Raw genomic sequence first — 113,398 nt, 5'->3', positions numbered from 1 at the left:
GCTGACCGCCGGGCTGGTCATGTTCACGGTCCGCCCCGAGGACCGCGGCGCGTACCAGAAGCTGTTCCAGGCCAAGGCGGTCCACAAGGAGTACGAGGCCGTCGCCCGCCACGACGAGGAGCTCGCGGCGACCCTGCCGCGCACCGTCCACAGCCGGATCGAGAAGGTCCGCGGGGTGATGGCGGCCACCGAGGTCCCCGGCCCGCCGAACGCGGCCAGCCGCATCGAACTCCTCGGTCACCGCGCCGGACTGGGCCACTACCGGCTGCTCCCGCACACCGGCCGCACCCACCAGCTGCGCGTCCACATGAACGCCCTCGGCATCCCCATCCTCGGCGACCCCGTCTACCCCGAGGTCACCGACCCGGCCCCGGACGACTACACGCGCCCGCTCCAGCTCCTGGCCCGCCGCCTGGAGTTCACCGACCCGGTCACCGGCCGGGCCCACCGCTTCGAAAGCACCCGCACCCTGGCCGCCTGGCCCCCGGACGCACCTTAGGCCGACGCGCCTCGGGCGTCGGCCGCCGAGCCATCCCGTTCCCGCCCCGCCGGCACCCCCGCGATCCGCAGTGCCGCATCGGCGGTGGCCTCCGCGAACGGGCCCACCGCCCGCAGCGGGTCCGCGTCGCGGATCAGCACCACGCCCTCGATCAGCCCGAACACCAGGTCGCCGCGCAGTTCCAGTTCGGGCCGGCCGAGCCCGGCGGCCGGCCCGGTCTGCGCCAGCAGCCGCCCGTACGCCCGCTTCAACTCCCGGTGCATGCGCCGGAATCCGGCGAACCGCTCACCGCGCACCTCCGGCAGCAGGTACAGCGCCCCCAGGTTGTGCGGCCCGCCGCACAACAGCAGGACGTCCGCCCGGCACAGCTCCCACAGCCGCCGCTCGGCCGTCCGGTGCCCCTCCCCGAGCAGCCGGCGGGCCAGCCGCAGCGAGGGCGCGACCGTCGACTCCAGGAGTTCGGCGAGGAGTTCCTCCTTGCCGCCGAAGTAGTGGTACATCGTCGCCTGCCGCATCCCGGCCCGCTCCGCCACCGCCCGGGTGGTGGTCGCCGCGTACCCGCGCAGCGCGAACAGCTCGGCCGCCGCCCCGAGAAGCTCCTCCCGCGGCGTCAGCCCGCTCTCCGGCCGCAGCCGGTCCGCCCGCGGGCGCCCCACCCGGCGGCCTGTCGTCCCCATCGCCAGATCGTCGCACAGCACGGCCGGATCCGATCATGCATGCAGACCACATCAGCACGGCCCCCGGCTCGGAGGAAACTCCAAGCCGGGGGCCGGAACACAGGTGGGGGCGGGCCGGTCTCTAGCCCACCGAGCTGTACGCCACCACGCCCCGCAGCAGCGCGTCCACCGCCTTGCGCGCGTTGCGCGCCACGGTGCTGCCGCCCGCACCCGGCGCGGCCGCCGCGATCTGCCCGAGCACGTCGATGACCTGCTTGCACCAGCGCACGAAGTCGCCGGCCGGCATCTCCGCCTCGCGCAGCACCTCGTCCAGGCTCTTGTCCGACGCCCACTGGTAGGCCGCCCACGCGAACCCGAGGTCGGGCTCGCGCTGCCCGACGCCCTCGGCCTGGTTGATCCGGTGCTCCTCCTCCAGGGCGTCCAGCCGCCCCCAGATCCGCACCATCTCGCCCAGCGCGACCTTCGCCGCGCCGCCCGGCACCTTCGGCGCCACCGCGTCGTCGGACTGCCGCGCCTCGAAGACCAGCGCGGACACGCACGCGGCCAGCTCGGCCGGGCTCAGACCCTCCCAGATGCCCGCCCGCAGGCACTCCGACGCCAGCAGGTCCAGCTCGCCGTACAGCCGGGCCAGCCGCCTGCCGTGCTCGGTGACCTCGTCCTCGCGCAGGTAGTCCAGCTCGGTCAGCAGCGCGTGGATCCGGTCGAAGGTCCGGGCGATCGTGTTCGTCCGCCCCTCGATCCGCCGCTCCAGCTGCCTGGTGTCCCGCTGCAGCCGGTGGTAGCGCTCCGCCCAGCGGGCGTGGTCCTCGCGCTCGTCGCAGCCGTGGCACGGGTGCGCCCGCAGCTCGGTGCGCAGCCGCGCGATCTGCCGGTCGTCCGCCGCGGCCGCCCGGCCCGGCCGGTGCCGGTCCGGCACGATGTGCCCGGCCTTGGTCCGCAGCGCCGACGCCAGATCACGCCTCGACTGCGGGGACTTCGGGTTGAAGGACTTCGGGATGCGCATCCGCTCCAGCACCTCCACCGGCACCGGGAAGTCGATCGACGCGAGCCGCTTGACCTGCCGCTCCGCCGTCAGCACCAGCGGGCGCGGGCCCTCCTGGTACTCGAACCCGCGGTGCCCGTTGGACCGCCCGGCCGGCACGCCCGGGTCCAGCACCAGCGCCAGACCCGCGAACTTGCCGGTCGGCACGTGGATGACGTCACCCGGCTTCAGCCGTTCCAGCGAGGCCGCCGCCTGCGCCCGGCGCTGCGCCGCACCCTGCTTGGCCAGATCCGTCTCCCGGTCCTTGAGGTCCCGGCGCAGCTGCGCGTACTCCTCGAAGTTCCCCAGGTGGCAGGTCATGCCCTCCCGGTAGCCCTCCAGGCCCTCCTCGTTGCGCTGGACCTGCCGGGAGATGCCGACCACCGAGCGGTCCGCCTGGAACTGCGCGAACGAGGTCTCCAGCAGCTCGCGCGAGCGGTGCCGCCCGAACTGCTGCACCAGGTTCACGGCCATGTTGTACGACGGCCGGAAGCTGGAGCGCAGCGGATACGTACGGGTGCCCGCGAGGCCCGCGAGCGCGCCCGGGTCCATCCCGCGCTGCCAGAGCACCACCGCGTGGCCCTCGACGTCGATGCCGCGGCGCCCGGCCCGGCCGGTCAGCTGCGTGTACTCACCGGGGGTGATGTCCGCGTGCTGCTCGCCGTTCCACTTGACCAGCTTCTCCAGGATCACCGTGCGCGCGGGCATGTTGATGCCCAGCGCCAGCGTCTCGGTGGCGAACACCGCCTTGACCAGCCCGCGGACGAACAGCTCCTCGACGACCTCCTTGAAGGTCGGCAGCATGCCCGCGTGGTGCGCGGCGATGCCCCGCTCCAGGCCCTCCAGCCACTCGAAGTACCCGAGGACGTGCAGGTCTTCGGCCGGGATGGAGGCGGTCCGCTCCTCGACGATCTCGCGGACCTTCGCGCGCGCCTCGTCGTCGTTGAGCCGCAGGCCCGCGTACAGGCACTGCTGGACGGCGGCCTCGCAGCCGGCCCGGCTGAAGATGAAGGTGATGGCGGGCAGCAGCCCCTCGTTGTCGAGGCGCTCGATGACCTCGGGACGGCCCGGGGTCCAGATCCGGCTGCGCGAGCGGCGCTCCCGCTCCCGGTCGGCCTCCCGGACCATCTTGCCGCGCCGCCGGTCCCGCGGGTTGTACGTACGGCTGTTCTCCATGCGCGCCATGCGCAGCAGATCGGGGTTGACCTCGCGGCGGGCGGAGCCGCGGCCGCCGTGGTCGCTCTCCTCCTCGAACAGGTCGTAGATCCGCCGGCCGGCCATGACGTGCTGCCACAGCGGGACCGGCCGCTCCTCGGAGACGATCACCTGGGTGTCGCCGCGGACGGTGTCCAGCCAGTCGCCGAACTCCTCGGCGTTGGAGACGGTCGCGGAGAGCGACACCAGGGTCACCGACTCGGGGAGGTGGATGATCACTTCCTCCCAGACGGCGCCGCGGAACCGGTCGGAGAGGTAGTGCACCTCGTCCATCACCACGTAGCCCAGACCCAGCAGCGACTGCGAGCCCGCGTACAGCATGTTCCGCAGCACCTCGGTGGTCATGACCACGATCGGCGCCTCGGAGTTGACGCTGTTGTCGCCGGTCAGCAGGCCGACCTTGGCGGCGCCGTAGCGCTTGACCAGGTCGGCGTACTTCTGGTTGGACAGCGCCTTGATGGGCGTGGTGTAGAAGCATTTGCGGCCCTGCGTCAGGGCCAGGTGTACGGCGAACTCGCCGACGATCGTCTTGCCCGACCCGGTCGGTGCGGCCACGAGCACGCCCTTGCCGGCTTCCAGCGCCTTGCACGCCTCGATCTGGAACGGGTCCAGACCGAATTCGTACATCTCGCGGAAGGGGGCCAGGGCAGTGGCCTCCTCGGCGGCGCGGATCCGGGCAGCGGCGTACCGCTCGGCGGGGGAGAGGTCCTCTGTCATCTTGTCTCCGAGCCTACCCGCCCCCTCTGACAGCGGGCGCGATCTTTATTTGCCGGTCAGGACCCGTCCCGCGGCGGGCATGCGGCCCGCCTGCGGATGACTGAGATGGGTACCCCGCCGGACCCGCGGGAACACCCGCGGGGCCCGGCGCTCCGGCCCGGCCGCCCGCCGCGGCTCAGGTGGCGTCGTCGTAGCCGTTGATCCGGTGCCGGCCGCCGTCGGCCTGCTCGGGGAGCGGGGAGGGCGCCCCGACCCGCTCGGCGCCGCCGATGTCCGACGGGGTCAGGTCCAGGTCCGAGGCCTCGTCGTCGTCGAGGCCGGCGTCCGGGTTGCCGCGCGCGCGCCGCCGGTCGTTGAGCCAGCAGATCGCGAGGGCGGCGAAGTACAGGGCCACGATCGGCCCGGCCAGCGCCAGCATGGTCAGCGGGTCGCCGGTGGGCGTCGCGAACGCGGCGAAGACCGTGATGCCGAGCACGAACCCGCGCCACCAGCCGCCCAGCCGCTTCGCGGTGAGCACCCCGGTGACGTTCAGCAGGATCAGCAGCAGCGGCAGCTCGAAGGCCAGGCCGAACACCACGACCATGCGGGTCACGAGGTCGAGGTAGTCGTCGACCGGCAGCAGGTTGCGGGCGTTCTCCGGGGTGAACTCCAGCAGGATCTGGGCCGTCTGCGGGAGGATCGTGTACGCCAGCACCGCGCCGCCGAGGAACAGCGGGGCGCCGACCGCCACGAAGCTGATCGCGTACCGCTTCTCGTGGCCGTGCAGGCCCGGGGCCACGAAGGCCCACAGCTGGTACAGCCACACCGGCGCGGACAGCACCACACCGGCCGCGAGGGACACCTTGAGGGCGATCGAGAACGGCGCGATGAGGCCGTTGACGGTCATGTCGGCACAGGGCCGGCCGTTGACCTGCTTGACCACACCCTGGGTGCAGCCGACGGAGTCCAGCATCGGCTTCAGCATGAAGTCGATGAGGTCCTTGTAGAAGAACGCGGCGGCGACCGTGATCACCAGGATCGCCAGGACCGACTTCAGCAGGCGGTTTCGCAGCTCGCGCAGGTGCTCGGCGAGGGGCATCCGCCCCTCGGCGTCCTTCTCCTGCTTCTCCTGCTTGCGGGCAGACTTGAGCAACCCACGTCCCTCGTCTCGTGCAGTGGTCAACAGCGGGGTGGAGCGGACGGCCTGGTCAGCCCTGCGTGGTGCGGCCGGGCTCGCTCACCGGGCGGGCGCTGGTGACGTCTCCGGGCGCGGCCTGGATGGTCTTCGGGGCGGCCTGCGGCGCGGACTGCTCGGCGGGCGCGTCGGCAGCCGGCTCGTCGTCCTTCTTCATGGCCTTGGCCTCGCTCTTGAGGATGCGGGCCGACTTGCCGAGGGAACGGGCCATCTCCGGCAGCTTCTTGGCACCGAACAGCAGCAGGATGACAGCGATGATCAGAACGATCTCGAGGGGCTTCAGATTGCCGATCATGTGTGGCTTCCTTCTCACCGAGGCGGCTGGAGCTGGTTGCTGCGGCCGGCCGGGCTGCCGCCCGCCGATCGCGTCTGCCAAGGATCGTAACCCGGGGGTGTGAACGCCCGGCAATCCCCCGGCGTCCTCACGATTGCGTACCGGCCGTCCTGATCATCTCTCCCGACGCGGCCAGCCCGGTGGCGGCATCCTCCAGCTCACCTGCGGCGCTGCTGATCCGGCGGCTCGACTCGGCCACCTGGAGCGACAGCCTGCGCACCTCCACGAACACCCGCACCGCGGGCACGGCCAGCACGACCAGCCCCAGGAACCCCAACACGATTGCGATCATCGGCCACAGCATGCCCGCAGCCTAGTGCCGCGACCGCGGGAGCCGGCACCCGCGGCCACGGCCCGGAGCCGTCCTACACGCTGCGCAGCGTCCGGACCCCGCCCCCGGTCAGCAGCTCCACGATCCGCTCCCCCGCCGGCTTGCGGACCGCCACCCCGCACTCGGGGCAGGTGAACGAGTAGAACGTCGAGCGCCTGCTGCCGCCGATGGCCAGCCGCAGGGCACCCGCCGCCAGCTCGAACCGGGCCCGGCAGTCCGGGCAGGCGGCCTTGAACAGGACCTCCCCCACCACCGCGGACAGCCCCTGCTTCCCCGACTCTCTCCGCGCCATGCCCGCCGCCCCCTTCAGCCCCGGACCCCTTGACCGTCCTCCGCCTCCCGCTGCTGCGGCAGGTCGTACGCCTCCAGCGCCTCGCGGGCCGCCCGGGCGGCGCTCTCCGCCAGCTCCTGCGGCGCCACGATCCGGCCGTCCCGGCCCAGCCGCAGCGCCAGCCGGCGCAGCGACGCCGGCTCCGGGGTGCGCAGCGCGATCCGCAGGCCGCCGTCCGGCAGCTCCCGGGCGCTGTCGTGCGGGTAGTACTCGGCCACCCAGCGGCCGCCCGGCCCGACCTCCACGACGACCTCCGGGTCCTCGGCGGCCGGCTGCACCAGCCCCTCGGACAGGTCCCGCGGCTCGATCGCCGGCGGCTCGGCCCGCTCGTCGAGCAGCCGGATCTCGGCCACCCGGTCCAGCCGGAAGGTGCGGCGCGCCTCCGACAGGTGGCACCACCCCTCCAGGTACGTGTGGCCGACCGCGAACAGCCGGATCGGGTCCACCGTCCGCTCGGTCAGCTCGTCCCGGGCCGGCGAGTAGTAGCGCAGCCACAGCCGGCGGCGCTCCGAGATCGCCCGGTCGACGTCCGCGAAGACCCCGCCCTCCGACTCGAAGGTCACCGACAGCCGGGCACTGGCCCCGGCCGCCTCGCCGGCCGCCGCCTCCAGCTTCGCGGTGGCCCGCAGCAGCGCGTCCCGGTCGCTCTCCCGCAGCCCCGGCAGGGTCGCCACCGCCCGCGCCGCCACCAGCAGCGCGGTCGCCTCGTCGGCGGCCAGCCGCAACGGCTCCGCCGTGGACTCCCCCGACGCATCGGGATTGCGCCACCAGATGCGCTCCCCGTCCGTGTCGATGTCGAGCAGGTCCCCGCCCCGGAAGCTGGTCCCGCACATCGGGAGCACGTCGAGGTCCGAGATCAGCTCGTCCTCCGTGATCCCGAACGCGCGCGCGACGTCCGCGATGTGCGCCCCCGGGCGCTCCCGCAGGTACGTCACGAGCGACAGCATCCGCCGGGTCTGGTCAATGGCATTCGCCGCCATGCTGGTACGCGTCCCCCTCAGCCCTTGGCCACGGCTCGCAGCCGGTCCACCACATCAGCCCGCAGGTCCGCGGGTTCCAGCACCACCACGTCCGGCCCGAACTCGACCAGCCAGGCGTCCAGTCCGTGCCCGTACGGGATCTCCAGCTCGTCCCAGCCGCCGCCCAGCTCCCGCACCGCGGAGGCCTTGGCGCGCAGCGGGTAGCCGGCCCCGGACCGCAGCCGGATCAGCGCCGACCGGTCGGCCGTCTCCCCGGCCCAGCCCGCCACGGTCTCCCGCACCGTCACCACGTCCGGCACCTCGGCCGTGTAGGCCCCGGCCCGCGACTTCACCTTGCCGGTGATCCGCGACAGCCGGAACACCCGCTCCGCGCCGCGCTCCCGGTCGAAGCCCGCCAGGTACCACTGGCCGCGCCAGCACTCCAGCGCCCACGGCTCGACCTGCCGCTGCTCCGGCCGCGCCGCGTTCGACTTGCGGTAGTCGAAGACCACCGGCCGCCGGTCCCGGCAGGCGAGCATCAGCGGCTCGAAGGCCGCCTCGTGCACGGGGATCCGCGGCTCGATCGCGCTGTGCTGGCCCTCGAACGGATCACCCGCCTCCGGCATGCCCGCCGCCCGCAGCTTCTGCAGGGCACCGCTGGCCGCCCCGGCGAGGCGCGCCTGCTGCCAGACCTTCGCCGCCAGCCCCAGCGCGGCCGCCTCCTCGGCGTCCAGCGACACCGGGGGCAGCCGGTTGCGGTCCCGGCGCGCCAGGTAGCCGGTCTCGCCCTCGATGTTCTCCACCGTCTCGATGACCAGGCCCAGTTCGCGCAGGTCGTCCTTGTCCCGCTCGAACATCCGGTTGAAGGCCTCGTCGTTCGCGGCCTCCATGTACGCCTCGATGGACCCGCGCAGTTCGCGCTTGCTGAGCGGCCGCCGCGTCCCCAGCAGACACAGTGCCAGGTTCATCAGCCGCTCGGCCTTGGCAATCGCCATCGACGCCCTTCCCCGCATCCGTACACAGTCGTGACCGTTGACCGTACCGCCCCGCCGCGCCCCCGCAAAAGCGAGGGGCCCCCGCCGTCCGGCAGGGGCCCCTCACTGATCGCGGCTGTCCGGATCAGACACCCATCAGGTCACACACGAAGATCAGCGTCTCGCCCGGGGCGATCGCGCCGCCCGCGCCGCGGTCGCCGTAGGCGAGGTGCGCGGGGATCACCAGCTGGCGGCGGCCGCCCACCTTCATGCCCTGGATGCCGCGGTCCCAGCCCGTGATGACCTGGCCGGCGCCCAGCTTGAACTCCAGCGGGTTCCCGCGGTTCCAGGAGGCGTCGAACTCCTCGCCCGTGGAGAGGGCGACACCCACGTAGTGGACCTTGACGAAGTCCCCCGCCTTGGCCTCGGCGCCGTCGCCCTCCCAGAGGTCCTTGATCACCAGGTCGGCCGGAACGCCGTCCTCGTAGAAGTCGATCTCGGGCTTCTCCAGCTTGCTCACGAACAGCTCCTCAAACTAAAACAGGTCAACCGGGACAGTCTTACACCACCGTGAGGATGTCGAGCGCGAACACCAGCGTCGACTTGGCCGGGATGGCGCCGTTCGCCTTCTCCCCGAAGCCCTCCGACGGCGGCAGGACCAGCAGCACCCGGCTGCCCGCCTTCTTGCCCGCGATGCCGTTCTTCAGACCCTTGACGGTCAGCTGGTCCAGCGGCCAGTTCACCGTGTTGCCCTGCGCGTAGGTGCTCTCGAAGAGCTTGTCGCCCTTCCAGATCTTGCCCACGTACTTCACGACGACGGTGTCCGTCGGCTTCACGACCGGGCCGGTGCCCTCGATCACGTAGTTCGACACCAGCTTCGCCGGCGCCTCGCCCGCGGGCACCTTCAGCGACGGCTCCTTGCCGTCGGTGTTCGTCCCGACCTGCGGCAGCGCCTTGTCGTCCTGCGGCACGGCCTTGCCCGTCGCGGACAGCGGGATCGTCTTCGCCTTCACGATGTCGACGACGAACACCAGCGTCGCGTTCGCCTTGATCTTCGGCGGCGAACCGGCAGCGCCGTAACCCAGGTCCGGCGGGATCACCAGCTCGACGCGGCTGCCGACCTTCTGACCCTCGAGGCCCTGGTCCCAGCCCTTGATGACGCCGCCCGCGCCGATCGTCAGCTGGAACGGCTCCCCGCGGTCGAAGCTGTTGTCGAACGGCTCCGTGCCGTCCCAGGTCTGGCCGAGGTAGTTCACATCGGCCGCGTCGCCCTTCTTCAGCGCCGGGCCCTTGCCCTCGCTGATCACCACGACCTTCAGCTTCTTCGGGGGTTCCCCCTCCCCCTTCGCCAGGGTGGGCTTCTCCCCGAACTTGGCGCCCGCGGTGATGGCGGGAGCGCCGTTCTTCATGGTGGCGGAGTCGGAGCTGCCCGAGTCGTCGCCACAGGCCGCTGTCGACAGCAGCAGCAGGGGGACGACCAGCAGGCCGGCAAGTCGGCGCACGTGTTCCTCAGATCTCAGACGGCAACGGTCGCCGCCACTCTAAGGCGTAGTCAGGGCCCCGTACGAGAACCGTACGGGGCCCTGTGGTGCGCGACACGCACGCGACGTCCGTGCTACATGCCCGCGATCAGCTTCTCCACCCGGTCGTCCACCGACCGGAACGGGTCCTTGCACAGCACGGTCCGCTGCGCCTGGTCGTTGAGCTTCAGGTGCACCCAGTCCACCGTGAAGTCCCGGCGCTGCTCCTGCGCCCGGCGGATGAAGTCACCGCGCAGCCGCGCCCGAGTGGTCTGCGGGGGCACCGACTTGCCCTCGAAGATCTTCAGGTCGTTGCAGATCCGCGCCGCCTGCCCCTTGCGCTCCAGCAGGTAGTACAGACCCCGCCGCCGGTGGATGTCGTGGTACGCGAGGTCTATCTGCGCGACCCGCGGGTTCGACATCGTCATGTTGTGCTTGGCCCGGTACCGCTCGATCAGCTTGTACTTGATGACCCAGTCGATCTCGGTTCCGATCCGGTCCAGGTCCTCCTGCTCGACCGCGTCGAGCGTACGGCCCCACAGCTCCAGGACCTGCTCGACCGTCCCGGTCCGGATCCCGCGCCGCTCCGCGAAGTCCACGGCCTTGTCGTAGTACTCCCGCTGGATCTCCAGCGCCGAGGCCTCCCGGCCGCTCGCCAGCCGCACCTTGCGCTGCCCCGTGATGTCGTGACTGACCTCGCGGATCGCCCGGATCGGGTTCTCCAGGGTCAGGTCCCGCATCACCGTGCCCGCCTCGATCATGCGCAGCACCAGATCGGTGGCCCCGACCTTCAGCAGCATCGTCGTCTCGGACATGTTCGAGTCGCCCACGATCACGTGCAGGCGCCGGTACCGCTCCGCGTCCGCGTGCGGCTCGTCCCGGGTGTTGATGATCGGCCGCGACCGGGTGGTCGCGGAACTGACGCCCTCCCAGATGTGCTCCGCACGCTGGCTCACGCAGTACACCGCACCGCGCGGCGTCTGCAGCACCTTGCCGGCCCCGCAGATCAGCTGCCGGGTCACCAGGAACGGGATGAGGATGTCGGCCAGCCGCGAGAATTCCCCGTGCCGCGCCACCAGATAGTTCTCGTGGCAGCCGTACGAGTTGCCCGCGGAATCGGTGTTGTTCTTGAAGAGGTAGACGTCGCCCGCGATTCCCTCCTCGTGCAGACGGCGTTCGGCGTCGACGAGCAGGCCCTCCAGAATGCGCTCGCCCGCTTTGTCGTGGGTGACCAGCTCGGTCACGTTGTCACATTCGGGAGTTGCATATTCCGGATGCGAACCCACGTCGAGGTACAGACGGGCACCGTTCCGCAGGAAGACATTGCTGCTGCGGCCCCATGAGACGACACGGCGGAAGAGGTAGCGCGCCACTTCGTCAGGAGACAGTCGGCGCTGTCCCCTGAACGTGCACGTGACGCCGTACTCGTTCTCCAGCCCGAAAATGCGGCGGTCCATGACTGAACATTACGCCTTCTGCTGTGTTCTGAAACCGGGTTCGAGAGCGGCGTTCCGATCATTTTCCGATGAGTCGCCGGCCGGCACCTCCGCCGGAGCCGCCGGCGAACCCGCCACCGCCACGCTCCGGCCCGGACCCGACAGCACCCGCTGAGTGGCCGTCAGCACCAGCCACGCCGCCACACCCGCAGCCACCGCCACGCCGAAACCGCGCGCCGCACCCCCGGACTCCACCGCCGGACCCGCCAGCGCCGTACCGATCGCCGCCCCCACACCGAAGAACGTCACCAGCCACGAGAACGCCTCCGTCACCGTGCCGCGCGGCGCGTGCCGGTCCACCACGATGAACGCACACGCGATCGCCGGCGCCAGGAACACACCCGCCAGCGCCGTCAGCGCCGTCATCGCCACCGGACCCGGCAGGAGCAGCAGCGGCACGTAGCCCAGGGCCAGCAGCGCCACCAGAGTCCGCAGCCGCCCCTCCGCCGGACCGGCCCACTGCCGCGCCCCGTACGTCACGCCGCCGACCAGCGCACCCAGGCCCAGCGCCGCCATCAGCCAGCCGTACACCGTCGCACCGCCGTGGTGGTCCGCGTACGCCATCGCGGCCACCGCGATGGAACCGAGCGCGGCACCCACGAAGAAGAACGCACCCAGCAGCGCCAGCAGGCCCTTCGACCGCAGGGCACCCAGCCAGTGCGCCTCGCGCGGCGCCGACCGCCAGGTCCGCGACGGCTCCGAGACCACCACCGACAGCGCGCCCAGCACCCCCGCCGCGTTCAGCACCAGCAGCGCCACCTGCGGCGACCACAGCGACACGCACAGGGTCACCACCAGCGGACCCACCGTGTACATGACCTCCTGGGCCACCGCGTCCAGCGCGTACGCCGCGTGCACCCGGTCCTCACGGCCGCCGAGCACGCTCGGCCACAGCGCCCGCAGACCGCCCTCCAGCGGCGGGGTGAACAGACCCGCCACGACCACCGAGCCGTACGCCAGCGGCGCCGACCCGATCCCCGAGAACGCCAGACCCGCCATGCCCAGGGCCGACACCACCGCCGCCGGCAGCTGCACCCGCGGCTGCCCGTACAGGTCGACGGCCCGCCCCAGCAGCGGCTGCCCCACCGCGTTCGCCACGCCGTACGCGGCCGCCAGCGCACCCGCCAGGCTGTAGCTGCCGCCCTCGCCGCGCACGAACAGCACGATCGCGATCGACGCGACGCCGTTGGGCAGCCGCCCGATCAGCGTGCCCGCCAGCAGGCGCGCGGCATGCCGGGTCCTGAGCAGTTCCGCGTATCCCGCGGCCATGTCCGCCCCTCTCCGCCCGGACCCTTCCGGGGTAATACGTATAACCAACGCCGTCATACGTACCATGTCCCCCAGCGGCGGGTCCACTCCCGCACCGCCCACCCACCGTCTGACCTGCACTCCCGGAGAGCACCTGTGACCAGGCCCACCAGCCGCGACGTCGCCCGGGCCGCCGGGGTCTCCCAGGCCACCGTCTCCCTCGTCCTCGGCGACAAGTGGCGCGGCCGCGTCTCCGAGCGCACCGCCGGCCTGGTACGCGACACCGCCCGCACCCTCGGCTACCGCCCCAACCTCGCCGCCCGCAACCTCCGCCTCGGCCGCACCCGCACCGCCCTGCTCGTCGTCCCCGCCCTCACCAACGAGTTCTTCGCCCGCGTCTACACCGGCGCCGCCCGCATCGCCGCCGAACACGACTTCGGCGTCGTCCTCTACCTCTCCCCCGACGGCACCGGCCCCGCCCGCGACCCCTTCCCCTCCGCCCGCGCCGCCCTCGACGGCGTCATCGCCTCCTCCATGGCCGCCGGCGCCCTCGACGCCATCCACGGCGAGGAACTCCCCCTCGTCATGCTCGACAGCAACCCCGCCGCCGGCACCGCAGCCGCCTTCGTCAACGTCGCCCTCGCCGACGGCATGCACCAGATCGCCGGCCACCTCCTCGACCTCGGCCACCGCGACGTCGTCCACCTCGCCGCCGCCGTCGACACCTGGACCTTCGACGTCCGCGCCGACGCCCTCGCCACCGCCTTCGGCCGGGCCGGCGCCCGGCTGCGCACCGTCCGCGCCGCCCTCAACGTCGACGCCGGCCGCACCGCCCTGGAGGCCTTCCTCACCGAGGCCGCCGAGCGGCCCACCGCCGTCGTCTGCGACGACGACATCCTCGCCGCCGGCGCCTGCAAGGCCGCCCGCCGGCTCGGCCTGCGCATCCCCCAGGACCTGTCCGTCACCGGCTTCGACGACCTGGCCCTCGCCGGCGCGGTCGAGCCCGAGCTGACCACCGTCGCCCTGCCCGCCGAGCGGGTCGGCGAGCAGGGCATGCACGCCCTCCTCACCGTCCTCGAAGGCCGCCCCTGGGAGTCACCCGACCTCCCCGTCACCCTCAAGGTCCGCGGCTCCACCGCACCCCCGCCGCTCCCCCGCTGACCCCGCCCCGGACACGGCAGTGCCCCGGCCCGCACACGGCGGACCGGGGCACCGGGCTCCGGAGGCTACGCGGACTCCTCCGGCGCCTCGTCGTTCGACACGGCGTCGGCCTGGGCCTCCGCCGCCACCACCGGCTCCAGCAGCCGCTCCAGCTGCCGGCCCCGGATCCGCTTGAACTTCCGCTGCTGCGACCTGGTCCGGTCCAGCACCGCGACCTCCAGCCGGTCCGCGGGGATCTCCCGGTCCGCACCGTTGGTCTGGTTCGACAGCGCCTGGACCGCGAGCTTCAGCGCCTCCGACAGCGTCATGCCGTCCCGGTGCCGCTGGTCGAGGAAGGTGCTGATCTGCTCGGCGTTGCCGCCGACCGCGACCGAGCCGTGCTCGTCCACGATCGACCCGTCGTGCGGGAGGCGGTAGATCTGGTCGCCCGCGGCGGTCGCCCCGACCTCCGCGACCACCAGCTCCACCTCGTACGGCTTCTCGGCCGCCGAGGAGAAGATGGTGCCGAGGGTCTGGGCGTACACGTTCGCCAGCCCACGGGCCGTCACGTCGTCGCGGTCGTAGGTGTATCCGCGGAGGTCGGCGTAGCGCACACCGCCGATCCGCAGGTTCTCGTACTCGTTGTACTTGCCGGCCGCCGCGAAACCGATGCGGTCGTAGATCTCGCTGAACTTGTGCAGCGCGCGGGACGGGTTCTCACCGACGAACACGATGCCGTCGGCGTACTGCAGCACGACGAGGCTGCGGCCGCGGGCGATGCCCTTGCGGGCGTACTCCGCCCGGTCGGCCATCGCCTGCTGGGGGGAGACGTAGAACGGAGTCGACACCGGCTGTCCGTCCCTTTCTTCTCGGGTGACGAGGACTCAGAGGAGGGCCGCGCGCGGCCCGTCGGGCTGCTCCAGGCGGTGCTCGGTGACCGAGCGGGCCAGTGCCGAGGACTCGTCCTCGGTGAGCCTCCTGAAGCCCTCGTCCGTGATGACGGTGACGATGGGGAAGATCCGGCGGGCGAGGTCCGGGCCGCCGGTCGCCGAGTCGTCGTCGGCGGCGTCGTACAGCGCCTGCACGACCAGCGTGGTGGCCTCCTCCTCCGTCAGATCGGGGCGGTACAGCTTCTTCATCGACCCGCGGGCGAAGATCGAGCCCGAACCCGTGGCCGCGAAGCCGTGCTCTTCGGACCGGCCGCCCGTGACGTCGTACGAGAAGATCCGGCCCTTCTCCCTGCCCTCGTCCCAGCCGGCGAACAGCGGGACGACGGCCAGGCCCTGCATGGCCATGCCGAGGTTGCCGCGGATCATGGTGGACAGGCGGTTCGCCTTGCCCTCCAGGGAGAGCGTCGCGCCCTCCACCTTCTCGAAGTGCTCCAGCTCCAGCTGGAACAGCTTCACCATCTCCACGGCCAGGCCGGCGGTGCCGGCAATGCCGACCGCGGAGTACTCGTCCGCCGGGAACACCTTCTCGATGTCCCGCTGCGCGATCATGTTCCCCATGGTCGCCCGCCGGTCACCGGCGAGCACGACACCCCCGGGGAACGTCGCCGCCACGATGGTCGTCCCGTGCGGCGCCTCGACGATTCCCTCCGGCAGCTTCCGGTTCCCCGGCAGCATCTCGGGAGAGTGACTGCCGAGGAAGTCCATGAAGGACGAAGACCCCGGCGTCAGGAAGGCTGCTGGAAGACGCCCGGTGCTCAAGTTTTTTGCTTCCACGCGTTTCCCTCCAGGTATGCGATCGCCCGCCGAAGGGTGTCGGGATCGTCTCCCAACTTTCCGATGGCCGAATTACAGTTGAAGCACAGTACGCCACGGACCTTACCCGTCTCATGGCAATGATCCACATGCACCGCGGGGACCCTACGGCAGATCAGGCACAGGCCGCCCTGCTCTGCGATCATCAGGTCACGTTCCGCCTCGGTGAGCCCGTAAGAGCGCTTGAGATGACTGGCGCGGTTCTCCGAAGCGCGGCACGGCTTGCAACGGGTCGAGAACCCGTCGGAGGCCGACTTGTTCCGGTCCCATTCCGAGTGAGGCTTGATCTGCTTGCACTTGCGGCAGTACTTGTGTCCTGCGGGGGTCTCCACCCTAGGGCGGACGTTCACGCCCCGCGCCGTCTGCCTCTGCTGGTGGTACTCGGCTGCGCACGGCCTGCAGTAGCACTGCAGGCCGTCCCGCATGGCCCGATTCGAGGCGAAGGCATCAAGCGACTTCATCTGCCGACATCGCCCACACTGCTTCCGATCCACAGATCAAGCCCCCCTCACAGCGACCCCGCCTTGGATTCTAAGGCGAAGTCACTCTCCACCCTTCTGAACGAAGGACCGCACGAAATCCTCCGCGTTCTCCTCGAGCACATCATCGATTTCGTCCAGAACGGAGTCGACGTCGTCGGAGAGCTTCTCCTGCCTCTCCTTGAGGTCGGACTGGGCTTCTGCCGCCTGCTCCTCGACCTCCTCCGTCGAGTGCGTGGCCTTCTGCTGTCCGCCGCCGGTGTCCTTGGTCGCCATGTCTCCCTCACCCCGCTCGGTTCGCACGCTCGTGGAGAGATTCCGGGGACGGAATCTCAAGATCAGACCCTGCTCAGACCCTACATTCAGAGCCCCGGTTTCGGGCCGGTCATTTCAGGAACGCCCGGGTTCTCTGCGCTTCATGTCCATGATTCCCAGGCGCCGTGGCTTTAGCCCCGGTCAGCCGCCCGAAAGGACCCGGACCAGGTCCTCGGCCGTGCGGCAGCGGTCCAGGAGCTCCTTGACGTGGTTCCTGGTGCCGCGCAGCGGCTCCAGGGTGGGCACCCGCTGGAGGGAGTCCCGCCCGGGGAGGTCGAAGATGACCGAGTCCCAGGAGGCCGCGGCCACGTCGTCCGCGTACTGCTCCAGGCAGCGGCCGCGGAAGTAGGCCCTGGTGTCCTCCGGCGGCTTGCTCTCGGCCCGTTCCACCCCCGGCTCGTCCAGCAGCCGCTTCATCTTGCCGCGGGCCACGAGGCGGTTGTACAGCCCCTTCTCGGGCCGTACGTCGGAGTACTGGAGGTCGACCAGGTGCAGCCGGGCCGCGTCCCAGTCCAGGCCGTCGCGGCGCCGGTAGCCCTCCAGGATCTCCCGCTTGGCGATCCAGTCCAGCTCGCCGGACAGGCTCATCGGGTCGCTCTCCAGCCGCCCGAGGACGTCCTCCCAGCGGCCGAGCACGTCCCGGGTCTGCTCGTCCGCGTCGGAGCCGAACCGCTCGTCCACGTACTTCCGGGCCAGCTCGAAGTACTCCATCTGGAGCTGCACCGCGGTCAGCGTGCGCCCGCTGCGCAGCTGGATCATGTGGCGCAGGTCGGGGTCGTGGGAGACCTGGTGCAGGGTGCGCACGGGCTGGTCCACGGCCAGGTCGACGGTGATGAAGCCGTCCTCGATCATGGAGAGCACCAGGGCGGTGGTGCCGAGCTTGAGGTAGGTGGAGATCTCGGAGAGGTTGGCGTCGCCGATGATGACGTGCAGCCGGCGGTACTTCTCGGCGTCGGCGTGCGGCTCGTCGCGGGTGTTGATGATGGGCCGCTTGAGGGTGGTCTCCAGGCCGACCTCGACCTCGAAGTAGTCGGCGCGCTGGCTGATCTGGAAGCCGTGCTCGCGGCCGTCCTGGCCGATGCCGACGCGGCCGGCGCCGGTGACGACCTGCCGGCTGACGAAGAACGGCGTGAGGTGGCGCACGATGTCCGAGAACGGGGTCTCCCGTTTCATCAGGTAGTTCTCGTGCGTGCCGTACGATGCGCCCTTGTTGTCGGTGTTGTTCTTGTACAGGTGGATCGGCTGGGCGCCGGGCAGCTGTGCGGCCCGTTCGGCGGCCTCGGCCATGATCCGTTCGCCGGCCTTGTCCCAGAGGACGGCGTCCCGCGGGTTGGTGATCTCCGGGGAGCTGTACTCGGGGTGGGCGTGGTCGACGTAGAGCCGTGCCCCGTTGGTGAGGATGACGTTGGCGAGGCCGATGTCCTCGTCGGTGAGCTGGCTGCTGTCGGCGGCCTCGCGGGCGAGGTCGAAGCCGCGGGCGTCCCGCAGCGGGTTCTCCTCCTCGAAGTCCCAGCGGGCGCGGCGCGCCCGGTGCATCGCCGCCGCGTACGCGTTGACGATCTGGGACGAGGTGAGCATGGCATTGGCGTTCGGGTGACCGGGGACGGAGATCCCGTACTCCGTCTCGATCCCCATTACTCGCCGTACGGTCATGCGGCCCTCCTTGCCCGGCGGCGCTCCCCTCCGGGAGCGGCGCTCAAGTACCGCTGGTGGTCCGGTGCGTGTGCGGTGCCCGTCCCCGCACTGCGGATGCGGCGGTACGGAAAAGCCTAGAGCGGGTGGGCTCTGGTGGGGAGATCATTTCGGTCATTGCCGTGGCGGTGGCGACCGGCTGAAAAGCAGTCGGCTGCGGGTGCCCGTGCAGGGCACCCGCAGCCGCCCCGGTGGGTCAGAGGTACTGACCGGTGTTGGCCACCGTGTCGATGGAGCGTCCGGTGTCCGCGCCCTGCTTTCCGGTGACGAGGGTGCGGATGAACACGATCCGCTCGCCCTTCTTTCCGGAGATCCTGGCCCAGTCGTCCGGGTTGGTGGTGTTGGGCAGGTCCTCGTTCTCCTTGAACTCGTCCACGCAGGCCTGGAGGAGGTGGGAGACGCGGAGGCCCTTCTGGTTCTGGTCGAGGAAGGCCTTGATGGCCATCTTCTTGGCCCGGTCCACGATGTTCTGGATCATGGCGCCGGAGTTGAAGTCCTTGAAGTAGAGGACTTCCTTGTCGCCGTTGGCGTACGTGACCTCGAGGAAGCGGTTCTCCTCGGTTTCGGCGTACATCTGCTCGACGACGGTCTGGATCATGCTGGCGACCGCGACGCCGGAGGACCCCTGGTGCTCGGCGAGGTCGTCGGCGTGCAGCGGGAGGGTGGCCTTGAGGTACTTCGCGAAGATGTCCTTGGCCGCTTCGGCGTCCGGACGCTCGATCTTGATCTTCACGTCGAGCCGGCCGGGGCGCAGGATGGCCGGGTCGATCATGTCCTCGCGGTTGGAGGCGCCGATGACGATGACGTTCTCCAGGCCCTCCACGCCGTCGATCTCGGCGAGCAGCTGGGGGACGATGGTGTTCTCCACGTCCGAGCTGACGCCGGATCCGCGGGTGCGGAAGAGGGATTCCATCTCGTCGAAGAAGACGATGACGGGGGTGCCCTCGCTGGCCTTCTCGCGGGCCCGCTGGAAGACGAGGCGGATGTGCCGCTCGGTCTCGCCGACGTACTTGTTGAGGAGTTCGGGGCCCTTGATGTTCAGGAAGTACGACTTCCCGGCTGCCTTCCCGGTCACCTCGGCGACCTTCTTGGCAAGGGAGTTGGCGACGGCCTTGGCGATGAGCGTCTTGCCGCAGCCGGGCGGGCCGTAGAGCAGGATGCCCTTCGGGGGCCGCAGTTCGTGCTCTTTGAAGAGGTCGGGGTAGAGGTAGGGGAGCTCGACTGCGTCGCGGATCAGCTCGATCTGGTCGCCCAGGCCGCCGATCTTGTCGTAGTCGATGTCCGGGACCTCTTCGAGGACGAGTTCCTCGACCTCGCTCTTGGGGACGACCTCGTAGACGTAGCCGGAGCGGGGCTCCAGCAGGAGGGCGTCGCCGGGGCGGATGGTGATGTCGAGGAGCGGTTCCGCGAGGCGGACCACGCGCTCTTCGTCGGTGTGTCCGACGACGAGGGCGCGCTCGCCGTCCTCGAGGATCTCCTTGAGGGTGACGATGTCGCCGGCGCGCTCGAATTCCATGGCCTCGACCACGTTGAGCGCTTCGTTGAGCATGACCTCCTGGCCGCGCCGGAGGTCTTCCGGGTCGACGCTGGGGCTGACGTTCACGCGGAGCTTGCGGCCTCCGGTGAAGATGTCGACGGTGCCGTCTTCATTTGCCTGAAGGAAGACACCGAAACCGGCCGGCGGCTGAGCGAGCCGGTCCACTTCCTCCTTGAGGGCCACGATCTGGTCTCGGGCCTCACGGAGCGTATTGGCGAGCCGCTCATTCTGAGCGGAGACGCCCGCCAGATTCGTCTGCAGCTCGACGATCCGCTCTTCGAGAATCCTCGTGTGCCGCGGAGAGTCGGCGAGCTTGCGGCGCAGGACGGCGATTTCCTGCTCGAGATAGGCAACCTGGCCGGCGGGGTCTTCAGACCCCCGCCCCGGCCGGATGCCGCGGTTGATGTCGTCGTCGTGGGCTGCCACGGTCCTCACCTCCTCCAAGGGGAGCTGGACGCTTCCTGACCCTACCTGGGCTGGTGGTGATTGAAACCCCTAGATCACAAAGACGGTAGGGGTGTGTCCGATCTTCACCCTTGCGTACTCCCTCACGCCAGGGAAATACCCACGCTTCAACATCGGAAAGCAGCCGGTTGTAAGGTCGAAGCGTTCAACACCCGTCAGGGGCGGCGCGACTTGCGTCACGTTGGATCACAGTGCGCAGGGAACGGCAGGAGATATGACCGTGCAGCAGGAGGCCCCGGGTGGCGGCGCAGACGCGAGCCAGGAGGCCCTGGAGGTCTGGATCGACCAGGATCTCTGCACTGGGGACGGGATCTGCGTGCAGTATGCGCCCGAGGTCTTCGAGCTCGACATCGACGGTCTGGCGTACGTGAAGAGTGCGGACGACGAGCTGCTGCAGGAGCCGGGGGCGACCACTCCGGTGCCGTTGCCGCTGCTGCGGGACGTGGTGGATTCGGCGAAGGAGTGTCCGGGCGACTGCATCCACGTGCGGCGGGTTTCGGACTCGGTCGAGGTGTACGGGCCCGACGCGGAGTGACGGGTCACACACGCTTGGTTTCGGCCGTGGTGCGCAGGAACTTGCCGCCGCTCCAGCGCCACTTGGCGGTGGCGCTGGTGTCGGGGCAGCAGCGCGGTACGTCGGGCGTGGAGTAGCCGAGCAGGGTGGCGGTGACGGTGCCGCCGCGGACGGTGAGCGCGATGGCGTTCTGCCGTTCGGCGGGGTCGAGGAGGGTGGCGACCACCCGGGGGCCGGCGGGGCCGGCGGTGAGGACGTAGACGCCGTTGGGCGGGGTGCCGAGGCCGGCGGCGCAGCGGACGGCCGCCACGGTTTCGGGGCGGCCGTCGCCGTCGAGGTCGCCGGTGGCGCGGGCGGTGATGTCCTGTCCGGCTCCGCGGCAGTCCAGGGGGTAGGTGACGGCGGCGGCGTCGATGACCGGGGTTTCGACGACGGGGGCGCCGGGGGCTCCGTGGGCGTCGGGGGTGCCGGCCGCGGCGGGCTGGAGGAGGCCGGCGGCGGTCACGACGGCGGCGAGGGCGGCCGCGGTGGCGATCCAGTGGACCGGCCGGGTGCGGGTGTGGGCCGGGTCCGGGACGGCGGGGGTGTGCACGCGGGTGGCTCCTGGGGGGCGCGGGCCGGCGGTTTCGGAAGGGGAGAGCCAGCATCGTGCCACACCTCACACGGCGGCGGAACGGCCGGGTCCGTGGGGGGTGTGCCGGTCGGGGCGCGGGTGGCGCGTTCTGCGGCCGGGGCAACGAAAGGGCGCCGTGGCGCAGTTCCCGGGTCGATCGGGGAACTGCGCCGCGGCGCCTTGGTGTTGGGTGCTGCGGGTGTCAGCCGCGCTGGCCGGATCCGGAGCCGGGGCCCTCGTAGTCCTCGCCGTAGGCGCCCTTGGCGGGGCGGCGGCGGCGCAGCGGGGGCTCGACTCCGTCGGCGAGGCGGCGGGCGGTGACGAGGAAGCCGGTGTGGCCGATCATCCGGTGGTCGGGGCGGACGGCGAGGCCTTCCACGTGCCAGTTGCGGATCATCGATTCCCAGGGCTGCGGCTCGGCGAAGCAGCCGATCTCGCGGATGGACTCGACGGTCTTGGAGAGCTGGGTGGTGGTGGCCACGTAGCAGCAGAGGATGCCGCCGGGGACGAGCGCCTTCTTGACGGCGTCCAGGCATTCCCAGGGTGCCAGCATGTCGAGGATGACGCGGTCGACGTCGGTGTCGGACAGGTTGTCCTGGAGGTCGCCGACGGTCAGCTGCCACGCGGGGTGGGGGCCGCCGAAGTAGCGCTCGACGTTGTCCTTGGCGATCTCGGCGAAGTCCGCGCGGCGCTCGTAGCTGTGGAGCATTCCGTGGTCGCCGATGGCGCGCAGCAGGAAGCTGCTGAGCGAGCCGGAGCCCACGCCCGCTTCGACGACGCGTGCGCCGGGGAAGATGTCGGCGAAGGCCAGGATCTGGCCCGCGTCCTTGGGGTAGACCACGGCGGCGCCGCGGGGCATGGACAGGACGTAGTCGGGGAGCAGGGGTCGCAGCGCGAGGTACGCGACGTTCCCCGTGGTACGGACAACACTGCCCTCGGGAGCGCCGATCAGCTCGTCGTGGGGGAAGGAACCCTTGTGGGTGTGGAAATTCTTCCCGGCTTCGAGCGTGAACGTGTAGTGGCGTCCCTTGGGGTCGGTGAGCTGGACCTGGTCCCCGACCTTGAAGGGCCCGCGTCGGCGGGCGGCACCGGTCGGTTCGGACATGTGACCAGTGTATTGGGTGTCAGGAGTGGGGCCGCGCCATGGCCTGGACGAAGGCGGTCTCGACGTCCTGGGTGGACAGGACGCCGTAGATCTCGCCGGTCTCCTCGACGACGAGGTATTCGGTGGCGGGGCTGGTGCGGAGGGCTTCGAGGAGGTCTTCGCCGGCGAGCTCTGCGGAAACCTTCATGCCGTCGGTGAGGTCCTGGGAGACGGTGCCGACGTCGACCCAGGGGCGGCGGTGGGCGGGGACGGAGGCGAGGGCGGCCTCGCGGACGAGGGCGGTGGGTTCGCCGTGGGCGTCGACGACGACGAGGGCGCGGGCGCCGGCCTCATTGGCGCGGCGGAGGGCTTCGGAGAGCGGGGTGGCGGCCTCGACGGGGATGGCGCGGCGGGTGAGGGTGCGGGCGCGGAGCCGGGGCAGGTGTTCGCGGAGGCGGGCCATGCGCAGGCTGCTGCCGGCACCGGTCCAGATGATCGCGGCGAGGATGGCGGCGAGGAGGGCGTCGGTGACGGTTTCCATGCCGGTGAGTTCTTCGGCGCGGTTGCCGAGGAGCTCGCTGCGGGTGAGCCAGGGCAGGCCGACGAGGACGGCGACGGCGAGGGCGCGGCCGGTCCAGGCGGCGGCGACGGTGCCGGTCATGGGGCGGCCGGTGAGGCCCCAGACGACGGCGCGGAGCATGCGGCCGCCGTCGAGGGGGAGGCCGGGCAGCAGGTTGAAGGCGGCGACGATCAGGTTGGAGATCATCAGTCCCGCCAACAGGACACCGGGGATGCTGCCGGGGCGGGTGGTCTGCATGCCGGCGTAGAAGAGGCCGGCGAGGACGAGGGAGAGCAGGGGGCCGACGAAGGCGAGGACGAATTCGCGGCCGGGGGTCTCGGATTCCTTTTCGATCTCGGAGACGCCGCCGAAGAACTGGAGCCGGATGCGGCGCACGGGGAGCTTGTAGCGGAGTGCGGCGACGGTGTGGGCGAGTTCGTGGACGAGGACGGAGGCGTAGAAGGCGACGGCGAAGAAGAGGGCGACGAGGTAGCGGCCGCCGCCGAGGTCGGGGAGGACGGTTTCGAGGCGGTCGCCGAAGACCCAGGTGATGAGGGCGGCGACGAGGAACCAGCTGGGTGAGACGTAGACGGGCACGCCGAAGGGGCGGCCCATGAGGAGGCCGCCGCCGGGGTCGGGGCGCCGTCGTCCGTTCGGTGCGGTGTCCGCGGGGCCTTCCGGGGTGTCGGTGTCGGCCACTGCTGTCCTTCGCTCGGCTGGTCGGTTCGTGGGGGGCTGTGCCGGTTTTCCGTGGTTCGGGGGTCCCGGTTCCGCTGCGTGCGGTGATGATTCGATCATGCTGCGCAAGGGTCCCTGGGGTCGATGGTATGCGCGGGCTGTCGGTGGCGGGCCGTAGGGTCTTCGTCATGACGACGATCCCCGGTCCGGGTGGCGGCGATGCCGCGGCGCCTTCTTCGCTGTCCCCGTCGCGGGCGAGTGACTTCATGCAGTGCCCGCTCCTGTACCGGTTCCGGGTGATCGACCGGCTGCCGGAGAAGCCGAGTGCGGCCGCGACCCGGGGCACGCTGGTGCACGCGGTGCTGGAGCGGCTCTTCGACCATCCGGCGGCGGAGCGGACGGCGCCGCGGGCGAAGGCGCTGATCCCGGGGCAGTGGGACCGGCTGCTGGAGGCGAAGCCGGAGCTGGCGGGCCTGTTCGCGGAGGATCCGGAGGGCGTGGAGCTGACGCGCTGGCTGGCGGAGGCCGAGTCGCTGGTGGAGCGCTGGTTCACGCTGGAGGACCCGACCCGGCTGGAGCCGGTGGAGCGGGAGTTCTTCGTGGAGACGGAGCTGGAGTCGGGGCTGCGGCTGCGCGGGATCATCGACCGGGTGGACGTGGCGCCGACGGGTGAGGTGCGCATCGTCGACTACAAGACGGGGAAGGCGCCGCGGCCGGAGTACGCGGAGGGTGCGCTGTTCCAGATGAAGTTCTACGCGCTCGTGGTGCGGCGGCTGAAGGGGGTGCTGCCGCGCCGGCTCCAGCTGGTGTACCTGGGCAGTGGCGAGGTGCTGACGTACGACCCGGTGCCGGCGGATCTGGAGCGGGTGGAGCGGAAGCTGCTGGCGTTGTGGTCGGCGATCCGGGAGGCGACGGAGACGGGCGAGTGGCGGCCGCGGCCGACGAAGCTGTGCGGCTGGTGTGATCATCAGGCGGTGTGTCCGGAGTTCGGCGGCACTCCCCCGGTGTATCCGCTGGAGATCGTGCGCCGGGGCGGCGGGGAGCGCCCGGCGGAGGGCTGATCTCGGGCTCAGGGCAGAATGGGCGGGACTGCGCGATCCGCCCGACGATGTGAGGTTCTCCGTGGCTATCCGTGTCCTGCTGGTCGACGACCAGCCGCTGCTGCGCACCGGTTTCCGGATGATCCTGGAGGCCGAGCAGGACCTGGTGGTGGTGGGTGAGGCCGGGGACGGTCTGCAGGCGCTGGACCAGGTGCGGGCGCTGCAGCCGGACGTGGTGCTGATGGACATCCGGATGCCGCGGATGGACGGGGTGGAGGCGACCCGGCAGATCACCGGTCCGGAGCGCAACGGTCCGGCGAAGGTGCTGGTGCTGACCACGTTCGATCTGGACGAGTACGTGGTGGAGGCGCTGCGCGCGGGTGCGAGCGGCTTCCTGCTGAAGGACGCGCCGGCGAACGAGCTGGTGCAGGCGATCCGGGTGGTGGCGGGCGGTGAGGCGATGCTCGCGCCGAGCATCACGCGGCGGCTGCTGGACAAGTACGCGGGTCATCTGCCGTCGGGCGAGCAGCCGGTTCCGGACACGCTGGGCTCGCTGACCGAGCGGGAGGTCGACGTGCTGAAGCTGGTGGCGCGGGGGCTGTCGAACGCGGAGATCGCGGCGGACCTGTTCGTGAGCGAGACCACGGTGAAGACGCACGTGGGGCACGTGCTGACGAAGCTGGGGCTGCGGGACCGGGTGCAGGCGGCCGTGTACGCGTACGAGAGCGGTCTGGTGCGGCCCGGGGCCGCCCAGTAGCGCCCGTGCTGCGCAGCCCGGACGCGCGACCGCCCCCGGTGCCCTTGCGACCGCCCCCGGTGCCCTTGCGGGCGCCGGGGGCGGTGCCGTTCCCGGTCGGCGCGGGGCCGGCCGGGGTGGCGTCAGCTGCTCTTGCTGATCTCCCCGAAGCGGAAGACGGTGGAGGCGTCGAGGGACCACTGGAGTCCGGTGACGTTCTCGCGGGCCACGGCGTACTGCTTGCTCTGCCACAGCGGCAGGACGGGGACGTCGTCGGCGACGATGTTCTGGAGCTGGGCGTAGTCGCCCGTGGTGACCGACCGGTCGGATGCGGCGGCGGTCTTCGGGAGGATCTTCCCGGTGATCGTCGCGTTCTCGTAGCGGTTGTTGAGGACGTTGCCCTCGCCGAAGAACGGCTGGCTGAAGCTGTCCGCGTCGGGGTAGTCGGGGATCCAGCCCTTGACGTAGACGCCGTAGCGGCCGGCGGCGACGTCCTTCTCGTACTGGTCGTACTCGACGGACTTGACCTCGGCCTCGAACAGGCCGCTCGCGTTGAGCTGCTTGGCGATGGCCTGGAACTCCTGGTCGGTGGCCGGGCCGAAGCGCGACGGGGTGGACCAGAGGGTGATCTTCACCTTGTCGGTGATGCCGGCCTTGCGCAGGGCGGCCTTGGCCTTGGCGGGCTGCGGGGTGCCGCCGTAGCGGTCGAAGAATGGCGTGGTGTGGCCGCTGATCCCGGACGGGATGATCGAGTACAGCGGGGTGGCGGTGCCGTTGTAGACGTCGCGGACCAGGGCCTCGCGGTCGACGAGGTAGGCCATGGCCTTGCGGACGGCGCTCTTGCCGGCGACCGGGTCCTCGGTGTTGAAGACGAGGTAGCGGACCTCGGCTCCGGTGCCCTGGACGACGTCGATCTGCTCGGCGCCGGTGCCCAGGCCCGCGATGTCGGCGGCGGCCAGGCCGCGGAAGGCGAAGTCGATGTCGCCCTTCTCCAGTGCCTGCTTGAGGGCCGCCTGGTCGTTGTGGAAGAACTTCATGGTCACGCCGGAGTTCTTCGCCTCGGCCTGGCCGGTGTACGAGCCGTTGACGGCGAACTTGGCGCTGTCCCCGTCGAACGACTCGAGGGTGTAGAGGCCGGAGCCCGTGGCCTTGCCGTCGGTGCGCAGCTTGTCGGCCGGGTACTCCCGGTGGTCGACGATGGAGCCGGCGCCGGCCGCGATCTTGCTGGGGAAGGTCGCGTCGGAGTTCTTGAGGCGGAAGACGACGCTCTTGTCGTCCGGCGTCTCGATGCTCTCGATGGAGGAGAGCAGGACCGCGGGCCCGTTCGGGTCGTTGATCTTCAGGGTGCGCTCGAAGGAGTACTTGACGTCCTTCGCGGTGAGCGTGTTGCCGTTGCTGAACTTCAGCCCGGACTTCAGGGTGCAGCGGTAGACCTTGCTGGCGCCGTCCTCGAAGCCGCAGCTCTGGGCGGCGTCGGGCTCGGGGGACGTGCTGCCCTTGGGGAAGCTGAGCAGGGTCTGGAAGACGTTGTTGAACAGGAGCCAGGAGCCGGCGTCGTAACCGGAGGCCGGGTCCGTGGCCGCCACCTTGTCGGACATCCCCATGACCACCGACTTGCCGGTGCCCTTGGATCCCGCATCCTCCGTACCGCAACCGCTGAGCAGGGCTGCCGCGGTGACCGCGCCGAGCGGGGCCGCCAACCACTGGTTACGTCTGTTCACGCGAACGTGCCTCACTGTCTTGACTCTGGTGTCCGCCGGCCCGCGCCATCCGCTGCCGGTTTGCCGGGTGGATCAGCCGCTGACGCCGCGGCCGAGCTCCCACAGCTGAAGGTCGGAGATGGAGTTGACCGACCACTCCACACCGGTGATCCCGTCGCGTGCGGCGACGTACTGCTTGGCCTGCCACAGGGGCAGCACCGGCACGTCCTCGGCGACGATGTCCTGGATCCGGCCGAAGGTCTGCGCGGCGACCGTGCGGTCGCCGGTGCGCCGGGATTCGGGGATCAGCTTGTTGCGCACCGTGCCGTTGGCGTACGGCGTGTTGAGGAAGTTGCCCTCCTCGAGGAACGGTGCGAGGAAGTTGTCGGCGTCCGGGAAGTCGGGGAACCAGCCGAGGCCGTAGACCGCGTACTCGCCCTTCTTCTGGGCGGGGCGGTAGTCGGCCCACGGGGTGCCCTGGACGGTGACGTCGAACAGCTTGGTGGCGTTGAGCTGGGCCTTGAGGGCCTCGAACTCGGCGGCGGTGCCGTCGCCGTAGTGGTCCGTCGTGTAGTTCAGGGTGAGCTTGACGGGGGTGGCGACGTCCGCGCGGCGCAGCAGGGCTGCCGCGGCGGAGGCGTCGGGCTCGCCGCCGTACTTGTTGAAGAACGAGTTGACGTGGCCGCCGACGCTGGAGGGGACCAGCGAGTAGAGCGGCTCGGCGGCCTTGCCGTAGACCTTGTCGAGGAGGGCGGACCGGTCGACGGTGGCGGCGATCGCCTGGCGGACGGCCTTCTCCTTGACGGCCGGGGCCTCGGTGTTGAAGCCGAGGTAGCGGATCTCCAGGCCGGGCATCGGGACGAGCTTGACGCCCTTGGGCGGGTTGCCGGCCAGCTCGTCGATCTGGGCGGGCGAGAGGCTGCGGGACATCATGTGGATGTCGCCGTCCTCCAGGGCCTCGCCCATGGCGGCGGAGTCGGCGAAGGAGCGCAGCTCGACCTTGTCGTTCTTGAGCTTGAGGTCGCCCTTGTACTTGTCGTTCTTGGTGAAGACGGCCCGGACCAGCTGGTTGTCCTTGACCTCGGCCTTCATGGTGTACGGGCCGGAGCCGTCCACGTCGAAGCCGGGGCGCAGGGCGCCGCCCTGGTACTTCTTGCTGCTGACGATGCCCGCGGCGGGGGTGGACAGCTTGTACGGGAAGGTGGCGTCGGGGGTCTTCAGGTGGAAGACGACCGTGTCGTCGCCCTTGGTCTCGATGGTGTCGAGGGTGGAGAGGAGGACGGCGGGGCCGTTCTCGTCGTTGATCTTCAGGGTGCGCTCGATGGAGAACTTGACGTCCTGGGCGGTGAGCGGGTCGCCGCTGGAGAACTGGAGGCCTTCGCGCAGGGTGCAGCGGTAGCTCTCGTTGCTCTCGTCGGTGAAGCGGCAGTCCTCGGCGGCCTCGGGGACGGGCTCGCCGCCGCCGCGCGGGATGTGCATCAGCGTCTGGACGGTCTGGCGCAGCACGTTCCAGGTGCCGGCGTCGTACGCGTAGGCGGGGTCGAACGGGGCGGGGGCGTAGTCCGCTGCCTCGAACCGGTCGGTGGTGCCGACCACGATGGCGCCTCCGCCCGCTCCCCCTCCGGTGGCGCTGCCGCAGGCGGCGAGCGCGGGGGTGAGCAGCACGGCGGCAGCCGTCAGCACCAGGGTCTTGCGGTTCATGCTCGGAGTTCTCCCTCAACCGGCACTTGGTCACAGCGGTAAAGGGCATTGCGCCGGGCGCCCGTTCGGGGCGGAACGATCGGGCCGGGTCTTTAGACGATCGGTTCCACGCGGGCCGCGTGCAGGGGTGTAGTACGCGGTCCACGAGAGGTGGCGGCGCAGTGCCGGCTTTGACGATAGTGGTCCGTGGCGGGATGGCTGGAACTGGCCGGACTTGGGGCGTAATCGCACGGTGATGGGTGCCAACTGGCTGCGCACGGTGACGCCCGGCGCTTTCGGTCAGGAGATGATCAATCCGGACACAAGGGAAGCGTTCCGGGCGCGCAAAGCGGACACCGCGGGTCTTCCCGGGTGACGAAGGTCACCCGGGGCCGGCGGCGGGGGGAACTCGCTGTGACGGAATTTGCGCCTCCGCCGCCCGTCGGGCGGGCACGGGCGGTGACGGTTCAGTTCATTCCGGTGATGAGGGAGCGCAGGAAGGCCAGGTCGACCTCTTCGAGGGAGGCGACGACGGTGCGGCCGGGTGCGGGGGCGATGGCGGCGACGGAGGGCACGGCGACGACGCGGCAGCCGGCGGCTTCGGCGGCGGCCACTCCGGTGGCGGTGTCCTCGATGACGGCGCAGCGGGCGGGGTGGGCGCCGAGGGCGTGCGCGGCCCGCAGGTAGGGGTCGGGGTGGGGCTTGGTGCGGGGCACTTCGTCGCCGGCGACGCTGAGGGCGAAGCGGTCGGGGCCCAGGGAGCGCAGGATGCGGTCGATGACGCGCCGGTGGGAGGCGGAGACCAGGGCGGTGGGCACGTTGTGCCGGGCGAGTTCGGCCAGCAGGCGTTCGGCTCCGGGCATCAGCGGTACGTGCTCGGCGATGCGGGCCTCGAAGCGCTCGTTGAGCACGACGCTCAGCTCGGCGAGGCCGATCTCGGCGCCGGTGGCCTGGAGGAGGAAGCCGAGGCTGCGGCTCATGGGGCCGCCGACGACGACGTCGCGCCAGCTCTCGTCGAGGCGGTGGCCGAGTTCGGCGAAGACGGCGACTTCCGCGTCCCACCAGAAGCCCTCGGTGTCGACGAGGGTCCCGTCCATGTCGAGCAGCACGGCCTGGAGGGCCGAGCCGTCGGCCGTCACGGGGACGGACACGGGAACCGTGCTGGTCATACGGCGCACCTCCGGGCGGTGGGGACGACAAGGCCGGCCGCCTCTCCCCGCGGGCGTGCTGCCCCGTGGACCAGGCGACCGGCCTGTGTGGGACCGACCAGTGTACGTCGATCTCGGTCAGCGTGCGTTGAAGTACTTCGCCTCGGGGTGGTGGAGGACGATCGCGTCGGTCGACTGCTCGGGGTGGAGCTGGAACTCCTCGGAGAGGTGGACGCCGATCCGCTCGGGCTGCAGCAGGTCGGCGATCTTCGCGCGGTCCTCCAGGTCGGGGCAGGCGCCGTAGCCGAGGGAGAAGCGGGCGCCGCGGTACTTGAGGTCGAACATGTCCTCGACGTTGGCGGGGTCCTCGGCGCCGAAGCCGAGTTCGGCGCGGACCCGGGCGTGCCAGTACTCGGCGAGGGCCTCGGCGAGCTGGACGGACAGCCCGTGCAGCTCCATGTACTCGCGGTAGGCGTCGGCGGCGAACAGCCGGGCGGTCTCCTCGCCGATCTTCGAGCCGACGGTGACGACCTGGAGCCCGACCACGTCGGTCTCGCCGGTCTCCTCGGGGCGGAAGAAGTCGGCCAGGCACAGGCGGCGGCCGCGGCGCTGGCGGGGGAAGGTGAAGCGGGTGCGCTCGGAGCCGTCCTCGTGGAGGAGGATCAGGTCGTCGCCCTTGGCCACGCAGGGGAAGTAGCCGTAGACGACGGCGGCTTCGAGGAGGTTGTCGGTGTGCAGGCGGTCGAGGAGGCCGCGCAGCCGGGGCCGGCCCTCGGTCTCGACGAGGTCCTCGTAGCTGGGGCCGCCGGCGCGGGCCTGCTTGAGGCCCCACTGGCCCTTGAAGAGGGCGCCTTCGTCGAGCCAGGAGGCGTATTCCTTGAGGCCGATGCCCTTGATCACGCGGGTGCCCCAGAACGGCGGGGTGGGCACGGGGTTGTCGTAGGAGACGTCGGAGCGGCCGCCCGGCTCGGGCTCGGCGACCTGGAGGGCGGCGGTGTCCCGCTTGGGGACGCGGCGCTGCTTGAGTTCGGGGAGGGTGGCGCCGGGCACGCCGCGCTTGACGGCGATGAGGGCGTCCATGAGGCGCAGCCCCTCGAACGCGTCGCGGGCGTAGCGGACTTCGCCCTCGTAGATCTCGTGGAGGTCCTGTTCGACGTAGGCGCGGGTGAGGGCGGCGCCGCCGAGGATGACGGGGTAGTCGGCGGCCAGCTTGCGCTGGTTGAGCTCCTCCAGGTTCTCCTTCATGATCACGGTGGACTTCACGAGGAGGCCGGACATGCCGATGACGTCGGCGCGGTGTTCGGCGGCGGCTTCGAGGATCGCGGAGACGGGCTGCTTGATGCCCAGGTTGACCACGTTGTAGCCGTTGTTGGAGAGGATGATGTCGACGAGGTTCTTGCCGATGTCGTGGACGTCGCCGCGGACGGTGGCGAGGACGATGGTGCCCTTGCCCTCGGCGTCGGACTTCTCCATGTGCGGTTCGAGGTGCGCGACGGCGGTCTTCATCACCTCGGCGGACTGGAGCACGAACGGGAGCTGCATCTGCCCGGAGCCGAAGAGCTCGCCGACGACCTTCATGCCCTCCAGGAGGGTGTCGTTGACGATGTCGAGGGCGGGGCGGTCGCGGAGGGCTTCGTCGAGGTCGGCTTCGAGGCCGTTCTTCTCGCCGTCGATGATGCGCCGCTGGAGGCGCTCCTCCAGCGGGAGGGCGAGGAGTTCCTCGGCCTTGCCGGCCTTGAGGGACTTGGTGTTGACGCCCTCGAACAGCTCCATGAGCTTCTGCAGGGGGTCGTAGCCCTCGGCGCGGCGGTCGTAGATGAGGTCGAGGGCGGTGGTGACCTGCTCCTCGTCGAAGCGCGCGATCGGCAGGATCTTGCTGGCGTGGACGATCGCGGAGTCGAGGCCGGCCTTGACGCACTCGTCGAGGAAGACGGAGTTCAGCAGGATGCGGGCGGCCGGGTTGAGGCCGAAGGAGATGTTGGACAGGCCGAGGGTGGTCTGGACGTCCGGGTGGCGGCGCTTGAGTTCGCGGATGGCCTCGATGGTGGCGATGCCGTCGCCGCGGCTCTCCTCCTGGCCGGTGCAGATGGTGAAGGTGAGGGTGTCGATGAGGATGTCGCACTCGTTGATGCCCCAGTTGCCGGTGAGGTCGGCGATGAGGCGTTCGGCGATGGCGACCTTGTGCTCGACGGTGCGGGCCTGGCCCTCCTCGTCGATGGTGAGGGCGATCAGGGCGGCGCCGTGCTCCCGGGCCAGGCGGGTGACCTGGGCGAAGCGGGACTGCGGGCCGTCGCCGTCCTCGTAGTTGACGGAGTTGATGACGGCGCGGCCGCCGAGCTTCTCCAGGCCCGCGCGGATGACGTCGACCTCGGTGGAGTCGAGGACGATCGGCAGGGTGGAGGCGGTGGCGAAGCGGCCGGCGAGCTCCTCCATGTCGGCGACGCCGTCACGGCCCACGTAGTCGACGCAGAGGTCGAGCATGTGGGCGCCCTCGCGGATCTGGTCGCGGGCCATCTCGACGCAGTCGTCCCAGCGGCCGGCGAGCATGGCCTCGCGGAACTTCTTGGAGCCGTTGGCGTTGGTGCGCTCGCCGATCGCCATGTACGCGGTGTCCTGGCGGAACGGCACGGTCTGGTAGAGCGAGGAGGCGCCGGGTTCGGGGCGCGGGTCGCGGGCGCCGGGGGCCAGGGTGCGGACCCGCTCGACGACCTGGCGGAGGTGTTCGGGTGTGGTGCCGCAGCAGCCGCCGACGAGGGAGAGGCCGTACTCGCGGACGAAGCCCTCCTGGGCGTCGGCGAGCTCGGAGGCGGACAGCGGGTAGTGCGCGCCGTCCTTGGTGAGGACGGGCAGGCCGGCGTTGGGCATGCAGGAGAGGGGGATGCGGGCGTTGCGCGCGAGGTAGCGCAGGTGCTCGCTCATCTCGGCGGGGCCGGTGGCGCAGTTCAGGCCGATCATGTCGATGCCGAGGGGCTCCAGCGAGGTCAGCGCGGCGCCGATCTCGGAGCCGAGCAGCATGGTGCCGGTGGTCTCGACGGTGACGGAGCAGATCAGCGGGACGGTGACGCCGAGGGCGGCCATGGCGCGGTGGGCGCCGATGATGGAGGACTTCGTCTGCAGGAGGTCCTGGGTGGTCTCGACGAGGAGGGCGTCGGCGCCGCCGGCGAGGAGTCCCTCGGCGTTGGTCTGGTAGGCGTCGCGGATGGCGTCGTACGAGATGTGGCCGAGGGTGGGCAGCTTGGTGCCGGGGCCCATGGAGCCGAGCACCCAGCGCTGCTGCCCGGTGCTCGCGGTGTAGGCGTCGGCGACCTCGCGGGCGATGCGGGCGCCGGCCTCGGACAGCTCGTGGTTGCGCTCGGGGATGTCGTACTCGGCGAGCGCGGAGAGGTTGGCGCCGAAGGTGTTGGTCTCGACACAGTCCACGCCGACGGCGAAGTAGGCCTCGTGGACGGAGCGGACGATGTCCGGGCGGGTGACGTTGAGGACCTCGTTGCAGCCTTCGAGGTTCTGGAAGTCCTCGAGGGTGGGGTCCTGCGCCTGGAGCATCGTTCCCATGGCTCCGTCGGCCACCACCACGCGCGTGGCGAGCGCCTGGCGGAGGGCGTCGGCCCGGGTCTGGGTGTCTGCGGACGGGTTCGGCAACGAGGCCATGGAATGCTCCCTGTGTGCGACGGCTGTCGGCTTTGCACCCTGTGTGTCCAGGGTGCACGCCGTCAGGTTAACCGCGCGGGTGCCGGGCAGGTGAAGGCGTCCCACCCTCCGGACGGCCACCTTGGCAACTCCGGAGGGCATCCTGTTCCGGGGGTGGCTGGCGCGACTCGCTCTTGACAGACTTTCCCTCACCATGCACAAGGTCGGCATCGACCGATAGTGTTCGTCATTGTCGAACCACGTCCGGTCTCGCGCCCTCCCGGGCCGGGCCGGCAAGCACAGGAGGCAGCGCCGATGGCACGGAACATCCAGTCGCTCGAACGGGCTGCTGCGATGCTGCGTCTGCTCGCTGGAGGTGAGCGCCGGCTGGGGCTCTCCGACGTGGCCTCGGCCCTCGGCCTGGCCAAGGGCACGGCCCACGGGATCCTGCGCACCCTGCAGGCGGAGGGGTTCGTCGAGCAGGACCAGGCCTCGGGCCGGTACCAGCTGGGCGCCGAGCTGCTCCGGCTGGGCAACAGCTACCTGGACGTGCACGAGCTGCGCGCCCGGGCCCTGGTGTGGACGGACGACCTGGCCCGGGCCAGCGGCGAGAGCGTGTACGTGGGCGTGCTCCACCAGCAGGGCGTGCTGATCATGCACCACGTGTTCCGGCCGGACGACAGCCGGCAAGTGCTGGAGGTGGGCGCCATGCAGCCGCTGCACTCCACGGCCCTGGGCAAGGTGCTGTCGGCGTACGACCCGGTGGCGCACTCCGAGGCGGTCGAGGCGGAGCGGCAGCCGTTCACGGGCGCCACGGTGACCGACCTGGCGGGCTTCGAGGCCGTTCTGGACCTGACCCGGGCCCGCGGCTGGGCCTCGGACGTCGAGGAGACCTGGGAGGGGCTGGCCTCGGTCGCCGCCCCGATTCACGACCGGCGCCGGATGCCGGTGGGCGCGGTCGCGGTGGCGGGCGCCGTCGAGCGGGTCTGCGGGGCGCCCGGCGAGGTGCGCTCCGAGCTGGTGGCCGCCGTACGGGACTGCGCGCGTGCGGTCTCGCGGGACCTCGGCGCCGGCCGGTTCTGAGCCCTGGGCGGGCCCGTCCGCGGACGGGCCGCATGCCGCCAGTGGCCGGATAGGCACGCTTCACACGACCCGACGGGCGTGGCTTCATGGACGCCACGCCTTTTCGCCATGTCCGCTTTCAATGATTTCCGGGCGGTTTCAGGGGATCCTACCGTGTGGTAACGATCCGGCATTCGGCTCCTCGGGCTCTTGACGCCGTCTTCACCCGGGCGGAAAACTGCCGTTCACCGGTCGGCATTGTCGAACACCTAACGGCAATACGCGCTAAGGTGGGGTCGTGCCAAGGGCCGGAAATCGCACTCACCGAGTGCAGCGGACCACCGCACGGGACCGGTGGACCGCTCACCCCCTGGACGTAGGACAAAGGAGTCGCGGGTGTCCAGCTCCGACATCTTCATCGGCGAGACCATCGGTACCGCCCTGCTCACTCTGCTCGGCGGAGGCGTCTGCGCCGCGTTGACTCTCAAGAGCTCGAAGGCCCGCAACGCGGGCTGGCTCGCCATCACCTTCGGCTGGGGCTTCGCGGTGCTGATCGCCGCGTACGTGTCCGCCCCGCTCTCCGGCGCGCACCTGAACCCGGCCGTCACCGTCGGCATCGCCGTCAAGGACGGCGACTGGAGCAACACCGGCGTCTACCTGGCCGGCCAGCTGCTCGGCGCCATGATCGGCGCCGTCCTGATGTGGGTCACCTACTACGGCCAGTTCCGGGCGCACCTCACCGACCCGGAGCTGAAGCCCGACCTGAGCCGGCCGGCCGGTCCGGTGCTCGGCATCTTCTCCACGGGCCCCGAGATCCGCAACGTCGTGCAGAACCTGGCCACCGAGGTCATCGGCACGTTCGTGCTCGTCCTCGCGATCCTCACCCAGGGCCTGCAGGACGGCGGCAAGGGCCTCGGTGTCATCGGCGTCCTGATCACCTCGTTCGTCGTGGTCGGCATCGGCCTCTCGCTCGGCGGTCCGACCGGCTACGCCATCAACCCGGTGCGCGACCTCGGCCCGCGCATCGTCCACGCCCTGCTGCCGCTTCCCAACAAGGGCGGCTCGGACTGGGGATACTCCTGGATCCCGGTGGTGGGCCCGCTCGTCGGCGCCCTGATCGCCGGTGGTCTCTACAAGATCGCGTTCGTCTGATTCGTCTGACCCACACCTGCACGAAGCAACTTCGCCCCCTTACGACCTGCCAGGAGCAGACACCATGACCACGAGCACCGGGCCCTTCATCGCCGCGATCGACCAGGGCACGACGTCCTCGCGCTGCATCGTCTTCGACCGCGACGGCCGCATCGTCTCCGTCGACCAGAAGGAGCACGAGCAGATCTTCCCGAAGCCGGGCTGGGTCGAGCACGACGCCACCGAGATCTGGACCAACGTCCAGGAGGTCGTCGCCGGGGCCATCTCCAAGGCCGGGATCACCGCCGCGGACGTCAAGGCGGTCGGCATCACCAACCAGCGCGAGACCACCGTGATGTGGGACAAGAACACCGGCGAGCCGGTCCACAACGCGCTCGTGTGGCAGGACACCCGCACCGACGGCCTGTGCAAGGAGCTCGGCCGCAACGTCGGCCAGGACCGCTTCCGCCGCGAGACCGGCCTCCCGCTGGCCTCGTACTTCTCCGGCCCGAAGGTCCGCTGGCTGCTCGACAACGTCGAGGGCCTGCGCGAGCGCGCCGAGGCCGGGGACATCCTCTTCGGCACCATGGACACCTGGGTCATCTGGAACCTGACCGGCGGCGTCAACGGCGGCAAGCACGTCACCGACGTCACCAACGCCTCCCGCACCCTCCTGATGAACCTGCACGAGCTGGCCTGGGACGAGCGCATCCTCCAGTCCATCGACATCCCGGCCGCGGTGCTGCCGGAGATCCGGTCCTCCGCCGAGGTCTACGGCGAGGTCAAGGACGGCGTCCTGGCGGGCGTCCCGGTCGCCTCCGCACTCGGCGACCAGCAGGCCGCCCTGTTCGGCCAGACCTGCTTCGCCGAGGGCGAGGCCAAGTCCACGTACGGCACCGGCACGTTCATGCTGATGAACACCGGCGACAAGATCATCAACTCCTACAGCGGCCTGCTGACCACGGTCGGCTACCAGATCGGCGACCAGAAGCCGGTCTACGCCCTGGAGGGCTCCATCGCCGTCACCGGCTCGCTCGTCCAGTGGATGCGCGACCAGATGGGCATGATCAAGACCGCGGCCGAGATCGAGACCCTGGCCTCCTCCGTCGACGACAACGGCGGCGCCTACTTCGTGCCGGCCTTCTCCGGCCTGTTCGCCCCGTACTGGCGCTCCGACGCCCGCGGCGTGATCGCCGGCCTCACCCGGTACGTCACCCGGGCGCACATCGCCCGTGCCGTTCTGGAGGCCACCGCCTGGCAGACGCGCGAGATCACCGACGCCATGACCAAGGACTCCGGCGTCGAGCTGTCGGCCCTCAAGGTCGACGGTGGCATGACCTCCAACAACCTGCTGATGCAGACGCTCTCGGACTTCCTGGACGCCCCGGTGGTGCGCCCGATGGTCGCCGAGACCACCTGCCTCGGCGCCGCCTACGCCGCCGGCCTGGCCGTCGGCTTCTGGCCCGACACGGACGCGCTGCGCGCGAACTGGCGCCGGGCCGCCGAGTGGACCCCGCGGATGCCCGCCGACCAGCGGGACCGCGAGTACAAGAACTGGCTCAAGGCCGTCGAGCGGACCATGGGCTGGATCGACGAGGAAGACCACAGCTGAGTTCCGGCTGACGGACCTCTCGATCACTGACAGCTGACGAGGAGCTAACAATGAGCAGCCTGCAGAGCGTGCCCGCACTGGGCACGCACCCGACCGCCGGCTCGAACCCGAGCCGCGCCGAGACCCGAGAGCAGCTGGCGAAGGCCACGTACGACCTGCTGGTCATCGGCGGCGGCATCCTGGGCACCTCGGTGGCCTGGCACGCCGCGCAGTCGGGTCTGCGGGTCGCCATGGTGGACGCCGGCGACTTCGCCGGCGCCACCTCCTCGGCCTCCTCCAAGCTGGTCCACGGCGGTCTGCGCTACCTGCAGACCGGCGCGGTCAAGCTGGTCGCCGAGAACCACCACGAGCGCCGGGTGCTGGCCAAGGACGTGGCCCCGCACCTGGTCAACCCGCTCACCTTCTACCTGCCCGTCTACAAGGGCGGCCCGGTCGGCGCCGCCAAGCTGGGCGCGGGCGTGTTCGCTTACTCCGCGCTGTCGGCGTTCGGCGACGGCATCGGCAAGGTCATATCCCCGGCCCGTGCCGCCGCCGACAACCCGGGCCTGCGCACGGACAACCTGAAGGCCGTCGCGGTCTACTACGACCACCAGATGAACGACTCCCGGGTGGCCGTCATGACGGTCCGCGCGGCCGTCGAGTCGGGTGCCGTCGTCCTCAACCACGCCGAGGTCACCGGTCTGCGCACGACCGGCGGCCGGGTCTCGGGCGCCGAGCTCAAGGACCGTCTCGACGGCACCGAGTTCGGCATCGACGCCCGCGTCGTGCTCAATGCCACCGGCCCGTGGGTGGACCACCTGCGGCGCCTGGAAGACAAGCACGCGGCGCCGTCGATCCGGCTCTCCAAGGGCGCCCACATCGTCATGAAGCGGAAGTCGCCGTGGAAGGCCGCCATGGCCACCCCGATCGACAAGTACCGCATCACCTTCGCCCTCCCGTGGGAGGACCAGCTGCTGCTCGGCACGACCGACACGCAGTACGAGGGCGACCCGGCGGACGTGGCGGCCACCGAGTCCGACATCCAGCAGATCCTGGACGAGGCGGCGTTCTCCATCCAGGACGCGGACCTCGACCGCTCGCTGATGACGTACGCGTTCGCCGGCCTGCGGGTGCTGCCCGGCGGCCCGGGCGACGTCTCCCAGGCCAAGCGGGAGACCGTGGTCACCGAGGGCGCCGGCGGCATGCTGTCGGTGGCCGGCGGCAAGTGGACCACGTACCGGCACATCGGCCGCGTGGTCATGGACAAGCTGGCGAAGCTGCCCGGCAGCCCGCTGACCGAGGACATGGAGCCGGTGAAGTCGCTGGTGCGCCGGGTCCCGCTGCCCGGTGTCGCCAACCCGAACGCGGTCGCGCACCGGCTGCTCGTGGACCGCGAGCCGGGCATGCGGATGGACCCGCTGACCGCCCGCCACCTGGCCACCCACTACGGCTCGCTGGCCTTCGACATCGCCCGCCTCGTCAACGAGGACCCGGCGCTGGGCGAGCGCATCCACGAGGACGGCCCGGAGATCTGGGCGCAGGTCGCCTACGCCCGCGACCACGAGTGGGCGCAGACCGCCGACGACGTGCTGCGCCGCCGCACCACGCTGACGATCCGCGGCCTGGACACGGACGAGGTCCGCGGCCGGGTCGAGCGGATGCTGGGCCACAAGGCCTGACGGAAGCGGAGCCGCCGGGTCTGGTCAGGGTCGGCGGCTCTCGCGCAGGGGCGGTCCGTGGACGGACCGCCCCTTCTGCCTTGCCGGCCTGCGTGCGGCCCGTTTTCCCCATGCTGTAACGGGGATGGATCCACACCGTAGGCTGACCCCGGTAACGCAAGGGAACTTCGGAAGGAGACCTGGGTGATCGAGCTTGAGGGCGTGCCCGAGCTGATCGACCCGGTCATGGTGGCCGCGTTCGAGGGCTGGAACGACGCGGGTGACGCGGCCTCCGGTGCGGTCGCGCACCTGGACCGGGAGTGGAAGGGCGAGGTCTTCGCGGCGCTGGACGCCGAGGACTACTACGACTTCCAGGTCAACCGCCCCACGGTGTGGCTGGACGGCGGAGTACGGAAGATCACCTGGCCGACGACGCGGTTGTCGGTGGTGCGCATCGGCGGCGCGAAGCCGCGCGACCTCGTGCTGGTCCGCGGGATCGAACCGTCCATGCGCTGGCGGTCGTTCTGCAACGAGATCCTCGGATTCGCCCATGAACTGGGCGTCGAGATGGTGGTGATCCTGGGCGCCCTGCTGGGCGACACCCCGCACACCCGGCCGGTGCCGGTCAGCGGTGTGACCTCGGATCCGGACCTGGCGCGGACGCTGGACCTGGAGGAGACCCGGTACGAGGGTCCGACGGGCATCGTCGGGATCCTCCAGGAGGCGTGCACGCACGCCGGGGTGCCGGCGGTGTCGCTGTGGGCGGCGGTGCCGCACTACGTGTCGCAGCCGCCGAACCCGAAGGCGACGCTGGCGCTGCTGAACCGGCTGGAGGACCTGATCGACCTCCGGATCCCGCTGGGCGAGCTGCCCGAGGACGCCCGGGCCTGGCAGCTGGGCGTGGACCAACTGGCCGCGGAGGACAGCGAGGTGGCGGAGTACGTCCAGACGCTGGAGGAGGCGCGGGACACCGCGGACCTGCCCGAGGCGTCCGGCGAGGCCATCGCGCGCGAGTTCGAACGGTACCTGCGGCGCCGGGACGGCGGTCCGGGCCTGGCCACGGAGGGCGGGGACACCTCGTACCTGCGCGACACCACGGGCGGCCGGGGCCGGCCGCCGCGGCGCCGGGCCGAGCCGCCGGAGCCGGGTCCGGCCGCGGGTGCCGAGGAGCACGGCCGCGAGGACCACGGCGACGAGGAGCACCCGGAGGACTGATCCGGGGGCCGTCCCGGGGCGCGAGGGCGCGGGGGCGTGCGGAAGGGGCCGGCGCCGGTGGTGCCGGCCCCTTCGCGTGGGCCGTGGGCCGTGGGCCGTGGGCCGTGGGCCGAGGGCCGAGGGCCGACGGGCGCCCGGTGCCTAGAGCGCGACGCCCAGCAGGGCGTCGACCGTGCGGGAGACCAGGCCGGGCGCCGACTCGTCGGTGCCGCCCTCCGTCTCCTGGAGCGCGGCCCAGCGGTCGACGGCGGCGAGTGCGGCCGGCGCGTCGAGGTCGCGGGAGAGGGCCTCGCGGACCTCTTCGACGAGGGCCTCGGCGGACGGGCCGTCGGGCCGGGAGACCGCCGCGCGCCAGTGGCCGAGGCGGGTCTCGGCGTCGGCGAGGACCTGGTCGGTCCACTCCCAGTCGGCCCGGTAGTGGTGCGAGAGCAGGGCGAGCCGGATGGCGACCGGGTCCACCCCGGCGCGCCGGAGCGCGGAGACGAAGACCAGGTTGCCCTTCGACTTCGACATCTTCTCGCCGTGCAGGGCGACCATGCCGGCGTGCACGTACGCCTTGGCCATGGGGAACTCGCCGGTCAGCACCTGCGCGTGGGAGGCGCCCATCTCGTGGTGCGGGAAGGCGAGGTCGCTGCCGCCGCCCTGGATGTCGAAGCCCATGCCCAGGTGCTCCAGGGCGATGGCCACGCACTCGATGTGCCAGCCCGGGCGGCCGCGGCCGAGGCTGCCGCCGTCCCAGCTGGGCTCGCCCTCGCGGGCGGCCATCCACAGCATCGGGTCGAGCGGGTTCTTCTTGCCGGGGCGGTCCGGGTCGCCGCCGCGCTCGGCGGACAGCAGCCGCATCGCCTCGGCGTCCAGGCCGGAGACCTGTCCGAAGTGGGAGTCGGACTCGACGGAGAAGTAGACGTCGCCGTCGAGCTCGTACGCGGCACCCGCGTCGCGGAGCCGTTCGACGAGCGGCACGATGCCGGGTATCGCCTCGACGGCGCCGATGTAGTGCTGCGGCGGGAGCATCCGCAGGGCGGTCATGTCCTCGCGGAACAGGGCGGTCTCGCGCTCGGCGAGTTCGGTCCAGTCGTGGCCGTCGCGCAGCGCCCGCTCCAGCAGCGGGTCGTCGACGTCCGTGACGTTCTGGACGTAGTGAACCTGACGCTTGGTGTCGAGCCACACGCGCTGCACGAGGTCGAACGCGTTGTAGGTCGCCGCGTGACCCATGTGGGTCGCGTCGTACGGGGTGATCCCGCAGACGTAGAGACGGGCGACGGGACCCGGGACGAGGGTGATCGTCTTCCGGGTCGCGGTGTCGTGGATCTGGAGGTCGCGGCCCTTGCCGGGCAGGGCGGGAACCTCAGAAGCTGGCCAGGCATGCATGTCTTGAGCCTAACCGGACGGATGTTCCGGAACCGAACCGGATGGACAGTCTTGGCCTGATCCGCGCTCTTGCGGATCACCGGCCGCTGTGCGTCCCCGCCCGTACCGGCTGCGCCGCACGTCAGACGGGGGGCCAGGGGATCGCCGGCCACTGCCCGGAGGGCTCCGGGTGGCGGCCGGTCCGCAGCAGCTGGGCCACCCGGGTGCGTACGGCGGCCAGCTCGGCCGGGGTGATCAGTTCGGCCAGCCGGGTGGCGAGCGGGGTGCCGTCGGCCAGGTCGGCGGCGAGGGCGGTGAGCACCGTCACGGCCTCGCCGGTCAGCGGCTCGCCCGCCCAGCCCCACAGCAGGGTGCGCAGCTTGTCGTCGGTGTGGAAGGTGACGCCGTGGTCGATGCCGTAGAGCCGGCCGCCGGGTGCGGGCAGCAGGTGGCCGCCCTTGCGGTCGCCGTTGTTGATGACGGCGTCGAGGACGGCGAGGCGGCGCAGCCGCTGGTCGTCGGCGTGCACGAGGAGGGCGGTGCGGCCGCCGCCGACGTCCGCGAAGGCCACGGGCCGCCAGCCGTCGCCGGCCTCCTCGCCGTCCACGAGGGCGAGCAGGGCGGTGGCGGGGTCCCCGGTGTCGCCGGGCCCGTCGGGGGCGCGTTCGATCCACTGCTGGACCATGCCCTCGCCGTACGGGCCGTCGCGCAGGACGGTGGGCGGGACCAGGTCCCAGCCGGTGGCCCGGGAGACCAGGTAGGCGGCCACCTCGCGGCGGGCGAGGTTGCCGTCCGGGAAGTCCCACAGCGGGCGCTCCCCCGCGACCGGCTTGTAGACGCAGTCCGTGCCGGTCCCGTCGAGGGTGACCGTGCAGCGCAGCACGGCGTTGGAGGCCTCGGCGATCCGGCCGCGCACGGTCAGCTCGCCCTCGGCGAGGAGTTCCTCGGTGTCCACTGCTGCGTTCCCCGTCACCCTGCGCTCCCCCGTCGTACCGGCCGGCCCGCTCACGCCCCGCGCCGGTAGCCGTTCTGGCGCGGGCAGACGTGGCCGTCCGGGTCCAGCGGCAGGCTGCACAGCGGGCACGGCGGGCGGCCCGCGTTGACGACGTCCAGGGCGCGCTTGGCGAACGCACGGGCCTGGGCGCCGGTGAGGCGGACCCGGAGCATCGGCGGGCCGTTCTCCTCGTCCTGGAGGAGCCGTTCCTCGGCCTCGGCGAGGTCCTCCTCGGACTCGGCGTCGAGTTCCACGAGGGCCTGCGCCTCGACGATCATGCGCTGTTCCTCGCCGTCCCAGGCGAGGGCCATGGTGCCGACCCGGAACTCCTCGTCGACGGGCACGTCGAGCGGGGCGGTGTCGCCGCCCTCGGCGGGCGCGACGGCCGGTACCGGGGCGTTGCCGCCGGTGCGCCGGACGACCTCGTCGAGGAGTTCGTCCATGCGCTCGGCCAGCGCCGCGACCTGTGTCTTCTCCAGCGACACGCTGGTGACGCGGGTGCCCGAGGAGGCCTGCAGGAAGAACGTGCGGCGCCCGGGCAGGCCGACCGTACCGGCCACGAAGCGGTCCGGCGGGTCGTAGAGGAACACCTGACGGGACACGTCCAGTCTCCTGAAGGGTCGGCTGCGGGGGGGCAGGTCGGCGCGGGTGGTGCCGGGGCCCGGCACATCCACCCTACTGCGCTGTTCGATCACGCCGCGCCCGCAGCACCCCCGACGACAGCGTTCCCGCCATTCTCGGCCGTTTCGGCGCCTTCCGCGTCCGCTCGCGTCCCGCGCGGCGCGAGGCCGGACAGGTCGCCGGTGTCGCCGAGGCGCAGCAGGAAGGGGCGCAGCGGCGTGTAGCGGATGACGGTGACCGAGCAGGGTTCGACGGAGATGCGCTGGAAGAGGTCGAGGTGCATGCCGAGGGCGTCGGCGACCAGGGACTTGATGATGTCGCCGTGGGAGCACATGGCGTAGAGGGCGTCGCTGCCGTGCTCTTCGTCGATGCGCGCGTTCCAGTCCCGTACTGCTTCGACGGCGCGGTGCTGCATGGCGCGCATCGACTCGCCGCCGGGGAAGGCGGCGGCGGACGGGTGCTGCTGGACCGTCTTCATCAGCGGCTCGTCGGCGAGTTCGGAGAGTTTGCGGCCGGACCAGTCGCCGTAGTGGCATTCGCCGATCCGTTCGTCGGCGTGCAGCGGCAGGCCGGGGCGGGCGGCGAGCAGCGGGGCGAGGGTCTCGCGGCAGCGCTGGAGGGGGCTGGTGACGGCGGCCGCCAGGGGCAGCGCGGCGAGCCGCCCGGGGAGGGCGGCGGCCTGGGCGGCGCCGGTGCCGTCGAGGGCGACCCCGGGGGTCCAGCCGGCGAGCAGCCCGGCGGTGTTGGCGGTGGAGCGTCCGTGCCGTACGAGGATCAGCGTGGCCATGGCGCCCAGCGTAGGCGGTGGGCGGCTGCGGTCGGGGGGCGGGCAGGGAAGAATGCCGGCGTGATCGTTGACTGTGCGGTGTACCGGGGCGGCGCCCGGGTGGCGGGGCCGGCGGACTTCCCGGAGGCGCTGGCGCAGGCCCGGGCGGCCGGCGACGCGTTCCTGTGGATCGGTGTGCACGAGCCGACGGAGGCGGAGTTCGAGCGGGTCCGCAGCGGGTTCGGGCTGCACCCGCTGGCGGTGGAGGACGCGCTGACGGCCCACCAGCGGCCGAAGCTGGAGGTGTACGACGACTCGCTGTTCGCGGTCCTCAGGCCGGTGGTCTACGACGAGGCCTCGGGGACGGTCACGGCCGGCGAGCTGATGGTGTTCGTGGGCGACGCATTCGTGGTGACGGTGCGGCACGGCCCGGGTGCCCCGCTGGCGGCGGTCCGCCGGCGGCTGGAGGAGGAGCCGGAGGTGCTGCGGCACGGCCCGGCGGCGGTGCTGTACGCGGTGGGCGACGCGGTGGTGGACCACTACATCGAGGTGGCGGGCGAGCTGCAGGCGGACCTGGAGGAGCTGGAGGCGGACGTGTTCGCGCCGCGGGAGGCGGACACGAAGAGCACGGCGGCGCGGATCTACGGCTTCAAGCGGCAGGTGCTGGAGTTCCGGCGGGCCACGAATCCGCTGACGCTGCCGATGGCCCGGCTGGCGGGCACCGGGGTGCCGTTCGTGCCCGAGGGTTCCCGGCCGTTCTTCCGGGACGTGGCCGACCACCTGGCGAAGGCGAACGAGTACGTGGAGGGGCTGGACCGGCTGCTGTCGGACGCCCTGTCGGCGCACCTGGCGCAGATGGGCGTACGGCAGAACGACGACATGCGGAAGATCTCGGCGTGGGCGGCGATGGCGGCCGTGCCGACGATGGTCGCGGGGGTCTACGGCATGAACTTCGACCACATGCCGGGGAAGCAGTGGGTGTGGGGGTACCCGGTGGTGGTGGCGGTGATGGCGGGCGCGGTGTCGGGCCTGTACCGGCTGTTCAGGCGGCGCGGCTGGCTGTGAGGCGGGCGGGGGCGGTCGCGGACGGGCGGGGTGCGGGTCCCGGGGCGCGGGTGGGGGTCACGGTCAGGCGAACCCGGTCGCGGGCACCGCCGGTCCGCCCAGCGCGTCGCGGCGCTCCGGCATGGCGAGGGAGACCGCCTTGTGCCAGCCGGCGAACCGCTCCCAGGCGTAGGCGCCGCGGATGCCGGTGCGCAGCACGGCGGACTTCGCCTCGGACCAGCCCAGCAGCCGGCCCATGTGGGCCATGACGGCGAGGCTGACGTCCCGGTAGATGCCGATCTCGGCGAGGGCGCTCTCGCGCAGCACCCGTTGGATGGTGCGCCCGTGGCCCTCGCGGGCCAGCCGCAGCAGTTCCTCGTGGCAGTAGGCGAGGTGGTTGTCCTCGTCGTTGCTGATCATGCGGATGGCCCGGCCGACCTCGGGGTGGTCCCCGAAGTCCTTGACCAGCATGACCATCTGGTCGGCGGCGCGCTGCTCGGTGACCCGGCTGTGGGCGAGGTAGACGACGATGTCCTCCTCGGTCAGCGGCTGTTCGGCGCGGAGCTTGCTGTGCGGGAGGCCGATGCCGCTCTGTTCGAGGAGCATCGTGTAGTCGGTCTCCGGGGGCACCGGTACGGGCGGCAGGCCGCGCTTCTTGAGGAGCGCGTTGAAGATGCGGCCGTGCTTGTCCTCGTCGGCGCCGTGCCGGGTGATCTTCGGGGCGAGGTCCGCCATGCCGGGCGGCACGAGGGCGGCGATCCGCGCGTTCTCCCAGCCGCCCTGCGATTCGCCGCTGGCCGCGATGGAGCAGAACAGCTGGAAGGAGTCGTCGTTGTCGAGGATCTCCTGGAACAGGCTTCGCGCCGAGAGCATGACCGCCACCTCCTGTGGACCCCCTGCGACCGAGTGAACGGCCGATCGGGACGGCGGGCAACCGGCGCCGGACCGGCACTGGGGGCTGTTGCGAAGGTCCCGCACGGCGCCCACGGCGCCCGCGGCGCCCGGCACGCCCTCTCGCCGCACCGGCCGAGCCCCGGGTACGCCCGGTACGAGGGCCTTCGCCCGGCACGCCGGGAGCACGCACCGGACACGGCGGGCACCGCACAGGACTTTCGCCACACCCCCTAGGCCGAACGAAGGATGCGAAGGGGTGGGGATCCGGGCGTAACCCGGGGGGCCCGGACGGCGTTGTTGGCGGTGACGGCCGTGGCGGGGAAGACCCCCCGAGCCCCCACCACGGCCGCTGTGGCCGGGCCGGCCGCCGGACCTCGGAGTCCGGCGGCCGGGGTGGATCCGGACCGTCGCTCACGCCAGGCCGGCGGTCTCCATGGCCTCGACGCCGGCGCGCAGGGCGGCCAGCCGCTCCTCGCGGGTGAAGCCCGCCGGGGCCAGGGTCAGGGTGGTGACACCGGCTTCGGCGTACGCCTTCATGCCGTCGGCGATCCGCTCGACCGGACCGAGCAGGGTGGTGGAGTCGATCAGGCTGTGCGGGACGGCGGCCGCGGCGCCGGCCTTGTCGCCGGCCAGGTACTTGTCCTGGATCTCGGCGGCCTCCTTCTCGTACCCCATGCGCTGCGCGAGCTGGTTGTAGAAGTTCTGCTTCCGGCTGCCCATGCCGCCGACGTACAGCGCGGTGTAGGGGCGGAAGACGTCGGCGAGGGCCTGGACGTCGTCGCCGAGGGCGAGCGGGACGGTCGGGCAGACGTCGAAGCCGTCCATGGTCTTGCCGGCCTTCTCGCGGCCCGCCCGGATGTGGGTGAGGGCGGTGGCCTCCAGGTGCTCGGCGGCCGGGAAGATCAGCAGGGCGCCGTCGGCGATCTCGCCGGTCTGCTCCAGGTTCTTGGGGCCGATGGCGGCGATGTACAGCGGGATGTGCTCGCGCTCGGGGTGCACGGTCAGCTTGATGGCCTTGCCGGGGCCGCCGGGCAGCGGCAGGGTCCAGTGCTCGCCCTCGTAGCTGAGCCGCTCGCGGGTCATGGCCTTGCGGACGATCTCCACGTACTCGCGGGTGCGGGCCAGCGGCTTGTCGAACTTCACGCCGTACCAGCCCTCGGAGACCTGCGGCCCGGACACGCCGAGGCCGAGGCGGAACCGGCCGCCGGTCAGGGAGTCGAGGGTGGCCGCGGTCATCGCGGTCATGGCGGGCTGGCGGGCCGGGATCTGCATGATCGCGGAGCCGACGTCGATCCGCTCGGTCTGCGCCGCGACCCACGACAGGACCGTGGGGGCGTCGGAGCCGTACGCTTCCGCGGCCCAGCACACGTCGTAGCCGAGGCGGTCGGCCTCCTGCGCGACGGCCAGGTTGTCGGCGTCCATGCCCGCACCCCAGTAGCCGAGATTGATGCCGAGCCGCATGTCGTCCCCTTACCGATGTACCGATGAGTAACGTTGGTCTGCCGCGGACTCTAGCGCGCCCGGACGCCGTTCGGCAGTGCCCCAGTAGTCTCAGCGGTCATGGAGCAGAGGCATCTCGGCCGGACGGGCCTGCGCGTGTCCAGGATCGGTCTCGGCACGCTCACCTGGGGGCAGAGCCCGGGCGGCACGGCCGAGTCCGATGCGGCGGAACAGCTGAAGGCGTTCTGGGACGCGGGCGGCACCCTCGTCGACACGGCGGACGTGTACGCGGGCGGCGAGGCGGAGTACCTGCTGGGGCGGCTGGTGTCCGGGCTGGTGCCGCGCGAGGACCTGGTGATCGCCACGAAGGCGGGCACCGTACGGGAGCGGGAGCGGCGCAGCGACGGCTCGCGCGGGCACCTGCTGGCCGCGCTGGACGCCTCGCTGGACCGGCTGGGCACCGATCACGTGGACCTGTGGCAGGTGCACGCCTTCGATCCGCACACCCCGCTGGAGGAGACCCTGCAGGCGCTGGACCTCGCGGTGAGCAGTGGACGGGCCCGGTACGCGGGGGTGGCCGGCTTCAGCGGCTGGCAGCTGGCGAAGGCCGCGACCTGGCAGCTCGCGGCGCCGGGGGTGCGGACCCGGCTGGCGGGGACGCAGATGGAGTACTCGCTGCTCCAGCGGGGCGTGGAGCGGGAGGTGCTGCCGGCCGCGCTGGACCTGGGGGTCGGGCTGCTGCCGGCCTCGCCGCTGGGGCGCGGCGTGCTGACCGGGAAGTACCGGGAGGGGGCGGTGCCGCCGGGTTCGCGCGGCGACTGCGAGGTGCTGTCCGGCTTCGTCGCGCCGTACCTCGACGACACGGCGGGGCGGATCGTGGACGCCGTGGCGACCGCGGCCCAGGGCCTCGCGGTGACCCCCCTTCAGGTGGCGCTGGCGTGGGTCCGGGACCGGCCCGGGGTGGCCGCGCCGCTGGTGGGCGCCCGGACGGCGGCCCAGCTGGCGGAGGCGCTGTCGGTGGAGGCCCTTACCCTTCCCGAGGAGATCTGCCGGGCCCTGGACGACGTCTCGGCGCCCGTGCACCGCTATCCCGACCAGGACTGGAGCACGTTGTGAGTACGGAACGCACCGGAGACCCGGAGACCGGACCCGAGGAGGCCGCGGCCCCCGGGCCGGGCGACGGCGGTGCGGCTCCCGCGGCCGCCACCGACCCGGTGCCCGACGCGCCCGAGGGCACGGCGGACCCGGAACCGGAGGCGGCGACGGCGACGGAGACGGAAGCGGACGGACCCGACGACGGCCCGCAGCCGGCCGGCGAGGACCCTGCGGACGCACCGGACGCCGGGGACGAGGACGGGCCCGGCGGGGACGGGGGCGCGGAGCGGACCGGCGACGTGCAGCCGGGCGACACCGAGGGCGCGTCCGGCCAGGACGGCGGGGCCGGAGAGGCGGCGGACGGATCCGGCGCCGCGGACGGTGACGGGGCGGCGGCCGGGCGGAGTGAGGCCGAGGCCGAGCTGGCGGCTCAGAAGGTCGAGCGGGAGCGGATCGCGCGGCGGAAGGCGGAGCGGGGCGGTCCGGTCGCGGCCGGGGCGAAGCTGAGCGGGACGGCCGCCGATCTGCTGGCCGCCGTACGGGCCGTGGAGAGCGGCCGGCAGCCGGCCGCGGCCCCGGCCCCGCGCAAGCCCGTTGCCCCGCAGCCGCCGGCGCCGGCGCCGGCGCCGGCGCGGCCCCCCCCCCCCGCGCCCCCCGCGCCCCCCCCCCCCCCCCCCAACACCGGCCGGCTGCGCCGGCTCCCGGGCTCCGCCCGGACCCGCGCCTCAAACGCCGGCGAGGCTGGATTCTGCCCGGCAGCATCCAGCTCTCGAACGCAGCCGGAGCAGCCGAAGTCCGGGCGGGGGAAACCAGCGCGCGTGCACCCCCTCCTCATCTGATGATCCATCAGCTAGACCGTCCGCATGACGATGCGAGAGACGAACGACGCGAACGACACAGACCGGCAGCCGGACCGGCCGGTCGAGGCGTACGCCGAGCTGGCGGCCGTCGGCCCGTACGGGGTGCACCCCGGCCACGCCCTCATCACCATGGTCGAGCCGCACCCGGGCCACGAGTACGCGTACAACCGCTGGTACGAGGACGACCACTACTACGCCGGTGCCATGGCCATGCCGTGGATGTACGCCGGCCGCCGCTGGGTGGCGACACGGGACCTCCAGGAGCTGCGGTACCCGGAGAAGTCCGCGGTGGCCGCCCCCGTGACGGCCGGCTGCTACCTGTCGACGTACTGGGTCACGGACGGCCGCTACGACGAGCACATGAAGTGGACCGTCGGCATCAACAAGCGCCTCAACCGCGACGGCCGCGTCTACCGCGACCGCACCCACGTCTTCACGGCCTTCCAGGACCACGAGGCGACCGTCTACCGCGACGGCGCCGCCGGCCCCCGGGACTTCCACGCCCTGGACCACCCGTACCGCGGCCTGGTCCTCCAGGTCGTCGACGCCGACGGGCCGCAGCAGCGGGCCGAACTGCTGGAGTGGCTGCGCTCGCGGGCCCTCCCGGCCCGGCTGGCGGGCGGCCCGGCGGCCCTGGTGACGGTCTTCCGCCCGACCCCGCTGCCGGGGGACCGGATGACCTACGTGAAGCAGGTCGAGGGCGTCGACTCGCGGCTGACGCTGCTGTGGTTCCTGGAGGCGGACCCGCGGGAGTGCTGGGACCGGTTCCGCGGCCTGGACACCGAGGTGGCGGACGCCGGGCTGGGCCGGGTCGAGCTGGTCGCGCCGTTCATCCCGACCGTGCCGGGCACCGACCGGTACGTGGACCTGCTGCGCTGAGCGGAGACGGGTCCGGGGCCGGCTGCGACGCCCGCGGCCGGCCCCGGACATGGCCGAGCCCCCTCGGCCGGGACGGCGGACCAGTCGAGAGGGCTCATGTCAGTGGTGCTTCGGATACCGATGGCGTGATCTCCCCTGTGCTCAGGCGAGACGCCCCAGCGGCCCACGGGTCACACCGGCGACGAAGGAGGTCCAGGAGCCGGGCGCGAAGGACAGGGACGGCCCGTCCTGCACCTTCGAGTCCTGCACGGCGATCTCGGACATGACGGGGGACATGACCTCGACGCACGCGCCGTTTCCGGCGGAATACGAGGACTTCGTCCAGTTCATCGTGGCGCCCTGGTGAATGGCCATTTTCTGCTCCGGTCTGGCGAGTTCGATCTGATGTGGCGCCAACCTTTTCCTGATTGGCGTGATCGACGCTACTCGCCGTCCTCCGGGAGCGATGAGGCCATTCACTCGACTGGATGGCATATTCCGGTTGGGTCTTCCATGTCCGGGTACTTGCGGTGTACCGTACCGGCTTTCTCGGCAGGCCCGCCTGTGACCTGCGGGTTTCTGGCCACCTGTCCGGCTTTTCGCCCTTTCCGTCGGTTTCCGCGGTTCCGTCGCTAAGGGCGCTTTGCGGTGTGATCGCCGATGATGCCCGCGATGAACTCCCGGGTCTGCTCGACATTCAGTGCCTGCGCCCGCAGGTGCTCGTACATGACGCTGTACTTCTGGACGTCGTTCGCTTTTTCCAGGTACAAGTCGCTTGTGACGCCTTCGATGTAGACAACGGTCGAATCCGACGCGTCCGGAAATTCCAGAATCGCGTACTGACCGTTCACGCCCGGGTGCGCGCCCATGCTGAAGGGCATCACCTGCACCGTCACGTGCGGCAGCTCCGACTGCTCCATCAGGTGCTCCAGCTGACGGACCATGACCGCACCGTCGCCGACCCGGCGGCGCAGCGCGGCCTCGTCGATCACCGCCCACAGCCGCAGCGGCCCGCGCTCCGTGGCGTTCTCCTCCTCCGAGATCCGGTCCTGGCGGCGCATCCGCACCTGCACCCGTTTCTCGATGTCCGCCTGCGCGGTCTCCGGCAGCGCACCCCGCACGATGGCGGCGGCGTACTCGGGGGTCTGGAGCAGTCCGGGGATGATCTGCGGCTCGTAGACGCGCAGCGAGGCGGCGTCGGTCTCCAGCCCGATGTACACGCTGTACGGGATGTCGCCGAAGGCGTGCCACCAGCCCTGCTGGCGCGAGTCCTTGGCCATCTGCATCAGCGAGTCCACCAGCCGGCGGTCCTCGACCTCGTACACGTCGCACAGGTCGCGGACGTCGCGCTGGCTGATCGAACGGCGGCCGTTCTCCAGTCGGCTGATCTTCGACTGGGAGACCAGGAGGCGCTCGGCGACCTGCTCGGCCGTCATGCCCTTGTCCTCGCGGAGCTTGCGGAGCTCCATACCCAGGCGGCGGCGTCGGACGGTGGGATTGACATTGGACGCCACGGGAACGTTACCTCCGCTTTCCGGCCGCGGGCGTCTGGCTGACGGCCCGCTCGGCGTGTCTCTGGGTGTCTCTGCGTGTCTGCTGAACTGCAGATTGCCACCGAACACCCGGACGGCGCTGGGAAAACGACAGGAAAGCGATCGGAAACGACGGACGCGCGGGGCGACGGGACCGGTCGGATCCGGTCCCGTCCCCCCGCGCGCAGGCGGCTCCCGAACGTCAGTGAGCGGCGGCGCGGGCCATGGCCCCGCGGCGCGGCTGCAGTGGAACGCCGCCGGTCGGACGGGTGCTTCCCGCCGGGGCCGCGGCCCCGGCCGGCCGGCCCCCGCCGGCTGCTGCCGCCGGTGCGCGCCGCGGCTGGGCGGCGACACCGTTCTGGACGTCCATCACGGCGTGCGCCACGAGGCCGCCCATGGGGTCGTGCCGGATCAGGTCCCGCAGTCGCGAACGGGACGACCGGCCTTCGTTGCCGGGGTACAGGTGCTTGCCGAGTCCGACCGCGTGGGCCAGCGCAGCGAGCGCCGCGGTCCGCGGGTCCGGCGGTACACCGGTGCGGATCGCGCTGTCGAGCCGGGCACGGATCTCCCGGCTGATCGCCGTGTCGGTCGCCTGGTAGCGAGTCGTCGGCAGCACCCCGCACATCTGTCCGGCCACGGCATGCACCATGCCGCACCGCTCCAGATGGGCGAGGTAAATCTGGCGGAGCCCCAGCCGGGGTCCGCCGATCCAGTGGACCGCCCGTACCGGGCTGCCGCGACGGCGCAGCAGTTCCAGTGCGGAGTCCAAGGTCGGATCTCCTGTCGGCCGTGGCATCACCACGGCGATACGATCCCCGTCAGGGGCTATCCGTCCCGCCAGAGCCAGCTCCACTAGCTGTGCCCCGGCCAGGCCGAGGTCGAGCGACTGCGGCTGCGCCGTGGTACCCGTGGCCGGGTCCAAAGCGAGCAGCAGAAGCTCCTCCGGAATTGTTCTGCGGCTCCTGCCCATCCATGCCTCCCCGCGTGGATGAGTGACAGGGTGACCCCTCTCACATTCATCTGTCGAGAGTGCCTGGCCGCTTTGTGGGGGAACCGGCAACTATGTCGTTCTCGTCTACCACGAGGGCGATGCCCCCGAGACGGGACACTGTGAGACGGTTCGGACAGCTGGGCAACTGGACAGCGAACGAGGAGGAACTGGTGGCGGGCGAGTCCCCCGACAAGTCGGTACAGCAAGGTTCGCCGGGGGCGACGGACTCTTCCGCGGAGGAGCGCGACCCCCGCCTTTCGGTTTTCCGCACGCCGGCTACGTCGGCGTCACCGGATGACGAACCCTCCGACGGCACCGACTCCGAGTCCGACGCGCGTACGACGACCCCGCCGCCGGCCGAACCGGTCGCAGCTGCGAAGCCGAGTCCTGACGCCACGGTACTCCTCGGCTCCGTCTCCCGTTTCGTGACCCCGTCCGACGTGACCCAGGAACTCCCGGCCCGCCGCGTACCGACCGAGACGCCGACCGCCGAGCCCGAGCCCGCCGCCGAGGACGCGTCCGGGGGTCCCGCCCCCACCGGGGAAGCGACCGCGACCGGGTCCGGATCCGCGGATGCGGCCGGGAGCACGGACCGGACCGAGGGCGCCGCCCGGCGCGAGGCCGGGGCCGAGACCCCGGGCGAGCCCGCGGCGGAGGCGGCGGCCGCCGATGCCGCCGAGTCCGGGTCTGCACCTGTCGCCTCCAAGGCCGCGCCCGCGGCCGCCCGACCTGCCAAGACCGCAGCCCCGGCCGGAAGTGCGGCCGAGCGCGAGGCCGGCTCTGCGGGCGCGTCCGACGGCGCGGACCGGACCGGTGTCGCGGCCGAGCCCGCGGCCGAGCCCGCAACGGATGCCGCCGCCAAGGCCGGTTCTACGGCTGCCGGTGCCGCCAAGGCCGAGCCCGCGGCCGCCCGTGCCGCCAAGGCCGCGGAGGCGGTCGGTGGTGCGGCCGAGGACGCCGCCCCCAAGGCTTCGGAGTCGACCGACTGGTTCGCCGTGCGCCGGCCCGCGGCCAAGCCCGATCCGGCCGCGGCGGAGAGCCCCGCCGAGCGGCCCGAGTCCGCTCCGGCCGCCCCGGCCAAGCCCGCCGCCGCCGCTCCGGCCGCCGCGGCCAAGGCGTCGGCCGAGCAGGGTCCGGCCGCCTCCGCCTCCGCCTCCGCCTCCGATGCGGATGCGGATGCGGATGCAAAGTCTGGCGACCCGCGGGTCGGCGGGCAGCGGCCCGGGGAGGACCCGCGGGCCTCCGTCGCCGCCTGGGCGGCCACCGCCGAGCGGCGACCGGCACCGGCCGGCGGGGACACGACCGTGTTCCGCGCCGTGAAGAAGCCCGGTGACGAGCCGGCCGCCGAGCAGACGACCGTGCTCAAGGCGGTCACGCCCAAGCCGGCCCCGAAGTCCGACGAGACCACCGTCCTCAAGGCCGTCACCCCCAAGCCCAAGCCCAAGCCCGAGCCCGAGCCGGCCCCCGAGGTGGACCAGCCGACCGCCGTGTTCCGCGCGCCGGTCGTGCCCAAGCCCGCCCCCGGCGGCGAGGCCGAGCCCGCCGGCGGGCGCCCGGCGAGCACCTTCGTCCCGCTGCGCAGCGACGACACCCCCCGCACCCCGGCCGCTCCCAAGCCGGTCACCCCGTACCAGCCCGCCACGCCCAAGGCATCGGCACCGGCACCGGCACCCGCCGCCCCGAAGCCGCCCGCCGGCCCCGCCGCACCCGGCAAGCCCACCGCGCCCGCCGGCCCGTCCGCCGCCTCGCTCGCCGCGTTCGACGAGCCCGAGCGGACCAAGCAGCAGCCGCTGCCGCCGAAGCCGCCCCTCGACATGCTGGCGGACCTCACCAACAACCCGCCCCCGCCGCCGAGCGCGCTGCGCACGACGGTCCGGCGGTTCAAGATCTGGACCCCGCTGGTCCTGCTGCTCCTGATCGTCTTCGCCGTCGTCCAGCTGGTCCGCCCGCTGCCCGAGGTCACGCTGACGATGACCGCGGACTCCTCGTACACCTTCGACGGCGGCAAGCCGAACCTGACCACGCCCCCCAAGGGCCAGTCCTGGATGGCCGCCTCAGGCCTCGGCACGATCGCCTCGTCCGGCGAGCAGAAGCCGATCCCGATCGCCTCGGTCACCAAGTCGATGACGGCGTACATCATCCTGCGCGACCACCCGTTCAAGCGGGGCGAAAAGGGCGCGATGATCCCCATCGACGAGACCGCCGAGCGCGAGGGCCAGAAGGACAAGACGGACAACGAGTCCACGATGAACACGGCCAGGGCCGGGGACAAGATCAGCGAGTACGACGCGATCGCCGCGCTGATGATCCCCTCCGCGAACAACATCGCGCGCCTGCTGGCCCGCTGGGACTCCGGATCGCAGGAGGCGTTCGTCAAGAAGATGAACGACACCGCCCGCGAACTCGGCATGACCAACACCACGTACACGGACCCCTCGGGCCTGGACGCGACGACCGTCAGCACCGCCGAGGACCAGGTCAAGCTGGGCCTCAAGCTCATCGAGATCCCGGTGCTGCGCGACATCACGAAGCTGCCGGAGTGGGAGGACCAGTACGGCAAGAAGTGGCGGAACTGGAACTCCCTGGTCCCGTACAACAACTCGCTCGGCATCAAGACCGGCAGTACCACGGCCGCCGGCGGCAACCTGCTGTTCGCCGCGCACAAGATGGTCGGCAAGACGGACCAGTTCATCGTCGGCGCCGTCCTCGGCCAGCACGACACCCCGATCCTGGACACCGCCATCGCGGCCAGCAAGAAGCTGATGCTGGAGACCCAGGACGCGCTCACCGGCGCCAAGGTGATCAAGAAGGGTGATGTCGTCGGGTACGTGGACGACGGCCTCGGCGGCCGGACGCCGGTCGTGGCCGGCGCGGACGTGGATGCCGTCGGCTGGGCCTCGCTGAAGGTGGACGTGAAGCTCGGCGGGTCCGGCGCGCTGCCGCACTCGGCGAGGGCCGGTACCGAGGTCGGCACGCTGACCGTCGGCGCGGGCGCCAGCCAGGTGAAGGTCCCGGTGGTCCTTCGGACCGACCTGGCCGAGCCCGGCTTCGGAAGCAAGCTGACGCGGCTCGGCTGAGGCAGCCGGGCCCAGGACGGGCACGATGTGTTCCGGCGCCCCGGGCAACCCCGGGGCGCCGGAACACGTCCAGCCCAGGGGGTGGGCGGGACGATGTGGGGTGTGACGAGTGACGACCGCTGAGCCGGCATCGCCGGAGGCAGGCGCGCAGGACGCGGCGCAGCCGCCGTCGGACGGCCGCGACCAGGGCCGTGGCCCCGGCCGGGACCGGGACGGCGGCCCCGGCATACCCGGATCCGGGGTGGCCGCGGAGGCGGTGGCCCCGGACACCTCCGCCCTCGCCCGGTTCCGCGCCCGTTACCCCGTCGGCTCCGTCGTCGGCGCGGTCACCGCGCTTGCCGGAGTCCTGCACGTGGCGTGGTTCTTCCTCGTCGCCAACAGCGGCGGCGACCTGGCCGCCCAGGACGCCTGGGCCGAGTTCGTCGGCCGGCACCCGGACTCCGCGTACAACCTCGCCTGGTACGGCGGCATGCACCCGGTCTCGTACAGCGTGGTGTCCCCTTACCTGATGTCCGTGCTCGGCGTCCGCACCACGATGATGATCGCCGGCACGGTCTCGGCCGGTCTGGTGACGCTGATCCTCTTCCGCTGCCGGGGTGCCGTGCGCAACCCGCTGCCGCCGGCCCTCGCCGGCGTCTTCGCCCTGCTGTGCAACGCGGTGTCCGGGCGGGTGACCTTCGGTCTCGGCCTGATGTTCGCGCTCGGCGCGGTGGCGGCGGTGTTCTGCTGGCCGCGCAAGTGGTCCCGCTGCCCGCACGCCGTCCCGCGCTGCGGCTGCCGCCGGGGCCTGTTGCTGCGGTGGGGCAAGGCCGCGGTGGCGGTCCCGCTGGCGGGCCTGGCGACGGCCGCCTCGCCGGTCGCGGGCCTGTTCCTCGGGGTGGTCGCGGCCGCGCTGTTCCTGGCCGGGCGGCGGCCGGGTGCGTTCTGCCTGGGGCTGCCGCCGGTCGCGGTGGTCGGGCTGTCGGCGTGGCTGTTCCCCTTCTCCGGCACCCAGCCGATGTCGCTGGCGTCGGTGTCGCTGCCGTTCCTGTTCGGCGTGCTCGTGCTGCTGCTCGTACCCGCCGAGTGGCGGACCGTGCGGCTGGCGGCCGGGGTGTACGCGGCGGGCGTGTTCCTGACCTGGGCGGTGGACTCGCAGGTCGGCTCGAACGTCACCCGGCTCGCGATGCTCTTCGCGGGGGTGGTGCTGCTGGCGGCCCTGCCGTACGCGGTGCCGCGCAGCCGGCGGTGGTACCTGCTGGTGCTCGCCTTCACCGGTCTGAACGCGTGGATCGCGACCAACAGCGTCATGGACGTCGTCCGCACCACCCCGAAGGCGGCCTGGGCGCGCGAGCTGGCGCCGCTGGTGGACCGGCTCCAGCAGGTGGGGGCGGACCGCGGCCGGGTCGAGGTGGTGCCGGCGAGCAGTCACCGGGAGTCCTCGGCGCTGGCGCCGTACGTGAACCTCGCACGCGGCTGGAACCGGCAGGCGGACCTGGAGCGCAACCCGCTCTTCTACGACGACACCCTCGACGCGCAGAACTACCGCGAGTGGCTCGACCGCTGGGCCGTCCACTACGTCGTGCTGCCGGCGGACAAGCCGGACTCGGGCGGCGTGGACGAGGCGGAGCTGATCCGGGGCGGGGTGCCGTACCTGGAGCGGGTGTGGGGGGACGCGAACTGGCAGCTGTTCCGGGTCGGCGGCCCGACCCCGCTGGCGGACCCGCCGGCGACGGTGCGGCGGGCCGGGGCGGGGGAGCTGGTCGTGGACGTACGCGAGGCCGGCGCGGTCCGGATCCGGATCCCGTACTCGCCGTGGCTGGGCCTGGTGGACCGCGAGGGCCGCAGCGTGACGCCGCCGACGGAGGAGGCGAACGTGGCGGGCTGCCTGTTCCGCACGCCGGCGGACGAGCACGGCGACGAATGGACCACCCTGCTGGCCCCGGCGCCCGGCGAGTACCGGGTGGCGGCGCCGTACCAGCTGCCGCGGGGGACGGCCTGTCCCGAATCGCTGATCGCCGGCGTCCGGCCTTAGCTCCGCGTGCCGAGTCACGAGGTGCGGCATATGCTCCGAATAGTCCGATGAGACTCCGAAGGAGTGACGACGGGATGGCCAAAGAGAAGAAGGAACCCCGCACCACCGAGGCGCCGTGGACGAAGGGGCACGGCCTCGACCATCCCCTCCGCAGCAAGGTGAAGGGCGGCCTGCACACGAAGGCGGCCCTCAAGCGGGCGGGCAGCCCCCAGGGCGACCGGATCGGCGAACGCACGAAGGGCCTGAGCTGACAGGCCGGCTCCGCCGCCGGGCCTGGTCCCGGGGCTCCGCCCCGGACCCCGGTCCTCAAACGCCGGACGGGCTGGATCTTGCCCCTGCCGGGCCTCGGCCCGCGGGCAAATCCAGCCCCGCCGGCGTTTGAGGCGCGGGGGCCAGGGGCAGAGCCCCAGATCAAGCCCCTCCGGCGCTTGAGGAGCGGGGTGTGGGGCGGAGCCCCGAATCACTGAGCCCCGCCGGCGATTGAGGCGCGGGGTGCGGGGCGGAGCCCCGGGGTGGTTACGGGATCGCGCCGGCACGGCCGGGCGACCGTTACGCGGCCGAGGGACGCCCCGTACACGCTCGCCGTAGCGTCGACGGCGTCGTCAGAACGTCCCCCGGAGCCTCCCGATGCCCACGCTGACCCGCACCGCCCTCGCCGCCCTCGCCGCCGCCACCCTCTCGCTCACGCTCACCGCCTGCGGCGGAGCCGCGATCGCCCCCGACCCGGAGGTCGTGAGCACGGCCGCCGCCCCGGCAGCAGACACCGCGCAACCGATGCCGGAGTCCCGCCCGACGGGCCTCCGCATCCCCACCGCCCACGTGGCCGCGGCAAAAATGCTCGACCTCACCACGGACGACTCCGGCGAGCTGGCCGTCCCCGACGCGGACACCGACGCCGACACCCCCGGCTGGTGGACCGCCGGCCCCACCCCCGGCGAGCGCGGTGCCGCCGTCCTCGTCGCCCACTACGACACCAAGCACGGCCCCGCCCTCATGAAGGACGTCGCGAAGATCAAGCCGGGCGACCGCATCGAGGTCCCCCGCGCGGACGGCCGCACGGCCGCCTTCCGCGTCCGGGAGGTCGAGGACGTCCCCAAGGAACGCTTCCCGACCGGCAAGGTCTACGGCCCCACCGACCGCCCCGAACTCCGCCTGCTCACCTGCGGCGGCCCCCTGAAGAACGGCCACCGGGCCAACAACGTGATCTTCTACGCCGACCTCGTCCGCACCTGAGCGCGCGCACGTGCCGCCGGAAGCCCCGGAAAACACCGCAGGCCCCCCGCCCGGTCGGGCGAGGAGCCTGCTGTTCACGTGCCCCCGGCAGGATTCGAACCTGCGACACCGGCTTTAGGAGAGCCGTGCTCTATCCCCTGAGCTACGAAGGCGGGTCGAGGACAGGTTAGCCGATGTCGGGGGCCCGTGGGCGGCCTCAGCGGGCCGTGGCCAGGCGCGGAACGGCGAGGCGGGTGGTGGCAAGCCGGGCCAGTGTCTCGATGTGGTCGGTCAGGTAGAAGTGGTCGCCGGGGAAGACGTGCGTGCTCGACGGCCCGGTGGTGACGGTCGCCCACTCCGCCGCCTGCTCCGGCGTGATCCTCGGATCGTCGTCGCCCGTCGCGGAGACCACCTCGGCCCGCAGCCGCGGCGCCGCCGGGTCGGGCCGGTAGCGGTCGATCAGGAAGAAATCGTTCCGGATGATCGGGAAGAACAGATCCCGCAGTTCGGGGTGCTCCAGCACCTCCGGATCCGTGCCGCCCAGGCTCCGCAGCCGCCGGTCCAGCTCCGCGTCGGAGAACGGCTCCTGCGGGATCTGCGCGTCGAACCCGCTCATCCGCCGCCCGGACACGCACAACCGCGTGAAGTGGTCCGCACCCGCGGCCTCCAGCCGGAGCATCGTCTCGTACGCGAGGGCCGCGCCCATGCTGTGCCCGAACAGGGCGGTGGGGCGCACCGGTTCGGCGAGCAGGGCCTCGGTGATCTCGTCGGCGAGGGCGTGCAGCTCGGGCACCAGCGGCTCGCGGATCCGGGTCTCGCGCCCCGGGTACTGCACGGCCAGCAGCTCCGTGGAGAGCAGCACGTGGTCGGCCCAGTCCCGGAAGAAACCGGCGGAGCCGCCCGCGTGCGGGAAGCAGACCAGCCGGGTGGTGGCGGTCGAGAGGGGGCGCAGGCGCAGCAGGGCCGTCATCAGGGTCTCCCTGGGGTGATCGTCCGATGGCACGACCATAGGCCCGGCCCGTCGCGCCCGTCCGGATCCGCGAGCGGATCCGGACCCGCCCTGCACTCCCACTGGACGGGCCCGCGAGCGGGGACGGGGCGCCGGCGGGCTGGTCTGCCTGCCGGGAATCGAACGGCCATGCAAGGGGGTTGGAGGGGAACGAGCCGAAATTGGAGGGTCATGCGAGCGATTCAGGTGTACGAAGTGGGCGGTCCCGAGGTGCTGCAGGAGGCCACAGTGGACCAGCCGCGGCCGGGGCCGGGCGAGGCGGTCGTGGAGGTCGCCGCATCCGGGGTCAACTTCCTCGACGTCTACCACCGCGAAGGCCGGTACAGCCTCCCGCTGCCCTTCACCCCGGGCGCCGAGGGCGCCGGCACGGTCGTCGAGGTCGGACCCGGCGTCGCCGACGTCGCAGTGGGGGACCGGGTCGGGTGGGTGGAGATTCCCGGCACGTACGCCGAGCGGGCCGTCGTGGACGCCTCCCGGCTGGTGCCGCTGCCCGACGACATCGGCTTCGAGAGCGCCGCCGCCGTGCTCCTGCAAGGCATGACGGCGCACTATCTCGTCAAGGACGCCTACCCGGTTCAGCGGGGCGACACGGTGCTCGTGCATGCGGCTGCCGGCGGCATGGGGCTGCTCTTGACCCAGCTCATCACCCATCTCGGCGGCAGGGTGATCGGCACGACGTCGACCACGGCGAAGGCCGAGCTGGCGAAGCGCGCCGGGGCGGCCGAGGTGATCCTTTCCTCCGCGGTCGACGATCTCGCAGCCGAGGTGCGGCGGCTCAACGGCGGTCGGGGACTGCCGGTCGTCTTCGACGGCGTCGGCGCGCACACCTTCGATGCGAGTCTCGCCAGCCTGCGAACCCGCGGCCATCTCGTGCTCTTCGGCGCGGCAAGTGGTGCCGTGCCGCCGTTCGATCCGATCCGGCTCGCCCACGGCGGTTCGCTGACCCTGATCAGGCCCAGCCTTGGGGACTACATCGCCGACCGGTCCGAACTGCTCCGACGGGCCGCCGATGTGTTCGAGTGGGTGCGCTCCGAGGCACTTGAGGTCGCCGTAACGGGCCGCTACGCGCTGTCCGAGGCCGCCCGGGCCCACAGCGATCTGGAGGCCCGGCGTACCACCGGCAAGCTGCTCGTCATACCCGACGCGGCTGCGATGGGACGCCGCGAGGAGACGCGGATCTGACCGCGGGTGACGGGCGTACGGGTCCCCGGCCCCTCACGGCCGGGTGATCCGCACCTGGTAGTTCCCGTTCCGCAGTTCCCCCACCACCGAGATGCTGATGCCGCTCTCCTCGTCCGTGAAGGTCTCGCCCGGCCCGAACGGCGCGTCCGAGAGTTCCGCGTGCACGTTGGGCCGCCGGGTGCAGCCGCCGCTCTCCGCGGCGCTGTCGGAGATGGTGACCGGACCGCGCCCGGTGTCCACCTCCGAGTCGACCTTGTAGATCAGCACGCCGGGTTTGCACACCGCCTCGTCGTTGCCGGCGAGCGTCCGCACCTCGACGGCGAACCCGGCGGACCCGGACACCGGGACGAAGGCCAGCTTGGTGCCGCCCTTCACGGCCAGCGGGCTGAGCACGTGGTCGCTGGTGCCCGGCCGGGAGGCGCAGCCGATCTGCTCGCCGTCCAGCCAGCCCAGCTTCCACTTGTGCCAGCCGAGCAGGTCGTTGTTGGCGCCCCAGTCCTCGCTCATGATGTCCCAGTGGCCGACCGTGCCGCCGCCGTCGGCGGTGTAGAGGTCGGGCAGCCCGAAGACGTGCCCGTTCTCGTGCGGAAGCACCCGGTATCCGGTCTCCCGGTAGGACCCGGAGCCGTCGTCCTGCCGGCTGTAGACGAACGAGGTGTTGGCGAGCGGCACCCCGTCGGCGACCGGCGCCTCCCCGTTCCCGGAGAAGGTCACCGACAGCACGGTGTCGAGCGCCGAGGGCCCGGCGTTCGGCGTCACGAGGATGTTGACCAGGTCGTACTTGCTGAAATCCACCTCCGGGTCGGCCGCCTTCACGATGTGCTCGACCAGCTGCCGGTACCCCGGCTCGTACGGGGAGCCCCGCTCGATCCCGTACGCGGCGAACGGCATCGGCATCCGCAGCCAGTCCGTCACCGGAGCCTCCGGCAGGTACACGAGCCGCCCGTACGAGCTGGTGCGGAACCAGTCCGAGGTCTGCGGGAAGAACTCGGCCAGCCGGTCCTTCGCCGTGCCCTCACCCTTGGCGTCCGGGAAGTCGATCATCAGGTTCAGGGCCCGGACCTCGCCGGTGGAGCGCGAGTAGCCGGGCGGCGTCGGCAGGCCCTCCGACATCTGGACGCCCATCGCGCCGGAGATCCGGCAGGGCGCCAGGGCCGTCTCGTTCGCGGCGGCCGCCACGGGGCCGGCGGTGGTGCGGGGCCGGGTTCCCATGCCGTCGCTGGCGGTGGCGGTGACGCCGAGCGCCAGCGCGGTGAGTCCGATGTAGGCGCTGGTCCGGCGGTGTCGGCATATCCGGTGGCGGGTCTGCGGCATGCGGTCGCCTTCGGGTCCGCGGCAGCCGGCCGGACCCGTGCTGCGCTCGTGCGATCACCCTCCGTCGGCCCCGCCGGGCCCGCGCGCCGGGAGCGTCCGAACGTGGCAGTCATGTGACTCACGTCACAGTGGCGCGCGAAATAACCGGGGACGCCTTCCCCGTTTAACCCGATGTCCTCAAAACGGGGACCCGCTCCCCGCTTGCCGGGCGGCGCAGACACCGGAGCAGCCGAAGGGAGCGCCGACGTGGACACCGCGACCCGGACCGGGGCCAGGCCCACCGCAGCCGTCGACCTCACCCCCGCACCCCGCACCCCGCAGGACGCGGCCGCGGGTGCGAAGGCCGTACGACCGCGGGCCGACGCCCTGCGCAACCGCGAGCGGATCCTGTCCGCGGCCCGAGAGATGTTCGTCGAGCACGGCTCCCAGGCCCCGCTCGACGAGATCGCCCGCCGCGCCGGCATCGGCAACGCGACGCTCTACCGGCACTTCCCCGACCGCACCACCCTGGTCCGCCAGGTGGTCCGGTACGTGATGGACCGGGTCGCCGGACACGCCGAGGCGGCCCTCGCCGAGGAGCCCGACGCGTTCGCGGCCCTGGGCCGGTTCGTGCACGAGGCGGCCGACGAGCGGATCGGCGCCCTGTGCCCGATGCTCGCCGGCGACTTCGAACACGACCACCCCGAGCTGCTCGCCGCCCGCGACCGGCTGGAGGCCGTGGTCGAAGGGATCGTGCAGCGCGCCCAGACGGACGGGCTGATGCGCACCGACGTCGCCGCCGGCGACCTGCTGCTCGCGCTCTCCCAGCTGAGCCGTCCGCTGCCGGGCACCGCCTGCACGGCCACCGACCGCTTCGTCCACCGCCACCTGCAGCTGCTCCTCGACGGCCTGCGCGCCCCCGCCCGCTCCCAGCTGCCGGGCAGCCCGGCGACCCTCGACACCCTCAGGGCCGCCGCCGCGGAGGCCGCCGGCTGACCTTCCGGGGCTGCGCGCCCCCACCGACTTCGTACGACGTAAACATCCCTTTTTTGAGAAATGCGCCAAGAGGTGGCTACTCCCATGTCAAAAACGCCCGAACCGAGCCTCACCGCGGACCCGAGCCGCTGGAAAGCCCTCGTCTTCATCGCGCTCGCCCAGCTGATGGTCGTGCTCGACGCGACGATCGTGAACATCGCCCTGCCCACCGCCCAGCAGGACCTCGGGATCTCCGACGGCAACCGCCAGTGGGTGATCACCGCCTACGCGCTCGCCTTCGGCGGACTGCTCCTGTTCGGCGGCCGGATCGCCGACCTCTGGGGCCGCAAGAACGCCTTCATCGTCGGCCTGGTCGGCTTCGCCGCGGCCTCCGCCCTCGGCGGCGCGGCCACCGGTGAGGCCATGATGCTCGGCGCCCGCGCGCTCCAGGGTGCCTTCGGCGCGCTGCTGGCCCCCGCGGCCCTCTCGCTGCTCGCCGTCATGTTCACCGACGCCAACGAGCGCGCCAAGGCGTTCGGCATCTACGGCGCCATCGCGGGCGGCGGCGGCGCCGTCGGCCTGATCCTCGGCGGCTTCCTCACCGAGTACCTCGACTGGCGCTGGACCTTCTTCGTCAACATCCCGTTCGCGGTCGTGGCCGCCGTCGGCGCCTGGTTCGTCATCCGCGAGCCCGCCGGTGCCCGCAACCGCTCCCCGCTGGACATCCCCGGCGTGATCCTCTCCACCCTCGGCCTCGTCGCCCTCGTGTACGGCTTCACCCGCGCCGAGTCCGACGGCTGGACCGACCCGGTCACCCTGGGCCTGTTCGTCGGCTCCGTGGTCCTGCTCGGTGCCTTCGTGTTCACCGAGTCCAAGGTCCGCTCCCCGCTGCTGCCGCTGCGCGTGCTCGCCGAGCGCAACCGGGGCGGGGTCTACCTCTCGCTCGGCCTCGCCGTCATCGCGATGTTCGGCCTGTTCCTCTTCCTCACCTACTACTTCCAGGTGGTCGAGGGGTACTCCGCCGTCAAGACCGGCTTCGCGTTCCTCCCGATGATCGCGGGCATGATCATCGGCTCCACCCAGATCGGCGCCCGCCTGATGACGCGGGTCCCGCCGCGCCTGCTGATGGGCCCGGGCTTCCTGGTCGCCGCCTCCGGCATGCTCCTCCTGACCCAGCTGGAGGTCGGCTCCTCGTACCCGGCGCTGATCCTCCCCGCGCAGCTGCTGCTCGGCCTGGGCATGGGCACCGCCTTCATGCCGGCGATGTCGCTGTCCACCCACGGGGTCGACCCGGCCGACGCCGGCGTCGCCTCGGCGATGGTCAACACCTCGCAGCAGGTCGGCGGCGCCATCGGCACCGCCCTGCTCAACACCATCGCGGCTTCCGCCACCACCTCGTACCTGGTGTCGCACGCCGCCGACGGCGCCGCCGGCGGCGCCGCGCTGGGGGCCCTCCAGGCCCAGGGCATGGTGCACGGCTACGCCGCGGCCATCTGGTGGGCGGTGGGCATCCTCGCCGCCTCCGCCGTGATCGCCCTGGCCCTCATCAACACCGGACGCCCGGACACCACGGTCGTCGCCGGCTCCGGCGACGGCGCGGGCGACGAGGTGAAGGTCCCGGTCATCGCGCACTGACCCCACCGGTCCCACCGAGCGACCGGGCCCGCCGAGGCACCGGCGCCACGCCGTGACGAGGCCGGACGCACCCCCGCCGGGGGCCGCGTCCGGCCTCCGGCGTTCCCCGGCCCGGCGGCGCGGCCCCGAACCTTCCGGCAAATCGGTCATACGCCCGGGCAACCCCGGTGCCCGGATCGCCGTCCTACCAGGCAGCGGGGCACGCTCCGCACACGGCTCACGACCGGCTGCGCGACCGGGGCGGGGCAGGATACTGCAAGATCGCAAAAAAAGAGACGCGGCGTGGGAATTCTGTCCCGATTCCAGTCGTTGTTTCCTTCGGATGCGGGCACTCGGGAGAGTGTTCCGGGGGGCCGCAGCCAGACGCACCGAAGCCGCACCGCGACCGAACTCATTGCAAGGGAGCACGCATGGCAACCCGCGCCGTCGCCCGTCGTCAGTCCGAGGCCGGCAGCCGCGCCGCCGGCGCGGAGATCGCCGACCGCGACCTGGTGGGCATGTACCTGGACGAGATCGCCCGCACCCCGCTGCTGGACGCCGCCCGGGAAGTGGAGCTGTCCCAGATCATCGAGGCCGGCGTGTTCGCCCGCCAGATCCTCGACGGGGAGATCGACCCGAGCAAGGCCGGCTCCGCCTCCACGGAAGAGCTGGAGCTGCTGGCCGCCGAGGGCGAGCGGGCCAAGGAGATCTTCATCCGGTCCAACCTCCGCCTCGTCGTCGCCGTCGCCCGCCGCTACCCGCGCAGCGGCCTCCCGCTCCTCGACCTCATCCAGGAGGGGAACGCCGGCCTGGTCCGCGCCGTCGAGAAGTTCGACTACGCCAAGGGCTTCAAGTTCTCCACGTACGCCACCTGGTGGATCCGGCAGGCGATCACCCGCTCCATAGCCGACCAGTCCCGCACCATTCGCCTCCCCGTCCACCTGGTCGAGGAACTCGGACGGATCCGCCGCGTCCAGCGCGAGTTCAACCGGGAGAACGGCCGCGACCCGGAGCACGCCGAGATCGCCACCGAGCTCGGCTCCACCGAGCAGCGCGTGTCCGACGTCCTCGACTGGGCCCGCGACCCGGTCAGCCTCAACATGTCCGTGGACGACGAGGGCGAGACCCAGTTCGGCGACCTGCTGGAGGACACCTCCGCCATCTCGCCCGAGCAGTCGGTGCTCTCCCTGCTGCGCAGCGAGGAGCTGGAGGAGCTGATCGCCAAGCTCGACCAGCGCACCGCCTCGATCATCAAGATGCGGTACGGCATCGACGACGGTCGCGAGCGCACCCTCACGGAGGTCGGCAAGCAGCACGGCCTGACCCGCGAACGCATCCGCCAGATCGAAAAGCACGCCCTCCTCGAACTGAAGAAAATGGCCACCGACACCGGCTTCGACGCCGTCGCCTGACCCTCCGCCGGTGCGGACCCGACCCGGGCCCGCACCGGCCCACCGCGCCGGGGCAAAATCAAGCCCCTCCGGCGTTTGAGGAGGGGTCCGGGGCGGAGCCCCAGCTCAAGCCCCTCCGGCGTTTGAGGAGGGGTCCGGGGCGGAGCCCCGAACGGCGTCACCCCCGCCCCGCCGCCCGGCAGAGCCGCGCCCCCAGCACCGCCGCACTCGCGGCCAACGCCTCCGGCCCGCGCACCACAAACGGCAACCCCGTCATCGCCAGCCGCATCGCCAGCCAGTCCGGCGCATCCGCCGAAGAAAACCGCACCCGACACGCATCGGCCCCCTCCGGCTCGGCCACCCCCAGCCACCCCGGCACCTCCCCGGCCGGCACCCCGAAGGCCACCTCGGCCTCGTACTCCTCCTGCTGCCCGCGCAGCCCCCGCGAAACGAACGCCAGCGCGTCCCCGCCCATCGGCAGCTCCCGCGGCGCGAACCGGGCCCCGGTCGGGAACGGCTCGGACACCCGGTCCACCCGGAACGTCCGCCAGTCCGCCCGGTCCAGGTCGTAGGCGAGCAGGTACCAGCGCCGCCCCGTCGACACCAGCCGGTACGGCTCGACCTGCCGCCGGGACACCGCACCGTCGCCCGCCCGGTACGCGAAGCGGAGCTTCTCCTGCCCGGCCACCGCCGAGGCCGCCAGCGTCAGCGTCCGCGGATCGATGCTCGCCCCGTCCCCGCGGGTCAGTGCCAGCGTGGCCGTCTGCAGCGTGCTCACCCGGTGCCGCAGCCGGGCAGGCAGCACCTGCTCCAGCTTGGCCAGCGCCCGCACGGACGCCTCCTCCACGCCCTCGATGGCGTGCCCGGCCCCCGCCCGCAGGCCCACGGCGATCGCCACCGCCTCCTCGTCGTCGAGCACCAGCGGCGGCATCGCGGCCCCCGCCACCAGCCGGTAGCCGCCCACCGCCCCCAGGCTGGCCTCGACGGGATATCCCAGCTCGCGCAGGCGGTCGATGTCGCGGCGAATGGTCCGCGGGCTGACCCCCAGCCGCTCCGCCAGCTCGCTGCCGGGCCATTCGCGGGGGGTCTGCAACAGGGACAGCAGGGTCAGCAGCCGTGCCGGTGTGTCCGTCATGCCGACCAGGCTGCCAAGGAAATAGGCCACGCGCTGTCCTACATCCGGTCTACGTTTCCTCCATGAGCACCGAGCTGTCCAAGAAGCCCGAGCCGAACGGGCACGAGATACCTGCGGCCGACGAGGCCCCCGAAGCGGCCTCCGAGGCCGTCGCCGACCGCCGCCGCTGGCTGGCACTGGCCATCGTGATGACCGCGGCCTTCATGGACCTGGTCGACGTGACGATCGTCAACATCGCGATCCCCAGCATGCAGAAGGACCTGGACACCAGCACCAGCGCCATCCAGTGGATCACCGCGGGCTACGCGCTCGCGTTCGCCGCCGGCCTGATCACGGGCGGCCGCCTCGGCGACATCTACGGCCGCAAGCGCCTCTTCCTCTTCGGCATCGCCGGCTTCACCGCCGCCTCCGCCCTCTGCGGCCTGGCCGCCAACCAGGAGATGCTCGTCGCCTCCCGGCTGCTCCAGGGCTCCATGGCCGCACTGATGGTCCCGCAGGTGCTCGCGATCATCCACGTCACCTTCCCGCCGCACGAGCGCGGCAAGGTCTTCGGCATGTTCGGCGCGATCGTCGGCCTCGGTGCCGTCTCCGGCCCGATCCTCGGCGCCCTGCTCACCGAGTGGAACCTCTTCGGCCTCGAATGGCGCCCGATCTTCCTGATCAACCTGCCCGTCGGCATCGCCGGCCTCATCCTCGGCAGCCGCTTCATCACCGAGTCCAAGGCCCCCAAGGCCCTGCGCCTCGACCTGGTCGGCGTCGTCCTCGCCACCCTCGGCCTGGTCGGCCTGATCTACCCGCTCACCCAGGGCCGCGAGAACGACTGGCCGCTGTGGGGCTTCGTCTGCATGGGCGCCGTGCCGTTCGTCTTCCTCACCTTCCTCGCGTACGAGAAGCACAAGACCCGGAAGGACGGCTCGCCGCTCGTCGAGCTGTCCCTCTTCCAGGTGAAGAGCTTCGCAGCGGGCATCGCCGTCCAGCTCACCTTCGGCATCGCGACCGGCATCTTCTTCCTCGTCTGGACGCTCTACATGCAGATCGGCCTGGGCTGGGGTGCGCTGAAGGCCGGCGCCACCGGCATCCCGTTCTCCATCGCCGTCTCGGTCGCCGCCGGCCTGTCCGTGCAGAAGCTCGTGCCCCGCTTCGGCCGCAAGGTGCTCCAGGTGGGCGCCCTCACCATGGGCCTCGGCCTGATGATCTACATCTGGGAGGCCGGTCACTACGGCATGGACATCGCCCCCTGGCAGATGTCCCTCCCGCTGATCGTCATGGGCCTCGGCATGGGCCTGATCATCGCCCCGCTCACCGACGCCGTGCTCTCCGAGGTGCCGCGCGAGCACGCCGGCTCCGCCTCCGGCCTGATCAACACCACCGGCCAGATGGGCAACGCGCTCGGCCTCGGCCTGGTCTCCGTCGTGTTCTTCTCCGTGATCGACGACAAGCTGCCGAAGGCCGGCCCCGGCCCGGCCTTCATCGAGGGCTTCCAGCAGGCCCTGTGGTGGGTCGCGGGCGTCCTGGTCGTCATCTTCGCCGTGATGTTCGCCCTCCCCGCCACCCAGCGGCAGGGCGCCGGCCACGAGGCCGAGGCCGGCGCCTGGGACGAGGCGACCGACCTCGCCGCCGGCGGCGACGAGACCCCGCAGAAGGTCTCCGCCTGAACCTGCCGGGCTCCCGAGCCCCCGGAAGCCCGGCACCGCGCACCTGCCCGCCCTCTCCACCGAGAAGGCGGGCAGGTTCGTTTTCACCCGATGTGTCCGCCGGACGTAGGGTGGTGGAGCCCGCAGCACCCAGGACCGCACACCACCGCCGACACCTCCCTGCTCACGGAAGCCGTCCGCGCCTTGATCCTCACCGTCACGCCCAACCCGTCCCTCGACCGGACGTACGAGGTTCCCGCCCTGGTACGGGGCGCCGTCCTGCGCGCCACCGCCGACCGGGTCGACCCCGGCGGCAAGGGCGTCAACGTGTCGCGCGCCGTGGCCGCCGCCGGCCGCAGCACCACCGCGGTCCTCCCGCTCGGCGGCACCGCCGGCGCCCTGATGGCCGAACTCCTCGGCGGCCTCGGCGTCGACGTCACCGCCGTCTCCATCACCGGCCACACCCGCGCCAACATCGCCGTCGCCGAACCCGACGGCACCCTCACGAAGATCAACGCCCTCGGTCCCGAACTCGGCGCCGCCGAAGCCGACCTGCTGCTCTCCACCGTCCGCACCCAGGCCACCACCGCCGGCTGGGCGGCCTGCTGCGGCAGCCTCCCCCAGGGCCTCGGCCCCACCTGGTACGCGGAACTCGTCGCGGCCGTCCACGAAGCCGGCGCCCGCGCCGCCGTCGACACCTCCGGCCCCGCCCTGCTCGCCGCCCTCCCGGCCCGCCCCGACCTGATCAAGCCCAACGCCACCGAACTCGCCGCCGCAGTCGGCCGCCCGCTGGCCACCGTCGGCGACGCCCTGCGGGCCGCCGCGGAACTCCGCGACCGCGGCGCCCGCGCCGTCCTCGCCAGCCTCGGCGCCGACGGCCAGCTCCTCGTCGAGGAGACCGGCACCCACTACGGCACCGCCGCCCCGGCCGCCGTCCGCAGCAACGTCGGCGCCGGCGACGCCGCCCTCGCCGGCTTCCTCATCGCCGGCGGCACCGGCCCCGAAGCCCTCGCCGCCGCCCTCGCCCACGGCGCGGCCGCCGTCGCCCTGCCCGGCAGCGCCATGCCCGCCCCCGCCGACCTCCGCCCCGGCGCCGTCCGCGTCACCGCCGACGTACCGCTCGACCTGCCCCTGACCGAACCGGCCCGCGCCTGACCCCGCGCCCGATCCCCGCGCCCGCCGCCGAGCCGGCGCCCGGCCCTCAGCGCACCCGGGCACGCACTTCCATCGCCTCCCGCGCGGCCGTCTCGCTCGCGTACACCTCGCACATGTGCCGGCCGTCGGGCGTCGCCGTGTGCTCGACCTCCCACAGGCTCAGCTCCGTGCCGTCCAGCAGGACGAACGCGTGCTCGTACAGGCTGAAGCCGGCGTCCCGGCCGTCCGCCAGGTACTGCCGCCGGCCGAACGCCTGCGTGATCTGGTGCGCGTACGCAGTCCGCAGCAGCCGGGCCGTGTCCGGACCCGGCCGGTCCGCGTTCTCCGCGCGCCGCAGCACCCGCCGCGCATGGTCCGCCGACTCGTCCACGGCGTACGTCCGGCGCTGCTCCGGCAGCGACGCCATCCGCCCGAACAGCTCGGCCGCCGGCCCGGTGGCGTCCGCGTCCGGACCGCCCTCGTCCCCGGGCAGCAGGCCGTGGAACTCCAGCTCGGCGGCGGGCCCTCCGGAATCCCCGCCGAACAGCCGCTCCACCGCGAGCACCAGCTCGGTGCGGCTGCCGAACAGCTCGTGCCGCATCGGCTCGGCGACGTCCGAGCGGTACGCCAGCTCCCACAGCGACACCGCCGATCCGTCGGCGAGCAGATGGGTGTGCCGGTAGGTCTCCCGGTGCAGTCCGGTGATCGTGCTGTGGTGCGAGGAGTGCAGTGCGGAACTGTGGGCGAGCGCCGTGCCGAGGCGCTCGACCAGCAGGTCGGGCAGGTCGAAGGAGTTGAGGGCGCGGCCCAGGAGTCGGTCGAGGTGCGCCTCGGTTGTCTCGTACGGATCGCTCAAGGTGGGTCTCCAGGCCGTCGCAGCTAGTCACTTCGCGAAAGCTCAACGTAGTCCCCAGGCCTGACATCCCGTCCGGGGTTCTGGAAAACGGACGGCGCCGAGCGAAGGTTCCCGCAGGATTCGGCTCGAAAGTCTCCTGCCGTTCAAAGGAGTTGAGGGCGCGTTCAGCCGGTCGCGCCGTAGAGGTCCCGGTACGACGGGAACACCCCGCCCGGCCCCTCCGCACCCTCCGCCGCGAGCACGGCCTTCACCACGGCCCGGGTCAGCGCGTCCGCCCCGGCCGCCAGCACCCCGTTGAAAACCTCCAGGTCGACGACCGGACGCCGGCCCGCCGACAGCGCGAAGACGGTGTCCCCGTCGGTCAGCAGGTGCACGGGCCGCACCGCCCGCGCCAGCCCGTCGTGGGCCGTTCCGGCCAGCTTCTGCGCCTGCGCCTTGTCGAGCAGCGCGTCCGTGGCGACCACCGCCAGCGTCGTGTTGAGCGGCGGGTGCACCACGCCCGCCGTGCGCCCCGCCGTCTCCGCGCGCGCCCGCGCCAGGCGCCGTACGGCGCTCTCGTGCGCGGCGGGCTCCGGATACCGCACCCGGCCCCCGTAGAGGCTCCCGTACAGCGCCCCGGTCTCCGGATCCACCACCGAGCCGGCCGCGTTGACCACCGCCAGCGCGGCCACCGTCACCCCGGAGTCCAGCAGCACGGACGCCGAGCCGACGCCGCCGCGCAGCCCGCCGGCCACCGCCCCGGTGCCGGCGCCCACCGAGCCCTGCGCGACCGGGGCGCCGGGCGCCGAGTCCGCGGCGGCCTGCACCGCGGCCCGGCCGAGCGCCGCGTCGGGCCGGGCCCGCCAGTCCCCGCCGCGCCCGAGGTCGAACAGGCAGGCGGCCGGCACCACCGGCACCACCTGGGCCGGGTCCGGCCCCACCGGCACCCCGCGGCCCTGTTCCTCCAGCCAGGCCGTCACCCCGGAGGCGGCGTCCAGGCCGAACGCGCTGCCGCCGGTCAGCACCACGGCGTCGATCCGCCGGACGAGGTTGCGCGGGTCCAGGGCGTCCGTCTCGCGGGTGCCCGGGCCGCCGCCCCGGACGTCCACGGCCGCGACCGCCCCGCCCTCGGGCGCCAGCACCACCGTGGTCCCGGTCAGCGCGCCGTTCGCGGTCCGCTGGGCGTGCCCGACCCGCAGTCCGGCCACATCGGTCAGAGCGTCTACTCGGTCCATGCCACATCCGTACCAGTTCGGGTCAACTCGCCGCCAGCATGGGACCATTGGCCCCTGTATGGGTTGGTATGCGGCGGTATCGTGCGGCCATGGCAACGACGAACACAGCGGGCGGGACGGTCCCCCGGCAGCAGGACCGCCCCCGCACCCGACACGAGAGCGAACCGGCGGGCTCCGGCCGGGGGCTGGCCCGGCTGCTGGTGGCCACCGGCGCCGCCGGCCTGCTGGCCTCCTGGGTGATCACCCTCGACAAGTTCCACCTGCTGGAGGACCCGGACTTCAAGCCGGCGTGCAGCCTCAACCCGGTGGTCTCCTGCGGCAGCGTCATGCAGAGCGAGCAGGCCCACGCCTTCGGCTTCCCCAACCCCATGCTGGGCCTGGTCGCCTACGCCGTGGTCGTCTGCGTGGGCATGAGCGTCCTGGCCGGTGCCACCCACCGCCCCTGGTTCTGGCGAGGGCTGACGGCGGGCCAGCTCTTCGGCGTCGGCTTCTGCACCTGGCTCATGCAGCAGTCCCTGTACGAGATCAACGCGTTGTGCCTGTGGTGCTGCCTCGCCTGGACGGCGACGATCGTGATGTTCTGGGCCACCCTCGCCCGCAACGTGACGGCCGGGGTGCTGCCCGCACCGCGGGCGGTGCGGTCGTTCCTCGGCGAGTTCCCCTGGGTGCCGCCGGTGCTGCACCTGGGTGTGATCGGAATGCTGGTCCTGACCCGATGGTGGGACTTCTGGACCTCCTGACCGGCCCCCGGCAGGCGGGAACCCCGGCAGCTGGAGGCTGCCGGGGTTCCCGTCACTCCACCGGCTCGCGCCGGAAGGGGCTCCTCGCAGGGAGGAGCGTGGGTCAGCTGCCGACGGAGGCGTTGCCGGACAGGACCGGGATGTTGCTGAGGATGTGCGAGAGCGGCTCGTCGCCCTTGGCCTGCGTGCTGTTCTCGGTGCACTGCTGGGTCTGCGGGGCCGACAGGACCGGGATGTCCTGGACGCCGACGTTGATCAGCGCCAGGATCGACTGGGCGTTGACCTTGGCCGGGATGCCGATGCACGGCTTGTTGAGGGTGCCCTGGACCGCGCCGATGTTGGGGCTCATGTCCCCAGCCGACTTCGTGTTGCCGTAGGCGTTCGTGGCGCCGTTGCCGAGGACGGTGTTGGTCCCTCCGTCATTGCCGATCGCCATGGCGGGGGAAGCCACTGCAGCACCCGTGCCGAGCACGGAGGCGGTGACCGCGGCGGTGGCCATGATCTTCTTGAGCATTTGATTGGTCCTTTTGTCGCACGAGTGCCCGCTAATGGAGCGCCCTGATCAACTGGCACTTCCGGGGGTTGGTTCCGCTGCTTCACTCAAACGGCCCGCGCGCACCGGGGCTTTCGCGCGCGGGTCCGGGCGCCCCCTGCGCGGCCCCGGGCCTGGTCGCGCCCGCGCGCTGTCGCCTTCCGCGGGGGCTCGGGGGAGGGCGCCGACGGATCCGGTCCGGTTGCGGTCCGTAGCGGCGTTCCACACGGTGGGTGAGGGGACCGCTCGGTCCCGCACGACCACGTGAAGGAACACCCATGCACCGCAAGAAGGCGTCCCGTGTCCTCGTCCCGTCGGCCCTCTGCGCCGCCATACTCTTCGGCGCGGCCGCCCCGGCGAGCGCTGCCGACGGCGTCGCCGGCCCGCGCGTCGCCGAGGTGACCCGGCAGATCGAGACCGTCCAGCAGCAGATCGAGGACCGGCAGGCCGCTGCCCCTGCCGGGCCCCTGGACGACCTGCTCGGGTCGCTCACCAAGATCCTCGACGGGCTGCTGGGCTCGCTGGGCGGTCTGCTGGGCGGGATCAAGCTGCCGCCGATCGAGCTGCCGAAGCTCCCGGAACTCCCGGCGCTCCCGATCGAGCTGCCCAAGCTGCCCGCGCTGCCGGCGGTGCCCGCGGCTCCCGCCCTGCCCGCCGTCCCGGCCGCCCCCGAGCTCCCGGCAGCCCCCGAGCTCCCGGCCGCCCCCGAGCTCCCGGCCGTCCCGGAGCTCCCGGCCGTCCCGGAGATCCCCGAGGTCCCCGACGCGCCGGCGCTGCCGTAACGCGCCCCCGAGGGCCGGCAACGGTTACGACTATTGCGCTGAACAGGGTGGATTGTGGCCGTGGCCGTGTCGTCCGGCGAGCTGGGACGTTTCGCTCGGTGTGAGCCCCGGATCGGGGCAGAACGTCGAACAGAAGGTGCACTTCCCATGAACTCTGCCAAGAAGGCCGCCCTGGTCCTGGCCACCGCCGGTCTCGCCGCGGGTGCGGCCGCCGGCTCCGCCGTCGCCGACTCCCAGGCCGAGGGCGCTGCGGTGGGCTCCCCCGGTGTCCTCTCGGGCAACCTTGTCCAGGTCCCGGTCCACGTTCCCGTGAACGTCTGCGGCAACACGGCCAACCTGGTCGGCGCTCTGAACCCGGCGTTCGGCAACACCTGCGTCAACGACTGATCAGGTCGCAGCGCTCCCTGTGGCGCCGCCGGCTCCGGCCGGCGGCGCCACAGCCGTGTCCGGAGCCGTCGTGTCCGGGGCCGTCGTGTCCGGGGCCGTGGCGCACAAAAGCCGTCCCGGCCGGGGAACTGCCCCGGCGTGGACGGCTCTTGTGTGCGGTGGCAGCGGTCACTTGCCGCCGTTGAGCTTCACCCCGCCGAGCAGCGGGGAAGCCTGGGTGAGGGCGTTGCCGGTCTTGAGGGCTTCGCCCGGCAGGTTGTTCTTCGCCTTGTTGACGTCCCCCACGGCCTCCACGGCCGTCCCGACGGCGGAGCCCTGCTCGTCGAGGGCGTTGACGAGGTGCCCGCCGAGGTTCTCCCCGAGCGGCGCGCCGGCCTCCAGCACCTCGAACGCGCCGCCGTTCAGGCTCATCGGGACCGGGCCGGCCGCGTCGGCCGCGAAGGCGGGGGCGCCGGCGCCGAGAACGGCCACGGAACCAGCGACGACTGCGGCGACCTTCGAGAACTTCATTTCGCATACCTTTCCCGCAGCGGCGCCCCGTGCGCCGCTTTCGCCATGGGTAACGAGCCCTGTCCGCCGCGGAAACCCCACCCCTCGTTCTTTCTTGCGGACACCGACATGACAAAACGCCCGGAGAATCCTTACGGGGGATTCTCCGGACGTTTTTCGGATGGCCGTTCTTCCGATCAAACGGAGATACGGGAACGGCGGTAGAGCACTGCTCCGCCGAGCAGCATCGCGGCTCCGAACGCGGCCGCTGTGAGCGGTTCGGCCGCGCCGGTCTCGGCGAGCTGGGGAGCGTCGGCCGCCGGCAGGGGAACCGGCGCGGGCGCGGGAGCGGGCGCCGGGAGCGGGGTGACGGCCGGGCCGCCGGTCACCGGTGCGGGCGGCGGGACGGTGACGTCGACCGGCCGGTCGTCCAGCGGGTTGGACGGGGGCTGGTCGGCCTCGGGGACCTCCGGCGCCTCGGGAACGACCGGCTGCGCGGGGGCCGGGCGTACGGATTCCGGAGCGGCGGGGGCGGGCGCCGGGGCGGGGACGACCGGCGTCTCCTCGACGTGACCGAGGCGGGGACGCGGCTCGGTCGCCGGCTCGGGAGCGGGGGCCGGCGGCTTGACCTCGGGAGCAGGGGCGGGAGCGGGCGCCGGGGCGGGCGCGGGCAGGGTCTCCGCCTCGTGGACCGGCTCAGGGGCCGGCGGCTTCACCTCGGGCGCCGGGGCCGGCGGGACCTCGTGGACCACCGGTTCGGGCTTCGGTTCGGGCTTTGGCTCCGGCTTGTGCTCGGGCTTCGGCTCGGGCTGGGCCGGCGGCTTGGGCTTGGCGTGCTTCGGCTTGTGCGGCCGCGGCGCCGGCGGGGCCTCGTGGGCGGGGCCCGGCTTGGCGTGCGAGGGACCGGGCTTCGCGTGCTGCGGCTTGGGGCGCGGCGGCGGTGCGGCGTGGTCCTCGTCGCACTCCTCCTCCGCCTCGGAGCCGTAGCCGCCCTCGTCCTGGTGGCGGGGCTCGTGGCGCGGCTCTTGGCGGGGTTCCTGCCGGTGTTCCTGCCGGGCCTCGTGCCGTTCCTGAGCCTCGGGACGCGGCGGGTAGCGGTCGGCGAGGTAGCGCTCGTAGTCACGGGCGGTGCCCTCGTCCAGGTAGCGCCCGTAGTCGTATCCGGAGCCGTAGCCGCGCGGCTCGTGGGACGTGACGTTCGCGCAGTTGTTGCCCATCGCCGGGTTGAGCATCCCGACGCCGTCGACGCTGTTGCCGCAGACGTTCGGGGACACCGTGACCGGTACCGCGACGCTGTTGCCGGACAGTACGCCCGGGGAGTGCGAGGCCTCGGCCGTGCTCGCCGGCTGCGCGAACGCCGCACCCGCCCCGAGTGACAGCAGGCTCGACGCGGCCGCGGCGGTGAGCATCCCCTTGCTCAGCACCTGTCGGCTCAGTACCTGTCGCATGGGTCCTTCCCTGTCTGCCGGCTCCCTCGCCGGCGCTGGAATTCAAGGAGGCCTCGGAGTGCACCGCCGTGCACTCCGAGGCCACCCCGAGGAGGTCCGCCCTGGCGGGCGCAGACGCGTCGCTGCGTCAGTCGTTGACGCAGACGTTGCCGAACGCGGGGTTCAGCAGGGCGATGACGTTGACCGAGTTGCCGCAGACGTTCACCGGGATGTGCACCGGGACCTGGACGACGTTGCCGGACAGGACGCCGGGGGAGTGGGCGGCCTTGCCCAGGGCCTCCGAGTCGGCCATGGCGGGGGTGGCGGCACCGGCGGCCATCAGAACGCCGGCCGTGACCGCGGCTGCCTTCGTGTACTTCATTTTTTTCAAATCCTTCCCGCAGTGGTGGATGCCGTCGCACACACGACTCTCGTGATGCGCCCACAGTTTCTGTTCCGTCGACACCGCTGCAGTATTAGCAACGAGCCGCGCGGCGAAAAGAAACCGCATTTTCCGGAGCAGTCTCCGGGATTTCACTCCGATGCCGGGAGGGAGGAATTCGGGCACCGGCGGAGCGTTTTTTCGAGATCTTTTGGCCGGATGCGGCGGCCGAATTCATACGACGAGGCCGCCGCGACCCCGGAGGGGTGCGACGGCCTCGTGTGCGAGGGGCGGGGTTGCGTCAGCTGCCGCTGGAGACGTTGCCCGAGAGCACCGGGATGTTGTCCAGGATGTGCGAGAGCGGCTCGTCGCCCTTGACCTGGGTGCTGTTCTCGGTGCACTGCTGGGTCTGCGGGGCCGACAGGATCGGGATGTCCTGGACGCCGACGTTGAGCAGCGCGACGAGCGACTGGACGTTCGCCTTGGCCGGCAGCGCGACACACGGCTTGTTGAGCGAGCCCTGGATCAGGGCCATGTTCGGGCTCATGGTCCCGTACGAGGCGGTGTTGCCGTAGGCGTTCGTGGCGGCGTTGCCCGCGACGGAGTTGGTCCCGTTGTCGTTGCCGATCGCCATCGCCTGCGTCGCGCCCATGCCCACGACGGAGGCCGCGACTGCTGCCGTGGCCATCATCTTCTTGATCACTGTCGTCCCTTTTCTGCAGGATTGCCCGGTAACAGGAGCACCCGGATCAACGGCCGGCCGCGGGTTTGGGTTGCGTGCGTTCACCCGAACGGCGGTGCCGTCCGCGGCGCGACCTGCGAGGGGATCGCGCGGACGGCGGCGCCTTTTCCATTCGGCCGGTCCCTGTGTGTCCGGCCTTAACGACGCGCCGCGCGCAAGGGTGCGCACGATCGCCCAAAAGGCCGTACGAGCGAGTCCGGCGTGATTTCCACCCCGATTTCTGACAAAGTGCACTCCTGTTTTGACGCCTTGATCGAAAAAGGAGGCCGGGACATGTCGAAGGCTGTGAAGTCGACCGGGCGCACTGCTTTCCGTGCCCTTGCGGCACTGTCCTGCCTCGGTGTTTCCCTGGCACTTCCGACGGCCCGGGCGGCCGGGCCCTCGGTGGACGGTCCGGGGGAGTCGGCGGTGATCCCGTTCACGCAGCGCTACCACGCCGTCCAGCACGGCGGGCTGGTGCGCGCCTCGAACTCGGGCATCAGCTGCGGCCGCCGGGCCGACCAGGACTCGGACTCCTGCCGCCAGGTCAAGCGCGGGGCCGCGGGGGTCAACAGCGAGTTCGACATGTTCTACAGCGACCTCGACCGGGATCCGAACACGTACAACTCGACCCGGGCCGAGCTGCGGGTGCCGGCCGGCGCCAAGGTGACGTACGCCCGGCTCTACTGGGGCGGGAACCTGCGGGTCGGGGAGCAGAAGCCGCCGGAGGACAACGGCCGGGTGCTGATCGCCGAGCCCGGCGGGGAGTACAAGGAGGTGCTGGCCGACACCCGGATCGGCCACCGCACGGCCGACGGCAGCGACGCGTACCAGGCCTCCGCGGACGTCACCGCCCTGGTGGCGGCGCGCGGTGCCGGGGTGTGGACGGTGGCCCAGCTGAACATCGCCATGGGGCAGTCGGACGTCGGCGCGTGGGGCGGCTGGACGCTGGTCGCGGCCTACGAGCACGACAAGGAGCCGCTGCGCGAGCTGTCGCTGTGGGACGGGTTCCAGCCGCTCGCGGGTACGGCCGACCCGGCCGGGGCGGAGGCCGACAAGGAGGCCGGCCGGTCCCGGGGCGCCGGGCTCGACCTGCGGCTCGACGGGATGAACGTGCCCGCGCGCGGGGCCGGCAAGGTCGGGATCGTCGGCTACGACGGGGATCGCGGAACCCTCGGGGACTCACTCTCCGTGACGGCCGACAGTGGCCGGCGGGTGAGCATCAGCGATGCCGAGAACCCCTTCAATGATGTGATGAATTCTACTATCACAGAATTCGGCCGGTCTGCGTTCAAGCGGCAGCCCGAACACGTGAACAGTCTCGGATACGACGCGGACGTATTCGACCTCGCCCCCGCCCTGTCCGGCGGGGCCCGCAGCCTGAATTTCGGGTTCGAGGCCGAAAGTCAGGGCCATTTCCTCGGCGTGCTCTTCGTACAGGCAGACGCACGCCGCTGAGACGTACGGAGATCACTCCTCGTGCAGTCGGACTCACACCAGCACAGCAGCGCGCCGGCCGCGGACCGGCAGCCGGCCGTCCTCCACCTCGTCCAGCCCGTGGACGGCGGAGTCGCCCGGGTCGTCACCGACCTGGTCCGGGCCCAGACCCGGGACGGGCTGCGGGCCGTCGTCGGCTGCCCGCCCGGCGGCGACCTCGCCGCCGCCGCCCGCGAAGCCGGCGCCGAGGTCCACACCTGGCGGGCCGGCCGGTCCCCCGGCCCCGCGCTCGCCGCCGAAGTGCTCGGCGCCGCCCGACTGGTCCGGCAGGTCCGCCCCGACCTGCTGCACGCGCACAGTGCCAAGGCCGGACTCGCCGGGCGGCTCGCCGTACGCGGCACCCTGCCCACCGTGTTCCAGCCGCACGCCTGGTCGTTCGACGCCGTCGGCGGCACCACCGCCGCCCTCGCCCTGCGCTGGGAACGGCTCGGCGCCCGCTGGGCCGACCGGGTGCTCTGCGTCAGCGAGGCCGAGCGCCGGGCGGGCGAGGCCTCCGGCATCACCGCCCGCTGGACCGTGATCCGCAACGGCGTCGACCTCGACCGGTTCCGCCCCGGCGGCGGCGACGAACAGGCAGTCGCCCGCGCCGCCCTGCCGCTCCTCTCCCAGTCCTCCCCGCAGGGCCCGCTGGCCGTCTGCGTCGGACGCCTGTGCCAGCAGAAGGGGCAGGACGTCCTGCTCCGCGCCTGGCCCGAGGTCACCGCACACGCCCCCACCGCCCGCCTGGTCCTGGTCGGCGACGGACCGGACGGCGAACGGCTGCGCCGCTCGGCCCCGCCGGGCGTCCTCTTCGCGGGTGCCGCCGCCGACATCAGGCCGTGGCTTCAGGCCGCCGATCTCGTTGTATTGCCGTCGCGTTGGGAGGGCATGGCGCTCGCCCCGCTCGAAGCCATGGCCTGCGGCCGGCCGGTCGTGGTCTCCGACGTCAGCGGCGCCCGCGAGAGCCTCCCGCCCGGCCAGGCGCAGCTGTGCCTGGTGCCCCCGGAGGACCCCACGGCACTCGCCAAGGCGCTGGGCCGGCTGCTCTCCGAACCGCGGCTGCTCGACACGCTGGGGCGCCAGGTCCAGGAGCACGCGCGTACGGAGTTCGACGTGCGGCGCACCGCGGCCGCGGTCACCGGCCTGTACCACGAACTGCTGGGCCGCCCCCGGCCCTTGACCGAGGAGCACGACAGCCGATGACCATGGAGAGCGCACACGCTCCACACACCGGGCGGAAGGGGCGCAGCACCCTGCGGAAGCGCCCCGGCGCGGCCCCGGCCCCGGCCGGCACAGCCGCCGTCCGGCCCGCAGTGACCGCGATCCACCCGCCCCGCGGACCGCAGGTCGAGCAGGCCCGCCCCGCCGTGCGCCCGCAGCGCGTCCGCCGCCGCTCCCTCGTCCTCCCGCTCGTCACCGCCGACGCCGCCGCCACCGTGCTGACCACCGCCGCCGTACCGGGCCTCGCGTGGCCGCCGCAGGCGGCCGTACCGCTGGCCCTGGGGCTCGCCGCGCTGCACGCCCAGGCCGGGCTCTACCGGCCCCGGTTCTCGCCGTCCGCCCTGTTCGAACTCCCCGCCCTGCTCGGCCGGTCGGCCGTGCTGTGGTGCGCGGCCGCCGCCGTCACGGCCGCCGCGCTGCCCGCCGAACCGCTCGGCTGGCAGGCCCTCGCCCTCGCCGTCGCCCTCCAGGCCGTGCTCACCTGCACGGCCCGCGGCACCGTCCACCAGCTGCGCCGCCGCTCCGCCGTCCGCCGCCCCCGCTCCGTCCTGGTCGTCGGCAACGGCACCGGCGCCCGCGCGGTCGTCGCCGCCCTGCACGGCCGCGCCGAGTACGGGCTGCGGCCGGTCGGCCTCGCGGACCCCGGGCCCGGAGCCCCCGACGGAGAGGCCGGCGGACCGCTGCCGGTGCTCACCACCCACGAGGACGTACGCCGCGCCGTCATCCAGAACGCCGTCCGCGAGGCCGTGTTCACCCGGCCGCCGGAGGCCGACGAGCGCACCGCCGCCCTGGTCCGGCTCTTCCACGACCACGGCTGCCGGCTCTGGCTCGCCGACCCGGCCGGCACCGCCAAGGTCACCGGAATGCGCCTGGCCCAGCCCCACGACCAGCTGTGGGGCTTCTCCGTACAGGCCCTGCTGCCGCGGCCCGCCCGGCCCGTCGAGCGGCTCGTCAAGCGGACCATCGACACCGTCCTCGCCGCCCTCGCCCTGCTGTGCGCCGCCCCCGTGATGGCGCTGTGCGCCCTCGCCGTCCGGCTCTCCGACGGCCCCGGGGTGATCTTCCGTCAGGAGCGCGTCGGCCTCTACGGACGGCCCTTCACCCTCCTGAAGTTCCGCACCCTGCGCCCCGAGAACGAGCACGAGTCCGCGACCCGCTGGACCGTCGCCAACGACCACCGCATGAGCCTCGTCGGCAGCCTCCTGCGCAAGTCCTCCCTCGACGAGCTGCCCCAGCTGTGGAACGTCGTCCGCGGAGACATGAGCCTGGTCGGCCCGCGCCCCGAACGGCCCTTCTTCGTCGCCAAGTTCGCCAGCATCCACCCCGGCTACGAAGCCCGTCACCGGATGCCCGTCGGCATCACCGGGCTCGCCCAGATCAACGGCCTGCGCGGCGACACCTCCATCGAGGACCGGGCCCGCTTCGACAACCACTACATCGACACCTGGTCGCTCTGGCAGGACCTGTGGATCCTCGCCCGCACCGCGGCCTCCTTCTTCCGCTTCCGGCTGGGAGGCAGCTGACCATGAGCAGCCTCGCGCCCCCGCTCCCGCTTCCCGCCCTCCCGGCCCTGCGCCGCCACTGGCCGCTGCTGCCGCTCGCCGCCACCGTCCTGCTCCTGCTGCTCCCGCTGCCCGCCGGCGACGCCACCGCCTCCGGCAAGGTGACCCCGGCCGACGCGGCCTCGCTGCTCCTGGTGGGCGTGTGCGCCCTGCAGGCGCTGCGCGGCCGGGTGCAGCCGCTGACCCCGGCCGCCGCGCTCGTCCTCGGCCTGCCCGCCGCCGGCCTCGCCATCGCGACCGCCACCGCGGGCGACCAGTACGCCGCACTGCCCGGCTTCGTGCGCTACCTCCAGGTGTTCGTGCTCGTGCCCGCCGCCGTGGTGCTGCTGGTGCGCGACGCGCGGGAGTTCCGGATCGCCGCCGGCTGCTTCGTCGTCCTCGCGCTCGTCCAGGGCGCCGTCGGCGTCGTCCAGTACGCCACCCACACCGGCGCCTCCTACCAGGGCGAGGACATCCGCGCCGTCGGCACCTTCGGCCCCGGCGACGTCATGGGCATGGCCACCGTCGTCGCCTACGGGCTGATCGCCGCCACCGGCATGGCGCTCGCCCCCGAGGGCACCCTCTCCCGGCGGGTGCGCACCGCCGCCACCGCCGGAGCCCTCGTCCTGGTGGTGCCGCTCGTGCTCTCCTTCAGCCGCGGTGCCTGGATCGCCACCGCCGGCGCCGGCCTGGTGCTGATGCTGCTCACCGGGATCCGGCGGGCCGCCAAGGTGCTCGCCGCACTGACCGCCGCCGGAGTGGTCCTCGTCGGCGGCTTCGGCGTCGGCTCCGCGATGATGGCCGAACGCCTCACCAGCATCACCCAGGTGAGCAGCGCCCCCGACCAGTCCGTCATCGACCGCTACACGATGTGGGCCGCCGCCGGAGCCATGTGGCAGGAGCGGCCCGCCGCCGGCGTCGGCCTCAAGGGCTTCCCCGCCCACCGCGACGGACACTCCGGCATCGGCCTGTCCGCCGGCAGCGACACCGCCGGAGCCGGCCAGGCCTACGTCAAGCAGCCGCTGCTCTCCCCGCACAACATGTACCTGCTCGTCCTCAGCGAGCAGGGCCTCATCGGGCTGACCGCACTCGCCGGCGGCTGGGCCGCGCTGCTCGTCGCCGGGATCCGGCGGCTCACCGCCCCCGACCCGGCCGCCCGCCGGATGCGGGACTGCGGACTCGTCGCCGCCGGCCTGCTGATCTGGCAGCTCACCGACTTCCTGTACGCCGACATCGGCGGCCCCTCCACCGTCCTCACCGGCGTGATCATCGGCCTCGCCGGCTGGTGGGCCCTCGGCTCCCGCGACACCGCCGAAGGAGCGCCCGCGCGGTGACCGACACCACGCCCGCGATGGGGACCCGGCTGCCCGGCGGGCCGCCCGGGCACCCCGCCGCGGGCCGCCCGCCGCGCCGGCCGGGACCCGGACCGGTCCTGCCCTTCAAGGAGCTGGGCCGGCCCGCGGCACCGCCGCCCCGGGAACCCGCGCCCGAGCGGGAGCCGGACCAGCCGGCCCCCCTCGGGCGGTTCCTGGCCAAAGCGGCCGCGGTCACTGCCGTGATGACCGCGGCCGGAGCCGTACTGGGGCTGCTGCGGGACCAGACCATCGCGCACCTCTTCGGCGCCGGACCCGACAGCGACGCGTTCCTCGTCGCCTGGACCGTCCCCGAGATGGCGTCCACCCTGCTCATCGAAGACGCCATGGCGCTGCTCATGGTGCCCGCGTTCAGCCACGCCCTGGCCCGCCGAGCGGCCGGCCGGGCCGGACTCACCCGCCGGGAGGCCCGCGCCCAGGACCCGGTCCGGCTCCTCGTCGGCGCCACCCTGCCCCGGCTGCTGCTCTTCCTCGCCGGCGCGGCCGCCGTCCTCGCCGCCGCCGCCCCGCTCGTCGTCGGCGCCCTCGCCCCCGGCCTGCCCGACCCCGGCCTCGCCGTCCGCTGCACCCGGCTGACCGCCCTGACCGTCCTCACCTTCGGGATCGCCGGCTACTTCAGCGCCGCCCTGCGCGCCCACCGCCGCTTCCTGCCACCGGCCGCGATCTACGTCGCGTACAACGTCGGCATCATCGGCACGATGCTCACCCTGCACGGCGTGTGGGGCGTGCAGGCCGCCGCCGCCGGCGTGGCCGTCGGCGGGCTCCTCATGATCCTCGTCCAGCTGCCCGGGTTCCTGCGCCACGTCGGCCTCGGCAACCCGTACGTACGGCAGGCCGACCCGCACGCCCGGGACCGGGACCGGCCCACCCTGCTCGCCCTCGGGATGCTCGCCCCCGTCATCGTCTTCGCCGTCTGCCGCCAGTCCCAGGTCCTCGTCGAACGCTTCCTCGCCGCCTCCCTGGAACCCGGGGCGATCTCGCACCTCAACTACGCGCAGAAGGTCGCGCAGATGCCGATGGTGCTGTCGCTGATGATCTGCACCGTCACCTTCCCCGTCGTCGCCCAGGCCATGGCCGGCGGGGAACGCGAGAAGGCCCGGCGCCGCGTCGAGCAGGACCTCGCCCTCGCCTCGCTCGCCGTCCTCATGGGCACCGCCCTCGTCATCGGCTACGCCCCGCAGATCATCCAAGTCCTCTTCGAACGCGGCGCGTTCACCCACGAGGACACGCTCGCCACCGCCGGCATCATGCGCGTCTACGCCCTCGGCCTCCTCGGCCACTGCCTGGTCGGCGCGCTCAGCCGGCCCTTCTTCTCCACCGCCAAACCCACCTGGTTCCCCATGGCCGCCATGGCCGCCGGGCTGGCCGTCAACATCGTCGCCGGCGCCTTCGCCGTCGGCTGGTGGGGCACCTACGGCATCGCCGCCGCCAACGCCGCCGGCATCTCCACCACCGCAGCCCTGCTCCTGCACGGCCTCGGCACCCGCGTCATCGCCATCCAGGTCCGCCGGGTCGCCGTCAGCCTCGGCCGGCTGTCCGTCGCCGCCGCCACCGCCTGCGGCACCGGCTGGCTGGCCGGCCCGATGATCCCGGACCCGCTGCTCAGCGCCGCCCTCGGATGCCTGCTGATCCCCGCCATGTTCGGCGCCACCGGCATGGCCATACGAGCCCTCGAAGTCACCTCCCTGCCCGCCCACGTCATCCAGAGGTTCCGTCATGTCCGCTGACACGGCGACCGCCGGCGCCCCGCCCGCGCCCGCCGCCCGCGCACCCAGGACCCCCTGGGTGCTCATGTACCACTCGGTCGCCGAGTTCACCGACCCCGCCGAGGACCCGTACGGGATCACCGTCACCCCCAGGGCCCTGGAGGCCCAACTGCTGTGGCTGCGCTCGCGCGGGCTGCGCGGCGTGTCCGTGCGCGAGCTGCGGGCCGCCCGCGCCGCCGGGCGGGGCGCCGGACTGGTCGGGCTGACCTTCGACGACGGGTACACCGACTTCCTCGTCCAGGCCCTGCCGCTGCTGCGCCGCCACGACTGCACCGCCACCCTGTTCGTGCTCCCCGGCCGGCTCGGCACCGACAACGTGTGGGACCCGCTGGGCCCCCGCAAGCCGCTGCTCACCGCCGACGGCATCCGCGAAGTCGCCGCCGCCGGACAGGAGATCGGCTCCCACGGGCTGCTCCACCAGCACCTCACCGAGGTCCCCGACGACGTCCTCGCCCAGGAGCTCCAGGGCAGCCGCGAGCAGCTGCGCGAGCTGACCGGCACCGCCCCCGAGGGCTTCTGCTACCCGTACGGCACCATCGACCGCCGGGTCGTCGACGCCACCCGCGCCGCCGGCTACACGTACGCCTGCGCGATCGGACCCGGCCGGCTCGGCGGCCCGTACGCCATGCCCCGCACCCACGTCAGCCAGGCCGACGGCGCCGCCCGGCTGCGCGTCAAGCAGCTGCGGCACCGGGTCAAATACGCCCGGGGGGCCGCCGCGTGAAGGCCCTCCACATCATCACGGGACTCGGCATCGGCGGCGCCGAGCAGCAGCTGCGGCTGCTGCTGCGGCACCTGCCCCTGCAGTGCGACGTGGTCACCCTCACCAACCCCGGCCCGGTCGCCGAAGGGCTGCGCGCCGACGGGGTCCGGGTGGTCCACCTCGACATGCAGGGCAACCGCGACCTGCGGGCGCTGCCCAGGCTCGCGTCCTTCATCCGGCACGGCCGCTACGACCTCGTCCACACCCACCTGTACCGGGCCTGCGTGTACGGGCGGATCGCCGCCCGGCTGGCCGGCGCCCGCGCGGCCGTCGCCACCGAGCACTCCCTCGGCGACGCCGAGATCGAGGGCCGGGCCCTGACCCGCGGGGTCCGCAGCCTCTACCTGGCCAGCGAGAAGCTGGGCGCCGCGACCATCGCCGTCTCCGACACGGTCGCCGCCCGGCTGCGCGGCTGGGGGGTGCCCGCCGCCCGGGTGCACGTCGTACCGAACGGCATCGAGGCCGTCCGGTTCCGCTTCGACCCCCGGGGGCGGGCCGCCGCCCGGGCCCGCACCGGGCTGCCGGAGGACGCCTTCGTGGCCGGCGGGGTCGGCCGGCTCGTGCCCGGGAAGCGGTTCGACGTCCTGGTCCGGGCGGTGGCCGCGGTGCCCGGCGCGCACCTGCTGCTCGCCGGCGACGGGCCCGAGCGGGCCGCGCTGCGGCGGCTCGCCGCCGAACTGGGCGCGGAGGACCGGATCCACCTGCTGGGCGAACGGGACCCGCTCGGCGACAGCGCCGACGGCCGCACCCCGGGCATCCCCGCCCTGCTGTCCGCCATGGACGTGTTCGTCTCCCCGTCCCGCGAGGAGGCGTTCGGGCTGGCCGTCGTCGAGGCCCTGGCCGCCGGGCTGCCCGTCCTGCACGTCACCTGCCCCGCCATCGACGACCTGCCCGCCGACCAGGCCCCCGGGGCCCGCCGGATCGGCACCGGCACCGAAGAACTCGTGGCCGCCCTGCGCGCGCAGCAGGAGGCCGGCCCCCGCCGGCTGCCCCCGCCGCCCGTGGTCCGCCGCTACGACATCGCACACAGCGCCGAACGCCTGCTCGACGTGTACGCGCACGCGCTCGCAACCCCCTCCCACCCCGCCCTCTCCACCCGGAAGTGAGCACGCCCATGGCCGAGTCGCCCGCAGCCAAGAGCACCAAGAGCACCAAGCCCGCCGCCGAGGCCGCCGCGCCGGCCCGCCGCAGAACCTCCCGCCTGCCCGCCTGGTGGCCGCTGCCCGCCTGCGCGGTCCTCGGCCTGGCCGCCGGCGGCGCGTACGGGGTCCTCAAGACGCCCGAGTACGCGGCCACCAGCTATGTGGTCGCGGTGCCCGACGAGACCACCGAGCCGGCCACCGCCCTCGGCTTCTCCCAGGCGTACGCGCGGATCGCGACCAGCCAGTCCACCCTCGCGTACGCCCAGCCGCGGGCCGGGGTCACCGTGCAGCAGCTGCGCACCCAGGTGCGGGCCGAGACCTCGCCGGAATCCCCGATGATCGCGATCACCGGCACCGCGGCCAAGGGCGCGGCGGCCGCCGACATCGCCAACGCGGTGGCCGACGCGCTCACCCTGAGCAGCAACCAGCAGGCGAAGAACACCGGCGTGAAGCTGCTGCTGTTCAGCCAGGCCGTGGCCCCGGCAGCGCCGGCCTCCCCGTCCGCGGCGATCAGCGGCGCCGTCGGGCTGTGCGCGGGCGGGCTGATCGGCGGGCTGGCGCTGCTCGCGAAGCCGCGCGGCCGGCGCCCCGAGCGCGCCGAGGCCGCCCCCGGCGCCGGCGGGACGGGCGCCGAGGCCGCCGCCTACACGTCAGTGCCCTCCCCGGCGCAGGGCGACGCCGCCGAGGCCGCCGCGGTCGCCGCGGTGAAGGAGTCGGTGCGATGACCACGTGCTCCACGGGGGTCCCGCTCGGGTCCCGGGAGCTGGCGGTGACCCTCTGCCGCGACCCGCGGCAGTTCGCCGCACTGGAGGAGCCGTGGAACAGGCTGCTGAAGCGCTGTCCCACGGCCACCCCCTTCCAGAGCCACGCCTGGGTGCACTCCTGGTGGCTCTCGTACGGCCGGGAGGGCCGGCTGCGGATCCTGCTGGTCCGGCGGGCCGGTGAACTGGTCGGCGTGGCCGCCCTGATGCTGGTCCACCGGCCGCTGCCGCTGCTGGTGCCGCTGGGCGGTTCGATCACCGACTACTTCGACGTCCTCGTCGACGAGCGGTACGCCGCCGAGGTGGTGCCCGCCCTCGCCCGGGGACTGCACCAGGCAGCCCGGGGCGCGGTCGTGGACCTGCGGGAGGTACGGCCCGGGGCCGCGGTCGAGGCGCTGGCCGAGGCCTGGCCCGGGTCGGTCGACACGCTGGCCGACTCGGCGTGCGCGGAGTTCCCCGTGGTGCCGTTCGACGAGCTGGTCAAGCGGATGCCGTCGGCGGGCGCCCAGCGCACCCGGGCCAAGGTCCGCAAGATCGACGCGCTGGGCATCGAGGAGCACCGGGTCTCCGAGCACGAGGTCCCGGAGACCGTGCGGACCCTGCTGCGGCTGCACGAGAAGCAGTGGCGGGGCCGCGGGGTGACCCCCGAGCACCTGCGGCCGCGGTTCGCCGAGCACCTGACCCGGGCCACCCGGCGGATGGTCCGGGCCGGAGACGCCCGGCTGACGGAGTTCCGGCTGGACGGGCAGGTGGTCGCGGCCACCGTGACGCTGATGTCCCCGGGTCTCAGCGGCGGCTACCTGTACGGCGCCGATCCCGACCTGCGGACCCGGAAGGTGGACGTGGCCACGATGCTGCTGCGGCACGAAGCCCGGCACGCCCAGGCCGAGGGCCGGGGCGTGCTGAGCCTGCTGCGGGGCAGTGAGCCGTACAAGAACCACTGGCGGCCCGAGACCGTCGTCAACCGGCGGTTCCTGCTGGCCCGGGCCTCCCACTCGCCCCTGCTGCGGCTGCACGGCTCGCAGGTCACGGGCCGGGAGCGGGCGGTCAGCGCGCTGCGGGAGGCACTGCCCGCAGCGCGCGACTGGCGCAACCGGATCAACGAGTGGCGTGCGGACGGTGCGAGGCGCTGATGCGTTGGTGCACCGGGCCGGCAGGGGCCGTGGGGACGGGGCGGGCCGTGGGACTAGAACGGCCAGAAGCTGTCCTCCTCTTCCTCCCAGTCCTCCCAGTCCATGTCGACGCAGACCGGCTCCTGCTTGCCGATGATCCCGGTGAGCCAGTCGCCGAAGTCCAGCGGCAGGCACCACTGCTTGTCGTTGACGGGCGGCTTCGGCTCCGGCTTCGGGGGCTCGGGCGGCAGCGTGGGCAGCGGCGTCGGCTTGGGCGTCGGGGTCGGCGTCGGCTTGGGCTCCGGCTGGACCGGCGGGACCGAGGCGCTGGGCTTGGGCGTCGGGACCGGCGGGACCGTCGGGACCGGCAGGCTGGGCTTCGGCGTGGGCACGGGGAGGGTCGGTACCGGGGGGACCGGCGGCACGGAGATGCTCGGCGTGGGCACGGGCGGCACCGGGACGCTCGGCGTGGGCAGCGGGTCCGGCTTCCGGGACATCACCTCGCGGAACACCTTCGAGGACCGCGGGTTCTGGTCGCACTGCCAGACGCCGTGCGGGCAGTAGTCGGTGATCGTGTGGTACAGCGGTTTGTGCTGGTCGATCCACGCCAGCATGCGCCGCATGTACTCCGGGTTGTCGCCGTGCCGGAACAGGCCCCACTCCGGGTACGAGATCTTCTTGCCGTGTGCTTTTGCGAAGTCCACATGGTGCTGGAGGCCGAACGGCTGGCTGACCATCTCGTCGAAGGTCCGTCCGGGCGCCTGGTCGTACGAGTCCATCCCGACGATGTCGACGACGTCGTCACCGGGGTAGCACTCGGTCCAGCCGATGGCGTCCGTCCCCCGGTTCGGCGCGAAGTCGAACCGGAACTGCTGCCCGGGCACCGAGCGCATCGCGGTGACCGCGCGCTTCCAGTACTTCTTCCAGTTCTCCGGGTCGGGTCCGCACCGGTGGGTGTAGGTGATGCCGTTCATCTCCCAGCCCAGCACGATCACCGTGTCCGGCACCCCCAGCGAGACCAGCCGCTCGCCGAGCCGGCGGAAGTGGTCGTCGTACGCGCCGGAGGCGCCCGCCCGGATCAGCCGGGCCACCTCCCAGTCCGGCACCCCCGCCTCGTTGCGCTCCTGCATCGGCACGTTCAGTACGAACAGCCGGTCGCTGCGCGCCCGGCGCCACTGCGCCCAGTCCGCCAGGAACGACAGGTTGGTGCCCTCGATGTTCGACCAGCGGTCGCCCGGCAAGTACGTGTGACCGACCCGCAGTTCGCGACCGCCCAGCCAGTTCGACAGGGCGTTCATCCGGGACACCCCGGCCGAGCCGTAGTGCAGATAGGCGCCCACGGCGGAGTCCGAAGACCCGGTGGGGTTGTCGTCGGGTGCCGCGAGCGCGGCACCCGTGGCGAGCAGGCCGGCCGTCACCGTGCCGATGCAGGTGCTCGCCAGTCTGCGGCGTGGATTGGACATGGCGTCTCCTGAGCTTCCCGAATCGGTGCGCTTGCCAACGACGTTAGGCATCACATCCGATTGACGGCCTGTCCGATGGCCTTCTGGTAGGCCATTCGCGACTGCGCACACCCTCCGCTTCGTCCGACTAGGTGAAAGACCCCGTTTCCATGCACGTGTTCGCCACGGATGTGCCCGTAGTCCTGCTCAGACTCGACCGGAACCCCTTTCACCACGGCACCCTCGGCGCCGTCAGATCACTGGGCCGCACCGGGGTGGAGGTGCACGCGGTCGTCGCCGACGAGGGCGGGCCCGTGGCCCGGTCCCGCTACCTGCGCGCGGCGCACCGCGGGCCGGCCGGCGAGCCGACCCCCGAGGCGCTGCGGCACTGCCTGGTCCGGACCTCCGACCGGATCGGCCGGCCCGCGGTGCTCATCGCCATGGACGACCTGAGCGCCCTCACCGTGGCCCGCCTCGCCCCGGAACTGACGGGCCGCTACCTGTGTCCCGCTCAGGACCCCGAGGTGCCCGCCCGCGTCGCCGACAAGGCCGAACTCGCCGAACTCTGCGCCCGCTGGGACATCGGCCACCCCGAGACCGTGGTGCCGGCCGGCGGCGGCGAGGCGGCCGAGGCCGCCTGGCGGCTCGGGCTGCCGGTCGTCGCCAAGTGGAGCCGCCCCTGGCTGCTGCCCGCCGGCAGCGGACTGCGCAGCACCACCCTGCTCAGCACCGCCGCCGAGGCCCGCCGGCTCTACGAACGCAGCCAGGAGGCCGGCAGCAGGCTGCTGCTCCAGAGGTTCCTGCCCGGCGGCCCGGACACCGACTGGTTCTTCCACGGCTGCTTCACCGGCGGCGGCCGCCCGCTGCTGGCCGGCTCCGGCCGCAAGGAGCTGTCCTGGCCGGTGCGCACCGGCCTGACCGCGGTGGGCCGCTGGCTGCCCGACCCGGCCGTCGAGCACGCCGGACTCCGGCTCGCCGAGCGGCTCGGCTACGCGGGCATCCTCGACCTGGACTTCCGCCGGGACCCGGAGGGCCGGCTGCGGCTGCTCGACTTCAACCCGCGTCCCGGGGCGCAGTTCCGCCTGTTCACCGACGCCGCCGGGCTGGACCTCGTACGCGCCCTCTACCTGGACCTGACCGGGCAGCAGGTGCCGGAGCCGGCCGGGGGGCCCGGGCGGGTGTTCGTCGCCGAGAACTACGCGCTGCTGGCGGCCCTCGCCGCGCCCCGGGCGGCCGCGCCGCGGGGCCGCGGGCGGGTGGAGCCGGCCTGGTTCGCGGCCGACGACCCGCGGCCGTTCGTCAGCATGGCCGGGGCCTTCCTGGGCCGCGGCGCGCACAAGGGGGCCGGTCGGGTGTGGGGCGCGCTGCGCGACTTCCCCGCGCAGGGCCGCCGTACCGCCCGCGCGGTGGTGCGGGCGCCCCGGCAGCGCGGCGGCGAGCAGGCGGCTGCCGCGGACCTCGGCCAGGAACGCTCCCGGCGCACGCCGGCCGGCCGGTGACCGGGCCGGCGCGGCGCGAGCGGGCGCCGGGCGAACACCGTCACCGTCAGGGAAGGAAGGGAAGGCGCATGGAGGACCTCGTCGTGGTCGGCGCGGGTCCGTACGGGCTGTCGGTCGGCGCGCACGCCGCCGCGGCCGGGCTGGCCGTGCGGGTGCTGGGGCGGCCGATGGCGTCGTGGCGCGACCACATGCCGGCGGGCATGTACCTGAAGTCGGAGCCATGGGCCTCCGACCTGTCCGACCCGGCCGGCCGGCACACCCTCGCCGCATACTGCGCCGGGCACGGGCTCCCCGCCGAGCACGGGCGGCCGATCCCCATCGGCGCGTTCAGCGACTACGGGCTGTGGTTCGCGCGGCAGGCCGGGCCGCCGGTGGAGGAGCTGACGGTGACGTCGGTGACCCCGTACGGCAGCGGGTTCCGGGTGGGCACCGCCGAAGGGGAGGTGCTGCTGGCCCGCACGGTGGCGCTGGCCGTCGGCGTGATGCCGTTCGTGCACCTGCCGCGGGCCCTGCGCGGGCTGCCCGAGGGGCACGTCTCGCACAGCAGCGGGCACCGGGACCTGGGCAAGTTCCGGGACCGGGACGTCACCGTGGTGGGTGCCGGGCAGGCCGCGCTGGAGACCGCGGCCCTGCTCGCCGAGCTGGGTGCCAGGCCCCGGCTGGTGGCCCGTGCCGGGCAGCTGCGCTGGAACACCCTGCCGCACCCGCTGGACCGGCCCCTGCTGCGCACCCTGCGCACCCCGCACTCGGGGCTGGGCACCGGCTGGCGCAGCTGGGTCTGGGCCGAGCTGCCCTGGGCGGTGCGGCGGCTGCCGGCGGCCACCCGGGAGCGGATCGCGGCGACCGCGCTGGGTCCGGCGGGCGCCTGGTGGCTGCGGGAGCGCTTCGAGGACCGGGTGCCGGTGCTGCTGGGCCACCGGCTGCACCGGGCGGCCGCGCTGGGCGGCGACCGCACCCGGCTGGGGCTGACGGCCGCCGACGGCACGAGCGTGGTCGTGGACACCGGGCACGTCATCGCCGCCACCGGCTTCCACCCCGACCTGGACCGGCTGCGGCTGCTCGACGCGGGGCTGCGGGCCGGGCTGCGCCGGGTCGGGACCACCCGGTCGCCGGAGCTGTCCGCCCGCTTCGAGTCCTCGTACCCCGGACTGTTCTTCGCGGGGCTGCTCACGGCTCCCTCATTCGGCCCTTCCATGCGATTCGTACACGGCGCCGGCTTCTCGGCGGGGAGACTGGTCGCAGGAGTCCGCCGGCGCCTCGGCGCCGGGGGCCGGCTGCCGGACTCCGCCGGTACGGGTGCGGATCCCGCGGATCTGGGTACGGGTACCGGGCACCCGAAGTCGTTCACGCGGTGAGAGGTGGTCCGCCATGAACCCGCAGCGGTCCCAGGGCCGGGGCTGGGTACGCATTCCGGCGAGCCGCGGGGAGCAGCCCGCCGACGCCGGGTACGAGACCCCGTACGACGCCCCGTACGCCGACCGGTACACGGGCTCGTACGCGGCCCGGCACCCGGCTCCGTACCCGTCGGCGCAGGCGGCCCCGTACGCCGGCCGTCCTGAGCATTCGGCGATCTACCTGTCCCTCGTCGAGCGCTGGCGGGAGGCCGGCCGGACCCTTCCCGGGCATCCTGACGAGGAGTGGGAGCGGCTGATCTCCCAGCCGTGCTGGCCCGGACCCTGAGTGAACCGGCTGCTGGCCGCCGTCGGAGGAGGTGCCCCATGACCGAGTCGGAGCCCGGGATCGGGCCGGGAGAGCGGCTGGCCCTGAACCGGATGGGCAGCTTCGTCTGGGACCTGGCGCGTGGCGCGCTGGAGCTGGACGCGGGCGGGATGACGGTGTTCGACCTCGCGGCAGGCGAGTTCGACGGCACGGTGGAGGGGCTGGGCCTGCGGGTGCCCGAGGAGGACGCCCGCAGGCTGGCCGCGGCCGCCGAGTCCGCACTGGCCGCGGGGGAGTCCGCGTACGGCTCCTACTTCACGGTGCAGAGGCGGGACGGCGAGGAGCAGTGGACGCACACGCAGGGGCGGATCCTGCGGCGTTCGGACGGCACGCCCGAGCGGATCGTGGGCATCGTGCGGGACGCCACCGCCGAGCTGGCGCACTCGACGCTGCTGCGCAAGCTGGAGTCGGCGCGGGCCAAGCAGACCACCATCGTGCAGCGGACCACGGAGGCGCTGTCCCGGGCGGTCACCGTCGACGACGTGACCGCCACCCTGACCGGCGCGGGCGCGCTGGAGCGGCTGGGCGCCGACGGGCTGGCGCTGGGGCTGGTCGAGAACGGCACCATGAAGATCATCGCGCTGAGCGGGGAGACCCTGGAGATCCTCAGCGAGCGGCGCTTCACCCGGATGGACGGTCAGCTTCCGCTGTCGCAGGCGGTGCTGACCCGGCAGGCACGTTTCGTCACCTCGCTCACCGCGCTCGGCGAGGAGTTCCCGCTGCTCGGCCCGTACCTGGAGCGGATCCAGTACGACGCGGCCGCCTACCTGCCGCTGATCGCACAGGCCAAGGCGATCGGCGGGCTGGTGCTGTTCTACCGGCGGCGCACCGAGTTCAGCCCCGAGGAGCGCAACCTGTGCCTGGGCCTGGCCGGCATCGTGGCGCAGTCCCTCCAGCGGGCGCTCCTCTTCGACCAGGAGCGCGAGTTCGCCACCGGCCTGCAGGCCGCGATGCTGCCCCGGCGGATCCCCGAGATCACCGGCGGGGAGATCGCCGTCCGCTACCACTCGGCGTGGAGCGGCCGCGAGGTCGGCGGCGACTGGTACGACGTGATCGCGCTGCCCCGGGACCGGGTCGGCATCGTCGTCGGCGACGTGCAGGGCCACGACACCCACGCCGCCGCGATCATGGGCCAGCTGCGGATCGCGCTGCGGGCCTACGCGGGCGAGGGCCACCCGCCGTCCACCGTGCTGGCGCGGGCCTCACGGTTCCTCGCCGAGCTGGACACCGAGCGGTTCGCGACCTGTACGTACGCCCAGGTGGACCTGGAGACCGGCGGGGTACGGGCGGTCCGGGCCGGCCACCTCGGCCCGCTGATCCGGCACAACGACGGCCGGACCGGCTGGCCCAACCTCCGGGGCGGGCTGCCGCTGGGCCTGGCGTCCGTGTTCGAGCAGGAGGAGTTCCCCGAGACCCGGCTGGACCTGGTGCCCGGGGAGACGCTGGTGCTGTGCACGGACGGGCTGGTCGAGGAGCCGGGTACGACCATCACGGCGGGCATGGACGCCTTGGCGCACGCGGTGCGCAGCGGCCCCCAGGAGGCGGGCGCGCTCGCCGACCACCTGTCGGACCGGCTGTGGGAGCGCTGGGGATCCGGCGACGACGTGGCCCTGCTGGTGCTGCGCCGGGCCCCCGACCCGGGCACCCACCGGGCGCCGCGCATCCACCAGTACGTCCACCAGGCCGACCCGGAAGGGCTCTCCGAGGCCCGGTACGCGCTGCGGCAGGCGCTGCGCGACTGGGGCGTGCCGCAGCTCGCCGACGACGTGGAGCTGGCCGCCGGGGAGCTGCTGGTCAACGCGCTGCTCCACACGGACGGCGGGGCGGTGCTGACCATGGAGGTGCTGCCGGAGCCGGTCCGCCGGATCCGGCTGTGGGTCAAGGACCGCTCCAGCGTCTGGCCGCGCCGGCGCACCCCGGGCGAGGCGGCCACCACCGGGCGCGGGCTGCTGCTGGTGGACGCGCTGTCCTCGCACTGGGGCGTGGAGTCGCGGGGCGACGGCAAGGCGGTGTGGTGCGAGTTCGAGGCCCCGGTGGAAGCCGGCTGAAGGGCCGGCGTACGGGCTCCCGCACGGCACGGTGACACGGACGGTCGCAGTGCGGTCACGCCGGGTTGTGGGGTGCCGGGGGCGGGGTGATGATCGGGCTGACCGGGCCGTTCGGGCCCGGCGGTGCGGAGGACCCGAGGAGCGGCCATGCGGTGGCTCGGCAAGGGGGCCGGTGCGGCCCCGAAGGGGCGCAGGAGGCTGGTGGCCGGTCTCCTGCTGGTCGCCGGGGCGGCCGTGTACGCGGGGAGTTCGGCGGGGCCGGCGGGCCGGACCCCGGACGGGCCCGGCTGCCGCTCGGTTGCGTACATGTCCGTCGTGGGGATCGCGCCCGAGTGCCGGTGACGGCGGTGGGCCGGGGCGACGGTCGGCGGGTGCCCCGGCCCCGGCACTCAGTGGAAGGCGCGGACGATCTCGACCGGCTCCTCGTGGTCGACGAGGGTGCGCGGCGAGGGCAGCCCGCCCTCGTCCTCCAGGGTCAGCAGCCGCGCGGAGACCGTCGCCTCGCCCTCGTGGAAGCGGACCAGGCCCAGGCCGTCCGCCGGGCCGCTGGTCTGCCACGGGTGCTCCGCACCGTCGCACACGACCTCGGGGCTGTTGAAGCCGAGCTGCTGCCCGTCCTGCTTCAGGCTGCTGGAGAGGAAGACCGTCCGAGAGGGTGACGGGTCGGTGCAGCGGTAGGCCCCGGAAAGAGTGAGAGTTCCGTCCGGGGAGATGCGGGCGTGGGGGTCCACGAACACGGTGCCGTCGAAGGATTCGGCGGTCGCGGTCGGGCTCAGGACGGCCACGGCGGCCAGTGCGGCCAGGGCCGCTGCGGGAATGCGCATGATTTCTCCGGTGGGGGTGTGGTGCGGGGGAGGTGCGACGGTGAAAACCGTCGCAACGAATTGTGCTGATCACGCACCCCGAACTCACTCGCCGTCATCCGTGTCGTTGGATGCATTTGCCCGGCCGGGCGCGTGAGGATGTCCGCACCTCGCCCCGAAGGGAACTGCCATGCGACCCGCCACGCGCCCCCTCATGCGTCATTCCGCCCCCCTTTCCCTGACCCTCGTCCCGCTGCTCCTGCTGGGCGCGGCCGGCTGCGCGGGCAGCCCCGGGAGTGCACCGGCCGGACCGGCCGCGGCGCCCGCCCCCGCGGCGCCCGGCGCGCAGGACGACCGGGCCGCCGACGCGCCGCAGACCGGGCCGAAGGCCCGCGAGGCCCGCCTCGGGGAGCCCGTCCACCTGCGCGGACGCAAGGTCGGGCAGCACCTCCAGGCCGTCGTGGACGCCTACGTCGACCCGGCCGTCAGCGCCGAGAAGGCCTTCACCCCCGCCAAGGGCACCCGCTGGGTGGGCGCCGACATGTCGTTCGTCAACGTCGGCGGCGCCTCGTACGGGGCGCTCGGCCGGGTGTGGGCGGTCGACGCCGACGGGCGCGAGCACCCGGCCGTACGGACCGGGAAGCTGACCACCGGAGCGCCCCTCGTATTCGAACCGCTGGAGGTCGGCGACCGGGCCGAAGGGTGGGTCGTGTTCGAAATTCCGGAGAACGTTCGCATTGTGCGCCTGCAATACAAGGACGCGAACATCCTGCCGAATTCCGGCGAGGGTCACTGGCACGTCTAGGGAGATCCGGATTGCCGTAGCCCGACCAGGTGAACGGCCGGGAAATCCGGCGGGGAAAGAGCACTAGGGTGCGCGCATGACTTCGACTCACACCGAATCCGCCGCGACCCGCGCCGCCCGGCTGGGCACCCTTTCCGTCCTCGCGTGGATCGGCGACCCCGACGAAGGCCACGACGTCCCGTACCTGCTCGCCTACACCCTCGGCGACGGCGAGGGCGGCCCCGCCGCCGCCGAGGCGGCGGCCCGCGAGCTGCTCGAAGAGATCAAGCTGCCCATCGGCGACGAGGTCCTCGACGGCACCAACAGCCCCAACTTCCCCATCACCGTGCTCGTCGAGGGCGAGCAGGCGGCCCTCACGATGCCGGGGCTGAACGCCAAGTGCAGCGCCCCGCCGGAGTGGATCTCGGCGGCCGACGAGTCGGGTCAGGTCTACTTCCTGTTCGCCACCCGCCCGTGGCCGGAGGCGGTGCCGGGCCGCCCGGTCACCGCGGACATGCTCCAGGCCTTCGCGGGCAACGAGGCCAACCTGACCAGCAGCGCGCACATCGTGCTGCCGGTCACCAAGCTGCGCAAGTAGCAGCAGACGTGCGGCCCGTGCGCCGCACCGCGGCCGCCGGCCGCCGCCGGGCTCCCAGCCTGCCCGGCGGCGGCCGGTCGTGTGACACCGGTTCGGGGAGAACCGCGCTCCCGCCCCCGGCCGGCGTGCCTCAGTCGGTGAAGGTGAACTTCAGCGAGCGGACCCGGTTGTCGAAGTTGGAGCCCGCGAGGTCCGGCAGCCCGGTGGCGCGCAGGTCCCGGGGGCGGGTCAGCAGCTCCCGGAACAGGGCCTTCATCTCCTGCCGGGCGAGGTGCGCGCCCAGGCAGTAGTGCGGGCCGCCACCGCCGAACCCCAGGTGCGGGTTGGGGCTGCGGGTGATGTCGAAGGCGTCCGGGTCGGGCCCGAACACCGCCTCGTCCCGGTTGGCGGAGGCGTAGTAGAGGACCACCTTCTCGCCCGGCCGGAACGTCCGCCCGCCGAGGCTGTGCTCGGCGGCCACCGTCCGGCGGAACTGGATGATCGGCGTCGAGTGCCGGATCATCTCGTCCACCGCACCGTCCGCGTACCCGTCGAAGTCGGAGACCAGCAGGTCGCGCTGGTCGGGGTGGTCGGTGAGCAGCGCCAGGCCGTGGGTGATGGCGTTGCGGGTGGTCTCCACCCCGGCGACCATCAGCAGCGAGAAGAACGCGCCCAGCTGCCGGGCGCCGAGCGCCTGCCCGTCCACGTTCGCGCAGACCAGCGCCGAGATCAGGTCGTCGGCGGGGTTCCGGCGGCGCTCCCGGCCGATGCCGGCGACCATCCGCTGCATCCGGGCCAGTGCGCGCAGGCCCCGGCCGGGCATCCGCAGCCGGGCCGCCAGGCCGCGCTCCACGCCGATGTTCTCGGAAGCATGGTTGACCCGGTCGGCGATCTCCGGGCGGAACTCCTCGGGGATGCCCATCATGTTGCAGATGACCTCCAGCGGCAGCCGGGAGGAGACCGCGGCGACGAACTCGTCCGGCCGCTCGGCCAGCATGTCGTCGACGATCCGGGCGGCCACCGCGTCGATGTCCCGTTCCGCCTCGGCGAGCAGCCGCGGGGTGAACGCCCGCTGCACGACCTTGCGCAGCCGGGCGTGGTCCGGGCCGTCCAGGTTCACCATCGAGTCCCCGAACAGGGCGCGCACCCAGCGGGCCGGCTCGGGCGTGGTGACCCCGGGGGCGCTGGCGAACACCTTCGGCAGCCGGCTGGCCTCCTGGACGTCGGCGTGCCGGACCAGGGCCCAGTGGCCGCGGCCCCGCCCCTCGGCCACGTACACCGGGGTGTCGAGGGCCCGCAGCCGGGCGAACGCGGCCAGCCGGTGCTCGGGCGGCGCCTGCCAGAAGGCGGGGTCGGCGAGGTCGGGGAGGACGGCGCCGGGCTTCCCGGCGGGCCGTGCCGGGGCGGGGGCGGCCGAGGCCGGGTCCGGGGCGGCCTGGTCCGGGGCGGGCGGGGCGGTGGCCGGTCCGCCGTCCGCGGTGCCGGAACCTTCCGCCGGCCGGTGGCCGGGGTCCTGGTCCGGATGGGGGCCGTCGGGGCCGCGGGCCGGGCCCTGCGCCGGGATGGTCATGGCCGCACCTCTTCCTGTTGCCGGGCGTCATCCTCAGCTCCAGAACGCCGTGGGGCCCGCCGCAGCGGGCCCCACGGGCCGAGATTCCCGCCAACGAGTGAGGCGCGGGCGGTTTGGCGTTGACGTCCGCTCAGACGGCGGGCTGCCCGGTCCGGTGCTCGACCAGCAGTACGCCCACCGCGACGGCGGCCGCGGCCACCAGACCCGCCCACAGCACTGCGTACGTACCCGTGAACGTGCACAGCAGCACTGCTGCCGCGCACACCGGCAGCACCGCCTGCTGTGCAGGGCCCTGCTTGAAGTGGCGCGAGTGCAGCAGCCACACCGTCAGCAGGAACAGGCCCATCGGCACGGTCACCGCCGCGTTCGCCGCCACCGTCGAGACGTGCGCCTTGCCCACCGCGTGCTCCACCGCGACCTCGATGCCCGCGCCGATCGCCGCCGCCGCGCCCAGGATCACGAAGTGCCCGTAACCCCAGGGGATGGACTCGCGGTTGGACGTCAGCCGCTCGTGCACGGGCACCGCGAAGTAGATCCACCAGGCGGCGAACACCAGCAGCAGGCCGCCCGCCGCGATCGGCAGCAGCTCGGACAGCGCCTCGTGCTCGTCGAGCGCCGACTGCACGGCCACCGTCGCCGCCGCGATCGTCTCGCCCAGCACGATGATGGTGAACAGGCCGTACCGCTCCGCGATGTGGTGGGCGTGCCACGGCGTCTGGTGCGAACGCTCGGCCACCACCGGCACGCTCAGCTCGGCCACCACCAGCACCAGGAACAGCCAGCGGCGGGATCCCTCGGGCGCGGCCAGCAGCGCCACCCAGCCCACCTGGCAGATCATCACACCGACCGCGTACGTGAGGGCGCAGCGCCGGCCCGGCCCGGTCTCCCCGGCGGCCGCCCGCAGCCACTGCACGGTCAGGGCCAGGCGCATGATGACGTACCCGATGACCGCGACGGTCCAGTCGTTGTCGTTGAACGCCCGCGGGATGCCGGCCGCGTAGACCAGCACGCCGGAGATCTGCACCAGCGTCGCCACCCGGTACGGCACGTCGTCCGTGTCGTAGGCGGAGGCGAACCAGGTGAAGTTCATCCACGCCCACCACACGCCGAAGAAGACGAACAGGTACCCGGTGATCCCGTCGCCGACGTGGTCCTCGGCGAGCGCGTGCACGAGCTGCTTGCCCGCCTGCGCCACGGCCACCACGAAGCACAGGTCGAAGAACAGCTCCAGCGGGGTCGCCGCCCGGTGCGCCTCGTCCCGGCTGCGGGCGGTCATCAATTGGTACGCCATCCGTCCAGCACAGCACGCGCGGCCGGGTTCAGCAGCCCGGGGGGTGCCCGGGCCGGACCCCGGCAAGGGCTCTTCGGGTACCAATGCACCGCTGCGTACGGGACTTGGTCCCGGGCGGTTCGGTGCCTTCGCCCCTGCTGCGGGCGGGGCGCGCCGCGAAGACTGGAGGGGTCAGGACAGCTCGCGGCAGGCGGCGGCAACCCTCTGCCCGTGGGCTCGGCACCTCTGCAGAAGGAACCTGCCATGAGTTCCGCCCCGACGGCCGTGGCCGCCACGGAAACCCGCTCCCCGTCAGCCGATCCCGGGCAGTACCGCCCCGGCCGTACGATCACCGACTGGACCCCCGAGGACCCGGTGTTCTGGCGGACCACGGGCAGGAAGGTCGCCACCCGGAACCTGTGGATCGCGGTCCCGGCCCTGCTCGTGGCCTTCGTGGTCTGGCAGGTCTGGAGCATCACGGCCACCAGCCTCAAGGACGTCGGCTTCGGCTTCAGCCAGTCCCAGCTGTTCTGGCTGACCGCGGTGCCCGGGCTCACCGGCGGCACCGCCCGGATCTTCTACACGTTCCTCGGCCCGCGGATCGGCCAGCGCCGCTTCACGGCACTGTCCACGCTGGTGCTGGTGGTGCCGCTGATCTGGCTGGGCTTCGCCGTCCAGGACCCTGACACCCCGTACACCGTCCTGGTCGCCATCGCCGCCCTCTGCGGCATAGGCGGCGCGAACTTCTCCTCGTCGCTCGCGAACATCGGCTTCTTCTACCCGAAGCAGGAGAAGGGCAACGCGACCGGCATCAACGGAGGCCTCGGGAACCTCGGCGTCTCCGTGGTCCAGCTGCTGACCCCGATCCTCATCACCACCTCCGTGCTGGCGCTCGGCGCGGGCCAGAAGAAGGCCGACGGCTCGGAGATCTACCTGCAGAACGCGGCGTTCGTGTGGGTGCCCGTGCTGGTGGTCCTGGCGCTGGTGGCCTGGTTCGGGCAGAACGACCTGAAGGTGGCGTCCACCCCGTTCAGCCGGCAGAAGATCATCTTCAAGCGCAAGCACAACTGGCTGATGACCTGGCTCTACGTCGGCACCTTCGGCTCCTTCATCGGCTTCGCCGCGGCCCTGCCGCTGCTGATCAAGACCACCTTCCCGGCGTACTCCGTGGCCACCTACGCCTGGATGGGCCCGGCGCTGGGTGCGCTGGCGCGCTGGGCGGGCGGCTGGATCGCCGACAGGCTGGGCGGCGCCCGGGTGACGATCCTGTCCTTCGTCGGCATGGCGGGCTCGATCATCGGCGTCATCACCTTCCTGCCGCAGGGCTCCTCGGAGGGCGACTTCACCGGCTTCTTCCTCTGCTTCCTGGCCGCCTTCTTCTTCTCGGGCATCGGCAACGGCTCGACCTTCCGGCAGATCCCGGTGATCTTCCGCGGGCAGCACCTGAAGGGCCTCACCGAGGGCACCCCGGAGTACGCGGCCGCCCTCAAGCAGGCGGAGATGGAGTCGGGCGCGGTCACCGGTTTCACCGCCGCGATCGCCGCGTACGGGTTCTTCTTCATCCCGGCGATGTTCGCGAACTTCGCGGTGACCAGTGCGATGTGGGGCTTCGTGGGCTTCTACGCGAGCTGCGTGGTCGTGGCCTGGTGGTTCTACGCCCGCAAGGGTGCCGAGGCGCCGAGCTAGCCCGCCCGGGGACGGAACTGTTCTTTCCGGGGGCGACGGCTGCGGCCGTCGCCCCCGGAATGCGTGGTGGCGACGAAATTCTTGTGAATGCTTTCACAAGCGCACAGGGGTCTTTGGTCCCTGATGGAAGTGCAGGTCAAGGCGGGTGCATCGACTGCGGGCCGGAACGGGCCGGGACCTCCGGTCCGCAACCGGGGACCATCGCGGCCCCAAATGATCGATCAACGGGCGTGGAATGGAAGCAGGCAATGACGCGACGGAAGAAGGAGCGGACGATGACTGCCACCCCTGCGGAGGCGACGGCGAGCAACGGGGCCTGGACGGGCTTCAAGGGCGGCCTGTGGCGCGACGCCGTCGACGTCCGCGACTTCATCCAGCAGAACTACACCCCGTACGAGGGCGACGGCTCCTTCCTCGCCGGTCCCACCGAGCGCACCACCGCCGTGTGGAAGGCGATCACGGACAGGTTCCCGGAGGAGCGCGCGAAGGGCGTCTACGACATCGCCCACGACATCCCCTCGACGATCACCGCCCACGCCCCCGGCTGGATCGACCGCGACAAGGACCTGATCGTCGGTCTCCAGACCGACGCCCCGCTCAAGCGGGCGATCATGCCGTACGGCGGGTGGCGGATGGTCGCCGGCGCCCTGGAGACCTACGGCTACCCGGTCTCGGCGGAGCTGGAGAAGGTCTTCACCGAGTACCGCAAGACCCACAACGCCGGCGTGTTCGACGCCTACACCCCCGAGATCAGGGCCGCCCGCAAGGCCGGCGTCATCACCGGCCTGCCCGACGCATACGGCCGCGGCCGCATCATCGGCGACTACCGCCGGGTGGCCCTCTACGGCGTCGACCGCCTGATCGAAGTCAAGAAGGAGGAGCGGGCCGGACTCGACGCCCTCCCGGCCGGGCCCCGCTCGCTGGAGGAGACCATCCGGCTCCGCGAGGAACTCGCCGAGCAGATGCGCGCCCTGGGCGAACTCAAGACCATGGCCGCCTCGTACGGGTACGACATCTCCGGCCCGGCCGGCACCGGCCGCGAGGCGATCCAGTGGCTGTACTTCGCCTACCTGGCCGCGGTGAAGGAGCAGAACGGCGCCGCCATGTCGCTCGGCCGCACCTCCACCTTCCTCGACGTCTACCTCCAGCGCGACATCGAGGCCGGACGCCTCACCGAGGAGCAGGCCCAGGAGCTCGTCGACGACTTCATCATCAAGCTCCGCATCGTCCGCTTCCTGCGCACCCCGGAGTACGACGAACTCTTCTCCGGCGACCCGACCTGGGTCACCGAGTCCATCGCGGGCATGGGCGAAGACGGCCGCCCGCTGGTCACCCGGACCTCGTTCCGCTACCTCCAGACCCTCTACAACCTCGGCCCGGCCCCCGAGCCGAACATGACCGTCTTCTGGTCCCCGCGGCTGCCGCAGGGCTTCAAGGAGTTCTGCGCCCGCGTCTCGATCGACACCTCCTCGGTGCAGTACGAATCCGACGAGCTGATGCGCCCGCGGTTCGGCGACGACACGGCCATCGCCTGCTGCGTCTCGGCGATGCCGGTCGGCCGGCAGATGCAGTACTTCGGCGCCCGCGTGAACCTCGCCAAGACCCTCCTCTACGCGATCAACGGCGGCCGGGACGAGAAGTCCGGCGCTCAGGTGGGCCCCGCCACCGGCGCCGTCACCGCCGACGTCCTCGACTACGACGAGGTATTGGAGAAGTTCGACGCCCAGATGGAATGGCTGGCGGGCACGTACGTCCACGCGCTCAACGTCATCCACTACATGCACGACAAGTACGCGTACGAGCGCATCGAGATGGCCCTCCACGACCGCGACGTGCGCCGCACCATGGCCTGCGGCATCGCCGGCCTGTCGGTGGCCGCCGACTCGCTGTCCGCCATCAAGCACGCCACCGTCACCGTGCACCGCGACGAGACCGGCCTCGCCACCGACTACACGGTCGACGGCGACTACCCGGCCTTCGGCAACAACGACGACCGGGTCGACGACATCGCCGTCCGGCTGGTCGAGGAGTTCATGAAGAAGGTCCGCCGGCACCCCGCCTACCGCAACGCCGAGCACACCCAGTCCGTCCTGACGATCACCTCCAACGTCGTCTACGGCAAGAAGACCGGCAACACCCCCGACGGCCGCCGCGCCGGCGAGCCGTTCTCGCCGGGCGCCAACCCGATGAACGGCCGCGACACCCACGGCTACGTCACCTCGGCCCTGTCCGTCGCCAAGCTCCCGTACGAGGACGCCGAGGACGGCATCTCGCTGACCAGCACCGTCACCCCCGACGGCCTCGGCCGCACCCCCGAGGAGCGGATCCGCAACCTCGCCGGCGTCCTCGACGGCTACATGGCCGGCGACGGCTTCCACATGAACGTCAACGTCCTCAACCGCGACGTCCTCAAGGACGCCATGGCGCACCCGGAGAAGTACCCGCAGCTCACCATCCGCGTCAGCGGCTACGCGGTGAACTTCGTTCGCCTCACCCGCGACCAGCAGCTCGACGTCCTCAACCGCACCTTCCACGGCTCGCTGTAGAGCCGCGTCCGCATCACATCCGCATCGGGAACGGGAACGGAGCACCTGCCATGAGCGCCCTCCTCGGTACGAGCATCCCCGTCGGCCCGGTCCCCGGTCCGTCCGCCGCACCCGGCGGCGGACGGACCCCGGCGGCCGCCGCCACCCACCGGCCCAGCGAGGGCTCGGTGCACTCCTGGGACCTGTCGACCGGCGTCGACGGACCCGGCACCCGCTTCGTCACCTTCCTCTCCGGCTGCCCGCTGACCTGCCTCTACTGCCACAACCCCGACACGTGGCGGATGCGGGCCGGCAAGCGCACCTCCGCCGACGACGTCCTCGCCGAGGCCGCCAAGTACCGCCGGTTCATCGCCGTCGCCGGCGGCGGCGCCACCGTCTCCGGCGGCGAGCCCCTCCTCCAGCCCGTGTTCACCGGCGAGCTCCTGCACCGGATGAAGCACGAACTGGGCCTGCACACCGCCCTCGACACCTCGGGCTTCCTCGGCGCCCGCGCCACCGACGCCCTGCTGCGCGACACCGACCTCGTCCTCCTCGACATCAAGTCCTGGGACCGCGACACCCACCGCCGCGTCACCGGCCGCCCGCTCCAGCCCACCCTGGACTTCGCCCGCCGCCTCGCGGACCTCGGCAAGGAGGTCCACGTGCGCTTCGTCCTGGTGCCAGGCCTCACCGACGCCCCCGCCAACGTCGACGGCGTGGCCCGCTTCGCCGCCGGCCTCGGCAACGTGTCCCGCGTGGACGTCCTGCCGTTCCACAAGCTGGGCGCGTCGAAGTGGGAAGCGCTCGGCAAGGACTTCACGCTCCGCGACACCCCGTCCCCGACCCCGCAGCAGGTCGAGTCGGCCAGGGCCCTGTTCGCAGCCCGCGGCCTCACCGCCGTCTGAACCTCCCTTCCGTCGCCTCCTCGCCTCACCTCCTTCCATCGCCCGTTCGGAGCAACGGTACGACCGTCACAGCGGGACGAATCGGTACAGACCGCCTAGCGTGGTGCTGTGTCCGAGCCCTCAGAAGCAGTCGCAGCCGCCACGCCGCCACCGCCCGCGGCCCCCGCACCGCCGGCCGGGCGATCCGTCACCGCCCGGGCCACCCTGGCCGGCGCCGCAGTCTCCGCCCTGCTGGTCCTCGCCATCGTGCTGGGCAGCCGGTTCCTGCGGGACTTCGACTCGGCCCTGCTGCCCTACGCCGTCGCGACCGTCTTCCTCGCCTTCGGCGTCGCCTACCGCTACACCGTGTGGGTGTCCTCCCCGGGCGCGCGCCGCCTCTTCGCGAAGGGCTTCGGCAGCCTGTTCTCGGCCGCCAACTTCCGCAAGGCGCCCACCGCCCTGCCCCGGATGATCGCCACCTACCTCGGCTTCCAGAAGTTCCTGGGCGCCCGCTCGCACGCCCGCTGGGCCGCCCACCAGCTGATCTTCTGGGGCTGCATCCTCGCCGCGCTGATCACCTTCCCCCTCACCTGGGGCTGGTTCACCTTCACCTCCGGCAGCGGATCGGGCCCCGGCTACGAGATGCGCATCTGGGGCTTCAAGGTCCTCGGCTTCGACTCGCTGAACATCCTCGGCTGGCTGATGTTCCACGGCCTGGACATCGCCGCCGTCCTCGTCATCCCCGGTGCCTCGTACTTCCTGTGGCGCCGGATGAAGGACCGCGGAGCCATCACCGGCCAGCGCTTCGCCTACGACCTGCTGCCGCTGATCCTGCTGATCGTCATCTCCGTGACCGGCCTCCTCCTCACCTTCTCCTCGATCTTCCTGCACGGCGGCGGCTACGAGTTCCTGGCGATCCTCCACATGGTCTCGGTGGTCTTCACCCTCATCTACATCCCGTTCGGGAAGTTCTTCCACATCGTCCAGCGGCCCGCTGCCGTCGGCATGCAGCTGTTCAAGTACACCGGCCGCCAGGACGACCAGGTCTTCGCCTGCAAGCGCTGCGGAGAGCCCGTCGACACCGCCCCGTACGTCGAGAACCTCCGCGGCACCATGCGAGACCTCCGGCTCGGCTTCGACGCCTGGGCCGAGTACTGCCCGCGCTGCAAGCGCGTGCTGCGCGGCAACGCCTACCTCACCCACGTCAAGAAGGGCTACAAGTGACCGCCGCCCCCCAGCCGCGCCCGCTGCCCGTCGACCCCTCGATCGCCCCGCCCGGCACCCGCAACTTCCGCGACGCGGGCGGCATCCCCGCCGACCGGTGGCACGCCGACCAGAACGGCGAGACCCTCGTGCCCACCCACTGCTGCTTCTGCGGGGTCCAGTGCGGCATGTACCTCCGGGTCGACCACGGCGGGAAGGTGTTCGGCGTCGAGCCCCGCAACCACGACATCAACCGGATGCGGCTGTGCCCCAAGGGCATCAACGCCTACCAGCAGGTCAACCACCCCGACCGGCTCACCGCCCCGCTGCTGCGCCGCTCCCGCAACGAACCGTTCCGAGAGGCTTCCTGGGAGGAGGCCCTCGACTACACCGTCTCCGAGATCCGGCGGATCCAGAGCGCGTACGGCAACGACGCCTTCGGCATGCTCGGCGGGGCCAGCCTGTTCTCCGAGAAGACCTACCTGGTCGGCAAGTTCGCCCGGGTCGCCCTCAAGACCCGGCACGTCGACTACAACGGCAGGCTGTGCATGGTCAGCGCCGCCGGCGCCAACAAGCTGGCCTTCGGCATCGACCGGGCCGGCAACCCGTTCTCCGACATCCTCCTCACCGACTGCCTGCTGATCGCCGGGTCCAACGTGGGGGAGTGCTTCCCCGTCATGACCCAGTACCTGTGGGGAGCCCGGGACCGGGGCGCCACGCTGATCGTGGTCGACCCGCGGGAGACCGCCATCGCCCGCACCGCCGACATCCACGTCGCCCTCAAACCCGGCACCGACGCCGCCTTCTTCAACTCCGTCCTCAACGTCGTGGTCAAGGAAGGCCTCGACGACGAGTCCTACCTCGGCGCCCACACCACCGGCTGGGAAGAGGTCCGCGACAAGGTCTCCGAGTACCCGCCGGAGCGGGCCGCCGAGATCTGCGGGATCCCCGCCGAGCAGATCGTGCAGGTCGCCCGCGCCTTCGCCGGCGCGGACAAGGCCATGGCCTGGCACGCCCGGGGCATCGAACACCACTCCCAGGGCGTCGAGAACTGCCTCACCGTGATCAACCTCTGCGTCGCCACCGGCAACATCGGCAAGCCCGGTGCCGGCTACGGCACCATCACCGGCCAGGGCAACGGCCAGGGCGGCCGCGAACACGGCCAGAAGTCCGACCTCCTCCCCGGCGGCCGCTCCATCACCAACCCCGACCACCGGCGCCAGATCTGCGAGATCTGGGGCATCGAGGAGTCCGAACTCCCCGCCGCCGGAACCTCCATGATGGAAATGGTCTGGCAGATGCAGCGCCGCGAGATCCGCGGCCTGATCGGCGTCTGCAACAACCCCTTCGTCTCGCTCCCGAACTACGCCGTGGTCAAGGACGGCTACGACACCGCCGAGTTCCATGCCCAACTGGATTTCTTCCTTTCCGAAACGGCAGCCAACGCACACGTGGTCTTCCCCGTGACCACCTGGGCCGAGGACGAAGGCGTGATGGCCAACGCCGAAGCCCGCGTGGTCAAGCACAACAAGGCCCAGGAACCGCCCGCCGGCGTCCGCACCGACACCTGGGTGCTGTGCGAACTCGCCAAGCGCCTCGGCGTGGGAGCCAAGTTCGACTTCCCCGGCTCCCGCGAACTCTTCGAGGAGCTCCGCATCGCCTCCGCCGGCACGGTCAACGACTACTACGGCATCACCTACGACCGCCTCGAAGAGACCGGAGGCATCGCCTGGCCCTGCCCGTCCACCGACCACCCCGGCACCCCCCGCCTCTTCGAGGACGGCCGCACCTACCACCCCGACGGCAAGATCCACATGCAGGTCGTCGAGTGGCACCCGCCGATGGACCCCTACACCGAGGAGTACCCCCTCTCCCTCACCACCGGCCGCACCGTCGCCCACTTCCTCTCCGGCAACCAGACCCGACGCCTGGGCGCCCTCGTCGAACAGACCCCGCGCCCCTGGGTGGAGGTCCACCCCTCGCACGGCTTCCGCAACGGCGACCCGGTCCGCGTCGTCACCCGCCGCGGCAGCGAGGTGTTCCCCGCCCTGGTCACCGAGGCCATCCGGCCCGACACCGTCTTCATCCCGTACCACTGGCCGGTGCCGACGGCCGCCAACGCCCTCACCATCGACGCCCTCGACCCCCGCTCGAAGATCCCCGAGTACAAGGTCTGCGCCGCCCGGATCGAAGCCGCCGAGCGGGTCGACGAGGTGCCGGCCCCGCCCACCGCGCCCGGCCGCGAGGCGTACCCGGAGACCCAGGTCTCCCGCACCGACCCGCTGCCGCCCACGTCCTCGCAGGGGCGTGGCACGGCCGAGAGGAGCTGACCCCGGCATGATGGGAAAGACGATCTTCATTGATCCGGGGCGCTGCATCGGCTGCCAGGCCTGCGTCTCCGCCTGCCGCGAGTGCGACTCGCACCGCGGCAAGTCGATGATCCACCTGGACTACACCGAGCCCGGCCGGTCCGTCGCCTCCCTTCCCACCGTCTGCATGCACTGTGAAGACCCCGTCGCCCCGTGCGCCGAGGTGTGTCCCGCCGACGCGATCCTGGTGACCGCCGACGGCGTGGTGCAGCAGGCCGACACCACCCGCTGCATCGGCTGCGCCAACTGCGTCAACGCCTGCCCCTTCGGAGTCCCGAAGATCGACCTCCAGGCGAAGCTCCAGATGAAGTGCAACCTCTGCTACGACCGCACCGCCTACGGCCTGGCCCCCATGTGCGCCACCGTCTGCCCCACCGGCGCCCTCTTCTACGGCACCGTCGAAGAACTCCGGGCCGAGCGGCCCGGCGTCCAGGTCGCCGACTCCTTCGCCTTCGGCGACGTCGTCGTCAGCACCGGGGTGGCGATGGTCGTCCCCGCCGACAAGGTCCAGTGGCCGGTACCCGGCGGGCTGCCCGTCGTGGAGATCAACGGGGTTGATGTCCGATGAGCGTGACCGAACAGCCCGCCCCCGCCGCCGACGGCGAACCCTCCGCCGGCGGGGACCCCTCTGACGACGCCGCCCAGGCGCACCTGCGCGACCGGATCAGCGCCGACTCCCTCACCACCCGCCGCGACTACCTGCGGATCGTGGCCACCGTCTCCGGCGGCCTCGCCATCGGCGGCATCGGGGTCGCCGCCGGCATCCTGCACCGGCACGGCGACAGCGACACGGCCCCCGAGTCCAAGAAGGTCACCGACCGGCTGGCGCCGGGCGAGTCCGTGGCGTTCCGGTTCCCCGGCGACGAGGACCGGGCCCTGGCGGTACGCCTCCAGGACGGCACCCTCGTCGGCTACTCGGCCGTGTGCACCCACCTGGCCTGTGCCGTGCTGTGGCGGGAGGACCGCGGCCCCGCCGGCGAGCTGTACTGCCCCTGCCACGAAGGCGTCTTCGACGCCCGCACCGGCGAGGTCACGGCGGGCCCGCCGCCGCGCCCGCTGCCCAGGATCTTCCTGACCGAGGAGGTCGACGGCAGTGTCTGGGCCATCGCCACCGCCCGGTCCGGGGAGCCGGCCAGGGAGGCCCTGTGCCGGCAGTTCGGCGAGTCCCGCCCCGAGGTGGCCGCCCGGCTCGGCTGCCCCGGCGCGGACCGCGCCAACGAGAGCAGGCGGACATGAGCGATGCCCCGCTGCCGCCGCGGCCCGCGTACCGGCCCGGCAGCGCCACGCCACGGCTCAACCGGCCGGTGCACGAGCGCTATCCGCAGATCCGCGCCACCAGCGGCTACGGCGACCCCCGGATCCGGCGCACCGGTCCCGGACCGGGGGCCGGCACCGAGCAGGAGCCCGAGCGCTCCTCGAAGCTGACCGCCCGTCTCGTCCTCGCCCTCACCGTGGTCGTCGGCCAGCTCTGGGCGCTCACGGTGACCGTCAACGAATGGATGAAGGGCGACACCGGCACGGCCTGGTGGGGGGCGGGATTCCTGGTCCTGTCCTTCCTCGTCGTGCTCGGACTGTGGCTCCTCGACCCCAAGGACCGATGACCATGTCCATACGCACCACCACGGAGCCGGACCGCTCGCACCGGGCGGACTCCTACCGGCCCGGCACCACGATCGGCGACTGGCGCCCCGAGGACGACGCCTTCTGGCAGTCCACCGGGCGCAAGGTCGCCCAGCGCAACCTGTGGATCTCCATCCCGGCGCTGATGCTCGGCTTCGTGGTCTGGCAGGTCTGGTCGGTCACCGTGGTCAAGCTCGGTGACGTCGGCTTCGGCTTCTCCAAGTCGCAGCTGTTCTGGCTGACCGCCGTCCCCGGCATCACCGGCGGCACCTTCCGGATCCTCTACACCTTCATCGGCCCGATCTTCGGCGAACGGAAGTTCACCGCCTTCAGCACCCTCGTGCTGGTCGTGCCGATGCTCTGGCTTGGCTTCGCGCTCCAGGACACCGGCACCCCCTACTGGGAGATGGTGCTGATCGCGGCCGTCTGCGGCATCGGCGGCGCCAACTTCGCCTCGTCGATGGCGAACATCGGCTTCTTCTTCCCCAAGCGGGAGAAGGGCAGCGCCAACGGCCTCAACGGCGGACTGGGCAACCTGGGCGTCAGCGTGGTCCAGCTGGTCGCGCCGCTCGTCGTCACGGCCGCGGTGCTCGGCGCCCCGGCCGGCGGCCCGCAGCGCGACAGCAAGGAGAACACCGACATCTGGCTCCAGAACGGTGCGTTCCTCTGGGTGCCGCTGCTGGTCGTCGTGGCGCTGCTGGCGTGGTTCCTGATGAACGACCTCAAGGTGGCCGCCGCCCCGTTCAGCCAGCAGAAGATCATCTTCCGGCGGAAGCACAACTGGCTGATGACCTGGCTCTACGTCGGCACCTTCGGTTCCTTCATCGGCTTCGCGGCCGGTCTGCCGCTGCTGATCAAGGACAACTTCCAGGCCCAGGGCTACCAGGCCACCACCTACGCCTGGATCGGCCCGCTGGTGGGCGCCCTCATGCGCTGGGCCGGCGGCTGGCTCTCCGACAAGATGGGCGGGGCCAGGGTCACCATGCTGTCCTTCGTGGGCATGGCCGCCGCCCTGGTCGTCGTGATCTTCGCGCTGCCCTCGGGCTCCGACCGGGGCAGCTTCTGGGCGTTCTTCCTCGGCTTCCTCGCGGCCTTCTTCTTCTCGGGCCTGGGCAACGGCTCCACCTTCCGGCAGATCCCCGTGATCTTCCGGGACCAGCACGCCCGCGAGGCGGCCGGCCGGGGGCCCGAGGCCGGGGCCGCGGCCCTGAAGCAGTCCGAGATGGAAGCGGGCGCGGTCACCGGGTTCTCCTCGGCGATCGCCGCGTACGGCTTCTTCTTCATCCCGGCGATGTTCGCGAACCTCCAGGTCACGACCGCCCTGTGGATGTTCATCGGCTTCTACGCGACCTGCCTGGCCGTCTGCTGGTGGTTCTACGCCCGCCCCGGCGCCGAGGCACCCAGCTGAGCCGTGCCCGGCCCGGCCGTACCCTGGAGGCATGAGCACCGAGCCCACCCACGGCCCCCGTCCGACGGCCCCCGCGGCCCGGCCGAAGCCCAAGCTGGTCTTCGACGACCCGCTGGACCAGCAGTCCTCGGACGACACCGACCGCGGGTGGGGCGAGCGGCCGCCGGCCGGCAACAGCGCTGCCGACCTCGCACGGTTCCTCGACGAGAAGCCGCCCCACCACATCTGAGCCGTGGGGCCGTCCGCCCGGCTGCCGCCGGAACCGGACGGCCCGCCGGCCGGTCCGCTCAGTGCGTGGGGCGCCGGACCTGGCCGTCGAGCTCCGAGGAGCCGCCCGTCCGCTGGGTGACCAGCGCGTCGCGGATCTCCTTGAGCACCACCAGCTCGGTGACCTCCAGGGTCTCCTGCACGCCCTCCTTCGCCTTCCGGCGGGCCTCCTGCCGGGCCAGGTACTTGGACATCGGCAGGACCATCAGGAAGTAGACGACCGCGGCCGTGATCACGAAGCTGAGCGTGGCGTTCAGCACCGAACCCCAGAGGATGTTCACGCCGATCGGCTCGCCGGTCTCCGCGTTCACCCCGCACGGGCCCTTGAGGCACGACGAGTACGCGTCCAGGCTCCTCGTGCCGATCGCGCCGACGAGCGGGCCGATGATGCCCTTCACCACCGAGTTCACGATGTTGGTGAAGGCGGCACCGATGACCACGGCGACCGCGAGGTCCACCACGTTGCCGCGCATCAGGAAGGCCTTGAAGCCCGCCAGGACGCTCTCCTTCTTCTTCTTGTCGCTCACCACTGAGCCTCTCTACGCAGTACCTGCGTGTGCCGTTTGTGCAAGGCGCGGAATCAACGCCTCCGAAAGCTACGGCAGTCGAGACCCGAACTGTCCAATCGGTGCACGCATTCAGCTGACTTGGCTGTACGGCTGTACGAATCAGCACAGGGTCACCGCCAGTCGCGACACCGCACCTGCGGCCACGAGTTCACGGGCCGTGTCCCGCGGAACGGACAGCACCACCAGCGCGCCGTCTCCGCCCGCACCGGCCGTCTCCGGCTCCGGCCGTGGTACGCCGGCCACCTTGGCCGCGGCGGCCACCACCCGGGGCCGCCCGGCCTCCGCGCCGAACCCGCCCGGCCCGCCGGCCGCCACCACGTCCACCCGGTCTCCGGTCCGCAGCAGCCGCACCGTCGCCGCGTCGGCGATCCGGACCGGCGCCGACACCAGCCGGACCGCGGCCGGCCGGGGCGGCGGCGCAGGCGGCGGCTC

General features: G+C 72.4%; 102 protein-coding genes, 1 tRNA gene and 1 pseudogene (1 of these 104 cut by a window edge). 53 read left to right on the top strand and 51 right to left on the bottom strand.

Going from position 1 to position 113,398, the window contains the following annotated elements:
• Positions 1–499, top strand: the 3' portion of a protein-coding gene (locus LG634_RS16575; protein ID WP_226734590.1) for a pseudouridine synthase. Its footprint begins 443 nt before the window's first position; 499 of the gene's 942 nt are visible here — the last part of the coding sequence; the start codon falls outside the window, past its left edge; the stop codon is at positions 497–499.
• On the opposite strand, the gene LG634_RS16570 is transcribed toward LG634_RS16575, so the two are convergent.
• The 12 genes from LG634_RS16570 to LG634_RS16515 all read right to left on the bottom strand — a co-directional run bounded on the left by LG634_RS16570 (position 496) and on the right by LG634_RS16515 (position 12,517).
• The gene (locus LG634_RS16570; protein WP_226734589.1) at positions 496–1,176 is read right to left on the bottom strand and encodes a TetR/AcrR family transcriptional regulator; all 681 of its coding nucleotides are present in this window, start codon (positions 1,174–1,176) and stop codon (positions 496–498) included. The genes LG634_RS16575 and LG634_RS16570 overlap by 4 nt on opposite strands.
• 121 nt (positions 1,177–1,297) lie before the next feature.
• Positions 1,298–4,129, bottom strand: a complete 2,832-nt coding sequence (locus LG634_RS16565) for a DEAD/DEAH box helicase (protein WP_226734588.1) — start codon at positions 4,127–4,129, stop codon at positions 1,298–1,300.
• A 175-nt stretch (positions 4,130–4,304) separates the two neighbouring features.
• Positions 4,305–5,261 carry a twin-arginine translocase subunit TatC gene (gene tatC / locus LG634_RS16560; RefSeq protein ID WP_226734587.1) on the bottom strand — a complete coding sequence of 319 codons (957 nt, stop codon included), beginning with the start codon at positions 5,259–5,261 and terminating at the stop codon, positions 4,305–4,307.
• Positions 5,262–5,316: 55 nt separating this feature from the next.
• A complete protein-coding gene (gene tatA, locus LG634_RS16555; RefSeq protein ID WP_226734586.1) occupies positions 5,317–5,598 on the bottom strand; it encodes a Sec-independent protein translocase subunit TatA in 282 nt (93 codons plus the stop codon).
• A gap of 127 nt (positions 5,599–5,725) precedes the next feature.
• Positions 5,726–5,941: a hypothetical protein gene (locus LG634_RS16550; protein ID WP_226734585.1), complete on the bottom strand. Its 216-nt coding sequence runs from the start codon at positions 5,939–5,941 to the stop codon at positions 5,726–5,728.
• A 61-nt stretch (positions 5,942–6,002) separates the two neighbouring features.
• Positions 6,003–6,260 carry a CpXC domain-containing protein gene (locus tag LG634_RS16545; protein ID WP_226734584.1) on the bottom strand — a complete coding sequence of 86 codons (258 nt, stop codon included), beginning with the start codon at positions 6,258–6,260 and terminating at the stop codon, positions 6,003–6,005.
• A 14-nt stretch (positions 6,261–6,274) separates the two neighbouring features.
• Entirely contained in the window at positions 6,275–7,279 is a 1,005-nt protein-coding gene (locus LG634_RS16540) for a helix-turn-helix transcriptional regulator (protein ID WP_226734583.1), read from the bottom strand.
• Between the two features lie 17 nt (positions 7,280–7,296).
• On the bottom strand, positions 7,297–8,253 hold the full coding sequence (locus LG634_RS16535) for a helix-turn-helix transcriptional regulator (RefSeq protein WP_226734582.1): 957 nt from the start codon (positions 8,251–8,253) through the stop codon (positions 7,297–7,299).
• A gap of 124 nt (positions 8,254–8,377) precedes the next feature.
• The gene (locus LG634_RS16530; protein WP_308072516.1) at positions 8,378–8,752 is read right to left on the bottom strand and encodes an FKBP-type peptidyl-prolyl cis-trans isomerase; all 375 of its coding nucleotides are present in this window, start codon (positions 8,750–8,752) and stop codon (positions 8,378–8,380) included.
• 40 nt (positions 8,753–8,792) lie between these two features.
• A complete protein-coding gene (locus LG634_RS16525) occupies positions 8,793–9,734 on the bottom strand; it encodes an FKBP-type peptidyl-prolyl cis-trans isomerase (protein WP_226734581.1) in 942 nt (313 codons plus the stop codon).
• Positions 9,735–9,847: 113 nt separating this feature from the next.
• On the bottom strand, positions 9,848–11,209 hold the full coding sequence (gene pafA, locus LG634_RS16520) for a Pup--protein ligase (protein ID WP_226734580.1): 1,362 nt from the start codon (positions 11,207–11,209) through the stop codon (positions 9,848–9,850).
• A 9-nt stretch (positions 11,210–11,218) separates the two neighbouring features.
• On the bottom strand, positions 11,219–12,517 hold the full coding sequence (locus LG634_RS16515) for an MFS transporter (RefSeq protein WP_226734579.1): 1,299 nt from the start codon (positions 12,515–12,517) through the stop codon (positions 11,219–11,221).
• 135 nt (positions 12,518–12,652) lie between these two features.
• Between LG634_RS16515 and LG634_RS16510 the strand changes: the two genes are divergently transcribed.
• Positions 12,653–13,657, top strand: coding sequence for a LacI family DNA-binding transcriptional regulator (locus LG634_RS16510; protein ID WP_226734578.1), 1,005 nt, complete (start codon positions 12,653–12,655; stop codon positions 13,655–13,657).
• 65 nt (positions 13,658–13,722) lie between these two features.
• Here LG634_RS16510 and prcA read toward each other — a convergent pair whose 3' ends face one another.
• The 6 genes from prcA to arc all read right to left on the bottom strand — a co-directional run bounded on the left by prcA (position 13,723) and on the right by arc (position 19,848).
• Positions 13,723–14,484, bottom strand: a complete 762-nt coding sequence (gene prcA, locus LG634_RS16505; protein WP_226734577.1) for a proteasome subunit alpha — start codon at positions 14,482–14,484, stop codon at positions 13,723–13,725.
• A 36-nt stretch (positions 14,485–14,520) separates the two neighbouring features.
• Positions 14,521–15,360, bottom strand: coding sequence for a proteasome subunit beta (gene prcB / locus LG634_RS16500; RefSeq protein ID WP_226734576.1), 840 nt, complete (start codon positions 15,358–15,360; stop codon positions 14,521–14,523).
• Entirely contained in the window at positions 15,342–15,545 is a 204-nt protein-coding gene (locus LG634_RS38220; protein WP_308072517.1) for an endonuclease VII domain-containing protein, read from the bottom strand. The genes prcB and LG634_RS38220 overlap by 19 nt, the downstream gene beginning before the upstream one ends.
• Positions 15,546–15,941: 396 nt before the next feature.
• Positions 15,942–16,154 (bottom strand): ubiquitin-like protein Pup, encoded by a 213-nt coding sequence (locus LG634_RS16490; protein WP_226734574.1) that lies wholly within the window; start codon positions 16,152–16,154, stop codon positions 15,942–15,944.
• A gap of 180 nt (positions 16,155–16,334) precedes the next feature.
• A complete protein-coding gene (dop, locus tag LG634_RS16485) occupies positions 16,335–17,846 on the bottom strand; it encodes a depupylase/deamidase Dop (protein WP_226734573.1) in 1,512 nt (503 codons plus the stop codon).
• 235 nt (positions 17,847–18,081) lie between these two features.
• Positions 18,082–19,848 (bottom strand): proteasome ATPase, encoded by a 1,767-nt coding sequence (gene arc, locus LG634_RS16480; protein WP_226734572.1) that lies wholly within the window; start codon positions 19,846–19,848, stop codon positions 18,082–18,084.
• A 253-nt stretch (positions 19,849–20,101) separates the two neighbouring features.
• On the opposite strand from arc, the gene LG634_RS16475 reads away from it, so the two are divergent.
• Positions 20,102–20,422, top strand: a complete 321-nt coding sequence (locus LG634_RS16475) for a ferredoxin (RefSeq protein WP_226734571.1) — start codon at positions 20,102–20,104, stop codon at positions 20,420–20,422.
• A 4-nt stretch (positions 20,423–20,426) separates the two neighbouring features.
• Here the strand turns inward: LG634_RS16475 and LG634_RS16470 are convergent, their stop codons facing one another.
• From LG634_RS16470 to LG634_RS16460, 3 genes are all read right to left on the bottom strand, one after another.
• A complete protein-coding gene (locus LG634_RS16470) occupies positions 20,427–20,993 on the bottom strand; it encodes a hypothetical protein (protein WP_226734570.1) in 567 nt (188 codons plus the stop codon).
• 223 nt (positions 20,994–21,216) lie between these two features.
• Positions 21,217–22,119: a tRNA (adenine-N1)-methyltransferase gene (locus tag LG634_RS16465; RefSeq protein WP_226734569.1), complete on the bottom strand. Its 903-nt coding sequence runs from the start codon at positions 22,117–22,119 to the stop codon at positions 21,217–21,219.
• 19 nt (positions 22,120–22,138) lie between these two features.
• Entirely contained in the window at positions 22,139–23,272 is a 1,134-nt protein-coding gene (locus tag LG634_RS16460; RefSeq protein ID WP_443729016.1) for a site-2 protease family protein, read from the bottom strand.
• Positions 23,273–23,523: 251 nt separating this feature from the next.
• Here LG634_RS16460 and LG634_RS16455 point away from each other — a divergent pair, with 251 nt between their 5' ends.
• On the top strand, positions 23,524–24,396 hold the full coding sequence (locus LG634_RS16455; RefSeq protein WP_226734567.1) for a RecB family exonuclease: 873 nt from the start codon (positions 23,524–23,526) through the stop codon (positions 24,394–24,396).
• Positions 24,397–24,457: 61 nt separating this feature from the next.
• Positions 24,458–25,132, top strand: a complete 675-nt coding sequence (locus LG634_RS16450; RefSeq protein WP_226734566.1) for a response regulator — start codon at positions 24,458–24,460, stop codon at positions 25,130–25,132.
• A 122-nt stretch (positions 25,133–25,254) separates the two neighbouring features.
• On the opposite strand, the gene LG634_RS16445 is transcribed toward LG634_RS16450, so the two are convergent.
• From LG634_RS16445 to metH, 4 genes are all read right to left on the bottom strand, one after another.
• Complete coding sequence (locus LG634_RS16445; RefSeq protein WP_226734565.1) at positions 25,255–26,832, bottom strand: ABC transporter substrate-binding protein; 1,578 nt, start codon at positions 26,830–26,832, stop codon at positions 25,255–25,257.
• Positions 26,833–26,904: 72 nt separating this feature from the next.
• Entirely contained in the window at positions 26,905–28,512 is a 1,608-nt protein-coding gene (locus tag LG634_RS16440; protein WP_226734564.1) for an ABC transporter substrate-binding protein, read from the bottom strand.
• A gap of 446 nt (positions 28,513–28,958) precedes the next feature.
• Positions 28,959–29,660, bottom strand: a complete 702-nt coding sequence (locus LG634_RS16435) for an HAD family hydrolase (protein WP_226734563.1) — start codon at positions 29,658–29,660, stop codon at positions 28,959–28,961.
• 117 nt (positions 29,661–29,777) lie between these two features.
• Positions 29,778–33,287, bottom strand: coding sequence for a methionine synthase (gene metH / locus LG634_RS16430; protein ID WP_226734562.1), 3,510 nt, complete (start codon positions 33,285–33,287; stop codon positions 29,778–29,780).
• Positions 33,288–33,581: 294 nt separating this feature from the next.
• Between metH and LG634_RS16425 the strand changes: the two genes are divergently transcribed.
• The 5 genes from LG634_RS16425 (at position 33,582) to LG634_RS16405 (ending at position 39,923) form a co-directional block, all read left to right on the top strand.
• Entirely contained in the window at positions 33,582–34,349 is a 768-nt protein-coding gene (locus LG634_RS16425) for an IclR family transcriptional regulator (RefSeq protein ID WP_226734561.1), read from the top strand.
• A 375-nt stretch (positions 34,350–34,724) separates the two neighbouring features.
• A complete protein-coding gene (locus LG634_RS16420; protein WP_226734560.1) occupies positions 34,725–35,480 on the top strand; it encodes an MIP/aquaporin family protein in 756 nt (251 codons plus the stop codon).
• A 64-nt stretch (positions 35,481–35,544) separates the two neighbouring features.
• Positions 35,545–37,071, top strand: a complete 1,527-nt coding sequence (gene glpK / locus LG634_RS16415) for a glycerol kinase GlpK (protein ID WP_226734559.1) — start codon at positions 35,545–35,547, stop codon at positions 37,069–37,071.
• 50 nt (positions 37,072–37,121) lie between these two features.
• The gene (locus LG634_RS16410) at positions 37,122–38,729 is read left to right on the top strand and encodes a glycerol-3-phosphate dehydrogenase/oxidase (RefSeq protein ID WP_226734558.1); all 1,608 of its coding nucleotides are present in this window, start codon (positions 37,122–37,124) and stop codon (positions 38,727–38,729) included.
• Between the two features lie 183 nt (positions 38,730–38,912).
• Positions 38,913–39,923, top strand: coding sequence for a PAC2 family protein (locus LG634_RS16405; protein ID WP_226734557.1), 1,011 nt, complete (start codon positions 38,913–38,915; stop codon positions 39,921–39,923).
• Positions 39,924–40,064: 141 nt separating this feature from the next.
• Here the strand turns inward: LG634_RS16405 and mshC are convergent, their stop codons facing one another.
• The 4 genes from mshC to LG634_RS16385 all read right to left on the bottom strand — a co-directional run bounded on the left by mshC (position 40,065) and on the right by LG634_RS16385 (position 43,675).
• On the bottom strand, positions 40,065–41,294 hold the full coding sequence (gene mshC, locus LG634_RS16400) for a cysteine--1-D-myo-inosityl 2-amino-2-deoxy-alpha-D-glucopyranoside ligase (RefSeq protein ID WP_226734556.1): 1,230 nt from the start codon (positions 41,292–41,294) through the stop codon (positions 40,065–40,067).
• 121 nt (positions 41,295–41,415) lie between these two features.
• Positions 41,416–42,246, bottom strand: coding sequence for an SCO1664 family protein (locus LG634_RS16395; RefSeq protein WP_226734555.1), 831 nt, complete (start codon positions 42,244–42,246; stop codon positions 41,416–41,418).
• A gap of 32 nt (positions 42,247–42,278) precedes the next feature.
• Complete coding sequence (locus LG634_RS16390; RefSeq protein ID WP_226734554.1) at positions 42,279–42,869, bottom strand: DUF3090 domain-containing protein; 591 nt, start codon at positions 42,867–42,869, stop codon at positions 42,279–42,281.
• Positions 42,870–42,958: 89 nt separating this feature from the next.
• Entirely contained in the window at positions 42,959–43,675 is a 717-nt protein-coding gene (locus LG634_RS16385) for a histidine phosphatase family protein (RefSeq protein WP_226734553.1), read from the bottom strand.
• Between the two features lie 60 nt (positions 43,676–43,735).
• Here LG634_RS16385 and LG634_RS16380 point away from each other — a divergent pair, with 60 nt between their 5' ends.
• The gene (locus LG634_RS16380; RefSeq protein WP_226734552.1) at positions 43,736–44,719 is read left to right on the top strand and encodes a magnesium and cobalt transport protein CorA; all 984 of its coding nucleotides are present in this window, start codon (positions 43,736–43,738) and stop codon (positions 44,717–44,719) included.
• A gap of 63 nt (positions 44,720–44,782) precedes the next feature.
• On the opposite strand, the gene LG634_RS16375 is transcribed toward LG634_RS16380, so the two are convergent.
• Positions 44,783–45,571: a ferritin-like domain-containing protein gene (locus LG634_RS16375; protein ID WP_226734551.1), complete on the bottom strand. Its 789-nt coding sequence runs from the start codon at positions 45,569–45,571 to the stop codon at positions 44,783–44,785.
• Between the two features lie 432 nt (positions 45,572–46,003).
• A complete protein-coding gene (locus LG634_RS16370; RefSeq protein ID WP_226734550.1) occupies positions 46,004–47,053 on the bottom strand; it encodes an LLM class F420-dependent oxidoreductase in 1,050 nt (349 codons plus the stop codon).
• A gap of 99 nt (positions 47,054–47,152) precedes the next feature.
• Here LG634_RS16370 and LG634_RS16365 point away from each other — a divergent pair, with 99 nt between their 5' ends.
• From LG634_RS16365 to LG634_RS16355, 3 genes are read left to right on the top strand one after another with little or no spacing between them, the layout of a single operon-like run.
• Positions 47,153–48,148: an aldo/keto reductase gene (locus tag LG634_RS16365; protein WP_226734549.1), complete on the top strand. Its 996-nt coding sequence runs from the start codon at positions 47,153–47,155 to the stop codon at positions 48,146–48,148.
• Positions 48,145–48,966, top strand: a complete 822-nt coding sequence (locus LG634_RS16360; protein ID WP_226734603.1) for a hypothetical protein — start codon at positions 48,145–48,147, stop codon at positions 48,964–48,966. The genes LG634_RS16365 and LG634_RS16360 overlap by 4 nt, the downstream gene beginning before the upstream one ends.
• Before the next feature lie 30 nt (positions 48,967–48,996).
• Positions 48,997–49,866 carry a hypothetical protein gene (locus LG634_RS16355; protein WP_226734600.1) on the top strand — a complete coding sequence of 290 codons (870 nt, stop codon included), beginning with the start codon at positions 48,997–48,999 and terminating at the stop codon, positions 49,864–49,866.
• A gap of 141 nt (positions 49,867–50,007) precedes the next feature.
• Here the strand turns inward: LG634_RS16355 and LG634_RS16350 are convergent, their stop codons facing one another.
• The 3 genes from LG634_RS16350 to LG634_RS16340 form a co-directional block, all read right to left on the bottom strand.
• On the bottom strand, positions 50,008–50,220 hold the full coding sequence (locus LG634_RS16350) for a DUF397 domain-containing protein (protein WP_226734548.1): 213 nt from the start codon (positions 50,218–50,220) through the stop codon (positions 50,008–50,010).
• A 257-nt stretch (positions 50,221–50,477) separates the two neighbouring features.
• Positions 50,478–51,359 (bottom strand): helix-turn-helix domain-containing protein, encoded by an 882-nt coding sequence (locus tag LG634_RS16345; RefSeq protein WP_226734547.1) that lies wholly within the window; start codon positions 51,357–51,359, stop codon positions 50,478–50,480.
• Between the two features lie 220 nt (positions 51,360–51,579).
• A complete protein-coding gene (locus LG634_RS16340) occupies positions 51,580–52,347 on the bottom strand; it encodes a GOLPH3/VPS74 family protein (RefSeq protein ID WP_226734546.1) in 768 nt (255 codons plus the stop codon).
• Positions 52,348–52,808: 461 nt separating this feature from the next.
• Here LG634_RS16340 and LG634_RS16335 point away from each other — a divergent pair, with 461 nt between their 5' ends.
• The 4 genes from LG634_RS16335 to LG634_RS16320 all read left to right on the top strand — a co-directional run bounded on the left by LG634_RS16335 (position 52,809) and on the right by LG634_RS16320 (position 58,692).
• Positions 52,809–55,445: a D-alanyl-D-alanine carboxypeptidase family protein gene (locus LG634_RS16335; protein WP_226734545.1), complete on the top strand. Its 2,637-nt coding sequence runs from the start codon at positions 52,809–52,811 to the stop codon at positions 55,443–55,445.
• A 109-nt stretch (positions 55,446–55,554) separates the two neighbouring features.
• Entirely contained in the window at positions 55,555–57,459 is a 1,905-nt protein-coding gene (locus tag LG634_RS16330) for a DUF8823 domain-containing protein (RefSeq protein WP_226734544.1), read from the top strand.
• A gap of 74 nt (positions 57,460–57,533) precedes the next feature.
• Entirely contained in the window at positions 57,534–57,710 is a 177-nt protein-coding gene (locus LG634_RS16325; RefSeq protein ID WP_226734543.1) for a hypothetical protein, read from the top strand.
• A 376-nt stretch (positions 57,711–58,086) separates the two neighbouring features.
• Entirely contained in the window at positions 58,087–58,692 is a 606-nt protein-coding gene (locus LG634_RS16320; protein WP_226734542.1) for a class F sortase, read from the top strand.
• A 79-nt stretch (positions 58,693–58,771) separates the two neighbouring features.
• Here the strand turns inward: LG634_RS16320 and LG634_RS16315 are convergent.
• Positions 58,772–58,844 (bottom strand) — tRNA-Arg (locus LG634_RS16315).
• A 44-nt stretch (positions 58,845–58,888) separates the two neighbouring features.
• Positions 58,889–59,641, bottom strand: coding sequence for a thioesterase II family protein (locus tag LG634_RS16310; RefSeq protein ID WP_226734541.1), 753 nt, complete (start codon positions 59,639–59,641; stop codon positions 58,889–58,891).
• A 210-nt stretch (positions 59,642–59,851) separates the two neighbouring features.
• On the opposite strand from LG634_RS16310, the gene LG634_RS16305 reads away from it, so the two are divergent.
• Positions 59,852–60,862 carry a quinone oxidoreductase family protein gene (locus LG634_RS16305; protein ID WP_226734540.1) on the top strand — a complete coding sequence of 337 codons (1,011 nt, stop codon included), beginning with the start codon at positions 59,852–59,854 and terminating at the stop codon, positions 60,860–60,862.
• Between the two features lie 33 nt (positions 60,863–60,895).
• Here the strand turns inward: LG634_RS16305 and LG634_RS16300 are convergent, their stop codons facing one another.
• Complete coding sequence (locus LG634_RS16300) at positions 60,896–62,176, bottom strand: M6 family metalloprotease domain-containing protein (protein WP_226734539.1); 1,281 nt, start codon at positions 62,174–62,176, stop codon at positions 60,896–60,898.
• A gap of 246 nt (positions 62,177–62,422) precedes the next feature.
• Here LG634_RS16300 and LG634_RS16295 point away from each other — a divergent pair, with 246 nt between their 5' ends.
• From LG634_RS16295 to LG634_RS16285, 3 genes are all read left to right on the top strand, one after another.
• Positions 62,423–63,151, top strand: coding sequence for a TetR/AcrR family transcriptional regulator (locus LG634_RS16295; protein ID WP_372482435.1), 729 nt, complete (start codon positions 62,423–62,425; stop codon positions 63,149–63,151).
• Between the two features lie 84 nt (positions 63,152–63,235).
• Entirely contained in the window at positions 63,236–64,765 is a 1,530-nt protein-coding gene (locus LG634_RS16290) for an MFS transporter (protein ID WP_226734538.1), read from the top strand.
• Positions 64,766–65,175: 410 nt separating this feature from the next.
• Positions 65,176–66,156 (top strand): sigma-70 family RNA polymerase sigma factor, encoded by a 981-nt coding sequence (locus LG634_RS16285; RefSeq protein WP_226734537.1) that lies wholly within the window; start codon positions 65,176–65,178, stop codon positions 66,154–66,156.
• Between the two features lie 157 nt (positions 66,157–66,313).
• Here LG634_RS16285 and LG634_RS16280 read toward each other — a convergent pair whose 3' ends face one another.
• The gene (locus tag LG634_RS16280; RefSeq protein WP_226734536.1) at positions 66,314–67,270 is read right to left on the bottom strand and encodes a helix-turn-helix transcriptional regulator; all 957 of its coding nucleotides are present in this window, start codon (positions 67,268–67,270) and stop codon (positions 66,314–66,316) included.
• A gap of 62 nt (positions 67,271–67,332) precedes the next feature.
• Between LG634_RS16280 and LG634_RS16275 the strand changes: the two genes are divergently transcribed.
• Together LG634_RS16275 and pfkB are read left to right on the top strand one after the other, a co-directional pair.
• Entirely contained in the window at positions 67,333–68,925 is a 1,593-nt protein-coding gene (locus tag LG634_RS16275; protein ID WP_372482434.1) for an MFS transporter, read from the top strand.
• A 183-nt stretch (positions 68,926–69,108) separates the two neighbouring features.
• Complete coding sequence (pfkB, locus tag LG634_RS16270) at positions 69,109–70,059, top strand: 1-phosphofructokinase (RefSeq protein ID WP_226734597.1); 951 nt, start codon at positions 69,109–69,111, stop codon at positions 70,057–70,059.
• Positions 70,060–70,105: 46 nt separating this feature from the next.
• Here the strand turns inward: pfkB and LG634_RS16265 are convergent, their stop codons facing one another.
• Both LG634_RS16265 and LG634_RS16260 read right to left on the bottom strand, forming a co-directional pair.
• Positions 70,106–70,894, bottom strand: a complete 789-nt coding sequence (locus LG634_RS16265; protein WP_226734535.1) for a DUF6227 family protein — start codon at positions 70,892–70,894, stop codon at positions 70,106–70,108.
• A gap of 164 nt (positions 70,895–71,058) precedes the next feature.
• The gene (locus LG634_RS16260; protein ID WP_226734534.1) at positions 71,059–72,108 is read right to left on the bottom strand and encodes a P1 family peptidase; all 1,050 of its coding nucleotides are present in this window, start codon (positions 72,106–72,108) and stop codon (positions 71,059–71,061) included.
• An 89-nt stretch (positions 72,109–72,197) separates the two neighbouring features.
• On the opposite strand from LG634_RS16260, the gene LG634_RS16255 reads away from it, so the two are divergent.
• The gene (locus LG634_RS16255) at positions 72,198–72,848 is read left to right on the top strand and encodes a vitamin K epoxide reductase family protein (protein WP_226734533.1); all 651 of its coding nucleotides are present in this window, start codon (positions 72,198–72,200) and stop codon (positions 72,846–72,848) included.
• Positions 72,849–72,951: 103 nt separating this feature from the next.
• Here LG634_RS16255 and LG634_RS16250 read toward each other — a convergent pair whose 3' ends face one another.
• Positions 72,952–73,362: a rodlin gene (locus LG634_RS16250; protein ID WP_226734532.1), complete on the bottom strand. Its 411-nt coding sequence runs from the start codon at positions 73,360–73,362 to the stop codon at positions 72,952–72,954.
• 296 nt (positions 73,363–73,658) lie between these two features.
• On the opposite strand from LG634_RS16250, the gene LG634_RS16245 reads away from it, so the two are divergent.
• Together LG634_RS16245 and LG634_RS16240 are read left to right on the top strand one after the other, a co-directional pair.
• Positions 73,659–74,162 (top strand): hypothetical protein, encoded by a 504-nt coding sequence (locus LG634_RS16245; RefSeq protein ID WP_226734531.1) that lies wholly within the window; start codon positions 73,659–73,661, stop codon positions 74,160–74,162.
• Positions 74,163–74,309: 147 nt separating this feature from the next.
• Positions 74,310–74,549, top strand: coding sequence for a chaplin (locus LG634_RS16240; protein ID WP_226734530.1), 240 nt, complete (start codon positions 74,310–74,312; stop codon positions 74,547–74,549).
• A 168-nt stretch (positions 74,550–74,717) separates the two neighbouring features.
• Here LG634_RS16240 and LG634_RS16235 read toward each other — a convergent pair whose 3' ends face one another.
• The 4 genes from LG634_RS16235 to LG634_RS16220 form a co-directional block, all read right to left on the bottom strand.
• Positions 74,718–75,059: a hypothetical protein gene (locus tag LG634_RS16235; protein ID WP_226734529.1), complete on the bottom strand. Its 342-nt coding sequence runs from the start codon at positions 75,057–75,059 to the stop codon at positions 74,718–74,720.
• A 176-nt stretch (positions 75,060–75,235) separates the two neighbouring features.
• Positions 75,236–76,486 (bottom strand): chaplin family protein, encoded by a 1,251-nt coding sequence (locus LG634_RS38215; RefSeq protein WP_226734528.1) that lies wholly within the window; start codon positions 76,484–76,486, stop codon positions 75,236–75,238.
• A gap of 127 nt (positions 76,487–76,613) precedes the next feature.
• Complete coding sequence (locus LG634_RS16225; RefSeq protein WP_226734527.1) at positions 76,614–76,847, bottom strand: chaplin; 234 nt, start codon at positions 76,845–76,847, stop codon at positions 76,614–76,616.
• Positions 76,848–77,148: 301 nt separating this feature from the next.
• Positions 77,149–77,550, bottom strand: a complete 402-nt coding sequence (locus LG634_RS16220) for a rodlin (protein WP_226734526.1) — start codon at positions 77,548–77,550, stop codon at positions 77,149–77,151.
• 312 nt (positions 77,551–77,862) lie between these two features.
• Here LG634_RS16220 and LG634_RS16215 point away from each other — a divergent pair, with 312 nt between their 5' ends.
• From LG634_RS16215 to LG634_RS16175, 9 genes are read left to right on the top strand one after another with little or no spacing between them, the layout of a single operon-like run.
• The gene (locus LG634_RS16215; protein ID WP_264203191.1) at positions 77,863–79,026 is read left to right on the top strand and encodes a DUF3344 domain-containing protein; all 1,164 of its coding nucleotides are present in this window, start codon (positions 77,863–77,865) and stop codon (positions 79,024–79,026) included.
• 21 nt (positions 79,027–79,047) lie between these two features.
• A complete protein-coding gene (locus LG634_RS16210; protein WP_226734524.1) occupies positions 79,048–80,247 on the top strand; it encodes a glycosyltransferase in 1,200 nt (399 codons plus the stop codon).
• A complete protein-coding gene (locus LG634_RS16205) occupies positions 80,244–81,788 on the top strand; it encodes an exopolysaccharide biosynthesis polyprenyl glycosylphosphotransferase (protein WP_226734523.1) in 1,545 nt (514 codons plus the stop codon). The genes LG634_RS16210 and LG634_RS16205 overlap by 4 nt, the downstream gene beginning before the upstream one ends.
• Positions 81,789–81,790: 2 nt before the next feature.
• Positions 81,791–83,140, top strand: a complete 1,350-nt coding sequence (locus LG634_RS16200; protein WP_226734522.1) for an O-antigen ligase family protein — start codon at positions 81,791–81,793, stop codon at positions 83,138–83,140.
• Positions 83,137–84,906: a murein biosynthesis integral membrane protein MurJ gene (murJ, locus tag LG634_RS16195; protein ID WP_226734521.1), complete on the top strand. Its 1,770-nt coding sequence runs from the start codon at positions 83,137–83,139 to the stop codon at positions 84,904–84,906. Before LG634_RS16200 ends, murJ begins: the two co-directional genes overlap by 4 nt.
• Positions 84,896–85,669 carry a polysaccharide deacetylase family protein gene (locus LG634_RS16190; RefSeq protein WP_226734520.1) on the top strand — a complete coding sequence of 258 codons (774 nt, stop codon included), beginning with the start codon at positions 84,896–84,898 and terminating at the stop codon, positions 85,667–85,669. Before murJ ends, LG634_RS16190 begins: the two co-directional genes overlap by 11 nt.
• Positions 85,666–86,814: a glycosyltransferase gene (locus LG634_RS16185; RefSeq protein ID WP_226734519.1), complete on the top strand. Its 1,149-nt coding sequence runs from the start codon at positions 85,666–85,668 to the stop codon at positions 86,812–86,814. Before LG634_RS16190 ends, LG634_RS16185 begins: the two co-directional genes overlap by 4 nt.
• 8 nt (positions 86,815–86,822) lie before the next feature.
• Positions 86,823–87,575 (top strand): YveK family protein, encoded by a 753-nt coding sequence (locus LG634_RS16180; protein WP_226734518.1) that lies wholly within the window; start codon positions 86,823–86,825, stop codon positions 87,573–87,575.
• The gene (locus LG634_RS16175; protein ID WP_226734517.1) at positions 87,572–88,744 is read left to right on the top strand and encodes a GNAT family N-acetyltransferase; all 1,173 of its coding nucleotides are present in this window, start codon (positions 87,572–87,574) and stop codon (positions 88,742–88,744) included. The genes LG634_RS16180 and LG634_RS16175 overlap by 4 nt, the downstream gene beginning before the upstream one ends.
• 53 nt (positions 88,745–88,797) lie before the next feature.
• Here LG634_RS16175 and LG634_RS16170 read toward each other — a convergent pair whose 3' ends face one another.
• The gene (locus tag LG634_RS16170) at positions 88,798–90,186 is read right to left on the bottom strand and encodes a glycoside hydrolase family 26 protein (protein WP_226734516.1); all 1,389 of its coding nucleotides are present in this window, start codon (positions 90,184–90,186) and stop codon (positions 88,798–88,800) included.
• Positions 90,187–90,335: 149 nt separating this feature from the next.
• On the opposite strand from LG634_RS16170, the gene LG634_RS16165 reads away from it, so the two are divergent.
• From LG634_RS16165 to LG634_RS16145, 5 genes are all read left to right on the top strand, one after another.
• On the top strand, positions 90,336–91,664 hold the full coding sequence (locus LG634_RS16165; protein WP_226734515.1) for a carboxylate--amine ligase: 1,329 nt from the start codon (positions 90,336–90,338) through the stop codon (positions 91,662–91,664).
• 68 nt (positions 91,665–91,732) lie between these two features.
• Entirely contained in the window at positions 91,733–93,019 is a 1,287-nt protein-coding gene (locus tag LG634_RS16160; RefSeq protein ID WP_226734514.1) for an NAD(P)-binding domain-containing protein, read from the top strand.
• A 13-nt stretch (positions 93,020–93,032) separates the two neighbouring features.
• Positions 93,033–93,344 carry a hypothetical protein gene (locus tag LG634_RS16155; RefSeq protein WP_226734513.1) on the top strand — a complete coding sequence of 104 codons (312 nt, stop codon included), beginning with the start codon at positions 93,033–93,035 and terminating at the stop codon, positions 93,342–93,344.
• Positions 93,345–93,382: 38 nt separating this feature from the next.
• A complete protein-coding gene (locus LG634_RS16150; RefSeq protein ID WP_226734512.1) occupies positions 93,383–95,431 on the top strand; it encodes a SpoIIE family protein phosphatase in 2,049 nt (682 codons plus the stop codon).
• Positions 95,432–95,578: 147 nt separating this feature from the next.
• Complete coding sequence (locus LG634_RS16145) at positions 95,579–95,773, top strand: hypothetical protein (RefSeq protein WP_226734511.1); 195 nt, start codon at positions 95,579–95,581, stop codon at positions 95,771–95,773.
• 47 nt (positions 95,774–95,820) lie between these two features.
• On the opposite strand, the gene LG634_RS16140 is transcribed toward LG634_RS16145, so the two are convergent.
• Entirely contained in the window at positions 95,821–96,255 is a 435-nt protein-coding gene (locus LG634_RS16140) for a DUF6299 family protein (RefSeq protein ID WP_226734510.1), read from the bottom strand.
• Positions 96,256–96,424: 169 nt separating this feature from the next.
• On the opposite strand from LG634_RS16140, the gene LG634_RS16135 reads away from it, so the two are divergent.
• Together LG634_RS16135 and LG634_RS16130 are read left to right on the top strand one after the other, a co-directional pair.
• Positions 96,425–97,039, top strand: coding sequence for a DUF4352 domain-containing protein (locus tag LG634_RS16135; protein WP_226734509.1), 615 nt, complete (start codon positions 96,425–96,427; stop codon positions 97,037–97,039).
• Positions 97,040–97,115: 76 nt separating this feature from the next.
• The gene (locus LG634_RS16130; protein WP_226734508.1) at positions 97,116–97,616 is read left to right on the top strand and encodes a DUF5949 family protein; all 501 of its coding nucleotides are present in this window, start codon (positions 97,116–97,118) and stop codon (positions 97,614–97,616) included.
• A gap of 130 nt (positions 97,617–97,746) precedes the next feature.
• Here the strand turns inward: LG634_RS16130 and LG634_RS16125 are convergent, their stop codons facing one another.
• Together LG634_RS16125 and LG634_RS16120 are read right to left on the bottom strand one after the other, a co-directional pair.
• A complete protein-coding gene (locus LG634_RS16125; RefSeq protein ID WP_226734507.1) occupies positions 97,747–99,165 on the bottom strand; it encodes a cytochrome P450 in 1,419 nt (472 codons plus the stop codon).
• Positions 99,166–99,295: 130 nt separating this feature from the next.
• Entirely contained in the window at positions 99,296–100,456 is a 1,161-nt protein-coding gene (locus LG634_RS16120; RefSeq protein WP_226734506.1) for a low temperature requirement protein A, read from the bottom strand.
• 243 nt (positions 100,457–100,699) lie between these two features.
• Here LG634_RS16120 and LG634_RS16115 point away from each other — a divergent pair, with 243 nt between their 5' ends.
• The 10 genes from LG634_RS16115 to LG634_RS16070 all read left to right on the top strand — a co-directional run bounded on the left by LG634_RS16115 (position 100,700) and on the right by LG634_RS16070 (position 112,359).
• Complete coding sequence (locus LG634_RS16115; RefSeq protein WP_226734505.1) at positions 100,700–102,121, top strand: NarK family nitrate/nitrite MFS transporter; 1,422 nt, start codon at positions 100,700–100,702, stop codon at positions 102,119–102,121.
• Between the two features lie 275 nt (positions 102,122–102,396).
• A complete protein-coding gene (gene pflB / locus LG634_RS16110) occupies positions 102,397–104,667 on the top strand; it encodes a formate C-acetyltransferase (RefSeq protein WP_226734504.1) in 2,271 nt (756 codons plus the stop codon).
• 50 nt (positions 104,668–104,717) lie between these two features.
• Positions 104,718–105,551 carry a pyruvate formate-lyase-activating protein gene (gene pflA, locus LG634_RS16105; protein ID WP_226734503.1) on the top strand — a complete coding sequence of 278 codons (834 nt, stop codon included), beginning with the start codon at positions 104,718–104,720 and terminating at the stop codon, positions 105,549–105,551.
• Positions 105,552–105,659: 108 nt separating this feature from the next.
• Entirely contained in the window at positions 105,660–106,754 is a 1,095-nt protein-coding gene (locus tag LG634_RS16100; RefSeq protein ID WP_226734502.1) for an MFS transporter, read from the top strand.
• Positions 106,751–109,063, top strand: coding sequence for a molybdopterin oxidoreductase family protein (locus tag LG634_RS16095; protein ID WP_226734501.1), 2,313 nt, complete (start codon positions 106,751–106,753; stop codon positions 109,061–109,063). The genes LG634_RS16100 and LG634_RS16095 overlap by 4 nt, the downstream gene beginning before the upstream one ends.
• Before the next feature lie 7 nt (positions 109,064–109,070).
• Complete coding sequence (locus tag LG634_RS16090; RefSeq protein ID WP_226734500.1) at positions 109,071–109,670, top strand: 4Fe-4S dicluster domain-containing protein; 600 nt, start codon at positions 109,071–109,073, stop codon at positions 109,668–109,670.
• On the top strand, positions 109,667–110,338 hold the full coding sequence (locus tag LG634_RS16085) for a QcrA and Rieske domain-containing protein (RefSeq protein WP_226734499.1): 672 nt from the start codon (positions 109,667–109,669) through the stop codon (positions 110,336–110,338). The genes LG634_RS16090 and LG634_RS16085 overlap by 4 nt, the downstream gene beginning before the upstream one ends.
• Entirely contained in the window at positions 110,335–110,703 is a 369-nt protein-coding gene (locus LG634_RS16080; RefSeq protein ID WP_226734498.1) for a hypothetical protein, read from the top strand. The genes LG634_RS16085 and LG634_RS16080 overlap by 4 nt, the downstream gene beginning before the upstream one ends.
• A gap of 2 nt (positions 110,704–110,705) precedes the next feature.
• Entirely contained in the window at positions 110,706–112,130 is a 1,425-nt protein-coding gene (locus LG634_RS16075) for a NarK family nitrate/nitrite MFS transporter (RefSeq protein ID WP_226734497.1), read from the top strand.
• A 31-nt stretch (positions 112,131–112,161) separates the two neighbouring features.
• Positions 112,162–112,359 carry a hypothetical protein gene (locus tag LG634_RS16070; RefSeq protein ID WP_226734496.1) on the top strand — a complete coding sequence of 66 codons (198 nt, stop codon included), beginning with the start codon at positions 112,162–112,164 and terminating at the stop codon, positions 112,357–112,359.
• Between the two features lie 58 nt (positions 112,360–112,417).
• Here the strand turns inward: LG634_RS16070 and LG634_RS16065 are convergent, their stop codons facing one another.
• Both LG634_RS16065 and LG634_RS16060 read right to left on the bottom strand, forming a co-directional pair.
• Positions 112,418–112,870 carry a large conductance mechanosensitive channel protein MscL gene (locus LG634_RS16065; protein WP_264203194.1) on the bottom strand — a complete coding sequence of 151 codons (453 nt, stop codon included), beginning with the start codon at positions 112,868–112,870 and terminating at the stop codon, positions 112,418–112,420.
• 195 nt (positions 112,871–113,065) lie between these two features.
• Positions 113,066–113,398: pseudogene (locus LG634_RS16060) on the bottom strand (hypothetical protein); the annotation flags it as partial.

It is taken from the genome of Streptomyces bambusae, assembly GCF_020532645.1.
Lineage (GTDB): Bacteria > Actinomycetota > Actinomycetes > Streptomycetales > Streptomycetaceae > Streptomyces > Streptomyces bambusae.
Note: the sequence above shows the minus strand (reverse complement) of the source record. Positions and strands in the feature narration are given on the sequence as shown.

Excerpts from the sequence above, each read along its gene's own strand:
- LG634_RS38215 (WP_226734528.1), bottom strand. The coding sequence starts at position 76,486 with ATGCGACAGGTACTGAGCCGACAGGTGCTGAGCAAGGGGATGCTCACC.
- LG634_RS16325 (WP_226734543.1), top strand. The coding sequence starts at position 57,534 with ATGGCCAAAGAGAAGAAGGAACCCCGCACCACCGAGGCGCCGTGGACG.
- LG634_RS16180 (WP_226734518.1), top strand. The coding sequence starts at position 86,823 with ATGGCCGAGTCGCCCGCAGCCAAGAGCACCAAGAGCACCAAGCCCGCC.
- LG634_RS16215 (WP_264203191.1), top strand. The coding sequence starts at position 77,863 with ATGTCGAAGGCTGTGAAGTCGACCGGGCGCACTGCTTTCCGTGCCCTT.
- LG634_RS16090 (WP_226734500.1), top strand. The coding sequence starts at position 109,071 with ATGATGGGAAAGACGATCTTCATTGATCCGGGGCGCTGCATCGGCTGC.
- LG634_RS16285 (WP_226734537.1), top strand. The coding sequence starts at position 65,176 with ATGGCAACCCGCGCCGTCGCCCGTCGTCAGTCCGAGGCCGGCAGCCGC.
- LG634_RS16260 (WP_226734534.1), bottom strand. The coding sequence starts at position 72,108 with ATGGACCGAGTAGACGCTCTGACCGATGTGGCCGGACTGCGGGTCGGG.
- LG634_RS16115 (WP_226734505.1), top strand. The coding sequence starts at position 100,700 with ATGAGTTCCGCCCCGACGGCCGTGGCCGCCACGGAAACCCGCTCCCCG.
- LG634_RS16465 (WP_226734569.1), bottom strand. The coding sequence starts at position 22,119 with ATGTCCGAACCGACCGGTGCCGCCCGCCGACGCGGGCCCTTCAAGGTC.
- mshC (WP_226734556.1), bottom strand. The coding sequence starts at position 41,294 with ATGCATGCCTGGCCAGCTTCTGAGGTTCCCGCCCTGCCCGGCAAGGGC.
- LG634_RS16080 (WP_226734498.1), top strand. The coding sequence starts at position 110,335 with ATGAGCGATGCCCCGCTGCCGCCGCGGCCCGCGTACCGGCCCGGCAGC.
- LG634_RS16455 (WP_226734567.1), top strand. The coding sequence starts at position 23,524 with ATGACGACGATCCCCGGTCCGGGTGGCGGCGATGCCGCGGCGCCTTCT.
- LG634_RS16365 (WP_226734549.1), top strand. The coding sequence starts at position 47,153 with ATGGAGCAGAGGCATCTCGGCCGGACGGGCCTGCGCGTGTCCAGGATC.
- LG634_RS16200 (WP_226734522.1), top strand. The coding sequence starts at position 81,791 with ATGAGCAGCCTCGCGCCCCCGCTCCCGCTTCCCGCCCTCCCGGCCCTG.
- LG634_RS16275 (WP_372482434.1), top strand. The coding sequence starts at position 67,333 with ATGAGCACCGAGCTGTCCAAGAAGCCCGAGCCGAACGGGCACGAGATA.
- LG634_RS16440 (WP_226734564.1), bottom strand. The coding sequence starts at position 28,512 with ATGAACCGCAAGACCCTGGTGCTGACGGCTGCCGCCGTGCTGCTCACC.
- LG634_RS16065 (WP_264203194.1), bottom strand. The coding sequence starts at position 112,870 with ATGCGCGGCAACGTGGTGGACCTCGCGGTCGCCGTGGTCATCGGTGCC.
- LG634_RS16565 (WP_226734588.1), bottom strand. The coding sequence starts at position 4,129 with ATGACAGAGGACCTCTCCCCCGCCGAGCGGTACGCCGCTGCCCGGATC.
- LG634_RS16320 (WP_226734542.1), top strand. The coding sequence starts at position 58,087 with ATGCCCACGCTGACCCGCACCGCCCTCGCCGCCCTCGCCGCCGCCACC.
- LG634_RS16120 (WP_226734506.1), bottom strand. The coding sequence starts at position 100,456 with ATGGCGTACCAATTGATGACCGCCCGCAGCCGGGACGAGGCGCACCGG.
- LG634_RS16130 (WP_226734508.1), top strand. The coding sequence starts at position 97,116 with ATGACTTCGACTCACACCGAATCCGCCGCGACCCGCGCCGCCCGGCTG.
- LG634_RS16385 (WP_226734553.1), bottom strand. The coding sequence starts at position 43,675 with ATGGCCACGCTGATCCTCGTACGGCACGGACGCTCCACCGCCAACACC.
- LG634_RS16515 (WP_226734579.1), bottom strand. The coding sequence starts at position 12,517 with ATGGCCGCGGGATACGCGGAACTGCTCAGGACCCGGCATGCCGCGCGC.
- LG634_RS16370 (WP_226734550.1), bottom strand. The coding sequence starts at position 47,053 with ATGCGGCTCGGCATCAATCTCGGCTACTGGGGTGCGGGCATGGACGCC.
- LG634_RS16205 (WP_226734523.1), top strand. The coding sequence starts at position 80,244 with ATGACCATGGAGAGCGCACACGCTCCACACACCGGGCGGAAGGGGCGC.
- LG634_RS16135 (WP_226734509.1), top strand. The coding sequence starts at position 96,425 with ATGCGACCCGCCACGCGCCCCCTCATGCGTCATTCCGCCCCCCTTTCC.
- pflA (WP_226734503.1), top strand. The coding sequence starts at position 104,718 with ATGAGCGCCCTCCTCGGTACGAGCATCCCCGTCGGCCCGGTCCCCGGT.
- glpK (WP_226734559.1), top strand. The coding sequence starts at position 35,545 with ATGACCACGAGCACCGGGCCCTTCATCGCCGCGATCGACCAGGGCACG.
- LG634_RS16245 (WP_226734531.1), top strand. The coding sequence starts at position 73,659 with ATGCACCGCAAGAAGGCGTCCCGTGTCCTCGTCCCGTCGGCCCTCTGC.
- LG634_RS16255 (WP_226734533.1), top strand. The coding sequence starts at position 72,198 with ATGGCAACGACGAACACAGCGGGCGGGACGGTCCCCCGGCAGCAGGAC.
- metH (WP_226734562.1), bottom strand. The coding sequence starts at position 33,287 with ATGGCCTCGTTGCCGAACCCGTCCGCAGACACCCAGACCCGGGCCGAC.
- LG634_RS16350 (WP_226734548.1), bottom strand. The coding sequence starts at position 50,220 with ATGGCCATTCACCAGGGCGCCACGATGAACTGGACGAAGTCCTCGTAT.
- LG634_RS16150 (WP_226734512.1), top strand. The coding sequence starts at position 93,383 with ATGACCGAGTCGGAGCCCGGGATCGGGCCGGGAGAGCGGCTGGCCCTG.
- LG634_RS16235 (WP_226734529.1), bottom strand. The coding sequence starts at position 75,059 with ATGAAGTTCTCGAAGGTCGCCGCAGTCGTCGCTGGTTCCGTGGCCGTT.
- LG634_RS16085 (WP_226734499.1), top strand. The coding sequence starts at position 109,667 with ATGAGCGTGACCGAACAGCCCGCCCCCGCCGCCGACGGCGAACCCTCC.
- LG634_RS16475 (WP_226734571.1), top strand. The coding sequence starts at position 20,102 with ATGACCGTGCAGCAGGAGGCCCCGGGTGGCGGCGCAGACGCGAGCCAG.
- LG634_RS16170 (WP_226734516.1), bottom strand. The coding sequence starts at position 90,186 with ATGTCCAATCCACGCCGCAGACTGGCGAGCACCTGCATCGGCACGGTG.
- LG634_RS16240 (WP_226734530.1), top strand. The coding sequence starts at position 74,310 with ATGAACTCTGCCAAGAAGGCCGCCCTGGTCCTGGCCACCGCCGGTCTC.
- LG634_RS16355 (WP_226734600.1), top strand. The coding sequence starts at position 48,997 with ATGCGAGAGACGAACGACGCGAACGACACAGACCGGCAGCCGGACCGG.
- LG634_RS16535 (WP_226734582.1), bottom strand. The coding sequence starts at position 8,253 with ATGGCGATTGCCAAGGCCGAGCGGCTGATGAACCTGGCACTGTGTCTG.
- LG634_RS16375 (WP_226734551.1), bottom strand. The coding sequence starts at position 45,571 with ATGCTCTCGGCGCGAAGCCTGTTCCAGGAGATCCTCGACAACGACGAC.
- LG634_RS16075 (WP_226734497.1), top strand. The coding sequence starts at position 110,706 with ATGTCCATACGCACCACCACGGAGCCGGACCGCTCGCACCGGGCGGAC.
- LG634_RS16300 (WP_226734539.1), bottom strand. The coding sequence starts at position 62,176 with ATGCCGCAGACCCGCCACCGGATATGCCGACACCGCCGGACCAGCGCC.
- LG634_RS16175 (WP_226734517.1), top strand. The coding sequence starts at position 87,572 with ATGACCACGTGCTCCACGGGGGTCCCGCTCGGGTCCCGGGAGCTGGCG.
- LG634_RS16140 (WP_226734510.1), bottom strand. The coding sequence starts at position 96,255 with ATGCGCATTCCCGCAGCGGCCCTGGCCGCACTGGCCGCCGTGGCCGTC.
- LG634_RS16305 (WP_226734540.1), top strand. The coding sequence starts at position 59,852 with ATGCGAGCGATTCAGGTGTACGAAGTGGGCGGTCCCGAGGTGCTGCAG.
- LG634_RS16160 (WP_226734514.1), top strand. The coding sequence starts at position 91,733 with ATGGAGGACCTCGTCGTGGTCGGCGCGGGTCCGTACGGGCTGTCGGTC.
- LG634_RS16545 (WP_226734584.1), bottom strand. The coding sequence starts at position 6,260 with ATGGCGCGGAGAGAGTCGGGGAAGCAGGGGCTGTCCGCGGTGGTGGGG.
- pflB (WP_226734504.1), top strand. The coding sequence starts at position 102,397 with ATGACTGCCACCCCTGCGGAGGCGACGGCGAGCAACGGGGCCTGGACG.
- LG634_RS16410 (WP_226734558.1), top strand. The coding sequence starts at position 37,122 with ATGAGCAGCCTGCAGAGCGTGCCCGCACTGGGCACGCACCCGACCGCC.
- LG634_RS16460 (WP_443729016.1), bottom strand. The coding sequence starts at position 23,272 with ATGGGCCGCCCCTTCGGCGTGCCCGTCTACGTCTCACCCAGCTGGTTC.
- LG634_RS16310 (WP_226734541.1), bottom strand. The coding sequence starts at position 59,641 with ATGACGGCCCTGCTGCGCCTGCGCCCCCTCTCGACCGCCACCACCCGG.
- LG634_RS16425 (WP_226734561.1), top strand. The coding sequence starts at position 33,582 with ATGGCACGGAACATCCAGTCGCTCGAACGGGCTGCTGCGATGCTGCGT.
- LG634_RS16570 (WP_226734589.1), bottom strand. The coding sequence starts at position 1,176 with ATGGGGACGACAGGCCGCCGGGTGGGGCGCCCGCGGGCGGACCGGCTG.
- LG634_RS16490 (WP_226734574.1), bottom strand. The coding sequence starts at position 16,154 with ATGGCGACCAAGGACACCGGCGGCGGACAGCAGAAGGCCACGCACTCG.
- LG634_RS16190 (WP_226734520.1), top strand. The coding sequence starts at position 84,896 with ATGTCCGCTGACACGGCGACCGCCGGCGCCCCGCCCGCGCCCGCCGCC.
- LG634_RS16340 (WP_226734546.1), bottom strand. The coding sequence starts at position 52,347 with ATGGGCAGGAGCCGCAGAACAATTCCGGAGGAGCTTCTGCTGCTCGCT.
- pafA (WP_226734580.1), bottom strand. The coding sequence starts at position 11,209 with ATGGACCGCCGCATTTTCGGGCTGGAGAACGAGTACGGCGTCACGTGC.
- LG634_RS16280 (WP_226734536.1), bottom strand. The coding sequence starts at position 67,270 with ATGACGGACACACCGGCACGGCTGCTGACCCTGCTGTCCCTGTTGCAG.
- LG634_RS16125 (WP_226734507.1), bottom strand. The coding sequence starts at position 99,165 with ATGACCATCCCGGCGCAGGGCCCGGCCCGCGGCCCCGACGGCCCCCAT.
- LG634_RS16225 (WP_226734527.1), bottom strand. The coding sequence starts at position 76,847 with ATGAAGTACACGAAGGCAGCCGCGGTCACGGCCGGCGTTCTGATGGCC.
- LG634_RS16250 (WP_226734532.1), bottom strand. The coding sequence starts at position 73,362 with ATGCTCAAGAAGATCATGGCCACCGCCGCGGTCACCGCCTCCGTGCTC.
- LG634_RS16290 (WP_226734538.1), top strand. The coding sequence starts at position 63,236 with ATGTCAAAAACGCCCGAACCGAGCCTCACCGCGGACCCGAGCCGCTGG.
- LG634_RS16145 (WP_226734511.1), top strand. The coding sequence starts at position 95,579 with ATGCGGTGGCTCGGCAAGGGGGCCGGTGCGGCCCCGAAGGGGCGCAGG.
- LG634_RS16070 (WP_226734496.1), top strand. The coding sequence starts at position 112,162 with ATGAGCACCGAGCCCACCCACGGCCCCCGTCCGACGGCCCCCGCGGCC.
- LG634_RS16155 (WP_226734513.1), top strand. The coding sequence starts at position 93,033 with ATGAACCCGCAGCGGTCCCAGGGCCGGGGCTGGGTACGCATTCCGGCG.
- dop (WP_226734573.1), bottom strand. The coding sequence starts at position 17,846 with ATGACCGTACGGCGAGTAATGGGGATCGAGACGGAGTACGGGATCTCC.
- LG634_RS16540 (WP_226734583.1), bottom strand. The coding sequence starts at position 7,279 with ATGGCGGCGAATGCCATTGACCAGACCCGGCGGATGCTGTCGCTCGTG.
- LG634_RS16165 (WP_226734515.1), top strand. The coding sequence starts at position 90,336 with ATGCACGTGTTCGCCACGGATGTGCCCGTAGTCCTGCTCAGACTCGAC.
- LG634_RS16550 (WP_226734585.1), bottom strand. The coding sequence starts at position 5,941 with ATGCTGTGGCCGATGATCGCAATCGTGTTGGGGTTCCTGGGGCTGGTC.
- LG634_RS38220 (WP_308072517.1), bottom strand. The coding sequence starts at position 15,545 with ATGATCGCAGAGCAGGGCGGCCTGTGCCTGATCTGCCGTAGGGTCCCC.
- tatA (WP_226734586.1), bottom strand. The coding sequence starts at position 5,598 with ATGATCGGCAATCTGAAGCCCCTCGAGATCGTTCTGATCATCGCTGTC.
- LG634_RS16435 (WP_226734563.1), bottom strand. The coding sequence starts at position 29,660 with ATGACCAGCACGGTTCCCGTGTCCGTCCCCGTGACGGCCGACGGCTCG.